Origin of the sequence: Cryobacterium sp. TMT2-17-1, from assembly GCF_004402765.1 — a bacterium.
GTDB lineage: Bacteria > Actinomycetota > Actinomycetes > Actinomycetales > Microbacteriaceae > Cryobacterium > Cryobacterium sandaracinum.
In genome coordinates this window covers 57672-170805 of record NZ_SOGC01000027.1, presented here as the reverse complement: position 1 = coordinate 170805, position 113134 = coordinate 57672, and the positions used below count along the sequence as shown (strand labels likewise).

The 113134-nt window shown below is 67.5% G+C and carries 109 protein-coding genes, 3 tRNA genes and 1 other RNA gene (2 of these 113 only partly in view); 45 read left to right on the top strand and 68 right to left on the bottom strand.

Annotated elements, in window-relative coordinates; translation table 11 throughout:
• On the top strand, positions 1-186 hold the 3' end of the coding sequence (locus E3O47_RS06975; protein WP_134419936.1) for a heavy metal translocating P-type ATPase. Its footprint begins 2202 nt before the window's first position; 186 of the gene's 2388 nt are visible here — the last part of the coding sequence; its start codon lies off the left edge, out of view; its stop codon occupies positions 184-186.
• Here the strand turns inward: E3O47_RS06975 and E3O47_RS06970 are convergent.
• The 5 genes from E3O47_RS06970 to E3O47_RS06945 form a co-directional block, all read right to left on the bottom strand.
• Complete coding sequence (locus tag E3O47_RS06970) at positions 178-1296, bottom strand: HAMP domain-containing sensor histidine kinase (protein WP_104102917.1); 1119 nt, start codon at positions 1294-1296, stop codon at positions 178-180. The two genes, E3O47_RS06975 and E3O47_RS06970, sit on opposite strands and share 9 nt — an antisense overlap.
• A complete protein-coding gene (locus E3O47_RS06965) occupies positions 1293-1985 on the bottom strand; it encodes a response regulator transcription factor (RefSeq protein WP_104102914.1) in 693 nt (230 codons plus the stop codon). The genes E3O47_RS06970 and E3O47_RS06965 overlap by 4 nt, the downstream gene beginning before the upstream one ends.
• A 1450-nt stretch (positions 1986-3435) precedes the next feature.
• Positions 3436-3507, bottom strand: a tRNA-Gln gene (locus E3O47_RS06955).
• 136 nt (positions 3508-3643) lie between these two features.
• On the bottom strand, positions 3644-5164 hold the full coding sequence (gene gltX / locus E3O47_RS06950; RefSeq protein WP_104102905.1) for a glutamate--tRNA ligase: 1521 nt from the start codon (positions 5162-5164) through the stop codon (positions 3644-3646).
• Between the two features lie 11 nt (positions 5165-5175).
• Positions 5176-6162: a LysR family transcriptional regulator gene (locus E3O47_RS06945; RefSeq protein WP_241986108.1), complete on the bottom strand. Its 987-nt coding sequence runs from the start codon at positions 6160-6162 to the stop codon at positions 5176-5178.
• A gap of 81 nt (positions 6163-6243) precedes the next feature.
• Between E3O47_RS06945 and E3O47_RS06940 the strand changes: the two genes are divergently transcribed.
• Positions 6244-7335 carry an aminotransferase class V-fold PLP-dependent enzyme gene (locus E3O47_RS06940; RefSeq protein WP_134416008.1) on the top strand — a complete coding sequence of 364 codons (1092 nt, stop codon included), beginning with the start codon at positions 6244-6246 and terminating at the stop codon, positions 7333-7335.
• A 61-nt stretch (positions 7336-7396) separates the two neighbouring features.
• Here E3O47_RS06940 and E3O47_RS06935 read toward each other — a convergent pair whose 3' ends face one another.
• On the bottom strand, positions 7397-8104 hold the full coding sequence (locus E3O47_RS06935; RefSeq protein WP_134419932.1) for a type 1 glutamine amidotransferase domain-containing protein: 708 nt from the start codon (positions 8102-8104) through the stop codon (positions 7397-7399).
• Between the two features lie 48 nt (positions 8105-8152).
• Complete coding sequence (locus E3O47_RS06930; protein ID WP_104102898.1) at positions 8153-9178, bottom strand: NADP-dependent oxidoreductase; 1026 nt, start codon at positions 9176-9178, stop codon at positions 8153-8155.
• A gap of 93 nt (positions 9179-9271) precedes the next feature.
• On the opposite strand from E3O47_RS06930, the gene E3O47_RS06925 reads away from it, so the two are divergent.
• The gene (locus E3O47_RS06925; RefSeq protein WP_134419930.1) at positions 9272-9889 is read left to right on the top strand and encodes a TetR/AcrR family transcriptional regulator; all 618 of its coding nucleotides are present in this window, start codon (positions 9272-9274) and stop codon (positions 9887-9889) included.
• Between the two features lie 3 nt (positions 9890-9892).
• Here the strand turns inward: E3O47_RS06925 and E3O47_RS06920 are convergent, their stop codons facing one another.
• From E3O47_RS06920 to E3O47_RS06910, 3 genes are read right to left on the bottom strand one after another with little or no spacing between them, the layout of a single operon-like run.
• Entirely contained in the window at positions 9893-10663 is a 771-nt protein-coding gene (locus E3O47_RS06920) for a fumarylacetoacetate hydrolase family protein (protein ID WP_134419928.1), read from the bottom strand.
• Entirely contained in the window at positions 10660-11805 is a 1146-nt protein-coding gene (locus tag E3O47_RS06915; protein WP_104102894.1) for a branched-chain amino acid aminotransferase, read from the bottom strand. The genes E3O47_RS06920 and E3O47_RS06915 overlap by 4 nt, the downstream gene beginning before the upstream one ends.
• Positions 11802-12875: a 3-isopropylmalate dehydrogenase gene (locus E3O47_RS06910; RefSeq protein ID WP_134341803.1), complete on the bottom strand. Its 1074-nt coding sequence runs from the start codon at positions 12873-12875 to the stop codon at positions 11802-11804. The genes E3O47_RS06915 and E3O47_RS06910 overlap by 4 nt, the downstream gene beginning before the upstream one ends.
• 102 nt (positions 12876-12977) lie before the next feature.
• Here E3O47_RS06910 and E3O47_RS06905 point away from each other — a divergent pair, with 102 nt between their 5' ends.
• Positions 12978-13229 (top strand): DUF6458 family protein, encoded by a 252-nt coding sequence (locus tag E3O47_RS06905; protein ID WP_104102889.1) that lies wholly within the window; start codon positions 12978-12980, stop codon positions 13227-13229.
• A gap of 87 nt (positions 13230-13316) precedes the next feature.
• On the opposite strand, the gene E3O47_RS06900 is transcribed toward E3O47_RS06905, so the two are convergent.
• The gene (locus E3O47_RS06900; RefSeq protein WP_233191547.1) at positions 13317-14804 is read right to left on the bottom strand and encodes an MFS transporter; all 1488 of its coding nucleotides are present in this window, start codon (positions 14802-14804) and stop codon (positions 13317-13319) included.
• 131 nt (positions 14805-14935) lie between these two features.
• On the opposite strand from E3O47_RS06900, the gene E3O47_RS06895 reads away from it, so the two are divergent.
• Positions 14936-15529, top strand: coding sequence for a TetR/AcrR family transcriptional regulator (locus tag E3O47_RS06895; protein WP_104102886.1), 594 nt, complete (start codon positions 14936-14938; stop codon positions 15527-15529).
• Here E3O47_RS06895 and serA read toward each other — a convergent pair.
• A complete protein-coding gene (serA, locus tag E3O47_RS06890; protein ID WP_134419926.1) occupies positions 15519-17111 on the bottom strand; it encodes a phosphoglycerate dehydrogenase in 1593 nt (530 codons plus the stop codon). The genes E3O47_RS06895 and serA overlap by 11 nt on opposite strands.
• 97 nt (positions 17112-17208) lie before the next feature.
• Here serA and E3O47_RS06885 point away from each other — a divergent pair, with 97 nt between their 5' ends.
• Complete coding sequence (locus E3O47_RS06885) at positions 17209-17604, top strand: DoxX family membrane protein (protein ID WP_104102881.1); 396 nt, start codon at positions 17209-17211, stop codon at positions 17602-17604.
• A gap of 190 nt (positions 17605-17794) precedes the next feature.
• Here the strand turns inward: E3O47_RS06885 and E3O47_RS06880 are convergent, their stop codons facing one another.
• The 8 genes from E3O47_RS06880 to E3O47_RS06845 all read right to left on the bottom strand — a co-directional run bounded on the left by E3O47_RS06880 (position 17795) and on the right by E3O47_RS06845 (position 26569).
• A complete protein-coding gene (locus E3O47_RS06880; protein WP_104102879.1) occupies positions 17795-18163 on the bottom strand; it encodes a hypothetical protein in 369 nt (122 codons plus the stop codon).
• A complete protein-coding gene (locus E3O47_RS06875) occupies positions 18160-18750 on the bottom strand; it encodes a hypothetical protein (protein ID WP_134419924.1) in 591 nt (196 codons plus the stop codon). The genes E3O47_RS06880 and E3O47_RS06875 overlap by 4 nt, the downstream gene beginning before the upstream one ends.
• Positions 18747-19064, bottom strand: a complete 318-nt coding sequence (locus tag E3O47_RS06870; protein ID WP_134419922.1) for a hypothetical protein — start codon at positions 19062-19064, stop codon at positions 18747-18749. The genes E3O47_RS06875 and E3O47_RS06870 overlap by 4 nt, the downstream gene beginning before the upstream one ends.
• A gap of 131 nt (positions 19065-19195) precedes the next feature.
• Positions 19196-20224, bottom strand: a complete 1029-nt coding sequence (gene ilvC, locus E3O47_RS06865) for a ketol-acid reductoisomerase (RefSeq protein ID WP_134400719.1) — start codon at positions 20222-20224, stop codon at positions 19196-19198.
• 41 nt (positions 20225-20265) lie between these two features.
• Positions 20266-20775: an acetolactate synthase small subunit gene (ilvN, locus tag E3O47_RS06860; protein ID WP_104102867.1), complete on the bottom strand. Its 510-nt coding sequence runs from the start codon at positions 20773-20775 to the stop codon at positions 20266-20268.
• Positions 20776-20778: 3 nt separating this feature from the next.
• On the bottom strand, positions 20779-22599 hold the full coding sequence (locus tag E3O47_RS06855) for an acetolactate synthase large subunit (protein WP_134371693.1): 1821 nt from the start codon (positions 22597-22599) through the stop codon (positions 20779-20781).
• 37 nt (positions 22600-22636) lie between these two features.
• Positions 22637-24331, bottom strand: coding sequence for a dihydroxy-acid dehydratase (gene ilvD, locus E3O47_RS06850; protein ID WP_104171612.1), 1695 nt, complete (start codon positions 24329-24331; stop codon positions 22637-22639).
• Positions 24332-24376: 45 nt separating this feature from the next.
• Entirely contained in the window at positions 24377-26569 is a 2193-nt protein-coding gene (locus tag E3O47_RS06845; RefSeq protein ID WP_233191520.1) for a bifunctional alpha,alpha-trehalose-phosphate synthase (UDP-forming)/trehalose-phosphatase, read from the bottom strand.
• Between the two features lie 263 nt (positions 26570-26832).
• Between E3O47_RS06845 and E3O47_RS06840 the strand changes: the two genes are divergently transcribed.
• Together E3O47_RS06840 and E3O47_RS06835 are read left to right on the top strand one after the other, a co-directional pair.
• Positions 26833-27501 (top strand): hypothetical protein, encoded by a 669-nt coding sequence (locus E3O47_RS06840; protein ID WP_134419920.1) that lies wholly within the window; start codon positions 26833-26835, stop codon positions 27499-27501.
• Positions 27498-28274 carry a PspA/IM30 family protein gene (locus tag E3O47_RS06835; RefSeq protein WP_134419918.1) on the top strand — a complete coding sequence of 259 codons (777 nt, stop codon included), beginning with the start codon at positions 27498-27500 and terminating at the stop codon, positions 28272-28274. The genes E3O47_RS06840 and E3O47_RS06835 overlap by 4 nt, the downstream gene beginning before the upstream one ends.
• Positions 28275-28726: 452 nt before the next feature.
• Here E3O47_RS06835 and E3O47_RS06830 read toward each other — a convergent pair whose 3' ends face one another.
• Genes E3O47_RS06830 through E3O47_RS06820 form a run of 3 tightly spaced genes read right to left on the bottom strand, consistent with a single transcriptional unit; the run spans position 28727 to position 34163 of the window.
• Positions 28727-30643: a YhgE/Pip family protein gene (locus E3O47_RS06830; protein ID WP_134419916.1), complete on the bottom strand. Its 1917-nt coding sequence runs from the start codon at positions 30641-30643 to the stop codon at positions 28727-28729.
• Positions 30640-33540: an MMPL family transporter gene (locus E3O47_RS06825; protein ID WP_104102846.1), complete on the bottom strand. Its 2901-nt coding sequence runs from the start codon at positions 33538-33540 to the stop codon at positions 30640-30642. The genes E3O47_RS06830 and E3O47_RS06825 overlap by 4 nt, the downstream gene beginning before the upstream one ends.
• A gap of 5 nt (positions 33541-33545) precedes the next feature.
• Positions 33546-34163, bottom strand: a complete 618-nt coding sequence (locus tag E3O47_RS06820) for a TetR/AcrR family transcriptional regulator (protein ID WP_233191519.1) — start codon at positions 34161-34163, stop codon at positions 33546-33548.
• Positions 34164-34269: 106 nt separating this feature from the next.
• Between E3O47_RS06820 and E3O47_RS06815 the strand changes: the two genes are divergently transcribed.
• The 7 genes from E3O47_RS06815 (at position 34270) to E3O47_RS06785 (ending at position 38416) form a co-directional block, all read left to right on the top strand.
• Entirely contained in the window at positions 34270-34458 is a 189-nt protein-coding gene (locus E3O47_RS06815; RefSeq protein ID WP_134419914.1) for a hypothetical protein, read from the top strand.
• 91 nt (positions 34459-34549) lie between these two features.
• On the top strand, positions 34550-34942 hold the full coding sequence (locus tag E3O47_RS06810; protein ID WP_104102838.1) for a hypothetical protein: 393 nt from the start codon (positions 34550-34552) through the stop codon (positions 34940-34942).
• Positions 34943-35082: 140 nt separating this feature from the next.
• The gene (locus tag E3O47_RS06805; RefSeq protein ID WP_241976703.1) at positions 35083-35547 is read left to right on the top strand and encodes a YdeI/OmpD-associated family protein; all 465 of its coding nucleotides are present in this window, start codon (positions 35083-35085) and stop codon (positions 35545-35547) included.
• A 45-nt stretch (positions 35548-35592) separates the two neighbouring features.
• A complete protein-coding gene (locus tag E3O47_RS06800; protein ID WP_134341813.1) occupies positions 35593-36252 on the top strand; it encodes a biotin transporter BioY in 660 nt (219 codons plus the stop codon).
• On the top strand, positions 36249-36929 hold the full coding sequence (locus tag E3O47_RS06795) for an ABC transporter ATP-binding protein (RefSeq protein ID WP_104102835.1): 681 nt from the start codon (positions 36249-36251) through the stop codon (positions 36927-36929). The genes E3O47_RS06800 and E3O47_RS06795 overlap by 4 nt, the downstream gene beginning before the upstream one ends.
• A gap of 10 nt (positions 36930-36939) precedes the next feature.
• Positions 36940-37533 carry an energy-coupling factor transporter transmembrane protein EcfT gene (locus E3O47_RS06790; RefSeq protein ID WP_104102832.1) on the top strand — a complete coding sequence of 198 codons (594 nt, stop codon included), beginning with the start codon at positions 36940-36942 and terminating at the stop codon, positions 37531-37533.
• A gap of 118 nt (positions 37534-37651) precedes the next feature.
• Entirely contained in the window at positions 37652-38416 is a 765-nt protein-coding gene (locus E3O47_RS06785; protein WP_134420007.1) for an alpha/beta hydrolase, read from the top strand.
• Positions 38417-38691: 275 nt separating this feature from the next.
• On the opposite strand, the gene E3O47_RS06780 is transcribed toward E3O47_RS06785, so the two are convergent.
• The 4 genes from E3O47_RS06780 to E3O47_RS06765 all read right to left on the bottom strand — a co-directional run bounded on the left by E3O47_RS06780 (position 38692) and on the right by E3O47_RS06765 (position 43582).
• Positions 38692-39588, bottom strand: coding sequence for a glycine betaine ABC transporter substrate-binding protein (locus E3O47_RS06780; RefSeq protein WP_104102829.1), 897 nt, complete (start codon positions 39586-39588; stop codon positions 38692-38694).
• A 78-nt stretch (positions 39589-39666) separates the two neighbouring features.
• Entirely contained in the window at positions 39667-40554 is an 888-nt protein-coding gene (locus E3O47_RS06775; protein WP_104102826.1) for a proline/glycine betaine ABC transporter permease, read from the bottom strand.
• The gene (locus E3O47_RS06770; RefSeq protein WP_104102823.1) at positions 40551-41837 is read right to left on the bottom strand and encodes a glycine betaine/L-proline ABC transporter ATP-binding protein; all 1287 of its coding nucleotides are present in this window, start codon (positions 41835-41837) and stop codon (positions 40551-40553) included. The genes E3O47_RS06775 and E3O47_RS06770 overlap by 4 nt, the downstream gene beginning before the upstream one ends.
• A gap of 365 nt (positions 41838-42202) precedes the next feature.
• On the bottom strand, positions 42203-43582 hold the full coding sequence (locus tag E3O47_RS06765) for a cation:dicarboxylase symporter family transporter (RefSeq protein ID WP_104102820.1): 1380 nt from the start codon (positions 43580-43582) through the stop codon (positions 42203-42205).
• 148 nt (positions 43583-43730) lie between these two features.
• On the opposite strand from E3O47_RS06765, the gene E3O47_RS06760 reads away from it, so the two are divergent.
• Together E3O47_RS06760 and E3O47_RS06755 are read left to right on the top strand one after the other, a co-directional pair.
• Positions 43731-45407: a sensor histidine kinase gene (locus E3O47_RS06760; RefSeq protein ID WP_134419912.1), complete on the top strand. Its 1677-nt coding sequence runs from the start codon at positions 43731-43733 to the stop codon at positions 45405-45407.
• Positions 45400-46104 (top strand): response regulator, encoded by a 705-nt coding sequence (locus E3O47_RS06755; protein ID WP_134341815.1) that lies wholly within the window; start codon positions 45400-45402, stop codon positions 46102-46104. Before E3O47_RS06760 ends, E3O47_RS06755 begins: the two co-directional genes overlap by 8 nt.
• A gap of 50 nt (positions 46105-46154) precedes the next feature.
• Here the strand turns inward: E3O47_RS06755 and E3O47_RS06750 are convergent, their stop codons facing one another.
• From E3O47_RS06750 to E3O47_RS06730, 5 genes are all read right to left on the bottom strand, one after another.
• Positions 46155-46667, bottom strand: a complete 513-nt coding sequence (locus E3O47_RS06750; protein WP_134400708.1) for a DinB family protein — start codon at positions 46665-46667, stop codon at positions 46155-46157.
• A 136-nt stretch (positions 46668-46803) separates the two neighbouring features.
• A complete protein-coding gene (locus tag E3O47_RS06745) occupies positions 46804-47271 on the bottom strand; it encodes a hypothetical protein (protein WP_134341817.1) in 468 nt (155 codons plus the stop codon).
• 6 nt (positions 47272-47277) lie between these two features.
• On the bottom strand, positions 47278-47982 hold the full coding sequence (locus E3O47_RS06740; RefSeq protein ID WP_134341818.1) for a DUF222 domain-containing protein: 705 nt from the start codon (positions 47980-47982) through the stop codon (positions 47278-47280).
• Positions 47983-48095: 113 nt separating this feature from the next.
• On the bottom strand, positions 48096-48434 hold the full coding sequence (locus E3O47_RS06735) for a DapH/DapD/GlmU-related protein (RefSeq protein ID WP_241976698.1): 339 nt from the start codon (positions 48432-48434) through the stop codon (positions 48096-48098).
• A 285-nt stretch (positions 48435-48719) separates the two neighbouring features.
• Positions 48720-48795: transfer RNA gene (locus tag E3O47_RS06730), tRNA-Lys, on the bottom strand.
• 123 nt (positions 48796-48918) lie between these two features.
• On the opposite strand from E3O47_RS06730, the gene E3O47_RS06725 reads away from it, so the two are divergent.
• The 4 genes from E3O47_RS06725 (at position 48919) to E3O47_RS06710 (ending at position 52050) form a co-directional block, all read left to right on the top strand.
• Positions 48919-49773 carry an inositol monophosphatase family protein gene (locus E3O47_RS06725; protein WP_134400704.1) on the top strand — a complete coding sequence of 285 codons (855 nt, stop codon included), beginning with the start codon at positions 48919-48921 and terminating at the stop codon, positions 49771-49773.
• Between the two features lie 3 nt (positions 49774-49776).
• Entirely contained in the window at positions 49777-50328 is a 552-nt protein-coding gene (locus tag E3O47_RS06720) for a septum formation family protein (protein ID WP_104102793.1), read from the top strand.
• A gap of 22 nt (positions 50329-50350) precedes the next feature.
• The gene (locus tag E3O47_RS06715) at positions 50351-50815 is read left to right on the top strand and encodes an Rrf2 family transcriptional regulator (RefSeq protein ID WP_104171597.1); all 465 of its coding nucleotides are present in this window, start codon (positions 50351-50353) and stop codon (positions 50813-50815) included.
• 71 nt (positions 50816-50886) lie between these two features.
• Positions 50887-52050, top strand: coding sequence for a globin domain-containing protein (locus tag E3O47_RS06710; RefSeq protein WP_104102787.1), 1164 nt, complete (start codon positions 50887-50889; stop codon positions 52048-52050).
• Between the two features lie 24 nt (positions 52051-52074).
• Here E3O47_RS06710 and E3O47_RS06705 read toward each other — a convergent pair whose 3' ends face one another.
• The 6 genes from E3O47_RS06705 to E3O47_RS06680 form a co-directional block, all read right to left on the bottom strand.
• Positions 52075-53799 (bottom strand): SulP family inorganic anion transporter, encoded by a 1725-nt coding sequence (locus E3O47_RS06705; protein WP_104102784.1) that lies wholly within the window; start codon positions 53797-53799, stop codon positions 52075-52077.
• A 53-nt stretch (positions 53800-53852) separates the two neighbouring features.
• On the bottom strand, positions 53853-55670 hold the full coding sequence (locus E3O47_RS06700) for a glycoside hydrolase family 35 protein (protein WP_174722137.1): 1818 nt from the start codon (positions 55668-55670) through the stop codon (positions 53853-53855).
• Positions 55667-57856: a beta-galactosidase gene (locus E3O47_RS06695; protein ID WP_134419910.1), complete on the bottom strand. Its 2190-nt coding sequence runs from the start codon at positions 57854-57856 to the stop codon at positions 55667-55669. The genes E3O47_RS06700 and E3O47_RS06695 overlap by 4 nt, the downstream gene beginning before the upstream one ends.
• Before the next feature lie 108 nt (positions 57857-57964).
• Positions 57965-59323: an extracellular solute-binding protein gene (locus E3O47_RS06690; protein WP_134419908.1), complete on the bottom strand. Its 1359-nt coding sequence runs from the start codon at positions 59321-59323 to the stop codon at positions 57965-57967.
• Positions 59324-59366: 43 nt separating this feature from the next.
• Positions 59367-60176, bottom strand: coding sequence for a carbohydrate ABC transporter permease (locus E3O47_RS06685; RefSeq protein ID WP_233191546.1), 810 nt, complete (start codon positions 60174-60176; stop codon positions 59367-59369).
• A 157-nt stretch (positions 60177-60333) separates the two neighbouring features.
• Positions 60334-61254 carry a sugar ABC transporter permease gene (locus tag E3O47_RS06680; RefSeq protein WP_134341824.1) on the bottom strand — a complete coding sequence of 307 codons (921 nt, stop codon included), beginning with the start codon at positions 61252-61254 and terminating at the stop codon, positions 60334-60336.
• Between the two features lie 112 nt (positions 61255-61366).
• Between E3O47_RS06680 and E3O47_RS06675 the strand changes: the two genes are divergently transcribed.
• A complete protein-coding gene (locus E3O47_RS06675; RefSeq protein WP_241986107.1) occupies positions 61367-62407 on the top strand; it encodes a LacI family DNA-binding transcriptional regulator in 1041 nt (346 codons plus the stop codon).
• Between the two features lie 117 nt (positions 62408-62524).
• On the opposite strand, the gene ssrA is transcribed toward E3O47_RS06675, so the two are convergent.
• The 5 genes from ssrA to prfB all read right to left on the bottom strand — a co-directional run bounded on the left by ssrA (position 62525) and on the right by prfB (position 66919).
• Positions 62525-62899: a transfer-messenger RNA gene (ssrA, locus tag E3O47_RS06670) on the bottom strand.
• A gap of 140 nt (positions 62900-63039) precedes the next feature.
• Positions 63040-63516, bottom strand: a complete 477-nt coding sequence (gene smpB / locus E3O47_RS06665; RefSeq protein WP_104193627.1) for an SsrA-binding protein SmpB — start codon at positions 63514-63516, stop codon at positions 63040-63042.
• A gap of 90 nt (positions 63517-63606) precedes the next feature.
• Positions 63607-64521 (bottom strand): permease-like cell division protein FtsX, encoded by a 915-nt coding sequence (gene ftsX / locus E3O47_RS06660; protein ID WP_134341825.1) that lies wholly within the window; start codon positions 64519-64521, stop codon positions 63607-63609.
• Positions 64518-65729 carry a cell division ATP-binding protein FtsE gene (gene ftsE / locus E3O47_RS06655; RefSeq protein ID WP_134419906.1) on the bottom strand — a complete coding sequence of 404 codons (1212 nt, stop codon included), beginning with the start codon at positions 65727-65729 and terminating at the stop codon, positions 64518-64520. The genes ftsX and ftsE overlap by 4 nt, the downstream gene beginning before the upstream one ends.
• A gap of 80 nt (positions 65730-65809) precedes the next feature.
• Positions 65810-66919, bottom strand: a complete 1110-nt coding sequence (gene prfB / locus E3O47_RS06650) for a peptide chain release factor 2 (RefSeq protein WP_104102756.1) — start codon at positions 66917-66919, stop codon at positions 65810-65812.
• Positions 66920-67229: 310 nt separating this feature from the next.
• Between prfB and E3O47_RS06645 the strand changes: the two genes are divergently transcribed.
• From E3O47_RS06645 to E3O47_RS06635, 3 genes are all read left to right on the top strand, one after another.
• Positions 67230-68501 carry an MFS transporter gene (locus tag E3O47_RS06645; RefSeq protein WP_104100202.1) on the top strand — a complete coding sequence of 424 codons (1272 nt, stop codon included), beginning with the start codon at positions 67230-67232 and terminating at the stop codon, positions 68499-68501.
• A 68-nt stretch (positions 68502-68569) separates the two neighbouring features.
• Positions 68570-69070: a nitroreductase family deazaflavin-dependent oxidoreductase gene (locus E3O47_RS06640; RefSeq protein WP_134342960.1), complete on the top strand. Its 501-nt coding sequence runs from the start codon at positions 68570-68572 to the stop codon at positions 69068-69070.
• Positions 69071-69072: 2 nt separating this feature from the next.
• Positions 69073-69729, top strand: coding sequence for a pentapeptide repeat-containing protein (locus E3O47_RS06635; protein WP_166785343.1), 657 nt, complete (start codon positions 69073-69075; stop codon positions 69727-69729).
• 191 nt (positions 69730-69920) lie between these two features.
• Here E3O47_RS06635 and E3O47_RS06630 read toward each other — a convergent pair whose 3' ends face one another.
• The 8 genes from E3O47_RS06630 to E3O47_RS06595 all read right to left on the bottom strand — a co-directional run bounded on the left by E3O47_RS06630 (position 69921) and on the right by E3O47_RS06595 (position 75548).
• Positions 69921-70805 (bottom strand): EamA family transporter, encoded by an 885-nt coding sequence (locus tag E3O47_RS06630; RefSeq protein WP_104193868.1) that lies wholly within the window; start codon positions 70803-70805, stop codon positions 69921-69923.
• A 42-nt stretch (positions 70806-70847) separates the two neighbouring features.
• The gene (locus E3O47_RS06625; protein WP_104171588.1) at positions 70848-71387 is read right to left on the bottom strand and encodes a pilus assembly protein TadG-related protein; all 540 of its coding nucleotides are present in this window, start codon (positions 71385-71387) and stop codon (positions 70848-70850) included.
• Complete coding sequence (locus E3O47_RS06620; RefSeq protein ID WP_134419902.1) at positions 71384-71827, bottom strand: hypothetical protein; 444 nt, start codon at positions 71825-71827, stop codon at positions 71384-71386. Before E3O47_RS06620 ends, E3O47_RS06625 begins: the two co-directional genes overlap by 4 nt.
• A 25-nt stretch (positions 71828-71852) precedes the next feature.
• Positions 71853-72263, bottom strand: coding sequence for a TadE family protein (locus tag E3O47_RS06615; protein WP_233191293.1), 411 nt, complete (start codon positions 72261-72263; stop codon positions 71853-71855).
• 6 nt (positions 72264-72269) lie between these two features.
• Positions 72270-72458, bottom strand: a complete 189-nt coding sequence (locus tag E3O47_RS06610; RefSeq protein WP_104100207.1) for a hypothetical protein — start codon at positions 72456-72458, stop codon at positions 72270-72272.
• Positions 72459-72526: 68 nt separating this feature from the next.
• The gene (locus E3O47_RS06605; protein ID WP_134420003.1) at positions 72527-73465 is read right to left on the bottom strand and encodes a type II secretion system F family protein; all 939 of its coding nucleotides are present in this window, start codon (positions 73463-73465) and stop codon (positions 72527-72529) included.
• On the bottom strand, positions 73462-74319 hold the full coding sequence (locus tag E3O47_RS06600; protein ID WP_104100209.1) for a type II secretion system F family protein: 858 nt from the start codon (positions 74317-74319) through the stop codon (positions 73462-73464). Before E3O47_RS06600 ends, E3O47_RS06605 begins: the two co-directional genes overlap by 4 nt.
• The gene (locus E3O47_RS06595) at positions 74316-75548 is read right to left on the bottom strand and encodes an ATPase, T2SS/T4P/T4SS family (RefSeq protein ID WP_104100210.1); all 1233 of its coding nucleotides are present in this window, start codon (positions 75546-75548) and stop codon (positions 74316-74318) included. Before E3O47_RS06595 ends, E3O47_RS06600 begins: the two co-directional genes overlap by 4 nt.
• 186 nt (positions 75549-75734) lie before the next feature.
• On the opposite strand from E3O47_RS06595, the gene E3O47_RS06590 reads away from it, so the two are divergent.
• From E3O47_RS06590 to E3O47_RS06580, 3 genes are all read left to right on the top strand, one after another.
• Positions 75735-75816, top strand: a tRNA-Leu gene (locus E3O47_RS06590).
• A gap of 1 nt (position 75817) precedes the next feature.
• On the top strand, positions 75818-76501 hold the full coding sequence (locus E3O47_RS06585; protein WP_134419900.1) for a DedA family protein: 684 nt from the start codon (positions 75818-75820) through the stop codon (positions 76499-76501).
• A gap of 124 nt (positions 76502-76625) precedes the next feature.
• Positions 76626-77375, top strand: a complete 750-nt coding sequence (locus tag E3O47_RS06580) for a VTT domain-containing protein (protein WP_134342964.1) — start codon at positions 76626-76628, stop codon at positions 77373-77375.
• 67 nt (positions 77376-77442) lie between these two features.
• On the opposite strand, the gene E3O47_RS06575 is transcribed toward E3O47_RS06580, so the two are convergent.
• From E3O47_RS06575 to murI, 4 genes are all read right to left on the bottom strand, one after another.
• On the bottom strand, positions 77443-78354 hold the full coding sequence (locus tag E3O47_RS06575; protein ID WP_104100212.1) for a cation diffusion facilitator family transporter: 912 nt from the start codon (positions 78352-78354) through the stop codon (positions 77443-77445).
• Between the two features lie 92 nt (positions 78355-78446).
• Entirely contained in the window at positions 78447-79037 is a 591-nt protein-coding gene (gene rdgB, locus E3O47_RS06570) for an RdgB/HAM1 family non-canonical purine NTP pyrophosphatase (protein WP_104100213.1), read from the bottom strand.
• A 4-nt stretch (positions 79038-79041) separates the two neighbouring features.
• Complete coding sequence (gene rph / locus E3O47_RS06565; protein WP_104100214.1) at positions 79042-79776, bottom strand: ribonuclease PH; 735 nt, start codon at positions 79774-79776, stop codon at positions 79042-79044.
• On the bottom strand, positions 79773-80636 hold the full coding sequence (murI, locus tag E3O47_RS06560; protein ID WP_104100215.1) for a glutamate racemase: 864 nt from the start codon (positions 80634-80636) through the stop codon (positions 79773-79775). Before murI ends, rph begins: the two co-directional genes overlap by 4 nt.
• 243 nt (positions 80637-80879) lie before the next feature.
• Between murI and E3O47_RS06555 the strand changes: the two genes are divergently transcribed.
• Together E3O47_RS06555 and E3O47_RS06550 are read left to right on the top strand one after the other, a co-directional pair.
• Positions 80880-82112: a beta-ketoacyl-[acyl-carrier-protein] synthase family protein gene (locus tag E3O47_RS06555; protein ID WP_198411977.1), complete on the top strand. Its 1233-nt coding sequence runs from the start codon at positions 80880-80882 to the stop codon at positions 82110-82112.
• Positions 82113-82164: 52 nt separating this feature from the next.
• Positions 82165-83487: a nicotinate phosphoribosyltransferase gene (locus E3O47_RS06550; RefSeq protein ID WP_134419898.1), complete on the top strand. Its 1323-nt coding sequence runs from the start codon at positions 82165-82167 to the stop codon at positions 83485-83487.
• 15 nt (positions 83488-83502) lie between these two features.
• On the opposite strand, the gene E3O47_RS06545 is transcribed toward E3O47_RS06550, so the two are convergent.
• The 3 genes from E3O47_RS06545 to E3O47_RS16485 all read right to left on the bottom strand — a co-directional run bounded on the left by E3O47_RS06545 (position 83503) and on the right by E3O47_RS16485 (position 86696).
• Positions 83503-83793, bottom strand: coding sequence for a DUF3039 domain-containing protein (locus E3O47_RS06545; protein ID WP_104100218.1), 291 nt, complete (start codon positions 83791-83793; stop codon positions 83503-83505).
• A 177-nt stretch (positions 83794-83970) separates the two neighbouring features.
• Complete coding sequence (locus E3O47_RS06540; protein ID WP_241980521.1) at positions 83971-85545, bottom strand: PAM68 family protein; 1575 nt, start codon at positions 85543-85545, stop codon at positions 83971-83973.
• The gene (locus E3O47_RS16485) at positions 85521-86696 is read right to left on the bottom strand and encodes an ABC transporter ATP-binding protein (protein WP_241986106.1); all 1176 of its coding nucleotides are present in this window, start codon (positions 86694-86696) and stop codon (positions 85521-85523) included. Before E3O47_RS16485 ends, E3O47_RS06540 begins: the two co-directional genes overlap by 25 nt.
• Positions 86697-87500: 804 nt before the next feature.
• On the opposite strand from E3O47_RS16485, the gene E3O47_RS06530 reads away from it, so the two are divergent.
• Genes E3O47_RS06530 through E3O47_RS06520 form a run of 3 tightly spaced genes read left to right on the top strand, consistent with a single transcriptional unit; the run spans position 87501 to position 89786 of the window.
• Entirely contained in the window at positions 87501-88193 is a 693-nt protein-coding gene (locus tag E3O47_RS06530) for a phosphocholine cytidylyltransferase family protein (protein ID WP_104100219.1), read from the top strand.
• 46 nt (positions 88194-88239) lie between these two features.
• Complete coding sequence (locus tag E3O47_RS06525; RefSeq protein ID WP_233191298.1) at positions 88240-89040, top strand: ABC transporter permease; 801 nt, start codon at positions 88240-88242, stop codon at positions 89038-89040.
• A complete protein-coding gene (locus E3O47_RS06520; protein ID WP_104100221.1) occupies positions 89040-89786 on the top strand; it encodes an ABC transporter ATP-binding protein in 747 nt (248 codons plus the stop codon). Before E3O47_RS06525 ends, E3O47_RS06520 begins: the two co-directional genes overlap by 1 nt.
• Here the strand turns inward: E3O47_RS06520 and E3O47_RS06515 are convergent.
• Positions 89783-90076: a helix-turn-helix transcriptional regulator gene (locus E3O47_RS06515; RefSeq protein ID WP_104100222.1), complete on the bottom strand. Its 294-nt coding sequence runs from the start codon at positions 90074-90076 to the stop codon at positions 89783-89785. The two genes, E3O47_RS06520 and E3O47_RS06515, sit on opposite strands and share 4 nt — an antisense overlap.
• A gap of 90 nt (positions 90077-90166) precedes the next feature.
• On the opposite strand from E3O47_RS06515, the gene E3O47_RS06510 reads away from it, so the two are divergent.
• Complete coding sequence (locus E3O47_RS06510; protein WP_233191299.1) at positions 90167-91054, top strand: hypothetical protein; 888 nt, start codon at positions 90167-90169, stop codon at positions 91052-91054.
• On the opposite strand, the gene E3O47_RS06505 is transcribed toward E3O47_RS06510, so the two are convergent.
• From E3O47_RS06505 to E3O47_RS06475, 7 genes are all read right to left on the bottom strand, one after another.
• Positions 91051-92352 carry a hypothetical protein gene (locus E3O47_RS06505; RefSeq protein ID WP_134419896.1) on the bottom strand — a complete coding sequence of 434 codons (1302 nt, stop codon included), beginning with the start codon at positions 92350-92352 and terminating at the stop codon, positions 91051-91053. The genes E3O47_RS06510 and E3O47_RS06505 overlap by 4 nt on opposite strands.
• Before the next feature lie 73 nt (positions 92353-92425).
• The gene (locus E3O47_RS06500) at positions 92426-93325 is read right to left on the bottom strand and encodes a glycosyltransferase (protein WP_104100224.1); all 900 of its coding nucleotides are present in this window, start codon (positions 93323-93325) and stop codon (positions 92426-92428) included.
• The gene (locus E3O47_RS06495) at positions 93312-94124 is read right to left on the bottom strand and encodes a CDP-alcohol phosphatidyltransferase family protein (protein ID WP_134371737.1); all 813 of its coding nucleotides are present in this window, start codon (positions 94122-94124) and stop codon (positions 93312-93314) included. Before E3O47_RS06495 ends, E3O47_RS06500 begins: the two co-directional genes overlap by 14 nt.
• Complete coding sequence (locus tag E3O47_RS06490) at positions 94121-95182, bottom strand: glycosyltransferase family 2 protein (RefSeq protein ID WP_233193942.1); 1062 nt, start codon at positions 95180-95182, stop codon at positions 94121-94123. The genes E3O47_RS06495 and E3O47_RS06490 overlap by 4 nt, the downstream gene beginning before the upstream one ends.
• A 134-nt stretch (positions 95183-95316) precedes the next feature.
• A complete protein-coding gene (locus tag E3O47_RS06485; RefSeq protein WP_134342954.1) occupies positions 95317-96897 on the bottom strand; it encodes a trypsin-like peptidase domain-containing protein in 1581 nt (526 codons plus the stop codon).
• Between the two features lie 119 nt (positions 96898-97016).
• On the bottom strand, positions 97017-97877 hold the full coding sequence (locus tag E3O47_RS06480) for a hypothetical protein (protein ID WP_134419894.1): 861 nt from the start codon (positions 97875-97877) through the stop codon (positions 97017-97019).
• A complete protein-coding gene (locus E3O47_RS06475; RefSeq protein WP_134419892.1) occupies positions 97877-98464 on the bottom strand; it encodes a hypothetical protein in 588 nt (195 codons plus the stop codon). Before E3O47_RS06475 ends, E3O47_RS06480 begins: the two co-directional genes overlap by 1 nt.
• Before the next feature lie 78 nt (positions 98465-98542).
• On the opposite strand from E3O47_RS06475, the gene E3O47_RS06470 reads away from it, so the two are divergent.
• Positions 98543-99742, top strand: coding sequence for an aminotransferase class I/II-fold pyridoxal phosphate-dependent enzyme (locus tag E3O47_RS06470; protein ID WP_134419890.1), 1200 nt, complete (start codon positions 98543-98545; stop codon positions 99740-99742).
• 40 nt (positions 99743-99782) lie between these two features.
• Here E3O47_RS06470 and E3O47_RS06465 read toward each other — a convergent pair whose 3' ends face one another.
• A complete protein-coding gene (locus E3O47_RS06465) occupies positions 99783-100856 on the bottom strand; it encodes an alkene reductase (protein ID WP_134419888.1) in 1074 nt (357 codons plus the stop codon).
• A 163-nt stretch (positions 100857-101019) separates the two neighbouring features.
• Here E3O47_RS06465 and E3O47_RS06460 point away from each other — a divergent pair, with 163 nt between their 5' ends.
• Both E3O47_RS06460 and E3O47_RS06455 read left to right on the top strand, forming a co-directional pair.
• Positions 101020-102066: an alpha/beta hydrolase gene (locus E3O47_RS06460; protein WP_166785342.1), complete on the top strand. Its 1047-nt coding sequence runs from the start codon at positions 101020-101022 to the stop codon at positions 102064-102066.
• Between the two features lie 147 nt (positions 102067-102213).
• Entirely contained in the window at positions 102214-102618 is a 405-nt protein-coding gene (locus E3O47_RS06455) for an ATP-dependent DNA ligase (protein WP_233191304.1), read from the top strand.
• A 13-nt stretch (positions 102619-102631) separates the two neighbouring features.
• Here the strand turns inward: E3O47_RS06455 and E3O47_RS06450 are convergent, their stop codons facing one another.
• Positions 102632-103507, bottom strand: a complete 876-nt coding sequence (locus E3O47_RS06450; protein ID WP_104100232.1) for a carbon-nitrogen hydrolase family protein — start codon at positions 103505-103507, stop codon at positions 102632-102634.
• A gap of 111 nt (positions 103508-103618) precedes the next feature.
• On the opposite strand from E3O47_RS06450, the gene E3O47_RS06445 reads away from it, so the two are divergent.
• The 8 genes from E3O47_RS06445 to adhE all read left to right on the top strand — a co-directional run.
• The gene (locus tag E3O47_RS06445; protein ID WP_104100233.1) at positions 103619-105154 is read left to right on the top strand and encodes a glycosyltransferase family 39 protein; all 1536 of its coding nucleotides are present in this window, start codon (positions 103619-103621) and stop codon (positions 105152-105154) included.
• Positions 105155-105158: 4 nt separating this feature from the next.
• The gene (locus E3O47_RS06440; RefSeq protein ID WP_104100234.1) at positions 105159-105914 is read left to right on the top strand and encodes a polyprenol monophosphomannose synthase; all 756 of its coding nucleotides are present in this window, start codon (positions 105159-105161) and stop codon (positions 105912-105914) included.
• Between the two features lie 103 nt (positions 105915-106017).
• Entirely contained in the window at positions 106018-106722 is a 705-nt protein-coding gene (locus E3O47_RS06435; RefSeq protein WP_134419884.1) for an NUDIX domain-containing protein, read from the top strand.
• Positions 106723-106804: 82 nt separating this feature from the next.
• Positions 106805-108115 (top strand): quinolinate synthase NadA, encoded by a 1311-nt coding sequence (gene nadA, locus E3O47_RS06430; RefSeq protein ID WP_104100236.1) that lies wholly within the window; start codon positions 106805-106807, stop codon positions 108113-108115.
• 2 nt (positions 108116-108117) lie between these two features.
• Positions 108118-109758: an L-aspartate oxidase gene (gene nadB, locus E3O47_RS06425; protein WP_134416088.1), complete on the top strand. Its 1641-nt coding sequence runs from the start codon at positions 108118-108120 to the stop codon at positions 109756-109758.
• Positions 109752-110612, top strand: coding sequence for a carboxylating nicotinate-nucleotide diphosphorylase (nadC, locus tag E3O47_RS06420; RefSeq protein ID WP_104100238.1), 861 nt, complete (start codon positions 109752-109754; stop codon positions 110610-110612). The genes nadB and nadC overlap by 7 nt, the downstream gene beginning before the upstream one ends.
• A gap of 11 nt (positions 110613-110623) precedes the next feature.
• Positions 110624-111769, top strand: coding sequence for a cysteine desulfurase family protein (locus E3O47_RS06415; protein ID WP_134419882.1), 1146 nt, complete (start codon positions 110624-110626; stop codon positions 111767-111769).
• A 264-nt stretch (positions 111770-112033) separates the two neighbouring features.
• Positions 112034-113134, top strand: the start of a protein-coding gene (gene adhE, locus E3O47_RS06410; RefSeq protein WP_104100240.1) for a bifunctional acetaldehyde-CoA/alcohol dehydrogenase. The gene runs 1623 nt beyond the window's last position; 1101 of the gene's 2724 nt are visible here — the first part of the coding sequence; its start codon is at positions 112034-112036; its stop codon lies off the right edge, out of view.

Here is a 113134-nt window from a genome sequence, read left to right as displayed (position 1 = left end):
TTCTTTCCGACGTTCGGCATCCGGCTCAGTCCGGAAATCGCCGCCATCTCCATGTCCGGCTCCAGCGTCATCGTCGCGGTCAACGCGCTGCTGCTCAAGCGGCTGCGCCTCCCGCGACAGCCCGAGAGCACGACGGCCACCACATCGGCTGACGGAGCAGGGAATGACGTCGGAGTTTCAGCCTGATCTGGCGCCGGCCCGCAGGGGTACCACGACCGCGAATCTGGCTCCCTGCCCTGTCCCTCCCGACGAGGCCGTCACGTCCCCGCCGTGCGCACGCGCTATTTCCCGGGCGATCGTGAGACCGATCCCTGATCCGGCGGAGCGGCGGGCCTGTCCGGGCACACGGTAGAACCGCTCGAAAACACGGTCTGTGTCCTCCTCGGCCAGGCCCACTCCCGTGTCGATCACGACGACCTCACCACGGCCGTCGGCGCCGTGCGTCGTGATGGTGACCGCACCGCCCGCCGGGGTGGCGAGCAGGGCGTTGCCGAAAAGGTTGGTCAGAACCTGGGTGATCCGGTCCGGGTCCACGTGCACGGGCAGCGGCGTGGCGACGTTGAGTGTCAACGTCACGCCCGAATCTTCGAATTGCGGAGCGAGCCGGTTGGCCGTGCGGCGAGCAAGATCGGCCAGGTCGGCATCGACTGGATGCAGGTCGAGCCGCTGTTCTTGAGCGCGCGACAGGCTGGACAGGTCATCGGAGAGGCGATGCAGGCGGCGCAGTTCCTCGCTGAGGGAGGCGAATGTGTCGGGGCTGGCGGTGAACACGCCATCGATCAGCCCCTCGACGTAGCCGTCCAGAACGGTCAGTGGGGTTCGCATTTCATGCGCAACCTCCCCGAGCAGCCGGGTTCGCCGTGACTCGGTATCGGCCAGGGCCTGGGCCAGCGTGTTGACGTCTGTGGCCAGCGCTGCGAGTTCCGGCTCGGAGGGGACGGGGACCCTGCCTCCGTATTTTCCGGCAGCGATCAGTTTGGTCGCGGCCCGCACAGCGTTGAGGGGGCGAAGTAGGCGCCCCGTGACTGCCGCGGCGACGAAACCTGCGGCGATGACGCTGGCCAGTACCCCGACGATCAGCGAGGTCGTGAGCGCGGATAGGAAGGCGGAGCGCACGCTGGTCGCGTCCATGGCCCCCATCGACATTCCGGTGCCCTCACTGTCCATCATCATCCCCAGCCGGTCTTCGAACAGTCGAGGAGCGAGCAGCGAGATCGTCAGATAAGCCACCATGCCGCCGACCACGGCAATAGCGGCATAGGAGATGAACAGGCGCAGCGAGAGGCGCATCTTCATCTGGGCCCGGCCACAAACTTGTAGCCCACGCCCCGCACCGTGGCGATCAGGTGTGGATCGCCGGCATCGTCGCCGAGTCGTGCGCGCAAACTGCGGATGTGAACATCGACGACCCGTTCGTCGCCGTAGAAATCGTAGCCCCAGACTTTTTTAAGCAGTTGTGCCCGGGAAAACACCCGCCCGGGCTCGGTTGCGAGTGCGGTGAGAAGATCAAACTCCAGGCTCGACAACCCCACGGAGACTCCATTCGCCTCAACCTCTCGGTGGGCGGGTTTGATGGACAAGCCATCGAAGCGAAGCAGGGCGTCTCTGTCGGTTCGCTCATCCCGATTGTCACGACGGAGCATTGCCTTCACTCGAGCCGTCACCTCGCGCGGGCTGAATGGCTTGGTCACATAGTCATCCGCACCCACACCGAGCCCCACGAGCTTGTCGACCTCCTCCGCCCTGGCCGTGACGAGGATCACGTACGCGTCGCTGAAGCCTCGCAACTGCCGGAGAACCTCCAGCCCGTCGATCCCCGGCAGCATTACATCCAGCAGCACGAGAGCGGGAGGGTCCTTATGGAGTACCGCAAGCGCCTCGGCGCCGTCCGCGGCCTCCGCTACGTCATAACCTTCCGCTTCCAGGTAGCCGCGCAGGACCGTCCTGATCTGCGCCTCGTCGTCGACAACCAGGACCTTCTGCATCGCTCACCCCTTTTCTTCTGATTATCGCCGTCCGGCGGCACGGACTCTGCACTGCGCCCCAGGGACTCGGCGAGGGAGGACCAACTCAGGCCTTACCTCTCGAGCACCTGCAACCGTTCTCGGTATTCCGTTTCATTCAATTCACCCTTCGCGAAGCGATCATCGAGTACTTGACGCGCTGGACTGCGCTCGCCTTGTCCGCGGCTCAGCGGAGTAGTCCCGCGGAACCCTCCGCGTTCAGTTCCGTCAGCAAAAGCCCGCACAACCCAGACAACAAGGAGGATGACTGCGACGAGCATGAGCAGCCCTACCGGCCATCCCCACGTCATGTTGTATCCGTTTCCCCACATCATTTCTTCTGCTCCTTCAGTTTGTGTTTATTTTCGTACATCCAGGCAGCCCGTGGACCGGTCCGCCTGTTCAGGAGACGGTCAGGTCCGCGCCATCCCCAAGCCCATCCCTACGCCCATCCCTGCGCCCGAGTGCATACCGACTCCCGAACCCATGCCCATCCCCTCACCTGGGGTGTGGGTCGCGTTCAGCATCGGGTCAATGCGGCTCCTCATCTGTTCTACGGCTGCCTGCCTGTCATCAGATGACAGAGTGCTGTTGGAGTCGAGAGTGGTCCTCTGCTGGGAGAGAATTGCGTCTTTGAGCCCAGAAACCGATTTGCCCTGGGCTTCAGCGACATCCGCGAGGGACCCACCCGACTGGACCCGGTCCTGCAGCTCCGTCCGACTCAAGCCGAGGTAGCTCGCGATCGCGACCATGGGCGAACTCTGCCCGAATGCCATGCCGGCCAAGTGGCCTGACCGGTGCTCGCCAACTGACGACGAGGTCGTCGATGGTGGCTGGGAAATAGCCCCATCACCGGTAGATGCCTGCGCCGCGGCAACACCGCCCGTGACAAGCGCTCCGACAAGCCCGAGTCCCGCAACACCAGCGGTCATGTTCTTCCGATTGAATTTCATCAGTCTCAACACCTTTCGCGTTCAGCCACCAAGTTGGTGTCTACACACCAGCATGCAGACCGCGCATGAAGCTCCAGCCCCCGAGCATGTGAAGGTTTGATGAAACGCGCTGGCCAGGCTCATACCAATCCGCAAAGCGCATGCCGACGGTCGTTATGCGTCGATTCCTGACACCGACGGCGCAGCAACCAACCGTCAACTGTTCGAGTCATCGTCTGAAAATCAGATTGTCCACCGTATCCCGACAAGCCGGGAAAGACATCGCAGTGTGCACCTTGGCGCTGCGGGCTGAACGCCGAACGGCGCCGAGTGTCGGCCCGGTTGCGTCGTTACGAAAGCGAATCAACCCGGGCGGCGAAACGCCGCTGCAGCCCCGCATGGCGCTTGTGATAGTGGTTCTAAACACCGAGGCGGACCTGGGCCAAGGGGAGAGGATGGGCGATGGGTGATATCGCCGCGAAATCCTGCACCTGTTACTGCTGGGGTACCTGGACTCGAACCAAGAACAACTGAACCAGAATCAGTCGTGTTGCCAATTACACCATACCCCACTGCCTGTTCCTCAGAACGGACCGACTCGTAACTCTAACCCACTCAGAGTGCCGGGACAAACCCAGAGCCGAAATCATCGCCGGCTCGAGCCGATTGCCGGGGCAGACCCCGAGGGGCCCGACACCGCGCGGCAAGTCACTCGAGAGTGGTGGCAGCCAGACGTGCAAGACGCAGCACGGACTCCGCCTTGCCCAGGATCTCCATCGATTCGAACAGCGGCGGCGAGATGCGCCGGCCGGAGACCGCGACCCGCAGGGGGCCGAAGGCCACGCGCGGCTTGAGCGCGAGCCCGTCGATCAGCGTCTCGGTCAGGGTGGTGTGCACGCGGTCGTGCGTCCATTCCGCTTCGGGAATGTCGAGCAGCGCTGCCGTGGACGTGGCGAGGATCTCGCGCGTGTTCTGCGGGAGCGAGGCGAGGGCATCCGGCTGGTAGGCCAGCGAGTCGCCGCCGATGAACAGGAAACCGAGCATGCCGGGTGCCTCGCCGAGCAGGGCGATGCGTTCCTGCACTAGCGGTGCGGCGGCCTCGAGAATAGCCTGCTGCACCTCGCTGAGTGGTTCGGTCACGTCGCCGGCGGCCACCAGGTACGGGATGACCCGGGCGGCGAAATCGGCCGGGTCGAGCAGCCGGATGTGGTCGCCGTTGAGCGACTCGGCCTTCTTGAGGTCGAAGCGGGCCGGGTTCGGCAGCACGTCGACGACGTCGAACGCGGCGATCATCTCATCGATCGTGAACACGTCGCGGTCGCTGGAGAGGGACCAGCCGAGCAGCGACAGGTAGTTGACCAGTCCCTCGGGAACGAAGCCGCGGGCGCGGTGGTGGAACAGGTTGGACTCGGGGTCGCGCTTGGAGAGCTTTTTGTTGCCCTCGCCCATGACGTAGGGCATGTGCCCGAAACGCGGCACGAACGTGGCCAGTCCGATGTCGATCAGCGCGTGGTACAGGGCGATCTGGCGCGGCGTGGAGGAGAGCAGGTCTTCGCCGCGCAGCACGTGGGTGACGCCCATCATGGCGTCGTCGACCGGGTTCACGAACGGGTACAACGGATGCCCGTTGGGCCGCACGACGACGAAGTCGCTGAACGAGCCGGCCGGGAAGGTGATCTCGCCGCGAACCAGGTCGTCGAAGGAGATGTCCGTGTCGGGCACCTTGAGGCGGAGCGCCGGCGAGCGGCCCTCTGCACGGAAGGCCGCCTTCTTCTCATCGCTGAGGTCGCGCTCGAAGTTGTCGTATCCGGCCTTCGGGTCGCGGCCGAGGGCGACGTTTCGCACCTCGATCTCCTCGCCGGTGGCGAAGCTCTCGTAAATGTGACCGGACGCCTTGAGCTGCTCGATCACGTCACGGTAGATGTCGTAGCGCTCGGACTGGCGGTAGGGAGCGTGCGGTCCGCCGACCTCGACGCCCTCGTCCCAGTCCAGGCGCAGCCAGTGCAGCGCGTCGAGGAGCTGCACGAAGCTCTCCTCGGTATCGCGGGCCGGATCGGTGTCTTCGATCCGGAAGATGAACGTGCCGCCGGTGTGCCGGGCGTAAGCCCAGTTGAAGAGCGCCGTGCGGATCAGACCGACGTGCGGCGTTCCGGTCGGCGAGGGGCAGAACCGAACGCGAACGTCGGTGCCGGTGGCAGTGGAAAACGGGTGCGCAATTGTCTCAGACATCACCCCCGATTCTAGTTGCCTCCGGGTGAGGGCGCGGGTGGGGATACGGGTGGCGCCGCGGATGGCGCGTCCGGTCCGGCCAGCGCGGCGAGCCGGCGCAGGGTGACGGCAATGGCCGCCACGCCCGCGGACCCAGTGACCGTGACCGTGTGCAGGGTGCGGTGGTCGCGGCCGCGGGTGGGCCGGATGGCGACGAGAGGCTGCGCGCCGACGGAGTCGAGGGCAAGCGCGGGCAGCATCGCCACCCCGATGCCGGCCGCCACGAGGCCGAGCACGGCGGCCGCGTTGTCGGTCTCGTAAGAGATGCGGGGCGTGAAACCGTTGTGACCGCAAAGCTCCAGCAGGTGGCCGCGGCACCGAGGACATCCGCCGATCCAATTCTCCTCGGCCAGGTCGCCGAGGTCGACTGCGCTGTTTTTGGCCAGGGCGTGTCCGGCCGGCAGCACGAGCATCATCTCGTCCCGGCGGAGCCGGGTCACGACGAGGCCCTCGGCGCTGTCCCGGTGAGGGTCGACCCGGTCGCCGGGGTAGCTGAACGTGATCGCCAGATCGGCCTGATTCTGGCGCACCAGAGCCACGGCTTCGGGCGGCTCGGCCTCAAGGTAGGTGACGCTGACTCCCGGATGGCGGCGCTGCAGGTCAGCGAGCAGGCGCGGCACAATGGTCGCCGAGGCGGAGGGGAACGCCGCCAGACGCACCCGGCCCGCGCGCAGGCCGCGCAGCTCGGACAATTCCCCCGCGGCGGCGTCCAGGGCCCCGCTCACGATGGCGGCGTGCCGGGCGAGCAGCCGGCCGGTCTCGGTGAGCCGCACGCCGCGGCCGATGCGTTCGATCACGGCCATCCCGATGCGCTGCTCGAGCCGTCTAAGCTGCTGGCTCACGGCGGGCTGGCTGTAGCCGAGCGCCGCCGCGGCCGCCGTGATCGAGCCGCAGTCGGCGAGCGCACCCACGACGCGCAGCATGGTGGAGTCGAGTTCGGGCTGGACGATGGCGGGCACGAAGTGATCATAACTGATGCTTATGGATTGCCTCAGCTACTGGTTATTGTCAAATGAATAGGCCGGTCGCATGCTGGAGAAATGATCCAGAGCGACTCTTCCGCGTCCCGTTCGACGCTGCCGGCCCGCATCGGCGTGCGCGAGGCGCGCGAGCGGTTCCGGGGCGGCCGCGGCTATCTGGCGGCCTGCACGCTCGGGCTGCCGACCCGGGAAACGGAAGCGGCCCTGCGCCTGGACGCCGACGCCTGGGCGCTGGGCACCGCGTCGGCGGCGGGGTACGCCGCCGTGGTCGAACGGGTCCGGCACGCGTATGCCAGACTCGTCGCTGTTCCGGTGAGCCGGGTCGCGATCGGGTCTCAGGCGTCCGTGCTGGCCGGCCTGCTCGCCGCGAGCGTTCCCGACGGCGCCGAGGTGCTCTGCGTCGATGGCGATTTCAGCTCGATGGTGTTCCCGTTCCTCAGCCAGGCGCACCGCGGGGTCACCGTGCGGCACCTGCCTCTGGCCGAGCTGGCCGTCGGGATCACCGCCGACACCTGGCTTGTGGCGTTCTCGCTCGTGCAGTCCGCCACCGGTGCCGTCGCCGACACCGCGGGGATCGTGGCCGCCGCCCGTGCTCACGGGTGCTTCACCCTCTGCGACACGACGCAGGCCGCCGGGTGGATGCCGGTGGACGCATCCGTCTTCGACGCCTCTATCTGCCACAGTTACAAGTGGCTCTGCGCCCCGCGCGGCGTGGCCTTCCTGACCGTGGCCGAGCGGCTGGCCGTACTGCTGCACCCGGTGCAGGCGGGCTGGTATGCCGGCCGGGACCCGTGGGCCTCCTGTTACGGACCGGACATGAACCTTGCGGCTGATGCGCGCCGATTCGACGTCTCCCCGGCCTGGAACTCCTGGGTGGGCGCCGAACCCGCACTGGAGCTGTTCGGGCGGCTCGACCTGTCGACGGTGCGCGACCACGCGGTGGCGCTGGGCGACGCGCTCTGCGCCGGGCTCGGGCTCGCCCCGGCCGGGCAGTCGATCGTGACCTGGCCGGATGCCGACGGCACCGACCTTGAACGCCTCACCCGGGCCGGTCTCACCGCGTCGCGCAGGGCCGGGCGGGCCCGCGTCGCCTTCCACCTGTGGAATGACGAGGACGACGTCGCCGACGCCCTGCGCGCCCTGCGTCCGTAGCCGGGTCACGACGGGCGCGACCGCAGGGCCTGCTCGGCCAGAGGGCCTCGCGGCGACTCGACTACTTCTGTGCGGTGACGGCGGTGATGATCGCGCCGGCGAGAGCAGCGGAGGAAGCCGGATTCTGGCCGGTGTACAGGTTGCGGTCGATCTCCATGTGCTCGGCCCAGGCTGCGCCGGCGACGAAGTCGGCGCCCAGCGCGACCAGGCGGCTCTGCACGAGCCACGGCGCCTTGGGGGCGAGGCCGCCGAGAGTCTCCTCCTCATCGGTGAAGCCGGTCATGCGGTAGCCGGTGAAGGGCCAGCTGCCGTCGGCTCGCTGGGCGGCGAGCATGGCGGCCGGGGCGTGGCAGAGCACGCCGAGAATCGTTCCGGAGTCGAGGGCTTCGGTCATGATACGTCCGGAGTCGGCGTCGACGGCCAGGTCCTCCATCGGGGCGTGGCCGCCGGGGTAGAAGACGACGTCGTAGTCGGCGACCGTGATGTCACTGATCGAGCGGGGCTCGTCGAGTTCACTGCCGATGGTGTCGAGGTAGGCGACGATGGCCGCGGCCCGGTCTTCCCCGCCGGCCGCCTGGGGTGCCAGGCTTCCCGCGTCGATGGTGGGGGCGACGCCGCCGGGCGTCGCGATGGTGATCCGCCAGCCGGCCTCGGTGAACAGGCGGTGCGGTTCGGCGAGCTCTTCGGCCCAGTAGCCGGTGGGGTGCAGGCTGCCGTCGTTGAGGGTCCAGTGATCGGCGGCGCTGACGACAAAAAGTACGGAATTCATGGGTTCTCCAGAGTGTGTGATCGTGTGAAATGGATGCTGTCGGGAAAGTCAGACGTTCGTGCGGACGACCATCTTGCCGGTGTTCTCGCCACGCATGAGGCCGAGGAAGGCGTCGACCGCGTGGTCGATCCCGTCGACCACGGTCTCGTCGAAGACGACGTCGCCCGCGGCGAGCCAGCCGGCCATGTCGGCCGAGAACGCGGGGAAATGCTGCACGTAGTTGCCCACGATGAAGCCCTTGAGGGTCAGCCCGCGACCGATCATGTTCGCCAGGTTGCGCGGGCCGCCGGTCGCCTCGGTGTTGTTGTAGACGGAGATCGCGCCACAGAGGGCGGCGCGTCCGCCGTCGTTGAAGCTGGCCAGTGCCGCCTCGAGGTGCTCGCCGCCGACGTTGTCGAAGTAGACGTCGATGCCGTCCGGAGCCGCGGCGGCGAGCTGCTTGGCGATGTCGCCGTCCTTGTAGTTGAAGGCGGCGTCGAAGCCGTACTTCTCGGTCAGCAGGGCAACCTTCTCGGCCGACCCGGCGGAACCGATCACGCGCTTCGCGCCCTTGAGACGGGCGATCTGGCCGACCATGCTGCCTACGGCCCCGGCCGCGCCGGAAACGAAAACGGTGTCGCCTTCCGTGAGCCCGGCCACCTCGAGCAGGCCCACGTAGGCGGTGAGTGCGGTCATGCCCAGAACGCCGAGGTAGGCGGAGAGAGGCACGCCGGGGATTTCCGGGACGACGCGGAAGCCGGAGGCCTCCTCCTGTACCAGGTCGCGCCAGCCGAACTGGTGCACGACCACGTCGCCGACGGCAACCGCGTCAGAGGCGGATGCGACGACGCGGCCGACGGCCCCGCCCGTCATCGTCTCGTTGAGAGCGTAGGGGGCGGAGTAGGACTTGGCGTCGTTCATCCGGCCGCGCATGTAGGGGTCGACCGAGACGAACTCGTTGGCCACGCGAACCTGACCGGGGGTCAGCTCGGGCAGGTCGATGCGGATGGTGCCGAAGTCGGCATCCGTTGGCCAGCCGGTGGGGCGGGCGACAAGCTGGATCTGGGTGCTGGTGATGGTGATGGACGAGGCCATGGCGGCTCCTCTGCTTCTTTGTAACGAATGTTTTAATATATTGTGTACTGAGCGATACACAAAACCACTCACAGCGAAAACGGAGGAAACACCATGGGGCGGCTGCAGAGTTTCGAGCGCACGACCGTCGTCCAGGCGGCCAGGGACCAGTTCTGGGACAAGGGCTTCGAGGCTACCTCGCTCGCCGACCTCGAAGATGCGACCGGTCTCCGGCGATCCAGCCTCTACCATGCCTTCGGCAGCAAGCGTGGCCTGTTCGACGCCGCCGTCGAGGACTACCAGGCCTCCGTCATCCGCCCGAGATTGCGGACCCTGACCGGGCCGGGGATCGGCCGGGCCTCGCTGCTGGCCTACTTCAGCGAACTCAGGTCGGCGGTCTCCGCCCTGCCGGAGGACTCCCCGCGCCGCGGCTGCCTGCTGGTGAACTGCGCCGCAGGCCTCGCCGGGCACGACGACTTGGCCCGCCAGGTCGTGGAGGGCTACCGGTCCGAGCTGACGGACACCCTTCAGGACGCCCTCCGGGCGGCCGGGACCGCGGCCGGAGGAAGCGCGCCGGACCGCGCGCCGGAACGCGCCCGCACCCTGGCTTCGCTCGGCATGAGCGCCATGCTGCTCGCCCGGGTCAACGCGACCGAATCGGTGGCGTTGCTGGATACGGCGACGGAGCAAATCCGGTCCTGGTTTCCCGTGCACGCCGCAACCGACGCCTGACGATCAGGCGCGCCGCACCGGATTCGTCAGCACGCCGATGCCGGCGATCTCCACCTGCACGGCGTCACCATGCACGACGGAGGCGGACCGGTCTGGGGCACCCGTCAGAATGACGTCGCCCGGCAGCAGGGTGAACACGCTGGAGACGAAGGAGATCATCTCAGCAACGGTGTACTTGAGCAGCGTCGCATTGCCCTTCTGGAAGACCTCGCCGTTGATGCGGGACTCGATGGTCAACGCGGTCCAATCGTATTCGGTGTCGATGACCGGTCCGAGCGGGCAGAACGAGTCGAAGCTTTTGGCCCGTGTGAGGTCGCCGTCGCGCTCCTGCAGATCGCGGGCGGTGACATCGTTTGCTACCGTGTAGCCCCAGATGGAGTCCTCGGCGGCGTCGACGGACACGTTGCGGGTGATCTTGCCGATCACGATCGCGAGCTCGCCCTCGACGTGCACGTTGTCCGTGGACACCGGCACGGTGATCGGGTCGCCGGGGCCGACGACGCAGGTGTTCGGCTTGAGGAAAAACCTGGGCTCACCGGGCGAGCGGGCCGCGGTGGACTGCTCGGCCGCGTTGGCGAAGTAGGACCACGCCATGCCCACGATCTTCGACCGCGGGATCACCGGGGCGAGCAGCTTCACGTCGCGCAGGGCCACGCGCTCCCCGGACGGGTCATAGCCCGCGAACATCGGGTCGCCCTTTAAAACGACGATCTCGTCGTCGTCGACGATGCCGAACGAGATACGTCCCTCGTTACTGAACCGTGCGATTTTCACGCGGGTCCCACCGGGGCGTCGAGCCGGGTGAGCCAGCCGTGGCGGTCGGGCAGGCGGCCGTACTGAATGTCGGTCAGCTCCTGGCGGAGCGCCATCGTGATCTGGCCGGCCGGGCCATCCGGGTCGCCGATGGAGAGGTTCGGGCCCTTGAGCTGCGAGATCGGGGTGACGACGGCGGCCGTGCCGCAGGCGAACACCTCGGTGATGGCACCGGATGCGACACCGTCCTGCCATTCGCCGAGGGTCACGTCGCGCTCCTCCACGGTCAGGCCTCGGTCCCGGGCGAGCTGGATGATGCTGTCGCGGGTAACGCCCTCGAGGATCGCGCCGGTCAAGCGCGGGGTGACGAGCGTGTCGGTGCCATGAACGAAGAACACGTTCATGCCGCCGAGTTCGTCGATGCGGCTGCTGGTCTCCCCGTCGAGGAAGAGCACCTGGGCGCAGCCGTTGTCATAAGCCTGCATCTGAGGCAGCAGGCTGGCGGCGTAGTTGCCGCCGCATTTGGCCGCGCCGGTGCCGCCGCGGCCGGCGCGGGAGTACTCGGTCGAGAGCCAGATCTTGATCGGGGCCACACCGTCTGCGAAGTAGGCGCCGGCCGGGCTGGCGATCACGTAGTAACCGACCTGGTGCGCGGCCCGCACGCCGAGGAAGCTCTCGTTGGCGATCATGAACGGGCGCAGGTAGAGGCTGGTCTCCGCAGCGGAGGGCACCCAGTCGCCGTCTACGGCCACGAGCTGCCGGATCGATTCGATGAAGTCGGCCTCGGAGAGTTCCGGCAGTGCCAGGCGGCGTGCGGAGCGCTGCAGGCGCTCTGCATTCTTCTCCGGGCGGAAGGTCCAGATCGACCCGTCGGCGTGACGGTAGGCCTTCAGCCCCTCGAAAATCTCCTGGCCGTAGTGCAGCACCGAGGAGGCCGGGTCGAGGTGCAGCGGACCGTAGGGCATGACCCGGGCGTTGTGCCAGCCCGCGTCGAGGGTCCAGTCGATGGCGACCATGTGGTCGGTGAACTTCTTGCCGAAGCCGGGATCGACGAGGATCTCTTCGCGCTCGATCTTCGTGCGGGCCGCGGTCGACGGCGTCAGGCTGAATTTCAGCGGGAAGGTGGCGGTTCCGGATGTCGTCGGGGGCGCTGGCTGGCTCATTGGATTCCCTTGTCTGTCAGTCGAGTCACGATGGCGTCGCCCACGGCGCTGGTGCTCCGGGGTGTGTCGAGAGCCGCCCGGGCCACGATGTCGGCGGTCACGGCGGCAGTCACCCGGGCCGCGGCATCCGTGAGTCCGAAGTGCTCCAGGAGTAGCGCCACCGACAGGATGGCCGCCGTGGGGTCAGCCAGTTGTTTGCCCGCGATGTCCGGTGCCGAACCGTGAACCGGCTCGAACATGCTGGGGAACCTGCCCTCAGGGTTAATGTTCCCGGAGGCCGCAAGGCCGATGCCGCCGCTGATTGCCGCCGCGAGATCGGTGAGGATGTCGCCGAAGAGGTTGTCCGTGACGATGACGTCAAATCTACTCGGATTTGAGACCAGGAAAATCGTGGCCGCGTCGACGTGCAGGTAGTCGACGGTCACCTCGGGGTATTCGGCTGCGACGGCGGTGACGATCCGCTGCCACAGGCTGCCCGCGAAGACGAGCACATTGGTCTTGTGCACGAGTGTGAGGTGGCGGCGGGGCCGACCCTGGGCCTGGGCGAAGGCGTAGCGCACCACGCGTTCGACGCCGAAGGCCGTGTTGACGGAGACCTCGTTGGCCACCTCGTGCGCGGTACCCTGGCGGATCGCTCCGCCGTTGCCCACGTAGGGACCCTCTGTGCCCTCGCGCACGACGACGAAGTCGACGGTGCCCGGAGACGCCAGCGGGCTGGGCACGCCGTGGTAGAGAACGCTCGGGCGCAGGTTCACGTAGTGGTCGAGCGAGAAGCGTAACTTGAGCAGCAGGCCGCGCTCGATATTCGCGTTGGCGAGGCGGGGGTCCCCCGGCACGCCGCCGACGGCGCCGAGCAGGATGGCGTCGTGGCCGGCGATCGCCGCGAGGTCGTCATCGGTCAGCACATCGCCGGTTTCCAGGAACCGTGCGGCGCCGAGGGAGAACCAGGTTGCGTCGAAGGTGACGTCGTCGGCAGACGTGGCCGCCTCGAGAACCTTGACCGCTTCGGCGACGACCTCGGGGCCGATCCCGTCGCCGGGAATGACAGCAAGCTTGATGAGAGGGGACATTCGACTCCGTATGTCTGAAAGTTGGCTGTAGATAAACCCTACTGCGACGCAACGAGTGTCTAAGCTGGTCAACTCCTGACAACCAATAGAAAGCAGTTTCGCATGAGTCTCGGATTGGGAATCTTCCTTCTTGTCGTCGGCGCCATCATGGTGTTCGCCCTGAACGTGACCGTCGAGTGGATGGACATCGAGCTGGTCGGCTACATCCTGATGGGCGCCGGTGCTGTCATCATGGTCATCGGCATCGTCTTGCTGACCCGCAAGCGCAGCAGCATCACCACGACCCGCAGCGCCGTCGACCAAGCGAGCGGGGAACAGGTCACGTCGCAGAAGCGTTCCGTCGACGACGTCTAGGTCGACGTCCGTCGTGCCGGGGCCCGTGTCGAGGTCGACGTCGACACGCGCCCCGGCACCGGCCTGCGCCGGCGGCGGCCCAGGTGATCAGGTCGCCTTACGCAGGGTGACCAGCGCCACCAACGCCGCCGCCAGCACCAGAATGGTACCGATCCAGGCCGTGGGCCCAATTCCGCTGGTGAAGGCATCGCGGGCCGACGAGAGCAGCACGTTTGCCAGGCCGGAGGGCAGCCCGTCGGCCACGGCCACCGCACCGCCGAGGGTCTCCGCCGCTGCCGCGCTCTGCGCCGCGGTGAGGGCCTCCGGCAACACGACCGCACTGCGGTACGACGCCGTCAGGATGGTACCGAGGATGGTCGTGCCGAGCACGGCGCCCAGTTCATAGGCCGTCTCGCCGACAGCGGATGCCGCCCCCATCTTGGCCGCCGGGGCGTTCGCCACGATCAGTTCGTTCGAGACCGTCTCGGCCGCGCCGATCCCGATCCCGAGGGCCACGAAGACGAGCGCGATGCCGACCGCGTCGAGGTCTCCCCCGCCCAGGGCGGCGGCCGCGTAGCCGACGGCCGAGATCAGCAGTGCCACCGGAACGACGATCGACGGCCGCACGCGCCGGGCGATGGGCACGATGACGAGGCCGGACACGATCATCGCCGCCAGTCCCGGCACGAGCACCAGACCCGCCTCCAGAGGCGAGAGGGCCAGTACGAGCTGCAGGTACTGGGAGACGAAGAACAGGCCGCCGACGAGAGCCACGACGCTCAGCAGGTTGACGCCGATCGCCCCGCTGAAGGCCCCCTGGCGGAACAGCCCGAGGTCGATCATCGGGTGCGTCAGCCGGGGCTGGCGGCGCACGAAGACCACGCCTGCGGCGAGTCCGAGCACGATCGGGCCGAGCGAGAAGGGCGTGGGTCCGTGCTCCGCCAGGGCCTTGATCCCGTAGACGACCGGCAGCATGGTCGCCAGCGAGAGCGCGATGCTCGGCGCGTCGATGCGTCCGGGGTTCGGGTCGCGGGACTCCGGCACGAGCAGGGGCCCGAGAACCAGCAGCGGCAGGAGCAGCGGCACCGCGAGCAGGAAGACCGAGCCCCAGGCGAAGTGCTCCAGCAGCACGCCGCCCACCACGGGGCCGAGCGCGCTGCCTGCGGCGAAACCGCTCGCCCAGATCGCGATCGCCAGCCGCCGCTGGTTGCGGTCGGTGAAGACGGAGCGGAGCAGCGACAGCGTCGGCGGCATCAGCATGGCGCCGAAGAAGCCCAGCACGGCGCGGTCGATGATCAACCACTCGACGCTTGGGGCGAAGGCGGCCACCACGGAAACGGCGCCGAACCCGGCGGAGCCGATCAGCAGCAGCCGGCGGCGCCCGATCCGGTCACCGAGGCTGCCCATGGCCACTAGGAGGCCGGCGAGCATGAGCGGGTAGATGTCGATTACCCAGAGCAGCTGCGTGCCGGTCGGCCGCAGGTCCTCGGAAATGGCCGGCAGGGCGAGGTTGAGCACCGTGTTGTCGATCGAGACCAGGAGCACGGGCAGCATGAGCACGACGAGCGCCCACCACCGGCGGCGGGGGCTGAGCACACGGCTGACGGCGATGACGGGGGTGGTCTCTCGGACGGTATTCGACACGGGAACGACTTCTTTCGGCTCCAGGGACGGATGCTGCACCGTCCAGACGGTACAGTAAACCGTCCAGACGGTATAGTAGCACCATGAGCTCTAAAACCGCAGCCCCGGCCCGGAACGTGCCCCGCCTCTCCCCCACGCGCGATCGCATCCTGGACGCGTTCGCGCACCTCCTGATCGACCAGGGCGAGCGGGCGGCCACCCTCGAGGCGGTGGCGGTGGCGGCTGGCCTTTCCAAGGGCGGCCTGCTCTACCACTTCGGGTCGAAAGACGCGCTCGTGGAGGGACTCCTGGCCCGGCTCGACGCGCTCGTCGCCGACGATGTCGAACAAATTCGAGCGGCCTCGGCCGGAGCGGTCGACTACCTGATCCGCACGTCGATGAGCGAGGGGACGGTGCTCGACCAGTCGATCGGTGCGGCCGTCAGGCTCGCGCAGGGGGCACATCCGTTGGCCAATGCGGCCCTGGCCGCAACTCGACGCCAGTGGCTGAGCGTCATCGAGGAGGCGGTGGGAGACCCGGACGTGGCCGAGGTGATCATGCTCGTCAGTGACGGGCTGTACTACGAATCCACCCTCGCGAGCCCCGGCCAGCCTGCCGTCGATGACACATCGACGACGAGGTTGGACCGGTTGCTCGCGGTGATCGGGCGGATGACCGACGGAACTGCTATTCGGTGATGGAGATTTCGATCATGGCCTCGGCCGAGATCGCGTCGCGCACCGTGGCCAGCAGGCTCGCCGGAACGGGCGAGTCGACCGTCAGTACGCTTAGGGCCTTGCCGCCAGCCACGTGGCGGGCGATCTGCATGCCCGCGATGTTGATCTGGGCGTCGCCGAATTCGCGGCCGTAGACGGCCACGATTCCCGGACGGTCCGTGTAGAGCATCACGATCAGGTGGTCGTCGAACGGAACCTCGACGTCGTAGCCGTTGATCTCGACGATCTTCTCGATTTGCTTGGTGCCGGTCAGGGTGCCGGACACCGATACCTGCGAGCCGTCCGCGAGGGCGCCACGCAGCGTGATGACGTTGCGGTACTCCGGCGACTCCTTGTCGGTGATCATGCGCACCGCGACGCCGCGCTGCTCGGCAAGCAACGGCGCGTTGACGTAGGACACGGTCTCGCTGACGACATTGGTGAAAATGCCCTTGAGCGCGGCGAGCCGGAGCACGCTCACGTCATAGTCGGCGAGCTCGCCGCGCACCTCGACGTCGACGCTGGTCAGCGGGCTGTGGGCGCCGAGACCGGAGAAGACCTGGCCGAGCTTCTCCACCAGCGGGATGCCGGGGCGCACGTAGGGGTCGATAACGCCTCCGGCGACGTTGACCGCGTCGGGGACGAGCTCCCCCGACAGGGCGAGGCGAACCGACTTGGCGACGGAGACGCCGGCCTTTTCCTGGGCTTCGTCCGTGGAGGCGCCGAGGTGAGGCGTGGTGATGATGTTGTTGAGGCCGAGCAGCTTCGACCCGGTCGGCGGCTCGTTGACGAACACATCGAGGCCGGCGCCGGCGATCGTGCCGGCCGTGAGGGCGTCGTAGAGGTCGTTCTCGTTGATGAGGCCGCCGCGGGCCACGTTGACGACGAACGCGGTGGGCTTCATCAGCTTGAACTGTTCGGCGCCGATCATGCCGTTGGTTTCGGGCGTCTTGGGCATGTGGATGGTGATGAAGTCCGACTGTGCAAGGAGATCATCGAGGCTGACCGGAACCACGCCGAGCTGCTGGGCGCGGGCGGAAGTGATGTAGGGGTCGTAGGCGATGATGTTCGTGCCGAAGGCCTGCATCCGCGCCGCGATGAGGGCGCCGATGCGGCCGAGGCCGATGATGCCGATGGTCTTTTCGTAGAGCTCGACGCCGGTGTACTTGGAGCGCTTCCACTGCCCCTGCGCCAGCGCGCCGTGGGCGGCCGGGATGTGACGGGCCAGGCTGATGATGTGCCCGACGGTCAGTTCTGCGGCGGAAATAATATTGGAGGTCGGGGCATTGACGACCATGACGCCCGCAGCCGTGGCCGCTTTAATGTCGACGTTGTCGAGGCCGACGCCCGCGCGGGCGATGACCTTCAGTAACGGTGCGGCGGCGATTGCCTCCGCGTCCACCTTCGTGGCGGAGCGCACCAGAACGGCATGCGCCGTGGCCAGTCCGGCGAGTAGCGCGACCCGGTCAGTGCCGTCTACGGAGCGGACCTCGAAGTCGGGCCCGAGGGCGTCGACGGTGGCAGGCGATAATTCTTCAGCGATTAGGACAACAGGTTTTGACACGAAAACGGATCCTCCGATTGCAGCAGAAAAGCATGGCTTGCGCCGCGACCGTGGGGCGCCAGATATGAAATCACTCTATCGGCTGGAGAATAGGGCCATGAGCAGCGTTACATTCCCCGACCTCCAGTTCGCCGTGCGCATCGTGCTGGCGGTGGTCTTCATCGGCGCCGGCATCGCACATTTCGTGCCGGGTGTGGCGCGCACGATGAGGGCGATGATCCCGCCACGGCTGCGAACGACCGGGATGCTTCGCCCCGGCAACCTCGTCATCCTCACCGGAGTCTGCGAGATCGCGGGCGGGCTCGGACTGCTGTATCCACCCACGATCGTGACGGCCGGCGTCTGCCTGATCGTGTTCTTGGCGGCGATCTTCCCCGCCAACGCCTTCGCCGCGCGCTACCCGGACCGCTTCGGCGTGGCCGCGATCCCCCTCGTGCCGCGGCTGACCGGGCAGCTCGTGCTGATGGGGCTGATCGTCGTCGCGATCGCCTGAGCGCCAGGCGACGCCGTGCACCACAGGCGGAGCGCCCTGCCCGGTGTCGAACCAATTCGACGGAGATTTTGGGTCAAACACCCGTTTTTGAACCCAAACGCGCTGTTGAGAGCAACATCTCCGTCGAATTCGTTCGGGACACCGAGCGGCAGGGCCAGGCGAGCAGGCAGGGCCAGGCGAGCAGGCAGGGCTAGGCGAGCAGGCTGCCCGCGCCGAGGGTGAAGATGTTGGCGGCGATCGCGGCGTTCAGACCCAGGCCGGCCAGGAACAGGGCAGCCTGCGCGGCGGGTCCGCGTGAGCGCCCGATCCACGCGGCAAGCACGAAGACGAGGAGCGGGCCCAGGATGCCGACGAGGAGCACGAAAATACCGAGTCCGCTCAGCTGGGTGTCGAGGCTTTGAGCCAGGATGTTGAGGCCGACGAGGTTGCCGACGCCCTCCCAGATGTCGTAGGCATAGCAAAGGCCGAACAGGATCGCGATGCCCGTCGACAGCCAGCGCGGGGTGCGCCGCCGGGATGAGGGGATGGTCGCGGGCGTGGTCACCGGTGAATCGGTCATGCGATGACCCCCGGTCCGGAGATGAACGGCAGCGGGGCGAGCAGAACGACTCCGAGGAGTAGCCAGCCGATCCGGGCTCGGGGATGCGTTCTGGTCAGCCAGAACGTCACCGCGAACCAGAACGCTGGAGCGGCCACGGCCAGCCAGAGACCGAGGGAGAACATGAACTCGGACAACTCGTCGGAGGGCGGGGTCTGGATGCGGCCCACGCCGATGAACCAGCCCACCGTGTAGAGCAGATATATTCCGCCGAAGATTCCGAGCGAGACGAGCGCCAGGGAACTCGTGGCCGTGCGGGTCAGGGCGGCGTCGGCCGCCGCCTTCGCCGCGACAGCGGATGCCGGACCGGCCACGGTCCATCCCTCCGGCGGCGCGACGGAACCGGTCTCGGTACCGGCCGCGGTGCCGGTGTCGGTTTCAGAGCCGGAGCCGGAACCGTCGCCGGTCGTGACGAAAGCGCCCGAATCGGGCTCGGCGGGCCGTGCGGTCGCGCTGGACTCGTCGCCGGAGACGAGCGTGGGGTCGTCGTCGCCGGCCCAGCCCAGGGCGTCGTCCCGGTTGTCGTCACCGGAGTGTCCAGAAGTCATGAGACCAGCGTACCGAGGCGCCGTCCGGGCGGCGCACACTTCCGGCTGATCACGACTTTCAGTGCCTTGGTTTCCGCCGCGCGGGAGAAGGTGTCGTACGCCTCGAGGATCTGGTCCATCCGGAACCGATGTGTGGTCAGCTTGTCGGCCGGGATCTTCTTCTGCGCGACGAGCCGGAAGACGGTGTCCGGGGCCGAGGCGCGCTCGAGCTTCGCGGCCGTGACCGTCTCCCCCGCCGGGCCGTCGGGGCTGCCATGAACCGGTTGCGAATGGGGGTCGTGTCCTGTGCGAACCGGCAGGCCGGATTCATCCACGGGGATCAATGGTGACCACCCGGACCGGACGTGGCAAGCACCCCGAACGCATCCTCGGGCAATCAGCGCCGTTGACGCGGCAGCGGGGCCAATCCAGTGGATTGGCCCCGCTGCCGATGCGAGCTCGGGTGTTAGCGCGCGGCTTCGCCGTCAGTGTAGTCGTCGTCGGCGGAGGCGTTCCAGGCGAACAGCTTGCGCAGCTCACGGCCGGTGGCTTCGATGGGGTGCTCTTCGCCCTTCTTGCGCAGAGCAAGGAACTCCGGTGCTCCGGCGTCCTGGTCCGCGATGAAGCGGGCCGCGAAGGCGCCGTTCTGGATGTCGGCGAGAACGGCCTTCATATTCTCCTTGACGTGGGCGTCGATGACGCGTGGGCCGGAGACGTAGTCGCCGTACTCGGCGGTGTCGGAGACGCTCCAACGCTGCTTGGCGATGCCCCCCTCCCACATCAGGTCGACGATGAGCTTGAGCTCGTGCAGCACCTCGAAGTAGGCGACCTGCGGCTGGTAGCCGGCCTCGGTGAGAACCTCGAAGCCGTACTGGATCAGCTGCGACGCGCCACCACAGAGCACGGCCTGCTCGCCGAACAGGTCGGTTTCGGTCTCTTCGGTGAAGGTGGTCTTGATGCCGGCGGCGCGCAGCCCACCGATCGCCTTGGCGTAGCTGAGGGTGAGCGGCCAGGCCGCGCCCGAGGCATCCTTCTCGACGGCGACGATCACGGGAACGCCGCGGCCGGCCTCATACTCGCGGCGCACGGTGTGGCCCGGTCCCTTGGGGGCGACCATGGTGACGTCGATGCCTTCGGGGGCCTTGATGTAGCCGAAACGGATGTTGAAGCCGTGTCCGAAGACAAGGGCCTTGCCCGCAGCGAGGTTCGGCAGCACGTCGTCGGCGAACAGGTGACGCTGCACCTGGTCGGGCGCCAGGATGACGATGACGTCGGCCCAGGCGGATGCCTCGGCGGTGCTGAGAACGGTGAAGCCGGCCTCTTCGGCCTTGGCCTTGGACTTCGAGCCGTCCTTGAGGCCGATGACGACCTCGACACCCGAGTCGCGCAGGTTCTGCGCGTGGGCGTGACCCTGCGAGCCATAGCCGATGACGGCTACCTTCTTGCCCTGGATGATCGACAGGTCGGCGTCTTTGTCGTAGTAAATCTCAGACACGAGTAAATGTTCTCCTTGTTGTTGTAGTCGGTGGTCGAGCTCTAGTTTTTGAAGACGCGCTCGCTGATCGATTTCGACCCGCGGCCGATGGCGAGCAGGCCGGACTGGGCGATTTCCTTGATCCCGTAGGGCTCGAGCACGCGCAGCAGCGCCTGCGTTTTGCCGGAGTCCCCGGTGACCTCGATCACGACCGCGTCGACGGACACGTCGACGACCCGAGCCCGGAACAGGGTCACGGCTTCGAGCACCATCGACCGGGTCGTGTTGTCGGCGCGCACCTTCACCAGCAGGTGTTCGCGCTGCACCGACTGGGCCGGGTCGAGTTCGACGATCTTGATGACGTTGATCAGCTTGTTCAGCTGCTTGGTCACTTGCTCCAGCGGTGCGTCTTCGACGTCGACGAGGATCGTGATGCGGGAGAGCCCGGGGATTTCGGTGTGGCCGACGGCGAGGCTCTCGATGTTGAAACCGCGGCGGGCGAAGAGGCCGGCGACCCGGGTGAGCAGGCCGGGCTTGTCCTCGACGAGGAGGCTCAGAACGTGGGTGCTCACGGGTTATTCCTCTTCCCAGGTCGGTGCGTGCTCTTTGGCATACTGCACATAGCTGTTGCTGACACCCTGCGGCACCATCGGCCAGACCATGGCGTCCCGGCTCACGATGAAGTCGATCACCACGGGCCGGTCGTTGGTCGCCAACGCCAGCTTGATGGCGTCGTCGACCTGGTCGGGGCTGGTGACCCGGATGGCGAGGGCACCGTAGGCCTCCGACAGCTTCACGAAGTCCGGCACCATGGCGGACCCGTGCCCGGTGTGCAGATCGGTGAAGGAGTGCCGTCCGTCGTAGAACAGGGTCTGCCACTGGCGCACCATGCCCAGCGAGGAGTTGTTGATGATGGCGACCTTGATCGGAATGTTGTTGATCGTGCAGGTGGCCAGTTCCTGGTTGGTCATCTGGAAGCATCCGTCGCCGTCGATCGACCAGACCACCCGGTCGGGCTCGGCCACCTTGGCACCCATCGCTGCGGGGATGGAGTAGCCCATCGTGCCGGCGCCCCCGGAGTTCAGCCAGGAATTGGGCCGCTCGTACTTGATGAACTGGGCCGCCCACATCTGGTGCTGGCCGACACCGGCCGCATAGACGGCTTCCGGCCCGGTCAGCTCGCCGATGCGCTGGATCACGAACTGCGGGCTCATGAGGCCGTCGGTCGGCTCGGAATAGCCCAGCGGGAACTCCTCCCGCAGACCCTTGAGGTAGGTCCACCAAACGCTGACGTCGGGCGTCGTCGTGGTGATGGCGGCCGCGTAGGCGATGGTGAGTTCGGTGATGACCTCCTTGGCATCACCGACGATGGGAACGTCGGCGGCGCGGATCTTACCGATCTCCGCGGGGTCGATGTCGACGTGCACGATCGTGGCGTGCGGCGCAAACTCGGAGACCTTGCCGGTGACCCGGTCGTCGAAGCGGGAGCCGAGCGCGATGATCAGGTCGGCCTCCTGCAGCGCGAGCACCGCGGACACGGTGCCGTGCATCCCGGGCATGCCCAGGTGCTGGTCGTGCGAGTCCGGGAACGCGCCGCGCGCCATCAACGTGGTGACGACGGGCGTCTTGCTGAGTTCGGCGAAGGCGAGCAGTTCTTCCGACGCGCGGGCACGGATGACACCGCCACCCACATAGAGGACGGGCTTCTTGGCCTCGGCAAGCAGCTGGGCCGCAGCCTGCACCTGTTTGCCGTGGGCCTTGGTGACCGGCCGGTAGCCGGGCAGGTCGAGCTTGGGCGGCCAGATGAACGGGGCGCTCTTCTGCTGGGCATCCTTGGTGATGTCCACCAGGACCGGGCCGGGCCGGCCGGTGGAGGCGATCAGGTGAGCCGACGCGATAGCCGCGGGGATGTCCTCGGGACGCTTGACCAGGAAGGAGTGCTTCGTGATCGGCATGGTGATGCCGACGATGTCGGCCTCCTGGAAGGCATCCGTGCCCATCAGGGTGGAGAAGACCTGGCCGGTGATGCAAAGGATCGGCACCGAGTCCATGTACGCGTCGGCGATGGCGGTGACAAGGTTGGTGGCGCCGGGCCCGGAGGTGGCGATGGCCACCCCGACGCGGTTGCTCGCCGAGGCGTAGCCCTCCGCGGCGTGGCCGGCACCCTGCTCGTGCCGCACCAGGATGTGCCGGATCACGGTTTGGCTCATCAGCTCGTCGTAGAGCGGAATGACGGCGCCGCCCGGTAGACCGAAGACGTCGGTGACGCCCAGCAGCTCCAGCGAGCGGATGATCGCACCGGAACCGGTGAGGATTTCCGGTGCCCCCGAGTCGGGCGCCCCGGCGGCCGCGGCAGACGAGGGCGACGGTGATGGCACGGGTGTTTCCGCGGTCATGTGATCAGTTCCCTAGTTCGATGACGAATAGTGAGTTCTAGCCCGTGACGGCGCCGACGGCCGCAGACTGGACAAGCTTCGAGTACTTTGCGAGAACGCCCCGGGTGTAGCGCGGAGGCAGAGGTGCCCAGCCAACACTCCGGGCGGTCAGCTCATCAGGGTCGACCAGTAGGTCGAGCGTGCGAGCTGCGATATCGACCCGTATCAGATCACCATCGCGCACGAAGGCGATTGGACCTTCGTCCACCGCTTCGGGTGCTATATGGCCGATGCACAGTCCGGTTGTGCCGCCTGAGAATCGACCGTCCGTTAAGAGTAGTACATCGGCGCCGAGCCCGGCGCCCTTGATGGCGGCGGTGATCGAGAGCATCTCCCGCATTCCGGGCCCGCCCTTGGGTCCCTCGTAGCGGATGACGACGACGTCTCCCTTCTGGATCTCCCCCGCAGTGAGAGCGTCCATGGCGGCGCGCTCACGCTCAAACACGCGCGCGGGTCCCTCGAAGATGTCGGAGTCGAAGCCGGCGGTTTTGACGACGGCACCCTCGGGGGCGATAGAGCCCTTGAGGATGGTGATTCCGCCGCTGGCGTGAATCGGGTTGTCGAGGGTGCGCAGCACCTCGCCGTCCAGTTCGGGCGGGTCGATCTCGGCAAGGTTCTCGGCCACGGTCTTGCCGGTCACGGTGAGCGCGTCGCCGTGGATGAGGCCGGCCTCGAGCAGGGCCCGCATCACGGCCGGCACGCCGCCGTGACGGTCGACGTCGTTCATGACGTACTTGCCGAACGGCTTCAGGTCGCCGATGTGCGGCACCTTGTCGCCGATGCGGTTGAAGTCGTCGAGGGTGAGCTCGACCTCGGCCTCGTTCGCGATGGCCAGCAGGTGCAGAACCACGTTGGTGGAGCCGCCGAACGCCATCGCCACGGCGATCGCGTTCTCGAAGGCCTTGCGGGTCAGGATGTCCCTGGCCGTGATCCCCAGACGCAGCAGGTTGACGACGGCCTCGCCGGAGCGGTGCGCGTAGTAGTCGCGGCGGCGGTCGGCGGAGGCCGGGGAGGCCGATCCCGGCAGGCTCATGCCGAGAGCCTCGGCCACGCTGGCCATGGTGTTGGCGGTGTACATGCCGCCGCAGGCACCCTCGCCGGGAGCGAAGGCGCACTCGATGCGCTTGGCGTCGGCCACGGACATCCGCCCGGCCTTGACGGCGCCCACCGCCTCGAAGGAGTCGATGATGGTGATGTCTTTTTCGGTGCCGTCGGAAAGCTTGACCCAGCCGGGAGCGATCGATCCTGCGTAGAGGAAAACGCTGGCCAGGTCGAGGCGGGCCGCGGCCATCAGCATCCCGGGCAGCGACTTGTCGCAGCCCGCCAGCAGCACGGAGCCGTCGAGGCGCTCGGCCTGCATGACAACCTCGACCGAGTCGGCGATGACCTCGCGGGAGACGAGGGAGAAGTGCATGCCCTCATGGCCCATCGAGATGCCATCGGAGACGGAGATGGTGCCGAACTGCAGCGGGTAGCCGCCGCCGCCGTGCACACCTTCTTTGGCGGCCTGCGCGAGGCGATCCAGGGAGAGGTTGCAGGGCGTGATCTCGTTCCACGAACTTGCGATGCCGATCTGGGGTTTCTCCCAGTCGGCGTCGCCCATACCGACGGCCCGGAGCATCCCCCGCGAGGTGGTGGCTTCGATTCCATCGGTGACGTCCCGGCTGCGAGGCTTCATATCGATCTCAGTCATGCACTGAGTCTAAACGTCCACTGAGGGCGGAACGTCGCCCGGGGGTCATGCTCCGGCGGCGGCCTCACGCTCCGTGGCGACGGCCGCGCGGGCATCGGCGATCAGGCCCAGCACCAGCGGCACGTCTTCGGGGCCGCGCACCCGGTAGCCGGCGAGCGAGTCGCCTGCCCCGATCTTGAGGCCGACGTCGCCGGGTCGCAGCACGGCGAAGGCATCTTCGTCGGTGGTGTCGTCGCCGGCGTAGAAGACCCGGTCGGCCCCCGCGTGCCGGCGCAACCGCTCAAGGGCGTCGCCCTTGGTGCTGGCACGCACCGCGAATTCGATCACGTCCTTGCCGTCCCGCACGGTCAGGCCGGGCAGCAGCGTGCCCAGCTCCTCGCGTGCGGCCTTCAGGGCGGCCGCCGCTTTCCGAGGCGTCGCCAGCCGGGTGTGCAGGGCCAGACCGGCCGGCTTGCGTTCGATCCAGGTTCCGTCGATGCTGCCGGAGATGCGCTCAAGCACCCGGGCGAGGGCGTCGAGCTGCTCGAGTTCCTCGGTGACGAGGTCGAGTTCGATCTCGGGGGTGTCCAGCTGCACCTCGATCCCGTGCGAGCCGGCGAGGAGCACATCGGTCTGCGGCTGCGACACGTGCCGCAGGCTGACCAGGGCCCGGCCGGAGACGAACGCGACCCGCACCCCGTCGAGGTCGAGCAGGCGCTGCACGGCCTCGCGAGTGCCTGCCACTGCGCGCGCGTCTTCGGGCTTGTCGACGTGCGGGGCAAGCGTCCCGTCGAAATCGAGGGCCACGAGGATGTTGTCGGCGCGGCTGAGATCCTTCAGCGCACCGGCGAGGGTGTCGGGGATCCCGGGACGCACGGCGGCTCCTTCGGTCAAGGTTCGGAGGAAGGAAGAGGACCAAGCGTCGACGTCGTTGTCGAAGACCTTGCGGCGGAGCGCGCGCATGCGTCGCAGCCGTTCCTGGCGGGGCATCGCGACGGCCCTGAGGATGGCGGCCTTCACGCCGTCGATGTCATGCGGGTTGATCAGCACGGCCTGTTTGAGCTCGTCGGCGGCGCCGGCGAACTCGCTCAGAACGAGCACGCCGTCGCGGTCGAAGCGCACGGCCACGTATTCCTTGGCGACGAGGTTCATGCCGTCGCGGAGCGCGGTCACGAGCATCACGTCGGCCGCGAGGTAGAGCGCCACCATCTCCTCGCGCGGGTAGCCGTGATGGTGGTAACTGATGGCGGTGTGGCTGATGGTGGAAAAGTCGCCGTTGAGGCGGCCGACGGCCAGTTCGATCTCGTCGCGCAGGGCGATGTACGGGCCGACGCGTTCCCGGGAGGGGCTGGCGACCTGCACCAGGGTGACATCCTCCACGCTCAGGCTGCCGTCGGCGAGCAGCTCGCCGAACGCCTTGATGCGGTGGGCGATGCCCTTGGTGTAGTCGAGCCGGTCCACGCCCAGCATGATCGTCTGGGGGTTGCCGAGGTCTTCGCGGATCTGGCGCGCCCGCTCCTGGATCTCGGGGCGCCGCGCCAGTTCCTCGTAGGCGGCGGCGTCGATGGAGATCGGGAAGTGCTTGGCGATCACCCGGCGATGCTTGCCCTCGGGTGCGGGCACATCGATGGCGACGCCGCGGGTCGGATAGCCGTAGAGGCGGCGCACGGCTCGGGAGAAGTTACCGGCGTCGGCGAGGCGCTGGAAACCGATCAGGTCGGCGCCGAGCAGTCCGTCGAGGATCTGCTTGCGCCAGGGTAGCTGGGCGTAGATCCCGTATGGCGGAAAAGGGATGTGGTTGAAGAACCCGATCACGAGGTCGGGCCGCGCGTCGCGCAGCATCCGTGGCACGAGCTGCAACTGGTAGTCGTGCACCCACACCGTGGCGCCGGGCGCAGCGGCGGATGCGGCGGCGTCGGCGAAGCGGCGGTTCACCCGAACGTAGGCCTCCCACCATTCGCGGTGGTAGCGCGGCGGCGCGATCACGTCGTGGTAAAGCGGCCAGATCGTGTCGTTGGAGAAGCCCTCGTAGTAATCCTCCAACTCCGACTCGCTGAGCCGCACCGGCACGATGGAGATGCCGTCGTTCTCGAACGGGTCGAACGAGCGGTCGGCGATGCCGGGCCAGCCCACCCAGGCACCATCGGAGCTGCGCATCATGGGCTCGAGGGCGGTGACCAGGCCGCCGGGCGAGGTGCGCCAGCCCTCGGTCCCGTCTTCGGAAACCTCGATCTCGATCGGGAGGCGGTTGGAGACCACGACCAGCGAATAGGTGGAGTCCGGGGCGGCGGATGCCGTGGGTTCGGCTGCAGAGGTAATGGGATCGTCCGTTCCGGCGGGCGCAGAGCGACGCCTTGGTGGTCTCCCAAGGCTACCAGTGGGCCGAAAGCGGTGGCCGGGCTGGCCACTCGGCCACGGTCGCCCGACATGGGGGCAACTTTGAGGTAACGCGCGTACTTTAACCCGTGGATCGTGTCCGGGTGTGGCGCGACCCCGGCTGACTGTTTGAAAGAGGCGGACCCATGGACCTGAATTCACTGCTGAGCTGGGTGTCGATCTCACTCGCGACCATCAGCCTCGTTTTCTTCGTCTCATTCTTCGTTCTGGTGCGGAGGCTGTACCGGCGCATTCGCCGTAGCCGCAGGCTGACCGGCGCGGTGTTGCGTTCTCGCACCATCCTGAGTCGGGGCCCGCAACACGAGGTTCTGAAGCTGCAGTTGCGGCTGAGGGAATCTCTCGACAGTGGTCAGGCAGCCGTCGACCTGGCCCGGAGCAGCCAGGGCCCGCTCGGCGAGCTTCCGCGACTTTTCCGTCGCATTCAGGGCGAAAGCGTCACGCTGCAATCGCAGCTGCGGCTGCTGACGAGCGAGGCCGATCCTGTCGTGCTCGCCGAGGCGCTGTCGGTGGCCGGCCGCCGTGTCGACCAAGTGGCCGGATTGGTGCGCCGGCTGCGCTCGGCCGTCGCTGCCGGTCTCGGAGAGCTCACCGATGACACCCTCACGGCCCTTCGGTCCGAGGTCGACCGCGAGGTGGCCGCGCTCCGGGCTGGGGTCGATGAGTTGCGCTCCCTCAACGGCCGCTCGCTCAACGGCTGCTCCCTCGACGGCCACTCCCATAACGGCAACGACGGGTTCTCCGATCCGCGCCGGCCCCTGCCCATGAATACTTTCAACAGAAGGACTGAATCATGAGCCTCACCTCGCGGCTGCGCGTCATCCTCCGCAGCAAGTCAAACCAGGCCCTGACCCGGATCGAAGACCCCCGCGAGGCCCTCGACGACAGCTACGAGCAGCAGGTGAAGTCGCTCCAGCAGGTGCGCCTGGGGCTGGCCGAGGTCGCAACGGCAAAGAAGCGAATTGAGTTGCAGGGGCAGGACATGGGCGGCCGCTACCAGCGGCTGGCCGACCAGGCCCAGGAGGCGCTGGACCAAGGCCGGGAAGATCTGGCCCGCACGGCGCTGGAACGCCGGTCGCTCCTCGAGGGCCAGGTGGCAGCCATCCGTGACCAGTACCTCGTTTTGGCGCAGCAGCAAGCGCAACTGCAGGACAACGAACGACGCCTCGCCGAACGGGTCGCCGCCTTCCGCACGGAGAAGGAGACCCTCAAGGCCACCTACGCTGCCTCCGAGGCTCGGGTCAAGGCCAACGAGGCCGCGTCCGGCATCGGCTCGCAACTGGGCACGGTCGGTGCCGACCTCGACCGGGCCAAGGACCGGGTCACCCAGATGCAGGCCCGCGCCGCCGCCACCGACGAGCTGCTCTCCAGCGGCGCTCTGAACGATGTCACGGCCCCGCTCGACGCGGACCTCGAACGGCAGCTCTCGGCTGGGGCGACCAGAGCGGCTGTCGACCGCCAGCTTCAAGCGATGAAGGAGGCCCGCGCCACGAACCGAGGCCCCGGCCCGAACGCTCGCGGAGGAACCGACGCCTGGTTGAGTATCGGCCAGGGCCCGTCTCTCCCCTGATCCTGGTCGTCGACCAACTCTGAGCCAGGTCGTCGAACCAATTCGACGGAGATTTTGGCGGAAACGCTACTTGCCGGGGCATCCTGGACCGATCTTGGCAAAATCTCCGTCGAATTCGTTCGGGCTGCGGGGCAGAACAAAGCGCGAGGTGCACGCCCGAACCGCACAGGCACATCGGCGCATCAGGCGGGAGGTGTGGCCACCTCAGGAGATCCGGCCGGGCCGAGCCGGGTATCCGCACCTGTTCCGCACTGGTCCGCGCCGACTGGAGAATTTAGGCGACGGATGTCCTGAGTCAGCCCCACACGCAAGCTCGCCTGAGCCTGAGCCTGAACCGGAACCGGAACCACGGTTGCTCGGGTGAGCCAAAATCTCCGGAGAATTCGTGCGGCGCACGGGGCGCAACCTCACGCGCGCGGGCACACGTTCCCTCCGGGAACAGATACTCCGCATCAGCTGCGGGCCTGCGCCAGGCCGAACGAGCGGGCGCCGCGCCGGCTGGCGACGGTCCAGTACGAGGCCAGAACGCTCACCAGCGCGAAGATCAGCAGGATGGCCGCGGGCCCGCCGGCGCTGCCGCCTCCCCCGGAAACAATGGCCTGCATGCCCCGCACCGCCCAGGTGAGCGGCAGGAACGGGCTGATCATCTGGAACGGCGCCGACACCAGCTCAATCGGGTAGAGCCCACCCACCGCGGTGAGCTGCAGCGCGAGCAGTACCAGGGAGACCACGATTCCGACCCGGCCGAACGCCGCCGTGAGGAAATGGTGCACCGCCGCGAACACGAAGGCGAGGAACACCGCGAAGGCCAGGGTCGACGGCAGGATCGACCACGAGACGCCGAGCGTGCTGTGCAGCAACAACACCACGACCACGGCCTGCGCTGCGGCGATTCCGAACGCACGGCCGAGGCTGCGGGCCACGAGGTTGCCGGTCGACGCGGTCGACGCGAGCGCGAGCGCGGACAGCGGCTTCATCACCAGGAAGATCGCCAGGGCACCGATCCACAGGCCGATCGGCACGAAGACCATGCCGATGACCGGGCCGATCGACGCGAAGGCGTTGTCGCGCTCCGCGGTGATGCCGACCGGTTCGGAGACGACCGCCGCGGTCGTCACCGGGTCGGTGTCGGTGAGAAGGGCCGCGCTGTCCGCGCCGTCCTGCAGCCCGCTGGCGAGTTCGACCGCGCCCGATTCGAGCAGGCGGGCGCCCGCCGCGGCATCCGTTGTTCCGGTGGCCAGCTGCGAGAGGCCGGTGGCGATGCCGGCAACGCCGGTGGCGAGGTCGCTGGCACCGCCGCGGAGGTCGCTGCCGCCGGCGGAGAGCAGGCTCGCACCGTTGGCGCTCTGAGACACCCCATCGAGCACGCCTTCGAGGCCCGGACCGGCCTGGCCGATGCCGGTGCTCTGCGCGGCGAGGGCGTCGAATCCGCCCTGGAGCTGCAGCAGGGCCGGCGCGTAGTCGGCGACCCGCGGGTCGCTCTGCATGGCCGCGTTCAGCTGCCTGAAACCGTCGGCGTTGGCCTGCACCCCGGCCGCGTAGGCCGGTAGGCCGGTCGCGAGCGGAGCCAGCCCGACCGCGCCCGTGCTCAGCCGGTTCAGGCCGTCGCTCAGTCCGGTGACGCCCTGGGTGTACTCGGTCACGCCGGAGGAGAAGCTGGCGGCGCCGGTCGCGGCGGACGAGGCCCCGGATGCCGCGGCGGCCGTGCCGCCGGCCAGCGAATCGAGTCCGGTGGCCACGCCGGTGACCCCGGTCGAAACCTGCGCGGCGCCATCCGCCGCCTGCGTGAGGGACTCGCCCAGCACGGCCAGGCTGGTGTACAGCCCGTTGAGGTACTGCGAGGTGATCTCGCGGCCGAAGACGCCCGACATGGCGGTGCCCACCGACTGGGCCACCGATCCGGCCAGGAACGAGTGCGCGTCATCCGTGCGGATGCCCAGGTCGGCCTGGGTGGGAGCCGCCCCGCCCAGCGAGGTCACCGACGCCGAGAAGTCCTTCGGGATCGTGAGCACCGCGTAGGCGTCGCCGGAGGCCAGGGCCGCCGCGGCATCCGCGGAGTTGGAGATGGTCCAGTCGAACCCGGTGGCCTCGGACCCCTCATCGGAAGGCTTGGTGAGTTCGGTCACGAGCAGGCGGCCGGCGAGCACCGGCTGCTCGGTGCCGTCGGGCAGGGTGGTGGTGACGATCTCGTCGTTGTTGACGACGATCGCCGGCAGCGTGTCCACGCGCTGATCGGCGGTGGCGAGGGCCCCGGCGAAGAGTCCGGCAACCGCCAGCGGCACCACGATCAGGCCCGCCAGCAGGGCCCCGAGGGCCCCTCGGCGCTGCCCGGGCGTGCGGCTGAACAGTTTCTCAAGCCTGGTGCTCATCGCTGCAGGGCCTTTCGGTCACGGGAATCGAGTTCGAGGGTCTGCAGCGGGCGGGCCCCGCGGTAGACCGCGATCGCCTCGGGGAAGGAGGCGGCACCGACGATGAGGGCGGTCGAGGCCGGGGCGAGGATCGCCAGCACCTGCACGAGGTCCCGCCCCGCCGGGTCGACGGGCAGTCCCTCGCCGAGGTCGACGATGACAACTCCCGGGGTCTCGATGAGCGCCGCGGTCACGTGCACCGCGGCACGGCCCAGGGCGGAGAGGGACGATACCGTCGTGCCGGCCACGATCGGGCCGGCGTCCCGGCCGCTCGACGGGGTGCCGAGCGCACCGTTCAGACGCGCGATCCACCCCGCGAGAAGCGAACGGCGCGACGCGGCGCGGTACCACGGATGCGCCAGGTCCAGCCGTTCGGCCAGCAACTCCCCCACGGTGAGCCCATTGTCGCGGCTGTCGCCCACGTCGGCGAGCGCCACCGCGCGGAGGGCGCGGCTGCGCTCGGACGGCAGCGGAAAGCCCATGACCTGGAGGCGGCCGAACACCGGGTCGAGCCGGCCGGCCAGGGTGGCGGCGACGACGCGGCGGTGGGTGGCGGAGCCGGTCAGTACCACCACCGCGCCGGCGTCGATGGTGAGGTCCAGCGGCCCGAAGGGGCTCTCCGGCAGCCCGAAGACGGCTCCCTCGGCCGTGATGGCGTGCGGCTTGCTGATGGCCCATTCCTTGTCGGCCAGGTGCCGGCGCAGACCCTCACCCTCGATGTCGACGTTGGGCAGAATGCGGGAGAGCCAGCGTGGCAGCCACCAGGCGGCATCGCCGGCGAGGGCCATCGCGGCCGGGACCAATGTCATCCGCACCAGGAACGCGTCGAGGAAGACTCCGACGGCGAGGGCGAACGCGATGCCCTTGATCGCCCCGGTGCCCTCGGGCACGAAGGCAAAGAAGACGAAGAACATGATCAGGGCGGCGGCCGTGACCACGCGGGCAGCGTGGGAGAACCCGTGCACGATGGATTCGCGGGCCAGGCCGGTCTTCACGAACTCCTCCCGCATGCCGGAGACGAGGAACACCTCGTAGTCCATGGCCAGACCGAAGAGCACGGCCATCAGCAGGATGGGCAGGAAGCTTAGGATCGGCCCGGGGGTTTCCACCCCGAGCAGCTCGGAGAACCAGCCCCACTGGAAGATCGCCACGGTCGCGCCGATCGATGCGGCCACCGAGAGCAGGAACCCGAGGGCCGCTTTGATCGGCACGAAGATCGACCGGAACACCATGGTCAGCAGGATGATCGAGAGCCCCACCACGATCAGGGCGAACGGCACGAGCGCGTTGCTGAGGCGGTTGGAGATGTCGATCGACACGGCGGTCGCGCCGGTCACGGCGATGGGGGTGCGCAAGTCGTCGTCGATCGATGGTGCCAGATCGCGGATGGCCTGCACGAGCGCCTTGGTCTCGGGCGCGTTCGGCGCGCTGTCCGGCATGACCTGGATGATGGCGGTGTCGACGGTCGGGTTCGGAGTGCCCTTGCCGACGAAGGCCACGCCGGGCAGGGTGCGCAGGGCCGCGCCGATGGTGTCGAGGTCACCGAAGATATCCGTCGTCTGGGTGATGTCGACGACGACGATGAGCGGACCGTTGTAGCCCGGACCGAAGCCCTCCTCGAGCATGGTGAACGCCTCTCGCTGCGTCGAACCGGCCGGCTCGGACGCCCCGTCAGGCAGGTTCAGGTCGAGGCTGAGGGCCGGGATCGCCAGCGTGCCGAGCACGCCCACCACGAGGAGCACGGCCACGACCGGCGCCCTGAGCACGAGGTTGACCCAGCGGTGGCCGAGGGTGGGCCGGCCGGTGTCTGGACGGGTGGCCCGGTGGTGCGCGCGGCTGCCTGTCTTGGGAGTGAGGCGCCCCTTGGCGAGGCCGAGAACGGCGGGGAGGAGCGTGACCGCCACGAAGATGGAGACCAGCACGGCCAAGGCGGCGCCCAGCCCCATCACGCTGAGGAAGGGGATGCCGACCACGAGCAGCCCGAGCAGGGCGATGATCACGGTGATCCCGGCGAAGACGACGGCGCTGCCGGCGGTGGCCACGGCCGAGGCGGCCGAATCGTGTGGTTCGACCCCATTGGCGAGCTGCGTGCGATGCCGCGACAGGATGAAGAGCACGTAGTCGATGCCTACGGCGAGCCCGAGCATCAGGGCGAGCATGGGGGCCGTGCTCGAGACCGGCACGAATGCGGAAATCACGGTGATGCCGCCGATGGCGACGCCGACGCCGATCAGGGCCATCAGCAGCGGCATCCCGGCGGATACGAGCGAACCGAAGGTGATCACCAGCACCACGCCCGCGAAGATCAGGCCGAGAACCTCGGAGATGGTGATGCCGAAGGTGTTGTCCTGGAAAACCTGGCCGCCGAAGGCTACCTCGAGGCCGGCCTGCTCGGCGATATCCCGCGTCGCGGTCACGTCGTCGAGGGTTTCCGCGGTGACGTCGGTTGATAAGCCGGACAACTGAACCTGGCTGAACGCACTCTCCGAGTCGTCGGAGATCGCGCCCGACGCATATTCGTCATAGGGCGTCAGCACCGAGTCGACGCCGGGCACGTCCGCGAGTTCGGCCGCCATGTCGACGATGGCCGTGCGGTAAGGCTCGTCAGTGACGGATGCCCCGTCCGGGGCCGTGTAGACAACCTGTACCGCGGCGCCGGCCGCCTGGGGGAACACCTCGCCGAGCTTGTCGATGGTGTCCTGTGATTCCGTGCCGGGAATCGCGTACGACTCCTGGGTCTGGCCACCGAGGGCCACCCCGGAGCCGAGGATCCCGACCAGCAGGATGGCCCAGATGCCGAGCACCAGGCCCGCACGCTGGTAGGCGAAGTGACCGATTCGATAGAGCAGGGTTGCCATGGGTGCTACTTCCGGGACGGGGCGGTGCGAACGGTGACAGGGGCAAGCAACTCGGTGATGACGGTCAGGAGAGCCGGTCGGACCTCTTCCACCGGGGCTATCTCCTCCCCGAGGAACGTCATGCCGGCCACCAGGGTGTAGGCGGCGCCGCCGAGGGCGATACCGAAGCGGATGCGGTCCTCCGTACTCGCATCGCCGTGGCACAGCGTGTCGGAGAGGCGCACGATCACCACTCCTGCCCGGTCGATCACGGGGATGCCGCGCAGCGACTGAGACTGGTTGATGAAGGTGTGCAGCTCGAGGCGGAATTCAAGGATGAAGTCGATGAAGTCGTTCACGAACCGGCTCCGGGTCAGGGCGCTCTCCTCGGTGGCGAGGAACCGTTCGAGAATGGCCTCCAGCCGGTTCACCGCCGGGGTGAGCACCTCGTCGAGGAGCGCTTCCTTGGAGGCGAAGTGGTAGAGCACGCTCGATTTGGAGTACCCGGCCGCGTCGGCGATCTGCTGCAGCGAGGTGCCGGCGAACCCGACCGAGGCGAACTGCTCCAGCGCTGTCGCGCGCAGTTCTGCGCTGGTGCTCTGGCGGTTGTGTGGGGGCTGGGGCACAACGGGCTCTGGAGTCACCCGATCACGGTACCTGACCGATCGGTCAGAGCTTGTCCGATCGGTCAGATTGTCGGGAAACGTGCAGCCGGGCAACTTCCGGGTAGCGTTAGACGCGGAGGTCACCATGCGAAAGTTCATTTTCAGCAGTGCCATCATCGGCGTGCTCGCCGGCGGTTGGAACATTCTGAGCGCCACCCGCACCGGTCCGCGCGACTGGCGCCTGGCGCTGATGTGGATCGGCTGGCTGCTCAGCGCCGCCGTCGCCATCAGAACCGTCATCCAGGATGCCGACGATCGCCGAATCGAGGACTAAGTCCTCCGCTGTCGGCGTGTCAACGCGGGCCGTAGCGCGCCGCACGGCAAACTGAAGAGTTCACGGGCACGTTAGCCGAAAGGGGCTCCCGATGTTTGGTCGACGACGTCGCGTCGCACCGGTCGCACCGGTCATCCCCCCGCCCGTTCCCGAGCTCAGCGACGCTCAGATATTCGAGCTCCTGCACACCCAAATCGCTCGTCTCGTCGGCGCCCAAGGCCAGTGGACTCTGGTTCCCCGCAGCAGTGACGACACCGACGTGATCTTCCACGATCTGAAGGCGAACCAGATTGCCTCGTCCCTGGCCTCCGTGCTCCGCACAGAGACCGCCGTTCTGCGCGGCGAGGTCACCGCCGAGCCCACCGCGCTCCCCTTCATTCCCGCCCCGATCTCCGTTTGGGCCGAACCGGAGCGGGCGCCGACGGCCACCCTTCCGCGCTTCTCCGCCGCTGCTTCGACGAACAACGCCCGCCTCGTCGCCTGACCCTCGGCCCCGCTTGTTTGCTCGCTCGGCAACGCGATTATCGTCCACTCCGGGTCAACCTGCATCGGTGACCGCAGTCGGCACTGAGTTCCGGTGCGGATGATCGTCCAGTGCTCGTTGTGCAGGAGCAAAGGGTGAGCATGGCACAGCAGTACTCCGTCGGACGAGCGCATCCGTTTGCAGCTGCGGAAGAAACGCCCCGCGGCACCGGAGACCACCCATCCCAGGCGCTCGAGATCGCGTTGTGCTGCGGCTGGATCGACGGGCAAGTGAACTCTCTCGACGGTTACTTGTCGCAGGCCTTCACTCCCCGCCGAGCCCGCAGCGTGTGGTCACAGCTCAACCGGGACTCAGCCCTCACCCTCATCGCGGAGGGGTGGATGCGTCCCGCCGGGTTCTTCCCGGCGCTCACGTCCCAGAACCGTTTCGCGATCCTGTTCCGCCTCGACGGTACGAAGCAGCCCGAGGCTCGCGCCGCGAAGATTGCGACCTACATCGGCATGCTCGAATGCGGGGAAACGCTCTACCGGCAGAAACCCCGAGACACCCCTGCGTCGGGAGCTTGCCGGACGCGCCCGTATAGAGTTCCGCCGCATTCTTTGTAGGTCTTCTTCAGACTCGCGCTGCCGCGGAATTCTAGATTGAAGATCATGACTTCCAGCCCCCTCATCGCCCGCACCCCGACACCCCGCATCATGAGCGTGCGCGACCTGTCGCAGATCGCCATCTTCGCCGCCCTGATCGCCGCACTCGGACTGCCCGGCGCCCTGAGTATTGGGGCGGTGGCCGTGCCGATCACCTTCCAGACCCTCGGGGTGATGCTGGCCGGGGCGATCCTCGGGGCGCGCAAGGGCTTCTTCGCCGTGCTCCTCCTGCTCGCCCTCGCCGCAGCCGGCCTCCCGCTGCTGTCTGGCGGGCGCGGCGGCATCGTCTGGTTCACCACCTCACCCTCCGCCGGCTACCTCTACGGCTGGCTGCTCGGCGCCCTGGTCATCGGCTACTTGACCGGCCTGCTCCTCCCCCGCTACCGGCTCTGGGCGGCGCTCGGCGCCACCACCCTCGGCGGTATCGTCGTGGTCTACCTGATCGGCGTGCCCGTCACCGCGATCAACCTGGGCCTGCCGCTCTGGGTTGCTCTTGTCGACGCCGCGAAGTTTCTGCCCGGCGACCTGATCAAGGTGGTCGTGACCGTACTGGTGGCCCGCCAGGTTCACAGGGCCTACCCGGGTCTGATCCCGCCGCGCCGCAGCGCCGCTCCCGCGCCCGAGGCCGCCGACGTCACCGCCGGAGCAGTCACGCCCGCATCATGAGCAGGATCGACTTCGACAGCGTCTCGCATGCGTTCGGTGAACGGATGGTGCTGCGGGACATCCGTCTGACCCTCACCGAACAGCGCATCGGCATCGTCGGTGCGAACGGGTCGGGAAAGTCCACCCTCGTGCGCCTGATCAACGGATTGATCAAGCCCGACACCGGAATCGTGAGCGTCGGCGGCCTCGACGTGGCCCGGAACGCCAAGGCGGTGCGCCGGCAGGTCGGCTTCATCTTCACCAACCCGGACAATCAGATCGTGATGCCCACCGTGGCCGAAGACGTCGCCTTCACCCTGCGCCGCCGCGGGCTGACCCCGCTCGAGATCTCGACCCGCACGCGGGCGGCGCTCGAGCGCTTCGGGCTCGACCAGCACGCCGACCATCCGGCGCACCGGCTGTCCGGCGGCCAAAAGCAGTTGCTCGCGCTGGCGGCCGTGCTCGTGGCGGAGCCTGAGATCGTGGTCGCCGACGAGCCGACCACGCTGCTCGACGCACGCAATGCCCGGCGCATCACCGAACTTCTGCTCGGCCTGAGCCAGCAGGTCATCGTGGTCACCCACCAGCTGGACCTGCTCGCCGCCTTCGACCGCGTGATTGTGATCGAGGACGGCCGGGTGGTCGCCGACGGTGCACCGGATGCCGCGCTCGGCGCGTACCGGGAGCTGCTGGCATGATCGGGCCGGCATGATCGGGCTCTATCACCCCGGCCACTCGCTGATCCACCGCGCGCCGATGCTGCTCAAGCTCGTGCTTCTCTCGCTCGCCGTGCTGCTCGTCGGCTCGCTCGGCGAGCTCTGGCAGCTGGGCGCCTGCCTTCTCGGGGTCGCCGCACTGTTCCTGGTGGCGCGGGTGCCGCTGGGCGCGGCGTGGCAGCAGATCGGCCCGATCCTGTGGATTTTGGTGATCGCCGTTCCAGTCCAGGCGCTGTTCGCCGGCTGGACCACGGCCGGCCTGATGGCCGGGCGGCTACTGATCGCCGTGGCGCTGGCGGCGCTGTTCACCGTGACGACCACGGTCACGGCCGTGCTTGAGGGCTTTCAGAAGCTTCTGCGACCGTTCCGTCGCTGGGTCGACGCCGACCGGGTCGGCCTCCTCCTCGCCCTCACCCTGCGGTGCATCCCGCTCGTCACCGAGATCGTGTCCGAGGTGATCGAGGCCCGTCGGGCGCGCGGCACCCAGGGTTCGCTGCTCGCCCTGGCCGTGCCGGTGGTCGTGCGCTCGCTCTATGCCGCGGATGCGATCGGTGAGGCTCTGGCCGCCCGCGGTCTCGACGACTGAGGCCGGAGCGGTTCGGCCCCGGCAGGTCGGTTGCGGCTAGGTTGAGACCACCAGCGGTTTCCGGTCTCACCCCGACCGGACAGGCGAGGAGCGGAGCGCGATGATCCAGCCCGGCTGCATGACCGAGGCACGTCGACGAGGACGGCTGCGGCGCGGCATCCGGGCCGGCGGCTGGTGGACCCTGACCGCGTTCGTACTCGTCGTGATCGTGTTCCTTGCCTGGGTGAACACTGTGCGCGTGGCCGATCGGGCCGCGGCGGACGAGGTCTTCGCCAACCCGAACGTGACCGTCACCGACACCCCCACGTCGGTCGTCCTCGCGCCCGCCGACGACGCCGGCGACATCGGCTTGGTCTTCGTTCCCGGTGCCCGGGTTGACCCCTATGCCTACCTCTACAAGCTGGCGGGCACGGTCGAAGACACCGGGGTGACCGTTGTGATCACCAAGCCGGTGCTCAACCTCGCCATCTTCGACCGCCGGACGTTGTCCACCTTCACCGACGCCGTCCCCGACGTCTCCACCTGGTTCGTGGGCGGCCACTCGATCGGCGGCGTGCGAGCCTGCATGCTGGCGGACGATCCCGCGGTGGCAGGGCTGGTGCTGTTCGGCAGCTACTGCGCGGCCGCGCCGGAGCGCACCGATCTGCGGGCCCTCAGCCTCAGCGGGAGCGCCGACGGCCTCAGCACCCCGGAGAAGATCGCCGACAGCGCAGATCTACTTGTGCCCGACACCCGTTTCGTCGAAATCGAAGGAGCCAACCATGCGCGGTTCGGCGACTACGGCGTCGAGAACGGCGACGGTGTTGCCACCATGTCAACGGATGCCGTTGCCGCCGAAATCACCCGCGAGCTCACTGAGTTCCTGACACAGACAACCCCGTAGTCGGAAACCTTCCCCGGTCCGCGGTTGCGGTGCACTGAAGCGGCCGGCACCTGACGAACCCGATCGTTGGAGCACGGCGTGAGCACCTGGTCATCTTCGATTCGACCTCCAAAACCAGGGCAACCACTGCCAGCGTCGCCCCGGAACCCTGCGGGGCGCGGTCGGCCGCCTTCGACACCCGGGGGCGCACATCCGTGCTGACCCGCTGAGGTGCAAGAAAGGCCCGGGTCTCCTTGACCGGGGCCTCTCCTGCCGCTCTCGTGTTGTGTTCTGTGTTACGTGGTGGTCAGCGAGTCTACGTACTCCTGGTTCTCGGAGATCCACTTCGCCACGATCGGCTCGTAGTCCTTGCCGTCGTAGTCGACGAACATGGCCTTCTCAAGCGAGTACAGCTTATCGAGGTCCATGTCGAAGCCCTTGATCCACTCGGTGGCCTGCGGAAAGTCCTCGGCGAAGTCGGACTTGGCGTAGCTGTGAAGCGACTCGGTGTTCTTCAGGGTTCCCTTGGGATCCTCGAGAGTCTTGATCGGCAGCGAACCGTAGGCCCAGTGCGGCTCCCAGAGGGTGACGACGATGTTCTCGCCGGCCTTGGTGGCCGCGGTCAGCTCGGTGAGCATGGCTGCGGTCGATGAGGTCAGGTATTCCATGTCGTCGAGGCCGTAGGCCGGGATGACCTTCTCAGTGGTGGCCTTGGTCAGGCCGGCTCCGGGTTCGATTCCGACGATGCGGTTGCCGAACTTGTCGGCGTTCCTGGCCAGCTCGTCGAGGGAATCGATGGGAGCATCCTTGTTGACGGCGATGGTCAGGCGGGATTCCTCGTTCCATGCGCCGAGGTCGACGATGTCATCGCCGTACTCCTTCACGTAGGACGCGTGGGTCTCCGGCATCCAGACATCCATGTTGATGTCATAGTCTCCGGTGGAGAGACCCGAGTAGACGGGGGCAACGTCGGCGTATTCCAACTCCGCGTTGTAGCCCTTCTCGTCGAGGATGGCCTTCCACAGTTCGGAGACCGCGACGCCTTCATCCCAGCCGTTGAACACGGCGATGGTGATGTCTTTCTGGTCCTTGTTCCCGTCGCCGACGACGGCGGCCTCGGCCGAGGCGCAGCCGCTGAGTGCGAGGAGCCCAACGGCTCCGAGGGCGATGAGGGACAGTGATCGGTTTTTCATATTGTTTCCTTTCGTGTCGCCTGGTGGGCGACCGGGGCAGAATCAGAAATCAGGAGGTCGTGTGCGCGGCGCACTGGCTCAGGCGGCCAGGGCTTGCTGGGCGCGGCGCTTGCGGGCCGACATGATTCGACCGAGCGGGGTGTCGCCGGTGCCGAGTGCGGCCGTCAGGCGGTCAAGGAAGATGGCGAGGATCACCACGGCGAGGCCGGCTTCGAAACCGAGTGCGACGTCGATGCGGTTCAGGCTGGCGACGACATCCGCTCCCAGCCCCCCGGCACCGACCATACCGGCGATGACGACCATCGACAGGGAGAGCATGATGACCTGGTTGATACCCGCCATGATCGTCGGCATCGCCAGCGGAAGCTGGATCTGCCGGAGGATGCGCCAGGGCGAGGCGCCGAAGGCCTGCCCGGCCTCAACCACTTCTCGGTCGACTCCGCGGATGCCCAGCTCGGTGAGGCGGACTCCCGGGGCCATCGCGAAGATGATGGTGGCCACGATTCCGGGCACGACGCCCACGCGGAACAGAATCAGCGCGGGAATCAGGTACACGAAGGCCGGCATGGTTTGCATGAAGTCGAGAATCGGCCGGATGATGTTGGACGCCACCGCGGACTTCGCCGCCAGGATGCCGAGCGGCAGGCTGAGGGCGATCGCGAGCACACTGGCGACCAGCACCAGTGCGAGGGTGTCCATGGCGTTCTCCCACTGGTCGACGCCGACGACGACGATCAGACCGAGGACGGTACCGACCATGAATTTCCAACCGCGGGTGGCCAGGGCCAGCCCCGCCGAGAGCACGATGATCACCCAGAAGGGCGGCGCCACCAGGAGGAAGTCGACCAGTTCGTAGGCACCGTCGAAGACGGCCCGGATGAAGTCGAATAAGAACCCGAACGTGTCGGTGATCCAGTCGATGAACCCCTCCACGAGGGTGCCCAGAGGAAGTCGGAAGTCGTTCACAGGTCGGCTCCTTCCAGAGCGGTGTCGCGGAGGGTTTCGGTGATCACGCTGATGGAAATCGTGGCTGCGGGCTCGATCACGGGCACGTCCCCCGTATTCGTGCTCACGTTGCCGAGCGCGGCCAGCAGGGTCACCCGCGGGATGACGCCGAGCAGACGGTTCTTCTCATCGACCACGGCGATGGCCAGATCACTGCCGACCGAGGGTTCGACCAGGTCGACCAGCGGGGTGTCCGGGTTGACGGAGATCGCATCCGTGCGCACTATCGCGCGCAGATCGGTCTCGCCGGCCTTGACCTGCCCCAGCACGTCGCGATCGCGCACCACACCGGCGAAGGTGCGGTCGCGGTTGAGCACGAAGGTGGCGGAGGTCTGCAGGTCGCGCATGGTGCGGAGCGCAGCTCGGGGACCGCCGGTGATCGTGACCACGGAGCGCACGGGCTCCATCACGCTGGCCGCGGTCAGCACCCGGGCGCGGTCGACATCCTGCACGAACTGAGCGACGTAGTCGTTCGCCGGGTCGGTCAGGATCTCCTCGGGGGTGCCGATCTGAACGATGCGACCATCGCGCATGACCGCGATGCGGTCGCCGAGGAACATGGCCTCGTTGAGATCGTGGGTGATGAAGATGATGGTTTTGCCGAGCTCGGCCTGCAGCTCGATCAACTGCTCCTGCATTTCGCGGCGGATCAGCGGGTCAAGGGCCGAGAACGCCTCATCCATCAGGAGGACGTCGGTGTCGGCGGCGAGAGCCCGGCCGAGGCCGACTCGCTGCTGCATTCCGCCGGAAAGCTCGGACGGCAGGCTGTCGGCCCAGCCGTCGAGCCCGACGAGGCGGATGATGGTGCGCGCCTTGGCGAGCCGCTCCTCGCGGCCCATGCCCTGCACCTCGAGTCCGTAGGCGACGTTGTCGATCACGGTGCGATGCGGTAGCAGGGCAAAGTGCTGGAACACCATGGAAATATTGGTGCGGCGCACCTCGCGCAGCGCGGCGGCGGAGATGCCGGTGATGGCCTGGCCGGCCACCGTCACGCTGCCAGAGGTGGCGTCCAGTAGCCCGTTGAGCATGCGGATCAGGGTGGATTTGCCCGAACCGGACAACCCCATCACCACGAAGATTTCGCCGCGGTGAACCTCGAATGAGGCGTCGATAACGGCGGCGGTGCCCAGCGAGGACACCTCATCGCGGCTGGCTCCCGCGGTTAGCTTCTTGACGAGCTCGTGCGGACGACGCCCGAACGCTTTGTACAGTCGATCTGCCTTCACGGCAATAGTTTCGGTCACGGATTCTCCCGGTGCACGCCGGGCGGGGCCGAATCACGGCCGACGGAACGGATGCACGCTGTGTCGGACGGGTAGGCCGTGACCGGCCTCGACGCGATGGAAAGCGTGGGCTGGGGCGATCATGGGGATCGCATCCGTCATGGCCTCACCATACGAAGCGCCGTACCGATGGGGCCGTGGCTGTACATTCGCGTCCTGGTGAAGGGTCGTAAGACCAGCAGCAAGCCTAACACGGGGGTATTTGCGTCGCAGAAGCAGCGATTTCGACGGTTTCGGGTAGCGGGGAGAACCGGCCCTACCGCAGGCCGCGAGACAGCCGCCGCGGAGCATCCGTGCCGGGTCGCGTTCGACGACCCGGAACGGACTCAGGCCTTGAGCGCCGCGATCTGCGCGGACTTCTCGGTCGCGGCGGCCGTTTCGGCGGCGCTGGGCGCACCGTGGTGGGCGATCATCGTGGTCTCGTCGAACGGCTCGTGACGGTCGAGCACCCGGTCGACCTGGGCACGATCGATCTCCTTGGTCCAGGATCCGATCAGCACGGTGGCGACGGCGTTGCCGGTAAAGTTCGTGAGCGCGCGGGCCTCGGACATGAAGCGGTCGATGCCCACGATGAAGCCGACTCCTTCAAGCAGCTGCGGGGCGTGGGCCTGCAAGCCGGCGGCCAGGGTCGCGATCCCGGCACCGGACACTCCGGCGGCACCCTTGGAGGCGATGATCATGAAGGCGAGGAGCCCGATCTGCTCGCCCAGGGCGAGCGGCTGACCCATGGCCGTGGCGATGAAGAGCGACGCCATGGTCAGGTAGATCGCGGTGCCGTCGAGGTTGAACGAGTATCCGGTGGGAACCGTGACGCCCACGACCGGCTTGGAGACGCCGAGGTGCTCCATCTTGGCGATCAGGCGCGGCAGCGCCGCCTCGGAAGAGGAAGTCGAGAAGATCAGCAGGTACTCTCGGCCGAGATAACGCATCAGCTTGAAGATGCTGATGCCGGTGACGATCTTGAGCAACCCGCCGAGGATGACGACGATGAAGAGCACACAGGTCAGGTAGAAGGCGCCCATCAGGGTGAAGAGGCTGATAACGGCCTGGAAGCCGGTGGCACCGACGACGGCGGCGATCGCACCGAAGGCGCCGATCGGCGCGAGCCACATGACCATGATCAGGATGCGAAAGACCAGGGCCTGCACGTGCGCGATGCCCTCGAGGATCGGCTTGCCGGCGGCTCCCATCTTCTGCAGCGCGAAGCCGGCGATGAGGGCCACCAGCAGGGTCTGCAGGATGTTGCCGGCGGTCAGTGCGGAGAACAGTGTGGTCGGGATGATGCCGAGGAAGAAGTCCGATTCGGCGGCTTCCGGCGGCACGAAGGTGGTCGCGGTGAGATCGAGCCCTGAGCCGGGCTTGATCACGTTGCCCACGACGAGGCCGATCGCCAGGGCGAAGGTGGACATGGTCAGGAAGTAGCCGAGCGCCAGTCCGCCGATCTTGCCGACCGTGGCGGCCTTCGCGATGGACCCGATGCCGAGGATGATCGTGCAGAAGATGATCGGCGAGATCATCATCTTGATCAGGGCGATGAAGATGTCCCCGAGCGGTTTGAGCGAGACGGCGAATCCGCCTGTGCCGCCGAAGAGCAGGCCGACGATGACGCCGAGGATCACCGCGACGATGACCGCCATGTACAGGTAGTGGGACTTGTCAAACTTCTTCGCGGGCTGTGCAGCGCGAGCGCGAGGCAGTGATGCCATAAAAGACTCCTTTGTCTAGTAACTAGGCTGGGGTGAAGCGCTGGTGCGCCCGGACCATCCGTGGTGTGTTTCAGACTGGACGACCGAGGCGCCCGCGTCACTGTTGCGGTCATATTGGTCACGGTCGCGCAAATGGAAGAAGGATGCGATGGGGCAAGGCTGGAGCATTGCGCGCCGCCTGTTCCTGGCGAACGCCCTGGTCATCATGGCGATAACCGTGTTCGCGGGCACCGCGGCCTTCGTGGACGCCCGCGACCGTGGTTTCGTCGCCGCCGAGGAACGGATGCTGTCCGTCGCCAGCGCCATCGCCGACAACCCGCTCGTACTGGATGCCAGCCGCTCGGCCGATCCCAGCGCGGTGCTCCAGCCGTACGCCGAGCGGGTCACCGCCGACGCCACCCTCGACTTCATCACGATCATGGCGCCCGACCGCACCCGCTGGACCCACCCGACCGAGTTGGAGATCGGCCGCCCCTACATCGGTACCGTCACGCCCGCCCTGGCCGGGGAACCGTTCACCGAGGTGACCACGGGCACGCTCGGACCCTCGGTGCGGGCCGTCGTTCCGATCACCGACGAGCAGGGAGCCGTTCAGGGCCTGGTGGCTGCGGGGGTGAAGACGAGCAACCTCTCCATCGCGCTGAGCGCGCGGCTGCCGGCCGTGCTGGGGGTGGCCCTGATGCTGCTAGCCACGGGCACCCTCGCCGCCTGGCTGCTCGGTCGCTATCTGAGCCGGGTCACGCTCGGCTGGGGACCGGAGCAGCTCGCCCAGCTCTTCGTCTACTACGACTCGGTGCTGCATTCGGTGCGGGAGGGTCTCGTGCTCGTCACTCTCACGGGCGAGGTCGTGCTCTACAACGATCAGGCTGCCCGGCTGCTGGGCCTGCCGCCACGCTCACCGACTGAGGGCCGAGCATCCTCCGCCGCCACGCAGAGCCTTGACCGTCTCGACCTTCCCCCGGCGCTCGCCGAGCTACTGAAGAGCGGCCGCCCCGCCACCGACGAGATCCACGTCACCGACACGCGCGTGCTGGTCGTCAGCCAACTGCCGGCACTGAAACCGGGCAGCGGCCGCACCAAACCCGCGCCGATGGGCTGGGTTGCGACCATCCGCGACCACACCGACCTGCAATCGATGGGCAGCGAGCTCCGGTCGATGCGCACCCTCTCGGATGCCCTGCACGCCCAGACCCATGAGCACGCCAACCGGCTTCACACCATCGTGTCCCTGATGGAACTCGGGCGCGGCGCCGAGGCCCTCGATTTCGCCACCAAAGACCTGGAGCTCAGCCAGCAACTCACCGATGACATGCTCGACTCGGTGGACGAACCGGTGCTCAGCGCCCTGCTGATGGGCAAGTTCGCCCAAGCCAGCGAGCTGGGCGTGCTGCTCACGGTTGAGGCGGCCGGAACCCTCGCCGATTCCGGCCTGACGGCGCAGGACCTGGTCACGGTCGTGGGCAACCTGGTCGATAACGCACTCGACGCGGCCGCCGGCGGCGAGGCACCCCGCCGGGTGCACCTCTCGGTCGGCTCCACGCCCTCGTCGGTGGCGATCGAGGTGGCCGACACCGGGCCCGGCGTCGACCCGGACGCCGTGACCGACATCCTCCGCCGCGGTTACAGTACCAAGGAGCCCGGCAGTTTCGGCCGCGGCCTCGGACTGGCGTTGGTGCGGCAGACGGTCAACCGGCTCGGCGGCAGCCTCAGCATCACCCGCCGCGAGGGGGCCGTGTTCACGGTCACCCTCCCCCGGCAGCCGGAGGAGCCCACTGCGGGCATCGAACCCGACCTCGCGGCGACGATGGGCGGATCGCATGACTGACCGGGACATCCGGGTGCTCGTCGTCGAAGACGAAGCCATTGCGGCCGAGGCGCACGCCGCCTACCTCGGGCGTTTGACCGGTTTCGTGCACGCGGGCACCGTCGGCGACGGCCATTCCGCCCTGCGCGCCCTGGCAACGGCCGTCACCGCCGGGCAGCCCATCGATCTGGTGCTGATGGATATGACCCTGCCCGACCTGCACGGCCTCGACGTGAGCCGACGGATGCGCGCGGCCGGCCTGACCACGGACATCATCGCCATCACGGCGGTGCGCGAACTGCACATCGTGCGCGGCGCCGTGGCGGCCGGCATTGTTCAATACCTGATCAAGCCGTTCACCTATTCGACCTTCGCGCAGAAGCTGGTGCAGTATCGGGACTTTCGGCTTCAGCTGGGCGGCCTGTCCGCGATGACCAGCCAGACCGACGTGGACCTGGCGTTCGCGAGCCTGCGCACGCCCACCGAGCTGCCGCGGCCGAAGGGTCTGTCCGAGGGCACCCTGGGCGCGGTGATCGAGTTCCTGAAGCTGCAGACCGTTCCGGTCTCCTCCAGCGAGGTGATGGAGCAGCTCGGCATTTCTCGGGTGACCGCCCGGCGCTACCTTGAGCATCTGGCCGACACCGGCTCACTCGAGCGGTCGCCGCGCTACGGCACGCCGGGGCGGCCAGAGAACGAATACGTCTGGAAGCGGCTGTAGCGCGCACGTGCAGTCACGGCCGCGCGGTGAGCACTCCTGGCGTGGCTCTCTCAGCGGCCGGCGCGCTCCGCCAGGCCGTGCACGCAGGCGGCCTGGCCGGCGTGCTGCAGGTCGTCGGAGAGCACGCTGACCAGGCGCACCGCGAGTGTGACCGGCGGGGTCCAGCGGGTGTCGACGACCCGGGAGAAATCTGCCGTGGTGAGAGTGGGCAGCCAGGCGATGGTGCGGGCGTGCACCGCGTCGAGATAGCCGGCCAGAACGGATGCGCCGGCGCGCACCTGCCCAACCTCCTCGACGGTTTGGCCGTAGCCGGTGGCCGCCCGCGCGAAGGGAAACGCGAACCTGTCGGCCCAGCCGGCGCTGTCCCAGAGCTGGTCCTCGTTCATCAGCTCGGCCAGGTGGTCATCCTGCACCCGGGTCAGGTGCCAGATCAACCACGCGATGCTGTTCGCCTCCGGGTCGGGCCGAAAGGTCAGCAGCTCTTCGTCGGCATCCACGAGCACGACATGCACGATGCTCCGGACACGTGCGTAGGCCTCGGCGATCAGGTAGCTCGACAGCATCGGTTCTCCTTACGCCGAGTGCCTCGTCAGTGCCTCGGTTGGTGGCCCCGATGTGTCCCGCGTCGGAGCCAGAGTAGCCCCGGCTTGCTACCTGGCGGTGGTCGAGCCTGTCGAGGCCCACCGCCCAGCAGCTGGATTACGGTTGCGCCCGTTTGCTCGGGAGTGCGATCAGGGTTTGTTCGGGGTCGACTCCGACCGGCGGCCGGAGCCAGTAGTCGTTACCGGTGCGGATGATGCTCCAGTGCTGATTATGCAACAGCAGGTGGTGCGGGTGGCAGAGCAGTACCCCGTCGGCGGGGTCGGTATAGCCGTTGTCTTTCACCCATTCGTTAATGTGGTGGGCCTCGCTCCAGGCTGGTGATTTGTCGCAGTCGACCCAGCGGCATCCGCCGTCGCGAACGCCCATTGCGGCCCGCTGGGCTTCGGTGAAGAGGCGTTCGTCGCGGCCGACGTTGATGATGTCGCCGGATTCACTGAACTGGATGCCGCGGGTTCCGGTGTCGCAGAGGAGCCGGTCGATGGTGTCCTGCGAGATCGGGACCGGGTTTCCCTCGATCTGCCCTGCCTGACCCGCCTGACCCGTTTCGAGGGCCGTTCCGGCCACGATCACTCAAACCGACGGGCGGCGGCCACCGAACACCCGCCCCTGGTCGGCCTCACCGGCGATCTTCAGCAGCTGCACGAAGGCATCCGCGGCGATCTGATCCGTGCTGCGCGAGTCATCCTGCAGGCGTTTCGCCCACGCCGCCTTCTCCTTGTCGACGAAACGCACGCCTCCGCGGCGAGGGTCGGTGACCGAATCGAAGACGGAGAGCACGAATTCGCCGTCTTCGGGAGCGAAGAGCCCATTCAGGCGCACCTTGCCGTTTCCCAGCCGGTACACCTTCAGGAACCGGTCGTCGTAGGCCTGCTTCTCCCGAGCGGCAATGCCGGCTTCGTCGAGGCGGTCGCGCATTCGTCTCGCGAGTTTGAAGACGTGGTCCGCGTTCAGAGTTGAGGCCATCATCGAGCCGACCGCGACGAGCTTGAACGCGTCGTTCTTCGTCGAGCCGGTCACCTTCTGGATCAACGCCTGAGGCGAGAGGAACCCCTGCTGCGCGGCCAGACCGGAGTGGCCCGGTTCCAGCCGCGAACGCCGGGCGATGGTCGCCGCCATCCGCGCCGAACGGGTGTCGAGGAGGCGGCGAGCGGCCGCGATCGGCCTCTGACCGGCCAGCACCTCAGCATCGGCGAGGGCCTTATTTTCGGCGAAAACGGAACCGAGGAGGGCGACGGCATCCGTTGCCTGCCTGAGGTCATCCGCGGTGGTTGTCATGTTTCGAAACTAGCAAACATGACATACAGAGTTGAGAGTCTGTCACTTATCTATGGAAGTTTCTAGAAGTCATGTTCGAGGCCTGCGCGGCCACTCCACCCTCTTCCGGTCGGCTAGCCCTCCAGCGACCTGATCAGACGAGCCGGCACGCCACCATGGACGGTGTTGGGCTCGACGTCCTTGGTCACTACACTGCCGGCAGCCACGATTGCCCCGTTGCCGATCGTGACACCGGGCAGGATTGTGGCGAAAGCACCGATCCACGCGCCGTCGCCGACATGGATCGGCTTGGTTACCAGTGGGCCGACTCGGAACTCGCTGGGTCCGATCTCATGCGTACTTGTGACGAAGCGGACGCCCTGGGCCACAGCCGCGCGCCCGATGACCACACGCTCATTGCCGTCGAAGTAGCAGCCCTCATTCACGAACGCGCCGGGTTTTAGAACGACCATTCTGGAGCCAAAGGTGACCCCCTTCAGCACTCTGGAACTTCTGACGTTCATTCCGGCGAGGTGGAGCAGCCGAGACCGATGCGCTCCATTGACGATCAGCGGTGTAGCCAGGAGCCAATTAACGATGATGTCGTGCCAAATTCGCACCGCGTGGGGTCTGTCTTTGGTGGCTCGTGCAGCTCTGATTTTTTCCGCCTGACGATGAAGGTGCTGTTGACTGGATATCAGGCTACCGGGTACAGAAAAGGCCAAGCCTCGTTTGGAACGAGCCTGGCCTTTTTCTGATGGTGCACCCCCCCGGACTTGAACCGGGAACCCACTGATTAAGAGTCAGTTGCTCTGCCAATTGAGCTAGAGGTGCGTGTTTCTCTACTCTCCGACCCAGGGTGACCCGAACCGACTCTAGATACTAACAGCACGATTACCTTCGGCGCCAATCGCGGTACAAACCGGAGAGTCGCGCCAAAATTACTAGTCTTGGTCTGTGACCCAGCCCCAGAAGTACTCCCTCGATGACGACCTCCAGCTCGCGACCGAGCTCGCCGATCTGGCCGACGCGATCTCGCGCGACCGGTTCACCGCGATGGACCTCGTCGTGACGACCAAACCCGACCGCACCCCGGTGACGGATGCCGACCAGGCCGTGGAGCGCGCGATCCGGACCGCCCTGGCCGAGCGGCGCCCGGCCGACGGCATCCTCGGTGAGGAATTCGGCACCGAGGGCACCAGCGTGCGGCAATGGATCATCGATCCGATCGACGGCACAGCCGGTTTCCTGCGCGGCATCCCGATCTGGGGCACTCTGATCGCCCTCGCCGTCGATGGCGATCCGGTGGTGGGGATGGCGAGCTCCCCAGCCCTCGGCAAGCGTTGGTGGGCGCGCACCGGCGGCGGCGCCTGGATGACCGACGAGCGCACGCCGGGCGCCGACCCCGTGCGCCTGGCCGTGTCCGGCGTGGCCAAGCTCGCCGACGCCTCGCTCAGCTACAACAGCATCCAGCAGTGGGACCAGACCGGGCACCTCGACGAGCTGATCACACTGTCCCGCCAGGTCTGGCGCACCCGCGCCTACGGCGACATGTGGTCGTACATGCTCCTCGCCGAGGGTCTGCTCGACATCGTCGCGGAATACGACCTGCAGCCCTACGATCTCGCGGCCCTGGCCCCGATCGTGCAGGAGGCCGGTGGCCGGTTCTCCTCCGCCGACGGCCGGCCCGGCCCCTGGCACGGCAGCGCTCTGGCCACCAACAGCCTGCTGCACGAGCCGGCTCTGCGGGCCCTCGGCTCAGCGACCACCACCACGGATGCACCCGCGTCCCCGAGCGCGCCGACCCGCTAACCGATGATCCCGCCGCGCACGCACCCCGGAACCCTGACCCTGCTGATCGCTGCGGCCAGCGTCCTGACCGCCAGCCTCACCGGCTGCAGCGTGATCGGCGACATGCTGCCGACGCCGGTCCGCAACGTGGCTGCCGTGCCGGCATCCGCTCTCGGAGAGGTCACCGCTGTGGCCGACCTTCTCGTCGGAGACTGCCTACGTGAGGTTTCGGAGGGACTGGACGTGAACGCATCGATCGTTCCGCGGGTTTCATGCGACGAGAGCCACGAGTTCGAGGTATTCGCCCGGTTCCCGGTGCCGGGCGACGCCTTCCCCGGCGACAACGCCGTGACCGCAGTGGCGGAAACCGGCTGCGGTTCCCTGTTCGAGGACTTCGTGCTGCTCGAGTACCGGGCATCGAGTCTGGATTTCGCCTACCTCACCCCCACGGCGCAGAGCTGGGCCGACGCCGACGTCCTGGCCAGCCCGAACGGCCCGGGCAGCCGCGACGTCTCGTGCCTGATCACCGACCCGGCCGGCGCCGTGACCGGCACCCTGGCCGGCGCATCGCGCTGACCCGCGGCCATACTGTTGACCCATGAGGATCAATGCCTTCTCGGATGTCTCCCTGCGAGCGCTCATGTTCCTGGCGACGCTCCCCGACGGCGAGCTTCAGACCTCGCGGGTCATCGCCGAGGCGGTGGCCACCCCGTACAGCCATGTCAGCAAGGCCGTCATGCGACTCCGCGAGCTGGGACTCGTGGAGTCACTGCGCGGCCGTACCGGCGGAGTGAGGATCAGCCCGGTCGGGCGAACGGCCACCGTGGGCTGGCTGCTGCGCCAACTCGACACCCGCGACGATGTCGCCGACTGTGAGACGCCCCACGGTGACTGTCCGCTCAGTGGCGGCTGTGGACTCCGCGGGGGGCTCCGACGAGCACGGGAGGCGTTCTACGCCGAACTCGACGACCTTGTGATCGCGGCTCTCCCCCATATCGGCTTCCCCGCTCCCGTTGTCCTCACGCTGGCACCCCCGCCGCCGCGCCGCGCCGATCGGGGGTAATGGGATACAACCCGATATTAAGCATTTGAAATGATACTTTTGGGTACGTCCCTCAATTGCTTGGAGTTTGCATGCTATCCACCCAGTCACTGCCCCTCATCAAAGCGACTCTGCCCCTGGTGGGCGAGCGCATGCCCGAGATCGCGAAGAACTTTTACGGCCGGATGCTGACCGCTCACCCCGACCTCTTCGACGGCCTCTTCAGCCGCTCCAACCAGAAAAACGGCTCGCAGCAGCAGGCCCTGGCCGGAAGTATCGCCGTCTTCGCGACCTACCTGGTGCAGAACCCCGACACCACGCCGGAGGCCATGCTCTCCCGCATCGCCCACAAGCACATCTCCCTCTCCATTGCGCCCGAGCAGTACGACATCGTCTACAAGTACCTCTTCGAGGCCATCGCCGAAGAACTCAGCGACGTCATCACGGCCGAGATCGCCGGCGCCTGGACCGAGGTCTACTGGCTGATGGCCCACGCCCTGATCAAGATGGAGAAGGGCCTTTACGCCGGTCTCGCCAGCGACAAGCCGCTCGCCCCCTGGGTCGTCGTGAAGAAGGAAGCGGCCGGCACCGACGCCGTCACATTCACCCTGGAGCCGGCCGACGACACTCCCGTGACGCCTGCCCTGCCGGGCCAGTACGTCAGCGTCACGGCCACCATGCCCGACGGCATCCGCCAGGTGCGCCAGTACTCGCTGTCGGCCGGCACGGCCACGACCCGCGTCTTCACCACCAAGCTCGACGCAGACGGCGAGGTCTCCCCCGTGCTGCACCGTGATGTGCAGGTCGGCGACACGCTCATCCTCTCCGTGCCGTGCGGCGACATCACCCTAGATCAGGGCACCGGCCCGCTGATCCTGGCCTCGGCCGGAATCGGCTGCACGCCCAGCGCATCGATCCTGCGCTCCCTGGTGGACACCGGCTCGAAGCGCGAGGTGCTCGTGCTGCATGCCGAGAGCAACCTCGAACGCTGGGCGCTGCGCGACCAGATGAGCGAAGACATCGCACTGCTGGAAGCAGCAGAGCTCGAACTCTGGCTGGAGATCCCGAGCGAGGGCCACCACGAGGGCTTCATGTCCCTTGAGAACGTGTCGATCCCGACGGATGCCTCGGTGTACCTGTGCGGTCCGCTCCCGTTCATGCGCAGCCTGCGCTCACAGGCGCTGGAGTCCGGTGTGCCGGCCGACCGCATCCACTACGAGATCTTCGGCCCTGACCTCTGGCTTGCCGGCGTCTGATCCGCGCGGAATTTCAGCGCAGCCTCAGTGCTCGTCGCCCCATTCGGTGCCCTCGAGGTCGCCGCGCAATGTGCCGGTGACCTCGTCGACCGCCTCGCCCACGGTGCCCGCGAACCGCTCCGGTGGGAACCGTCGACTGAGACCGTAGTCGCGCAGGTGGTCCTTCACCGGACCCTTCATCTCGGCGAAGATCAGCGTGATCCCGCGTGAGGCGAGGAAATCGTCGAGTTCCAGAAGTTCTTCCACGGCGGTCGTGTCGATCTCTGTGATCGGCTCGGCCGCCAGGATGACCGTGTGCACGTCACTCCCTGCCTCGGTGACGACGCGACGCACGAAGTCGTCGAAAATGCCGCCGTTGGCGAAGAACAGCGGCGCGTCGAAGCGCACGATGACGATGCCGGGCAACCGCTCGCCCTCCGGATGACGGGACAGGTCGTGGTACCCGCGCAGCCCACGGATGCGCCCGAGCTCAGCCCGGTAGGGTCGCCAGGCGTGGCTCACGAATGCCCCGAGGGACAGCACGATCGCCACGCCGATGCCCTCGATCACGCCCACGACCACGACACCGAGGAACGACGCGATGGACAGCGCGGCATCCACTTTGTTCATCCGCACGAGGGCGAGGAACCCCTTCACGTCGATCAGACCGGCGGCCGCGACGATCACGACGGCAGCGATGGTCGCCGAGGGCAGGTAGCCGGTGAGTCCGGGCGCCAGCAGCATGAACACCACGATGAGTGCGGCGCCGACCACGCCCGTGAGCTGGGTTCGTGCGCCCGCGCTCTCGGCAACGGGGGTGCGCGAGGACGACGCCGAAATGGGGAAGCCGCCGAGCAGACCGCCCGCGATGTTCGAGGCGCCGATCGCCGCCATCTCCTGACTCCCGTCGACACTCTCGCCGCGGCGCGCGGCGAACGTGCGCGACAGCACGGCCGTATCGGCGAAGGCGATCAGGGCGACGCCGAGGGCGGGAAGGGCGAGCGCGGCGACATCCGCCCAGACCAGACCGCCGAGCGCCGGAGCGGGCAGTCCCTGCGGCATCGCCCCGACGACGGGTATGGTGCTGTGAAGCCCGAGTACGGCAGTCAGCAGTGTCGCCAGCACGACGGCCACTAGCACGCCGGGGATCCGAGATCTGCCCCAGGACAGACCCACGATGATGAGCAGCGACCCGAGTCCGAAGAGCAACGCGGTGAGGTTGACTTCGCCCCCGGCGATACCGGCCCCGATTGCGATCACGTCGGCAATCGGCGGACCCGAGTCGATCGAAAATCCCAGCAGCGCCGGCAGTTGGGAAATGATCACCAGGAGTCCGAGGGCATTCAGGTAGCCGACCCGGATGGGCTTGGAGAGCAGGTCGGTCACGAATCCGAGGCGGAGCAGTCCGCCCAGCAGGAGGATCAGGCCGACCATGATCGCGAGAAGTCCCGCCAGGGCCACCGCTCGGTCATCGTCGCCGAGGGCAAGCGGCAGGATCACGGCCGCGATGATCGGCGCCAGGGCCGAGTCGGGGCCGAGCACCAGCACGCGAGAGGGGCCGAACAAGGCATATGCCGCCAACGGAATGATCGTGGCGTACAGGCCGGTCTCTGGCGGCAGGCCGGCCACCTCGGCGTAGCCGATGCCCACCGGGATCAGCAAGGCGGTGAGCACAAGCCCCGCTCTCAGGTCAGGGAGCAGCCAGGCGCGCCGGTAGGTGAGCGCGGTATCGACACCCGGCACCCACTTCTTCACCCACGCAGCCGCCATACCGTTCCTCCCGGCCCTATCTTGGTGCATCCGGGCGGTCCGGCCTAGAGGGCCTATAAGTCGGTGTAGCCGAGATCGGGAGCCGGGAGAAAGCGGGCGACGGATGAGGGGGCGCCCGACAGCGCGAGGATCACCAGTTCGTTCTCCCCCGCAGTGAGCACCGGACCGGGCACGTACAGGGTAACCTGCGGCCCGCGATCCCAGAATCGGCCGAGGTTGAACCCGTTCAGCCAGGCCTGGCCCTTGCCCCAGCCGACGACGCTGAGAAAGAGGTCCACCCCGGGCTCGGCGACGAAACGCCCGCGGGCGAAGGCCGGGCCCGCCAGCGACCCACCGGGCATACCCCTCCGGAACAGGGAGGCGCCAAGTCCGGTCACGGCGTCGAGGCGCAGCGGGACCACCTGCCACGCCGGCTCCTCCGTGTCGAGGAGGGCCGGGCCGATCAGACCCTTGGCCTCGCCGATCCGGGGGCCGTAGTTGACCCTGCCCTGATCTTCGACGAGCACGTCGAGTCGCCCGGCAGCGTCACCGTCACCCACGCTCGGCAGGGTGAGCGAGCGGTCGTGGTTGTCGCGCTGGAGCACACCCACCGGCACACCGTCGAGAAACACCTGGGCGCGGTCGCGCACCTCAGCGAACGAGAGCACGCGGGCGGCACCCGGTGCCACCCGCGTGCGGTAGAGGGCGAACCCGGAATACTGGCCCACGGCATCCATGGTCGGCAACCCGGCGCCAGCAGCGGCAGGAACGACAGCCTCGACCCCCGCTGCAGCCTCGTCGGCCGGCACGCCCAGAACTTCGAGGGCATCCCACAGGCTGACCGACTCCCAGAGGGACACCTCGAAGGCCGGGGCCGCCCGCACCCGGTCCGGCAGCTCGTCCGGCACGCTCGTATATCGGGCGAGCACCTCCCGGAAGGCGTGGTACTTCTCGGTGGTCTGGCCGCTCTCCGACAGGGGCGCGTCGTAGTCATAGGACGTGATCGTGGGCTGGAACACGCCCTTGTCATTGGCGCCGTTCGTGAATCCGAAATTGGTGCCGCCGTGGAACATGTACAGATTGACGGATGCCCCAGTAGCCAGCAACTCGTCGAGCTCTCGCGCCGACTCTGCGGCCGAGGTGGTGTGGTGGTGTGCACCCCAGTGGTCGAACCATCCGTTCCAGAACTCCGCGCACATCAGCGGCCCGGTCGGCTGATGCCGCCGGAGGGTGGCCAGGCGTTCGCGGCTGCGTGCGCCGAACGACCCGGTCTTGTGCAGTTCGGGCAGGCTGCCGTCCTGCAGCATCTGGTCCGTCGGCTGGTCGATCGTGGTCAGTGGCACGGTGATGCCGTGGGCCCGGTTGAGCTCGACGAGCGCCGTGAGGTAGTCCTGATCGCGCCCGTAGGCACCGTACTCGTTCTCGATCTGCACCAGGATCACCGCTCCGCGGCGATCGATCTGCCGCTCGGCCACGATCGGCAGCACCTGCTCGAAGTACTCGGCGACGGCCGCCAGATACTGCGGCTCATTCCGGCGCACGCCCACTGTGGCGTTCTGGAACAGCCAGGCCGGCAATCCGCCGTTGTCCCATTCCGCACAGATAAACGGGCCGGGGCGCACGATCGCGTACAAACCCTCCGCAGCGACGAGGTCGAGAAAATGCGCCAGGTCGAGCGGCCCGTCGGTGCGGAACTCCCCGCGCACGGGTGCGTGCGCGTTCCAGGGCACGTAGGTCTCGATCGTGTTCAGGCCCATCAGCCGGGCCTTGTGGATGCGGTCGGCCCAGTGGTCGGGGTGCACCCGGAAGTAGTGGATGGCCCCGGCCAGCACTCGGAACGGCTGCCCATCGAGCAGGAAGTCCCGTTCCCCGATCGCGAAGCGGCCGGTCACGCGGTGCCGGCCGTCGTTGCCGCCACTGCCACTGCCGGCACAGCCTCCCGGGATCGGCGCAGCACGGCCACCCCGAACCGGGGCAGGTCCAGTTCGCCGTCGGTGAGCGTGGCCGGGCCGAGGTCGATGCCGATGAGTCCCGAGCCCGTGACGCCCGCCACCCGCACGACCTCCTCGCTGTGGTTGATGTAGAAGAGGTAGTCGTGGGTGTCGGACTGCCGGGCGGCGAGCTGCACCGATCCGTGCACGGCGGCAGGCAGCGGCGAGACGATCCCGGCCTGTGCGGCGAACCTTCCGACGAGGGTGGCCAGCGCCACGGTGTCGGGCACGGTGGCGACGAAGCAGGCCCGGCCGGCGCCGACAACCCGGCCCGTCACGGCGGGTACCCCGGGGTACGGACCGCCGACGAATCGGGCGAGCACCTCGACATCCGGCTGCACCGTGACGTCATGGGTGATCAGGATGCCTGTGCCTCCGTCGGGAAGGCTGGCGACGCCGGTCGGGCTGGTTCCCTCCAAACCCACGGTCTGGCCGGGAAGCAGCGGGCCGAATTCCTCCGCGCGCACGCCGAGCAGATCGCGGAAGGCGCCCGGGTATCCCCCGGGATAGACGTGGTCGTCGCGGTCGGCCAGGCCGGAGAACGCACCGACGACGAGGTGGCCCCCGGCACGGGCATAGTCACCGAGGGCGGCGGCGAGCGGCTCTGGAACGACGTAGAGCATCGGCGCAATCACGAGGTCGTAGCCGGCCAGGCCGTTCTCGGCCAGGGCGATGGCCGCGGGCACGATGTCGGCCTGCAGCCCGTTGGCCAGTGCTGCAATGTACCAGTTCATGGCCTCCACCTTGTAGCGCAGCTGGTCGGTGGGGTGCGAGTCGAGCTCGGAGGCCCACCAGGAGTCCCAGTCGAAGAGGATGCCGATGCGAGCCTGCACGGTTGTCGTGCCGGCCACCTCGGCGAGGGCGACGAGCTCGGCGCCGAAGTCCACGACCCGGCGGAACATCGTGCTGTCCTCACCCGCGTGCGGGAGCATCGCCGAGTGGAATTTCTCCGCTCCGGCGAGAGACTGGCGCCACTGGAAGAAGCAGATCGCGTCGGCGCCGTGGGCCAAGTGCGTGAGGCTGTCCCGGCGCAGCTGCCCGGGCGTCTTGGCCAGGTTCACCGGTTGCCAGTTCACAGCGCCGGTGGAGTGCTCCATCAGGAACCAGGGGTCGCGTCTGGCGATCTGCCCGGTGAGGTTGGCCGAGAACGAGAGCTCCTCGAAGGCGAGCGGGTAGGCGCCGAGGAAGTAGTGGTCGTTCGAGACAATGTCCACCTCGGTTGCCCAGTCCGCGTAGTCCATCCCCTTCACTTCGCCCATCACCATGAAGTTCGTGGTGATCGGCACGTCCGGGGTGATGCGGCGCAGGATGTCCCGCTCGGCCACCAGGTAGTCCTTCAGTGCGTCGCTGGAAAACCGGGCGAAATCGAGTTGTTGGGTGGGGTTCGGGTGGGTTCCGGCCAGGCGAGGTGGCAGGATCTGGGTCCAGGCCGAGTAGTTCTGCGACCAGAAAGCCGTGCCCCAGGCCCGGTTGAGATCGGCGAGCGAGCCGTAGCGGGCTTCCAGCCAGACCCGGAAGGCCGCCGCCGCGTCATCCGAAAAGTCGTACACGTTGTGGCAGCCGAGCTCATTGCTCACATGCCACAGGGCGAGGGCCGGGTGGTCGGCGTAGCGCAGGGCCATCTTCTCGACCAGCGCGAGGGCGTAGCGGCGGAAGACCGGTGAGGTGGGGCGCCACTGCTGGCGTGCGCCGGGCCAGATCGTCTCGCCGACCCGGCTCTCGGGCAGCACCTCCGGGTGCAGCTCGGTCAGCCAGGGCGGCGGGCTGGCGGTGGCCGTGGCCAGGTCAACGGCGATGCCGTTGTCGTGCAGCAGATCAAGCACCCGGTCGAGCCAGGCGAAGTCCCACGAGTCGATGGTGGGCTGCAGCAGCGCCCAGGAGAAGATGCCGACGCTGACGATGTTCACGCCGGCCTCCCGCATCAGACGCACGTCGTCGGCCCAAACCGTTTCCGGCCACTGCTCCGGGTTGTAGTCGGCACCGTAGGCCAGCCGTGGTGTTTCAGCGGCCAGGCTCTGGCTGCCGTCGGCGAGAGGGTGGGCGTCGGGCCAGCGGACCCAGCGGGCCGGTGAAGTGTCGTGCGTCATGGTGTTCATCTCATTCGTCGTGCAGGGTGACGGGTGTGCCGGGCGGGCGGGGGCCACCGGATCTGCGGTGGCCCCCGCTCGCCCGTCGAGCGGGGCGGATACGCCCGGTTACTTGCTGTTGACGGTGAAGCCCTGCTCCACTCCGTAGGCTGCGGTCTCGTCCTGCCAGCCCTGGAGGCCGGTGTTCAGGTCGGTCTTGTTCTCGTAGGACTGTCCGACCGTGTCAGCGAAGATGCTGTTCGAGTAGACCTGGAACGGCAGGTAGGACCAGCCGGGTACGACGTCCTTGGCGGCCTTCACGAGCACCTCGTTGATCTTCTGGCCACCGAAATACTCGCTCTCGTAGCCGAGGAACTCCTCCGACTCGAGGTCGGCGACGGTGGAGGGGAAGCTGCCGCCGTCGATCTGCAGCTGCACCCCGGGGCCGGCGTTCAGGTACTCGACGAATCCGGCCGCAACGAGCTTGTTCGTGCTCTGTTCGAGCACGGCCACGCTGGAGCCGCCGTTCTCGGCGCTGGCCGCTTCACCGGCTTCGTAGGTGGGTAACGGGGCAACCCGCCAGTCACCGGCCGATTCGGTGATGCCCGATTCGAAGTTGGCGGGCATCCAGGCGCCGGTCAGCAGGGTCGAGATGGTGCCGTCTCCGAGGGCCTTGTACCACTCGTCGGTCCAGCCGACGATCGGGGAGACGAGGCCGTCCTGAACCATCGGGTTCCACATTTCCGTCCACTCCTTGGCACCGGCATCCTGCAGGTCGATCGTGACGTCGGTGCCGTTTTCGGTCGTGTACGGATGTCCGCCGGCCTGCCAGATCATGCTCGTGGCGAAGCCGGCGTCGCCGGAGTCGCTCGAGATGTAGCGGGACGGGTCGGCGGCGTGGATCGTGGCCGCTGCCGCGGTGTATTCGGCCCAGGTGGTCGGCACGGCGATGCTGTACTCGTCGAACACGGCCTTGTTGTAGAACATGGCCATGGGGCCGGAGTCCTGCGGAAGGGCGTAGAGACCGCCGTCGATGCTCACGTTGCCCCAGGTCGACGCCGTGAACTCGTCCTCGAGTTCGGCGAAGCCGAAGTCGTTGAGGTCGGCGAGGGAATCCGACAGAGCGAACTGCGGCAGGGCGTAATACTCGATCTGAGCCACATCGGGGGCGCCCGATCCGGCCTTGATCGCGTTCTGCAGCTTGGTGTACTCGGCGCTGCCGGTGCCCGCGTTGACCACCTTGACGGTGACGTTGGGGTATTCCTCCTGGAAGGCATCCGCTGCGGCCTGCACCGGGGTGCCCCAGGACCAGACCGTGATGGTGGATTTCTCCTGCAGAGCCGCCGCGATGTCGTCGGCGGTGCCGGTTTTGGCTCCCCCGGCGGAACCCGGCGCACAGGCCGCGAGCGATCCGACCAGGCACAGGCCGGTCACCATGGCCGCTACGGTGCGTCCCACGCGTCGTGCGATGCGGTGTGTTGATTTCATTGTGAACCCTTCACTTCTTTGAGAATGGAGGCTGCTTGGATGGTTAGGCTTTGACGCTTCCGGCGGCCAGACCCGACTGCCAGTACCGCTGGAGAAATAGGAACGCGACCACGATGGGGATGATCGTGATCAGGGAGCCGGTGATCACGAGGTTGTAGATCACGTCACCGCCCACCGTCTGCGCCTGCTGATTCCACTGGTTCAGGCCCACGGTGAGCGGGTACCAGGTCGGTTCGCTCAGCATGATCAGCGGCAGGAAATAGTTGTTCCAGGTCCCGACGATCGAGAAGAGGAGCACGGTGACGAGCCCGGGGGCCAGTAACCGCAGGGAGATGGTGAAGAAAGTGCGGATCTCTCCCGCGCCGTCCATCCGCGCGGCCTCGAGTACCTCGGTGGGCACGGAGTCGAGAGCGTAGGTCCAGATCAGGTATAGCCCGAACGGGCTGATCAGTGACGGCAGGATCACGGCCCAGGGGGTGTTCGTCAGGCCGAGCTGGCTGAACATGAGGAAGGTGGGAACGGCCAGGGCCGTTCCGGGGATGGCCACGGCGCCGAGCACGACGGCGAAGACGGCCTTCTTGCCGGGAAAGTTGAACTTGGCCAGCCCGTACCCGCCGAGGGCCGCGAGGAACGTGGCCCCGCCCGCTCCGATGACCACGTACAGCAGCGTGTTGCCGAGCCAGCGCACGAAGACACCGCCGTCGTAGGTGAGCGTCTGGGCGATGTTGTCGAACAGGGCGAAGTCGCCGCTGAACCACAGGCCGAAAGAGTTGAGCAGCGAGGCCTGCGTCTTCGTCGAGCCGACGAACAGCCAGAACAGCGGGAGCAGGCTGTAGATCAGGAAGACGACCATGACCACCGTCAGCAGCACCGACTTGCGCTTGTGCTGACTGCCGGCGCTGGGGCGGGCGTAGCGGGATCGGCGCGGGGATATGCTGCGGGTGGCGGCGGTTGTCTCGCGCACTGCGGTCGAGGCCGGGGTCAGGGATTCGGGCGTGGTGAGGGCCATCTCAGACCTCCTTTCGGGTGCCGGTGATCTGCACGATGTAGGCGATGGATGCGGTGAGCAGACCGACGATAATGGCGATGGTCGCCGAGTAGTTGTACTGCTGCCCCGAGAAGGAGAGGTTGTAGGCGTACATGTTCGGGGAGAAGAAGGTGCTGATGGCGTTCGGGGCAAGTGAGCGCAGGATGCTCGGCTCGTTGAAGAGCTGGAAGCTTCCGATGATCGAGAAGATCGCTCCGATCACCATGGCGGGCCGCAAAGCGGGGAACTTGATGCTGCGGATGATCCGGAAGGTTCCCGCACCGTCGAGCTCTGCCGCCTCGTACAGGTCCGCGGGGATGACCCGCAGCGCCGCGTAGAACAAGATCATGTTGTAGCCGACGAATTCCCAGGTGACGATGTTGCCGATCGACGCGAGCACCCAGGTGCCGGATAGTGGCGAGGGGATGGTGATCCCGAAGAAGTCGTTCAGGTTGCCGACGAGGCCGAACTGGGTGCCGTACATGAAGCCCCACATCAGCGTTGCGACCACGGCCGGCACGGCATAGGGCAGGAAGATCGCGATGCGGAACAGCGGGGACAGGTGCAGTCGGGCGCTGTCGATGGCCAGTGCGGCGAAGAGTGCGAGGGCGAGCATGATCGGAACCTGCACGGCGAGGAACAGGGTGACCCGACCCAGGGACTCCCACAGCTTGGGATCCGACAGGGCTTGGGCGTAGTTTGCGAACCCGACGAACGAGTTGCCGCCGACCAACTGGTCCTTGTAGAGGCTCAGGTAGACCGAGTAGATCACGGGAGCGATCAGCACGACGGCGAAGACGACCATGAACGGGCCGACGAATTGCCAGCCCGTCCAGTCTCTTTTCTGCCTGCGCTGCGTGCGGGTCGCCGACCCGGCTGCGGGGTGATGTGACAACGTTGTCATGCTTGCCTTCTCAACTCATCATGGTTGCGGTTTGCCGATCGCGGTCATGTTTACGTAAACATGATGTATCAGGACGGTAGCATGTTTACGTAAACATATGGAAATGGAAAGCATGACCAACCCCCCGCAACGACGCACGGCGACATCCCGACTTCCATCGATGGCCGATGTGGCCGCCCTGGCGAAGGTTTCCTCCCAGACCGTGTCGCGGGTGGTCAACGGTCGCACCAACGTGGACGACGACACCCGGGAACGAGTTCTGGCCGCCATGGACGAGGCCGGCTACCGGCCCAACAGCGCCGCCCGCTCACTGAAGTCCGGCCAATTCCGTTCCATCGGAGTCGTGCTCTACACCCTCTCGACGTTCGGCAATATGCGCACCCTCGATGCGGTCACCGCATCCTCCACCCTCGCCGGCTACTCGGTCACTCTCCTGCCGGTCGCCCTCGACACTGAGAACGGCGTGGCCAGCGCCGTCACCCGGCTCGCCGAGCAGGCGGTCGACGGCATCGTCATCATCATGGAGGCCCAGGTTCTCGACCGGGCGTCGATCACCCTCCCGACTGGGGTTCCCGTGGTGATCGTCGACTCCGATGCCGGAAGCCAATTCACGGTCGTCGACACCGACCAGGTCGACGGTGCCCGCCAGGCCACGCAGCACCTGCTCGACCTGGGCCACACCACCGTCTGGCATGTGGCCGGGCCCGACGCGGCGTTCTCCGCCCGTCGCCGGGCAGCCTCCTGGCGAGCGACCCTCGAGGAGGCAGGCACGCCGGTGCCGCCGCCCCTGGTGGGCGACTGGAGCGGCAAATCGGGCTACCAGCACGGACTGACATTGGCCGCGCGCAAGGATGTCACGGCGATCTTCGCCGCGAACGACCAGATGGCCCTCGGCATCCTGCGGGCTCTGCACGAGTCCGGGCGCGCCGTGCCGCAGTCGGTCAGCGTGATCGGCTTCGACGACATGCCCGACGCCGATTCCTTCTACCCACCTCTGACCACCGTGCATCAGGACTTCGGCGAGGTCGGCCGCCTTTGCATGGTGAAGCTGCTCGAACTCATCGAGTCAAACCGGCCACACCCCGGCGCCACCCTTGTGCCGGCGCACCTGGTGCTCCGGTCGAGCACGGCCTCTCCCTCGCGCCGGGACTGACCCCGCCCACTCGCGGAGCGAGAAGAGGGCGGCCACGAAACTGACGACGGGTGACGAAAGGCCCGCAATCACGTGGATTGCGGGCCTTCCGGCTCAACAACGTGTGACAGCAACCGGTGGTGGAGATGGGGGGAATTGAACCCCCGTCCACTGCTGTGGTCATATGCCTTCTACGGGTGTATCCAGTGAAATCGTTCTACTCGGCTCCGGAATTTGCCGCTGGCATCTAATCCGACGAGCCCAGCCCTCGTTTAAGTCCCCCTACACCCCGCGGCTCAGAGTAGGAGCAATCTCTCTAAATGACGTCAGGGTCCGGGTAGAGAGCATTCCCGGCCTGGCGGACTTCTTAGTGCGCTCGCTTAGGCAGCGAGGGCGAAGTCAGTGCGGTTTGATTTGGCACTTATTGTTTTGCAGAGATCGTTTACGAGATAACCCTGCATCCTCGACCCGCTTCTCATAATTGCGCAGGCAATGTCGAAACCGATCATCCCCATGTGCACTCACTGCCACCATGGCGGCATTCAAGTGGGTCACTGTCACACGCTGTTGAGTTTTCAATCTGCTGAGTGTCAATCCTCACGGCCCGAATGGATCGTGCAGCCCTTTAGCTTACAATACGACGAGGTGGAAGGCTAGTCGCCGAGGTTTTTTCGGGCGGAGATGGCCCGGTCGGACTCGCGCTTGTCCTGGCGCTCGCGCAGTGTCTGGCGCTTGTCGTACTCTTTCTTGCCCTTGGCGACCGCGATCTCCACCTTGGCCTTGCCGTTCTTGAAGTAGAGCCGCAGCGGGACGAGCGTGTAGCCGCCCTCTTTGGTTTTGTGGCTGATTTTGATGATCTCCTGCTTGTGCATCAGGAGTTTGCGCTTGCGCCGCGGCGGGTGGTTGGTCCACGTGCCGGCGACGTACTCCTGGATGTGCACGGCGTCCAGCCAGATCTCGCCGTTCTCGATGAAAGCGTAGCCGTCGACGAGCGAAGCCCGACCGGCCCTGAGAGACTTGACCTCGGTGCCGCTGAGTACCATTCCGGCCTCGTAGGTCTCCTCAATGAGGTAATCGTGGCGTGCCTTGCGATTGGTCGAGACGACCTTCTCGCCTATTTCCCTGGGCACGGCATACTCCTCGACTCGGTGGGTGTGTTCGGACGCGATGCCGACCAGCCCACCAGTCTAGCGCTCTGGGGGCGGGCCGAGCGGAGTAGGTCAGACCTTCAGATAGCGCGTGATGGCGAATTGAGCGGAGAAGGCCGCCAGCACCGCGCCGACCACCAACAGGATCGGAACCACCACGAGGGCGTCTTGCATGCCGACGAGGGAGAAGTTGGTCAGACGTTCGCCCAGATAGCCCTGCACGAACCAGTACACGAGACCGAGAACGGCGCCTCCCGCCAGCAGCGATCCCAGCAGAGCCGCGAAAACACCCTCCAGGATGAAGGGCGTTTGAATGAACCGATTGGATGCCCCGACCAGCCTCATGATGCCCAGCTCGCGCCGCCTGGAGAACGCGGAGAGACGGATGGTGGTGGCGATCAGCAGGGCCGCCGCCACAAGCATCAGCGCGGCGATGCCGATCGCGGTGTAACTGGCAACGTTCAGCACGGAGAAGATCTGGTCCAGGTACTTTCGTTGGTCCGCGACGTTCTCCACCCCGGCGACGCCGGACAGAGCCTCTACGAGCACATCCGATTGCGAGGGATCGCCGAGGTTGACCCAGAAGGTTTCGTTCAACTGGTCAGCGGTGACGTAGTCGACCACCGGGTTGTCGGCGAACTGCTTCTTGAAGTTCTCGAAGGCCTGGTCGTGAGTCTCGAAGTAGTACTTGTCGATGAACGGTGACAGGGTAGGGGTCTCGAGCTGCGCCTTGACCGTGTCAATCTGTTCGGGCGTGGCCTCCCCGGCCGTGCACGTCTCACCCGACGAAATGGCGGTGCACATGTAGATGCCCACCTGGGCGCGGTCGTACCAAAAGTTCTTCATCTGGCCGATCTGCATCTGCATCAGGATCGCGGCGCCGACGAAGGTTAGCGAGATGAAGGTCACGAGCACCACGGAGACGACCATGGAGGCGTTGCGGCGCAGGCCGTTGGCTGCTTCGGAGAGCACGAGTCCGAGTCTCATCGGGTGGGCCCTACATTCTGTTCGCCGGTCTGGTCCGGTTTTTCGCCCGGCGCGCGCAGCCCGAGCTTCTCGGCCAGGGTCAACTGCTCCGGTACGTCGTGCTGGGTGATCGGAAGAACCGGCCGGGTCATGGCCCGGCTCAGGTCGGTCATCGAAGCATCGGCGGCGGAATCCGCTTCTGCTTCTGCGTCCGTTTCTGCTTCTGCTTCTGCTTCTGCTTCCACTTCCACTTCTGCGTCCTCGGACGATCCGTCGTCGAGGGGTGCCGGATCGGCCGGACCCTTCGCGGCTGAGAACGGGGCCGCGGCAGGCTCGGCGACCGGCGCCGGCACGGGAACCGGTGGAAAGGTGAGGGGAGGGTGCGACGCAGGCAGAACCTCGTCAGTGGGCACGGCGGTAGGGGCGGCGGCGGCCGGCGCGAAAATGGATGACGGTGCCGCAGCCGCAGGTGCCACACCCGACGAGCCACTGGGAACCTCTCGGGCGGAACGGCGCCCGGTGCCGGCGGTGGTGGTGGGGATGGCCGCGGTGGCGTAGCCACCCTGGCGCTCGTCGCGCACGATGCGTCCGCCGACGAGTTCGATCACACGGCGCTGCATCTGGTCGACGATTCCGGCCTCGTGGGTGGCCATGATCACGGTCGTGCCGGCGGCGTTGATACGTTCGAGCAGGGCCATGATGCCGGCGCTGGTGGTGGGGTCGAGGTTTCCGGTGGGCTCGTCGGCCAGCAGGATCTGCGGCTTGTTCACGATGGCGCGGGCGATGGCAACACGCTGCTGCTCACCACCGGAGAGTTCGTGGGGCAGGCGCAGCGCCTTTTCGGCCAGTCCGACCATCTCGAGGGTGTCGGGTACGGCTTCCTGGATGAACCCGCGCGACTTGCCGATCACCTGCAGACTGAAGGCCACGTTGTCGAAAACGCTCTTATTCGGCAGCAGGCGGAAGTCTTGGAAGACGACGCCCATGTTGCGGCGGAAATAGGGCACCTTGCGGTTGGAGATCGACCGCAAGTCCTGTCCGAGCACGTGAATGCTGCCGCTGGTGGGCCGGTCTTCCTTCAGCACAAGGCGGAGGCAAGTCGATTTCCCCGAGCCGGAAGCACCGACGAGAAAGACGAACTCTCCGCGCAGCACCTCGACGCTGATGGCGTCCAGTGCCGGTCGGTTCGTTCCCGGATACTTCTTGGTGATGGTGTCAAAACGAATCATGGCCCCTTGAGCCTAGGCAGGCATCTTGATAATTCCTACTCCGACATACCTAACCGGTGACAGACCCGCAGATCAAGGCTCTAACCCTGCGGCGCCTGCTTGCGCCAACGGATGCCGGCGGCGATGAAACCGTCAAGGTCGCCGTCGAACACCTGGCCGGGATTGTTGACCTCGTAGTTGGTGCGCAGGTCCTTGACCATTTGGTACGGCGCGAGCACGTAGCTGCGCATCTGGTCGCCCCAGCTGGCCGTGATCACCCCGGCCAGCTCCTTCTTGGTGGCGGCTTCCTGCTCGCGCTGCAGCAATAGCAGCCGGGACTGCAGCACGCGCATGGCGGCGGCCCGGTTCTGGATCTGGCTCTTCTCGTTCTGGCAGCTCACCACTGTGCCCGTGGGCAGGTGGGTAATGCGCACGGCGGAGTCGGTCGTATTCACGGACTGGCCGCCGGGTCCGCTGGAGCGGAAGACGTCGACCCGGATGTCGTTCTCGGGCACCTCGATCGACTCGGTCTGCTCGATCAGCGGAACCACCTCCACAGCGGCGAAGGAGGTCTGGCGTTTACCGGCGGAGTTGAACGGGCTCATCCGCACGAGGCGGTGCGTGCCGGCCTCGACGCTCAGCGTGCCGAAGGCGTAGGGCGCATCCACCTGGATGGTCGCGCTCTTGATGCCGGCCTCTTCGGCGTAGCCCACGTCGAGCACCTGCACGGGGTAGTTGTGCTGCTCGGCCCAGCGCAGGTACATGCGCAGCAGCATCTCGGCGAAGTCGGCCGCGTCGACGCCGCCGGCGCCGGAACGGATGGTGATGACCGCCGGACGCACGTCGAATTCGCCGTTGAGCAGCGTGTGCACCTCGAGGTCGCCGAGCACCTTCGTGATGCTCGCGAGTTCCGCAGTGGCCTCGTCAGCCGATTCCTGGTCACCCTCGGCGTTGGCGAGTTCCACCAGCACCTCAAGGTCGTCGAGGCGGGACTCGATGCTCACGATGCGGGCCAGCTCCGACTGGCGATGGCTCAGCTGGCTGGTCACCTTCTGCGCGTGGTCGGAGTCGTCCCACAGATCGGGCGCACCGGCCTGTTCATTCAGGTCGGCGATATCGGTGCGGAGTCGATCGATATCGATCACCGACCGGATGTCGTCGAACGTGGCCCGCAGTGCGGCGATCTGCTCCGAGAATTCCAGCTCAATCATGTCGAACCCCAGCCTACCGGGCTACCCGGTCACGGCATCCGCTCGTGGAGTCCGCTTTCAGCGCCGGATGCGGCTGGTCCGGACCCTGGAAAGGTCCATGCTGACCATTCCGTGTGGCCGCGGTTCGTGCACGGCGGAATGCCCTGCCCGGCGTCAACCAATTCGACGGAGATTCTCGTGTGAAAGCGCTCTTTCGGCCCGCTCAGGGCTGATTCAGGCAGAATCTCCGTCGAATTCGTTCGGGTCGAAGCTGCCGTAAGGGTGCGGACTCGAAACACCAACACCCGCCCGGGGATAACATCGACAAGCCATGAGTAACGCCGACCGCCCCTTCCAGATGCGTTCCGTCGCACTCGCCGCGTTCCTACCGACCCTCCTGTTCTCGATCGGCGAGGGCGCGATCATCCCGCTGATCCCGATCGTGGCCAACGACCTGGGTGCCACACTCGCGATCGCAGGGTTCATCGCCGCCATGATCATGGTGGGTGAACTGGCCGGGGACATCCCCAGCGGCTGGGTGGTCTCCCTCATCGGGGAGCGCAACGCCATGATCTGGGCATCCTTGCTCACGATCATCGCCGTCCTGATCTGCATCGTCGCTCCCAACCCGCTCGTGCTGGGCATCGGCATCTTCCTGATCGGCCTGGCCACCGCCGTGTTCGCCCTGGCCCGCCACGCGTTCATGACCAGCTACGTGCCTCTGGCCTACCGGGCCCGGGCGCTGTCGACCCTCGGCGGCATCTTCCGCGCCGGCTGGTTCATCGGCCCGTTCATCGCCGCCGCCCTGCTCAGCCTCACCGACAGCACCGAGTCGGTGTTCTGGGTGTTCGTGGTCTGTTGCCTCGGCGCGGCCGCGATGCTGCTCCTGCTGCCCGATCCCGAGAGCACTTTCGGTGGCCCGCAACTGGTGAAGGCGCCCGACGGATCTGTCATGCCGGCCGGGCGGGAGCTCGCGGCCGAGGAATCCCAGGGGCTGTTCCGCACCATCTGGGGCCACCGAGCTGTGCTCCTGCGCCTTGGCACGGGCGCGGGCCTGATCGGGGCGATGCGCGCCTCCCGCACGGTGCTGCTCCCGCTCTGGGCGGTCAGCATCGGCATCAGCGTCCCCGACATCGCCCTGATCATCGGCATCGCCGGCGCGGTCGACTTCGCCCTCTTCTACGTCAGTGGCCAGATCATGGACCGTTTCGGCCGCCTGTGGACCGCCATCCCGTCGATGATCGGCCTAGGTGCCGGGCACCTCATTCTCGCGTTCACACACGACTTGCCCGGCAACGTGGAGTGGTTCGTCGCCGTGGCCATGATCCTGTCGCTCGCCAACGGCATCGGCAGTGGCCTCCTGATGACGCTCGGCGCCGACCTGGCCCCGAAGAACAACAGCCCGGCACCGTTCCTGGGCGCATGGCGCTTCACCGCCGACCTGGGCGGGGCCGTCGCCCCCCTGGCCGTGGCCGGCCTGACCGCGGTCGCCACCATCTCGATTGCCAGCGTCGTGATGGGAGTGTTCGGACTGTTCGGCGCCGTGATTCTGGGCCGCTACATCCCCCGCTACGCGCCTCGCCGGCCGCGCATGCGTCCCTGACGCTGCCTCGGCCCCAACGCGCTGAACCCGGGGGAATGGGAGTCCGACCGAGGGCGTTTAATGGTCGTATGCCCCTCATCGGAGAATACGAGCCCGGCACCCAGCAGTGGGTGCGCGACCAGGTCGACCTGTACGAAAGCTCCGGAGGCACGGAAGGCACCACCCTGCGCGGGATGCCCGTCATCGTGCTCACCACCCTCGGGGCCAAGTCGGGCAAGCTGCGCAAGACCCCGCTGATGCGCGTGGAGCACGAGGGTGCCTACGCCGCCATCGCCTCCCTCGGCGGCAGCCCGAAGAACCCCGTCTGGTACGGCAATGTGGTGGCCCACCCTCTCATCGAGCTGCAGGATGGCCCCAGCCGTCAGGACATGCTGGCCCGCGAGGTCACCGGCACCGAACGCGCTGCGTGGTGGGAGCGGGCCGTGGCCGCGTTCCCCGACTACGCCGACTACGAAAAAAAGACCGACCGGGTCATCCCGGTGTTCGTGCTGGAAGCGGTTCCCCCCGCCGCTCCCGCTGCCGGCGCTCCCGCCACTACTACTGCCGCCGCGGCTGCTCCCGTCTCCTGACGGTGGCACGCGCGAATACCCGCGGTCCCCGAATCGACCGAATCGTGTTGGCCGGCCTGACCGACTCCGACGGCAGCGACCTCCGCGCCGGTGACAGCCGGGAGGCCGAGCGCTTCAGCGCATGCGACCTGTCCGGCCGGGACCTGACCGGCATCGGCCTCCAGGAGTGCGAGCTGCGCGGAGTCTCCCTCAGCGACACGCAGCTGCGCGGGGCATCCGTCGCCGACTGCGTGGCCCGCGAGCTGCACGCGGCCGTCTTCTGCGCGCCCCGCTCGAGCTGGCGGGACGTCAGGGTGGAGCACTCCCGGCTCGGGTCGCTCGAGCTCTACGAGGCCACCCTGCGCTCGGTGCACATCGACGAGTCCAAGCTCGACTTCGTGAACCTGCGCGGGGCGACGCTGATCGATGTGCTGCTCTCCAACTGCATCATCGAGGAGCTCGACCTCGGCGGCGCCACCGTGCAGCGCTTCGAGATGCGCGACTGCCGCGTCGGCACCCTCGATGTGACCCGTGCCACCCTCAAGGACGCCGACCTACGCTCGAGCGACTTCAGTGCCATCCACGGGCTTGAGGGGCTGCGCAGCGCCACCATCGATGACGCCCAGCTCAGCCTGCTTGCGCCCGTTTTCGCCGCACACCTCGGCATCATCGTCACCTAGCCGAGTCAGTCCCCGAGCCGCGGGCGCTGCGCAGATAGCCTGTCCCCAACGAATTCGACGGAGATTTTGCCAAAATCAGCCCCAGACCCGCTGAAAACAGGCCTTTGAGACAATATCTCCGTCGAATTGGTTCAACGCCGGGCAGCCGGCGACGGATGCCCGCACGCGCCCGATCGGAGAATCGCGCCCGATCAGGGAATCGCGCCCGCGATGATCTCGAGTTCGGATTTCGGCGTTTCGCGCTGGCTGGCGATGGCCGCGCCGGCCGCCACGCACACCACAAGGATGGCGATCTGCTGCTGCACCAGGAAGGTCTCCCCCAGTACCAGCGCGCCGAACAGCGCCGCGATCACGGGGCCGAAGCTGGTGATGATCGCGTAGAGGCGCGGGGTGATGCGGCGCAAGATGAAGGTGTCCAGCGTGTACGGGAACGCCGACGAAAGCACGCCGATGGCGAGCAGCAGCCCGATCACGCCCCAATTGAGGCTCGGCCAGTCGACCGTGAGCAGCGCGAACGGCACCAGCAAAGTCAGGCTGACGACGCTGGCCACGGAAATGCCCTCAAGCCCGGGGAAGGTCACGGCCACCTTGCGGGTCAGCAGAATGTAGGCCGCCCATGACGCCGCCGCGGTCAGGGCGAAGAGGATGCCGAGCAGATTGAGTGCCCCGTCAGACCAGGTGAGCAGGAACACCCCACCGGCCGCCGCGGTGGCGTAGACGAAGTCGAGCAGGCGGCGCGACGAGGCCAGCGCCAGAGCAAACGGACCGAGGAACTCGATCGTGGCCGCGATGCCGAGCCCGAGCAGGTCGACAGCCTCGTAGAAGGTGAGGTTCATCACCGCGAGCACGACACCGAGCGCCAGCGCCGGCCACAGCCGACGCCAGCTGAGGCCGGCCAGTTTTGGCCGGTAAAAGGGCAGCACCGTGGCGGCCATCACCAGCTGCCGCACTGCGACGACGACGGGCGAGCCGACAAGCGGAATGGCCAGACCGGCGAGGGACGACCCGAAGTTGATGCTCACCTCGGTCACGACCTGGGCGCCGGCACCGGTCAGGCGGTCGCGCTCGGCCGTCACGGTTCTCCTCCCCTGCGCCGGGTCAGGCGCGTTTCGCTAACGCTAGCGGAACACCGAGCGCGCCACCGCCGTGACCTCCAGCGGCACCCCGGCCGGCAGCAGCACGGCCAGCACCGGCGGACGCCAATAGGCACTCAGTGAAACCGTGGCGCTTTGCCCGTCGACGGATGCCGCACCGCTCACCCTCAGTCCCTCCATCCGGCCATCCGGGGTGGCTGCGAGAAACTCTTCCACGGCCGTCCGCACTCCAGCAGACGACAGGGAGGGTCGCAACTCCGCGCCCGAGCCGTCGACCGTGACGGCCATCGCGCCCAGGTCGAACGCCTCGGCCCCGGCGAGCGCAGCGCCGTCCGCGAGGGTCAGCAGGCGTTTGCGCTCCAGGTACAGAGAGGTCGCGGCCACGACGACGAGGATCAGCAGCAGGGCGAGGAAGCCGTAGAAGATCGTGAGGATGAGCGTCGATCCCTTCTCGCCTCCGGGCCGGATCGGCAGCCGGCGCCGCCACCGCGCCGCCCGCGATCCCGATGGCGTGCCCGCGAGCGCGGCCGCGCAGGCGACCGCCGAGCCTCCGCCGCCGCTCATCCGGCCCGCCAGAAGCGGGACACCGTCTGCGTGGCCTGGGCCTCCAGGGGAACACTGGCCGAGTCGCGCAGTGAGAGGAGGTCCGGCAGCAGCGGCAAGGCCACCCGGATGCGCACGGTGACCGTGACTGTGCTCTGCCGGGTCAGGCATCCGTTCACACCGGCCTCGCAGGCCACGTTTACCTCGGCACCCGCAGGGTCGATGCCGTAGTCCGTGAGCCCGAACTGCACGGCCCGCTCGGCGCGGGCGTTCGCCGCGGCCTCATCGGGCGCCTGGACGTAGACGCGTGCGGCCTGGCGGGCTGCTCCCTCCACGGCGAGGGCGCCGCCCTGCAGCACCGCCATCGCCAACACCAGGTAGACGAGCGGCGCCAGCAGGATCAGGCCGGCCGTGATGAACTCCAGCGAGGCCGAACCCTGCTCTCCGTTCGCCGACCACACACGCCAACGGCTGACTCGGCCCCCACTACCGCAGGGTCTCGACCGCCGCATGTCCGACCACCTCCAGCCCGCGATCGACGCCGAACAGGGCCAGCAGTGGCAGCGGCGCCACGACGCGCACCTGCACGCTCGGGAACCCGCCATAGTCCCCATAGCTGGCCTCCACATCGGTTGCATACGCGGGCCCGATCGACGTCGTGATCAGCTCGCGGGTGCGTGCCGCACCCTCACCCAGCCCGCTGTCGGCGAGCGCGGCGTACCGGGCTCCCTCGGCGGCGGCGTCAAGCACGGTGTTGCGCACGAGCAGGGTCAGCCCCAGCTGCATGACGCCGAGCGTCAGCGCGGTCAGCAGTGCGCCGACCATCACGAATTCGGCGGCCGCCGACCCCTCCTCACCACCGAGCGATCGGGTTCGGTTCCCCCGCGTGCGCGTCACGGCCGGTCACATTCCGCTGACCCGGTCGATCGCCTGTTGGAACACGCCGCTCAACGCCGGACCGGCCAGACCCCAGATGATCATGACCAGCCCGGCCGTCATCAGGGTGATGAGCACCCATCCCGGAACGTCGCCTCGTTCATCGCCCCCGGCATCGCTCCACCGGTCGCGCACACGTCGCTGCAGTGTCTTCATGATTGACTCACTTTCTCTCGTGGGGACAGTGGTTCTCTCGTGCGGCAGTGGTTCAGTGGTTCAGTGGTTCAGAATCCGCTCTGCAGGATGAACAGGCCGGGGAAGATCGCGAACAGGATCGTCATGGGCAGAATCAGGAAAACGAGCGGCACGAGCATGGCCACCTCTTTCTTGCCGGCCACCTCGATCAGTTCGCGTTTGGCCTCGTCGCGGGCATCCTGCGCCTGGGCGCGCAGCACCTCCGCGAGCGGGGTTCCCCGGTCGAGCGCACCCGTGACCTGATCGACCAGCCGGGTCACCGCAGGCAGCGCGATCCGACGTGACAACGCGTGCAGGGCGGTGGCGAGCGGCACCCCGGTGCGCACATCCGCCACCACCCCCGCCAGCTCCCGCGACAATTCGCCCGTGCTCGTGCGCGAGACCCGGGCGAGCGCATCCAGGATGCCCTCCCCCGCCGACAGAGACAGCGTCATGAACTCGAGGACGGTCGGAAACTCGCTCTGCATGCGCGCGAGGCGGGCGGTGGCGGTGCGGCCGAGCATCCAATCGCGGGCCAGCGCGCCGCCCGCCGCGGCGACCACCGGCAGAACGACCTGCACCAGCACCGGCATCGACCGAAACGCCGGCAGGGCAACCACCGCACCTGCCCCGACGAAGAGTCCAGCGAGCGCCCACACCACCTGCTCCGATCGATACTCGTCGGTGCCACGGACCGACCCCGACTGCCGGAGCCGTCGGGCGATCGTCTCCGTGCCGCCGAGAACGGCGCCAAACGCTCGTTTGAGGGCGCCGAACACGGGCGTGAACAGGGTGCCGAGCACCGGCAACGGATGCACCGTCGTGCGCCCCACGAATAGCCGCGCCTCCGCCGACACGTCGAGGATGTACGGCGCCAGCCTCTGCGCGAGGCGCGGCCGACTCAGCCGAGGCACCAAGCTGGCGAGCGACCAGAGCCCCACGCCCAACGCGGTGCCGCAGAACAGCGCCCAGGCCTGCGCGGCGCTCATTTGAACCACCGGCGTTCCTCGGGCAGCCGTCCCAGCGCCACCATCAGGCGGTAGGCAACCACGGAGACGCCGAGGCCGCCGACGATCACGACGACACCGGCGGAGGTGTTGTACGCAACCGCCGCCTCCGGCCGGGAGGCCAGGAGCAGCAGCACGATCCAGGGCGCGGCCACGCCCAGCCGCGCCGCGTTGACGATCCAGGACTGGCGCGCCTCGACCTCCGAGCGGATGGCGGCATCCTGCCGGAGCCAGGCCGCGAGGCTGCGCAGCACGACCGTGAGGTCGCTGCCGCCTACCTCCCGGGCCATGCGCAGCGTCTCCAGGATGCGGTCGGCCACCGGGTCACCCAGGGAGACCTTGAGCCCGTCGACGGCGGAACCGAAGTTGCCGGTCGCTTGATATTCCCGGGCGAACTCGGCGAAGGCGGGCCGCGTCGACAGCGGGCCAGCCCCTGCCAGGCTGCCGACGCTGTCCGGCAGTGCCAGGCCCGACCGCACCGCTGACACCAGGTGGTCAACGACGTCGGGCCAGACGGCGCGGTTCGCCCGCCGCCGGGCGCGCACCCGCCAGACGACCATCAGCGTCGGCAGCGACAGCCCGGCGAGCGCGGTGACGATCGACAGGGCAGCGATGCCCAGGAGGGCCTGGCTCAGCGCCGACACCGCCAGCCCCAGCACCACCGAGAGGGCGACGAAGGCCGGCAGCGGCAGGCTGCCGAGTCCGGCCTGGGCGAGGTTCGCCCGCAGCCGTCCCGGCGTGCGGGACCGGGCCTTGCCCCTGGTGCGCGGCCAGAGGAACGGCGCGGCGACCAGGAGCAGCCCAGTGCCGAGCAGAGCCCCGAGTGCGAGCGTCATACGGCCCCGGCCCGCAGCACGATGGCCGGGTCGAGTCCGGCCGCGTGGAACTTGGCCAGCTTCGTCGGATACCCCCCGGTCGGCTCAAGGGCGCCCCGCTGGGCCAGGAAGATCGGGCTGGCCTCGATCATCGCCCCTGACAGTTGGCCGCTCGGCGCAAGGATCTCCGTCACCCGGCGCCGTCCGTGCCGGTCGATCTCGCAGTGCACGACGATGTCGATGCAGCCGGCCACGGTCGGCAGCACGAACGAGGAGTCGATGTTGCGGCCCGCCAGAAGCGGCAGCGTGGACAGTTTGCCGAGCGCATCACGGGCACTGTTGGCATGGATCGAACACATGCCCGGCAGCCCGCTATTCAGGGCGATGAGCAGGTCGAGACTCTCGGCTTCGCGCACCTCGCCGACGATCAGCCGGTCGGGGCGCATCCGCAGCGACTCCTTGATCAGGCGGCGCAGGGTGATCTCCCCGGTTCCCTCGAGGCTCGGCTGGCGGCACTGCATCGCCACGACGTCGCGCGCGGCCAGGTCGAGTTCGAACGTCTCCTCCACCGTCACGATGCGCTCGTTCTTGCGCGTGGCCGAGAGCAGGGCGTTGAGCATGGTGGTCTTGCCGGTCTGGGTGGCACCGGAGACGAGGATATTCTGCCCGGCCAGCACGCACATGCGCAGAAACTCGGACGATTGCTGCGTGAGCGACCCGAGCCCGACCAGCTGGTTCAGGTCGCGGATGCGCCGGGTGAACTTGCGAATATTGACCGCCCAGTGCTGGCGCGTGATATCCGGGATGACCACGTGTAACCGCGACCCGTCGGGCAGAGAGGCATCGACGAACGGGGAGGAGAGGTCGACGCGGCGGCCGGAGGCCTGCAGCATCCGCTCGACCAGGTCGCGCACCTCCCGCGCGGTGAGCACCATGGTGGTCAGCTCGGGCACCCCGTCGCGGGCCACGAACACCCGGCTGGGCGCGTTGATCCAGATTTCCTCGATGCCGGGATCGTCGAGGAACGGTTGCAGCGCCCCGAACCCGGTCAGTGAGGCCACGACCTCGCGCGCCGCCTGGCGCTCGTCGGCGATCAGCGGCAGGGAGTTGCCGAGCGCCCGCTCGGCGTAGCGCTGCACCTCGTCGCGCACGTACTGCTCGGCGAGCCCGGAGTTCGACGCCAGGTCGACGCCGTCGCGACGCACCCGAGTGCGAACCTGCTCGGTGATGATGCGCACGGCTTCGCTCATTCCTGCATGATCGCCCATCCCTCGCCGACCACGCCCGACTTATCCACAGCCACGCGCCCGGAGACGTGCAGATCTGGCCGACCCGTGCGGCGATGCGACAGTGCGGTGGCCCCGGTGCCCGGTCCAGAGAGGTGGCCAACGCTCACGGGCGGGGCTCTCCCTCGAAGTACACTGGAAGCGCACTTCGCGGGAGTGGTGAAATTGGCAGACACGCAGGATTTAGGTTCCTGTGCTTTCGAGCGTGGGGGTTCAAGTCCCCTCTCCCGCACATGAGTCACATCTCGGCCCTGGACGGCCAATTGAACGAACTGCTGGAGAGTACCAGCGTCGTTCTGTTCTACCTGATCGTTTGGGCCCTGGTCTTCGCCGGAACGGCGGTGTTCCTTGGGGTCTTCATCCCGTTCATCACCGGCGACTCCCTGCTTTTCGGCTCCGGCCTGGTGGCTGCATCCACGCCGAGCCTGAGCATCGCCGTTCTGGCCGTCGGAACCGGCATCGCCGCGTTCCTGGGTGACCAGGTCGGTTTCCTGCTCGGGCGCCACTTCGGCCGCTCCTACCTGGACCGCCACGGCGGCCGCCACACCCGCACGGCCATCGCCAAGACGGAGACCTTCTACCGCAAGTACGGCTGGTGGTCAGTGGTCGTCGCCCGGTTCATGCCATGGGGCCGCGTCTTCGTGCCCGTGATCGCCGGCGTCGGACGCATGAACTACTACACGTTCCTGACCAGCAATCTGGTCGGAGCCCTGGCCTGGGGCGTGGGTCTTACTCTGACCGGCTACTACGCGGCCGCCATCCCTGGCGTGAAGAGCACCGCCTATGTCATCGCCGGGGTCTTCATCACCGCCTCAATCGTCTTCGGCATGCGCACCCTGCTGATGGATCGCGCCCAGAACCGGCTGGATGCCCGCAGCGCGCTCCCCGACGACCCGACAGTGGTCCAGGCTCCCTGACCCACTGCGAGCCCACGGCGCACTGTCGGAAAACCGCGTTAGCCTATAACAGAGCACACAGTGATCCCGCCGCCCGGCCGATCTGACCGACGCCCACAGGAGTTTCTTAGTGATTCATACAGCCCTGCTTCCCACGGCAGTCATCCCCTGGCTCGACCCGGAAGTCCTGATCAACGGGTTCGGACCCTGGGCCCTCCTGGGCGTCTGCGCGATCGTCTTCGCCGAGACCGGCCTGCTGGTGGGGTTTTTGCTTCCCGGCGACACCCTGCTGGTCATCACCGGCCTGCTGACCTTTGCCGGGGTCATCCAGATCGACATCTGGTGGGTGGCCCTGGCCATCGGATTCTCGGCCTTTTTCGGCGGAGAAGTCGGCTATCTGATCGGGCACAAGTTCGGGCCCAGGGTCTTCGAGCGCAAAGAATCCGGTTTGTTCAGCATCAAGAACGTCGAGCGCACGAACGCGTTCTTCGTTCGCTTCGGCGGCGTGGCCGTCATCGTGGCCCGCTTCGTGCCGATCGTGCGCACCTTCGCCCCGGTCGCGGCCGGCGTCGGCCACATGGACTACCGCAAATACTCGCTGTACAACCTGATCGGCGCCCTCCTCTGGGGCACCGGCCTCACCTACTTCGGCTTCTTCCTGGGCTACATCCCGCCAGTCGCAGATTTCGTTCAGAACTACATCGACATCATCTTGCTGGCCGCGGTCTTCATCACGCTCATCCCCACCGTCTTCCACTACCTACAGTCCGCGTCCAGAGCCCGCCGGGACGCACGCACCGGACGGACCATCCAAACCGGAAGCCTCGTCCTCGACGCCGACGCCTTCGAGGACATCCACAAGCACACGCACGACGAGCACAAGCACGACCTCTGAGCTCAACGCAGTCGGACTCAACACAGTCCGGGCTCAACACAGTCCGGGCTGCTCCCGGCGGGTCACGCTACCGGTGCGGGTTCTCCTCGTGCGCCGCGTGCTCGGCCGGCTCGAGCTGGAACGTCGAGTGGTCCACATCGAAATGGTCGGCCAGACACGCGGAAAGCTCATCGAGAAGTGCGCCGGAGCCACCCGAGCCGAGCACCACAGGTTCGACCACGACGTGGGCACTGAAGACGTGGGCTCCGGAGGTGATCATCCACACGTGCACATCGTGCACCGCCACCACGCCGTTCGTTTCCAGCAGGTGCCGTCGGATCTCTGCGACATCCGTTGCGGCCGGCACCGATTCGCTCAGCACCCGCACCACGTCGCGCAGCAGCACGAGGGCTCGGGGCGCGATCATGCCGGCGATGACCAGCGACGCGATCGCATCGGCCTGTACAAAGCCCGTCACCAGGATGACCCCGGCCGCGGCGATGACCGCCACTGAGCCCAGGGTGTCCCCGAGCACCTCGAGGTAAGCGCCGCGCATATTGATCGACGACTCGGCCGCCGGGCGCAGCAGGAGCAGGGCCGCAACGTTGGCCAAGAGGCCGATCACGGCCACGACCAGCATGGGAGTTGCCCGCACCTCGCTGCCGCCGGCGTCGACCAGTCGGCCGACGGCGCCGATCACGACGGCGATGGCAACCCCCACCAGGATGAGCCCGTTCAGCAGGGCGCCGAACACCTCGGCCCGTTGGTAACCGAACGTCTGCCGGTCGGTAGCCGGCCGCGCGGCCACCACGGTGGCCGTCAGAGCGATGATCAGACCCGCGAGGTCGGAGAACATGTGGCCGGCATCCGCCAGCAGGGCCAGGGAACCGGTCAGCCAGGCGCCGACGACCTCCACCACGAGCACCGCGGCGACAATCCCGATCGCCACCGACAGACGCGCACGGTTCGTCTGCGAGGTGTGCGCGTGATCATGGCCCATGCCTCCACGCTAGGGCCGCGGGCACCCGGCCGCCAGTTCAGCCGTCAGTTGGGAATGAGTGCCGTTCTCAGCAGTCGAGACGGATGCGCCGGTCAGGCTTCCAGCAGCGTCTCCAGCACCGGAATCAGCTTGCCGAAGGCCCTCGCCCGGTGGCTGTGCTCGTTCTTCACGTTCGGGGTCAGCTCGGCGGCGGAGATCGCATAGCCGTCGGGCAGGAAGATCGGGTCGTAGCCGAAGCCGCCGGCGCCGCTCGGCTCGGTCAGGATCTGCCCGAGCCATTCCCCGGTCACGTGCCACTCCGTGCCGTCGGGCATGGCCAGCGCGGCGACGCAGGTGAAGTGTCCGCCGCGGTGCTCGGCGGCCACATCGCCCAACTGCCAGAGCAGCAGCTGCAGGTTCTGGTCGGAGTCCCGGGCGGGCCCGGCCCAGCGGGCCGAGAAGATGCCGGGCGAACCGCCGAGGACGTTCACGCAGATGCCGGAGTCGTCGGCGATGGCCGGCAGACCGGTGTGCGCGGCGGCGGCGCGCGCCTTGATCAGAGCGTTCTCGGCGAAGGTGACGCCGTCTTCGACCGGCTCGGGGCCGTCGTAGGCCAGCACGTCGAGGTCGGGGAGCCGGGGGGCGAGGATGCGCCGCAGCTCCTCGACCTTGTGCTGGTTGTGGGTGGCGAGAACGACCTGCATGGCCCTAGCGCCCCAGCGCCGTCGTCTGGAACTCGGTCAGGGAGATCGTCCCGGCCAGCGCCAGGTCGAGCAGAGAATTGAGTTCGGTGCGGTCGAACGGCGCGGCCTCGGCCGTGCCCTGCACCTCCACGAAAAGGCCGCGGCCGGTTACGACCACGTTCATGTCGGTCTCGGCCCGGGAGTCTTCGGTGTAGGCAAGGTCGAGCATGGACTCACCGCCCACGATGCCCACGGAGATGGCCGCGACGCTGTCGATCAGAGGCTGGGCCTTCTGGCTGAGGAACTTCTTCTCCCTGCCCCACTCGAGGGCGTCGGCCAGGGCCACGTAGGCTCCCGTGATAGCCGCGGTGCGGGTGCCGCCATCGGCCTGGAGCACGTCGCAGTCCAGCACAATGGTGTTCTCGCCGAGTGCTTTCATGTCGACCACGGCGCGCAGGCTGCGTCCGACCAGGCGGCTGATCTCGTGGGTGCGCCCGCCGATGCGGCCCCTGACCGATTCGCGGTCCATCCGAGAGTCGGTGGAGCGCGGCAGCATGGAGTACTCGGCCGTGACCCAGCCCTTGCCCTTGCCGGCCATCCAGCGAGGTACGCCGTTGGTGAACGAGGCCGTGCAGAGCACCTTGGTGCGCCCGAACGAGATCAGGGCCGACCCTTCGGCCTGGTCGCTCCAACCGCGCTCGATCGTGACGGGGCGCAGCTGGTCGTTCGTTCGTCCGTCTACGCGCACGGTGTCGGTCACGGGGTCTCCTTGGGGTTGGGATGCGATGCGGCGAACTCGGCAAGCTCGCTCAAACTGAAGGACCCGGTCTCGACCAGATCGACACGACCGATTTCCGGCCCGATCAGCCGGTGAGCCAGGTGCAGAAAATCGTCGGCGCTGTCGCCGGTGGCCTCGTACCGGTAGCTGGGTGGCGCCTGCTCGGTGCGTTCCAGGCCCTGGCTCACCAGCAGCCGGTACACGTCGTTGGCCGTCTCGGTGTCGCTGGAGACGAGGGTCACGGTGTCCCCCATCACGTAGGAGATGGCACCGCGCAGGAAGGGGTAGTGCGTGCATCCGAGAACGAGCGTGTCGACTTCCGCGGCACGCAGCGGGGCGAGATAGCCTTCGGCGACCGACAGGAGTTCGTCGCCCGTGGTGATTCCCGCCTCGACGAATTCGACGAACCGTGGGCAGGCCTGCGTCAGGAGCTGGATGTCGGTGGCCGCGGCGAACGCGTCGTCGTAGGCGCGCGATTTGACTGTGCCCAGTGTTCCGATCACGCCGACCCGGTTGTTGCGGGTGGTGCGCACGGCACGGCGCACGGCCGGTTGGATGACCTCGACCACGGGAACGCTGTAGCGCTCACGGGCATCCCGGAGCATCGCGGCCGAAGCGGTGTTGCAGGCGATGACCAGCATCTTCACATCTTGGGCAATCAGGTCGTCGAGAACGTCAAGGGCGAAACCGCGCACATCCGCGATCCTCTTCGGGCCATACGGAGAATGCGCAGTGTCTCCGATATAGAGGATCGATTCATTCGGCAGTTGATCCTTGATTGCCCGGGCGACAGTCAGGCCGCCCACTCCGGAATCAAAGATTCCAATCGGTGCATCCGTCACGACAGTCGAGCCTAGTCGGAATCCCTGACCCCCACCCGTGCACGCGCGGCACCCGGTCCGGCGCGGCCGGAGATCACCTCTCGGACAGGAAGATTGACGGCATGTTCCCAGTCTCGCCCCGGTAGCGTCAGCACGTTCCATTCGGGGAATATGGCCGTAACTACACTCGGAATATGGCTCCCGCCAACCGACGGACGCCGCAACAGAATGACGTCACATTCGTTGTTTGAGGAGATGATCGCCGTGAATGATCGAGTCGTAATCACCGGGCTGGGCGCCTTGACGCCCCTGGGCAACAATTGGCGCGACACGTGGTCGGGTCTCACCGGCGGCCGCAGCGGCGTAGCCCGGATCACCCAATTCGATCCCGCCGGTCTGCCGACGCAGATCGCCGGCGAGGTGAAGAACTTCATTCCGGCCGAGCGGATGACCGTGAAGCAGGTCAAGCGCGCATCCCGAGCCTCGCAGCTCGCGATCGCCGCAGCCCGCGAGGCGGTGGCTGACGCCGGTTTCGGCGCCTCCATGGAAGGCATCGACACGGCGGTCGTCGTCAACAGCGCCGTGAGCGGCTTCGCGGAGATCCAGGAAGCCACCGAGCTCGTCAACTCCGGCGACTCCCGGCGCATCCCGCCGCGCTTCGTGCCCTCCGCCCTGTTGAACATGGCCGCCTGCGAGATCGCGATCGACCTCGGCGTCCACGGACCGGTCAACGCGAGTGCCCTTGCCTGCGCCAGCGGAGCCTACGCACTCCTCGAGGCACGCACCATGCTCGTCATGGGTGACGCCGACGTCGTCATCGCCGGCGGGGTCGAGGCTGCGATCACGCCCGTCATGTTCGCGGGCCTGAACGCCATGCACGCGGCCTCCAAGAACAACGATTCCCCGGCCGAGGCCTCTCGGCCGTTCGACGCCGACCGCAACGGACTCGTCTTCGGTGAGGGAGCGGTCATCTTCGTGATGGAGCTGCTCTCCCACGCCCGAGCCCGCGGCGCCCAGATCTACGCGGAGGTGCTGGGCGGCGCCCTCACCAGCGACGGCCACAGCATCGTCGCGCCCGAACCCACCGGCAAGTTCGCGAGCCTGGCCATGACCCGCGCACTCATCAAGTCGAAGTTGAACCCGAGCGACATCGACATGATCTGCGCCCACGGCACGTCCACCCAAGCCAACGACCGGGCCGAGACCTCGGCGATACGCCAGGCACTCGGGCACGCTGCCGATTCCATCGCCGTCACCGCCCCCAAGTCGATGACCGGCCACATGATCGGCGCCGCGGGTGCCCTCTCCGGCCTGCTCTGCGCCCTGTCGGTCCGAACCGGCATCATCCCGCCCACCATCAACTACACGACCCCGGACCCGGATTGCACGCTCGACTACGTGCCGCGGGTCGCCCGGGAGAAGCCGGTGAAGTTCGCCCTGGCGAATGCGTTCGGCTTCGGCGGGCAGAACTGCATCGTCGCCTTCGGGGCGCTGTAGGCCTTCTGCTCCGACAAGAACACGTATCGGGCCGGGCGGATAAGCTTTCCGGGTGACCGAAACCTCAGCATTCCGCACCGACCGGTACGAACTCACCATGGTGGACGCCGCGATCCAAAGTGGAACCGCCGCACGAGAGTGCCAGTTCGAGGCCTTCGCCCGGCACCTCCCCTCCGGCCGCCGCTACGGCATCGTGGCCGGCACCGGGCGGCTGCTCGATCTCATCCGGGCCTTCCGGTTCACGGATGCCGAACTCACCTGGCTGAGAGACAACCGTGTGGTGCGCGAGTCCACCATCGCCTGGCTCGCCGACTACGCCTTCCGCGGCACCATCTGGGGCTACCGGGAAGGCGAGGCCTACTTCCCGGGCTCGCCCCTGATCACGGTGGACGGCACCTTCGCCGAATGCGTCATCCTCGAAACCCTGATTCTCAGCGTGCTCAACTACGACAGCTCCGTCGCCAGCGCGGCCGCACGGATGGTCTCGGTCAGCCTGGGCCGCCCCCTCGCCGAAATGGGTTCGCGCCGCACTGGCGAGTACTCCGGGGTCGCCGCCGCCCGGGCCGCCTACATAGCCGGTTTCGCCTCGACCAGCAACCTGGAGGCCGGCCGCAGCTGGGGCGTGCCCACCATGGGCACCGCCGCCCACTCCTTCACTCTCCTGCACGACAGCGAGGAAGACGCCTTCCGTGCCCAGATCGCGGCCTTCGGACCGGCCACCACTCTGCTCGTGGACACCTTCGACGTCGCCGCGGGCATCGAACTGGCCGTCAGGGTGGCCGGACCGGCGCTCGGGTCGATCCGGATCGACTCCGGCGACCTGCCGACCAGGGTGGCGGAGGCCCGCAGCCAACTGGACTCGCTCGGTGCCGTCAACACGCACATCACCGTCACCAGCGACCTCGACGAGTTCTCCATCGCCGCCCTGTCCGCGTCGCCCGTGGACGCCTTCGGCGTGGGCACATCGGTGGTGACCGGTTCGGGCTCCCCCGCCGCCGGGATGGTCTACAAACTCGTCGCGCACCGCGACGACGCCGGAGACTGGGTGCCCGTCGCCAAGACCTCACCCGCGAAGAGCTCGGTCGGCGGCCGAAAGCGGGCCGTGCGCCGGCTCGACTCCGCCGGGATCGCGCGCGCCGAGGTCGTCCTGATCGGCGAGGATCCGGCCGACTCCACTCCGCCCGCAGAGCCTTCGGGCCGGGACCGCGTGCTGCTGGTGCCTCTGATCACCGACGGCGTGATCGACGAAAGTTACCTCGGGGCGGCCGGCACGACCCGCGCCCGCGCGCACCACGCAGCCGTCATGCAGGAATTGCCGATCGAGGCCTTCCGCCTCGGGCGCGGCGACCCCGTCATCCCGACCCTGTACCGGTAGCGCTCAACCGGCAGGTCAGGCCTTCATCTTCTCGTAGATGGCCTTGCAGGCCGGGCAGACCGGGAACTTCTCCGGGTCGCGTCCGGGCAGCCACTTCTTGCCGCAGAGGGCGCGCACCGGCTTGCCGGAAATAGCCGATTCGAGAATCTTGTCTTTGGGCACGTAATGCGAAAAACGCTCGTGGTCGCCCGGCTCGATGTGCTCCTGGTTGAGGAGTTGCTCGAGCTCACGGTCGAGCGTCGAGGTGCCGCCGCCGCTGCCGGGGTTTCCGGGTTCTGCGATGCTCGCGCGAAAGTGATCAGTCATGCACTCAGTCTAAACAACCCGCGGGCACACCGGCAGGCCTGCCGATCCTGCCCGCGAGCCGGAGCCCGGAGGATACCGCGAGCGAGTCGCGCGGGAGCTGCGCCCCTCCGCGCGTGGCGTGCCGGCGGCGCAGCGGCGCAGCGGCGCAGCACGCGCGCCACGCGAACGTCAGGACGCCTAGGCCCGCACGGCGGAGGCGATCATCTCCGGCCCGCGCCGTTCGAACGCGAGCGAACCCAGAAAGACCCCGCCCACGAGCGTGATCAGTCCGCTGGCGACGCCCAGCACGAGCGCCGGAATGTTCCAGACCGGGTCGACGAAGACGCCGAGCAGCGCGCAGGCGAGAGCCGGGAGCGAAAGCAGGATCGACCCCGCAAAGGTGAACGACTGGATCAGCGCGGCCGCCGTGTCCGACGCCTGAGGCTGAGCGAAAGGGCTGTCTCCCGGCTTGGTCGCCGGATAGGGGAAGCGCGCCGATGAATAACTCGAGAGCCCGAGCCCGGTCAGCAGGATGCTGGTGCTCACCCCCAGGATGGACGGCATCACCGCCCAGTCGCCGTAGACCGACACGCTGATCGCCGACCCCGCCGCGATCATCGGGATCCCCACGAAGAGTGCGGGAACCAACCGGCCCATCCGGTCCTCGAATCCGCGGGTGCCGGAGGCCACGTGCAGCCAGACCGCGGTGTGGTCCAGGGCGACGTCGTTGTGCAGGGTCCAGCCCAGGAACACACTCATCAACGGCACCGCCAGAAGAGCGAGGTAGGAGATCGGCAACCCCGCGAACGACAGCGGCAAGATGACGATCAGTGGAATGACCGGGATGACGATCACCGACATCCAGTACCGGGAGTCGCGGCGCCAGTAGGTGAGGCTACGGGCCGCAATCGCACCCATCGGAGTGTGCGGCATGCTGTCGAACCACCCGAGCCCGCCGTACTGGCGGGCCTGAGCCTCGCGGCCGGGCGTGACGAGCATCCGTGCCACCAGTCCCTGCCAGGCCAGCCACAGCAGGTACGTCGTTGATGCGGCCATCGAGAGCTTGAGCACGGCCGCACCCCAGAGCCCGGTGGAGGCATCCCCGGGAACGGCCCAGGCCGCACCGAGGGGCGTCCAGCCGAGGATGCCCGCCAGCCCGCCGATCAGGTCGAGGCCGTAGCGACCCCAATCGAAGTTGAGCGCCAGAAGCACGACGGGGGCGATCATCACCAGAAGAAGCACCCCGATGATTCCGGTGAATTCCCGGGATCGACGCGTTGCCAGCAGGAACGCCCCCAGCGACGTGCTCACCCGGGACACGAGCATGCAGGTGGCCAGCAGCAGGGTGGCGGAGGCGAGGGCGAGCACCGTCACTAAGAGGCCGCGGGACCAGGTCACGACCGTGCCGAGCAGCACGACCGAGAGCACGAACGCGGGCACCCCGACCAGAGAGGACAGCGCCAGACCGAACGAAAGCCTCCGGCTAGGGATGCCCATGGTCGCGAATTTGCGCGGGTCCATGGTGTCGTCGATCCCGAAGACCAGCGGGAACAGCAGGAAGCCGAGCACGACGAGTGATCCAGCGACGACCAGGCCGTCGCGAATGGCGACGGGATCTCCCGTGAAGCGCAGCCCGACGAGCACTACAAAGAGGCCGACGGCCAGGGCGAGGCCGTAGAGCAGGCCGATCACGATGCCGGCGACCTGCCAGGGGCTGCGCCGGAACAGATTGGCGAGCAGGCGGACTTTCAGTCCGAGAAACTGTGCAACCACTCCATGCCCTCCGCCACCTTGCGTCCACCGGCCAGCTCGATGAACCGTTCCTCGAGCGTTTTCTCGCCGCGAACCTCGTCGATGGTGCCGGAGGCCAGCACCGCACCCTCCACGATGATGGCGACACGATCGCAGACGCGCTGGATCAGATCCATTCCGTGGCTCGACAGCACGACCGTTCCACCGCTGGCGACGTATTTCTGCAGGATCTCCGTGACGTTGACGGCGGAGACCGGGTCGACGGACTCGAACGGCTCATCGAGCACGAGCAGTCGCGGCGAATGGATCATCGCGCAGGCGAGTGCGATCTTTTTCGTCATGCCGGCCGAGTAGTCGGCGACGAGGCGATTAAGCGCGTCTTCGAGGCCGAAGGCGGTTGCCAGGTCGGCCGCGCGCTGCCGCACGGTGACGTCGTCGAGACCCCGGAGCACCCCGGAATAATAGAGCAGCTGGGCTCCGGTCAGGCGGTCGAACAGGCGCAGTCGATCAGGCAGAACGCCGATGATGCGCTTGGCGGCCATCGGGCTCCCCCAGACGTCGATGCCGTTCACCGTGACGGTGCCCGCATCCGGCCGGAGCAGCCCGGTGACCATGGAGAGCGTCGTGGTCTTGCCGGCGCCGTTGGGCCCGACGATCCCGAAGAACGACCCCGCGCGAACCTCGAGGTCTATGCCCGATACCGCCACGGTCCGGCCGAAGCTCTTGTGCAGACCGCTGACCGCGAGCACAACCGGCGGGGCGAGATCGAGCGCAGTCTGCGCAATCACCGGGGCGCGCTTGCGGGAGGCCCGTTTCACGACGGGCGGTTCCGCGGCAGCGGGGGCGGCGGCAGGCAGCAGCTCCGTTTCGGCGGACCCAGGCAGCTGCACCGGTACGGGCACCAGTTCGATGCCTGCCGACACGGATGCGTCGGCACCGGATGCGTCGGCAGCGGATGCGTCGGCAGCGAATGGCTGGGGCACGGACAGCGCGGTGACCAGGACCGGCTCGGCCTCCTCGCCCGGCGACGGGATGAACTCCGGCAGAACCTGCGTGGCGGGCTCCGCGTCAGGTTCGACACTCTCAGAGTCAGTGGTGAGAGGCTCAGAGACAGGTTCGACTGACCTCGCGTCAGGTTCGGCGACGGCGGCCGCGGCCGCGGCCGCAGCCAAGGTCGCCGCCCGGATGGCCGCAGCCCGCGCTGCGCTGGCCTTGGCCGCACTGGACCGGGCCGCGCCGGTTTTCGCGACGGACTCAGATTTCGCCGCCGCCGTGCGCGCGGCCGTGGCCCGTACTGACGTCGTGCGAGCCGACGTCGTGCGAGCCGCGGTGATGGGAGGAGAGGCGAGTGTCGGGGCGTCGGCCGTCGGCGACGTGCCTTCAGAGTCAGACTCCGGCGCTGCGACGGGCCTTTTCGGGCCCGGTCTCGGTGCGGGCTTTGGGCTGGCCCTGGCCGCGGGTTTCTTCGGAAGGGGCGCCCCGGGGGTGCCCTCCCTCGCTTCTGCAGCCGCTTTTGCGCGGGCCGTACTCGGTCGCCCGGCGGCCACACGGGGGGTAGCCTTCGTGCGCGGCGGCGCCTTGGGGACAGGGGCCTTGCGCACCGGGACGGTGCGCACAACAGCCGGCGTCGTGGCCTGTGTTTCAGCAGAATCTAGCGCAGAAGAGGGCACCTTCTGCTCGTCGGGCTCGGATGTCGGGGGCGCTGGAGTCACCTCGCTAACCTACCAAGGACCGTCTGACATCGCAGGCTTCGGGGGTCACCCGGAAACACAGTCAGGCGCTGCCCAGCCACGGGCGCCCGGGTCACGAAAGCAACACGGAAAGGAGTCCGCTCTTCCCCCCAACCGAGGGCGTAGGGTACTCTCGAGTTGGCATAACGGTGTGTCTATACGTGAACGTACAAGTGAACCCTAGACAAACTCGATCTGAATCTGAGGGAGTCTCGGTCACTCGAATTCTTTTTTGAGGAGACAATCGTGACCACCCAGGTAGTCATTTTGGCAGCAGGTATGGGCAGCAGACTCGGACGTTCGCTTCCGAAGCCGCTCACCGAACTCAACGACGGTCGAACAATCATGCAGCAGCAGTTCGACAACATCGCGCACGCCTTCGGCAAGAAGGCGAAAGTTACCATCGTGGTCGGTTACAAGCTCGAGCACATCATCGAGGCCTTCCCGCAGGCATCCTTCGTTTACAACGAAGAGTATGACCAGACCAACACCTCGAAGAGCCTTCTGCGCGCTCTCCAGGCGTCCACCACCGGCGGTGTGCTCTGGATGAACGGTGACGTCGTCTTCGACCCGGCCATTCTCGACCGCGCTGCCGCGATGGTCGCTCGCGACCAGTCCTTCGTCACCGTCAACACCTCCAAGGTGTCCGACGAGGAGGTCAAGTACACGACCAGCGCCGAGGGCTACATCAAAGAACTCTCCAAGACTGTCAAGGGCGGGTTGGGCGAGGCAGTGGGCATCAACTACATTTCCAGCGCGTACAAGGCTGTACTGGTCCACCACCTGACGAAGGTCGCCGACCAGGACTACTTCGAGCGCGGCATCGAACTCGCGATCGAGAAGAACAACCTGTTGGTCGAGCCTCTCGACATCTCCGATTTCTACGCGGTCGAGGTCGACTTCGCCGAGGATCTCGAACGGGCGAACCTCTTCGTCTAGCGGCGCCTTTCGCGGGGGCGCGCGCCGCGCCCCTACGATAGAGCGCGTGAGTAGATATGCGGAAGTGCGCCCTGAGCAGCGCACGTCTTTCGCCAGGTACCGTCATTCCCTCTGGTTGCTCACGCAGCGGGATCTGCGGGTGCGCTACTCGACGTCGCTGCTCGGTTACTTCTGGTCGATTCTCGACCCTCTGGTCATGGCCGGTATCTACTGGTTCGTCTTCACCCAGGTTTTCCAGCGCACGGTGGGCAACGAACCGTATATCGTCTTCCTGCTGTCGGCGCTGCTGCCGTGGATGTGGTTCAACGGCACCGTGTCCGACTGCACACGCGCGTTCCTGCGCGAAGCGAAGCTGATTCGGTCCACCCGAATACCCCGCACGATCTGGGTGAACCGGCTCGTGCTGTCCAAGGGCATCGAGTTTGTGGCGTCCATCCCGGTGCTTCTGCTGTTCGCACTCATCTCCGGGGCTGAACTCAGCGCGGGTGCGGCCCTCTTCGCCCTCGCGATCCTGCTTCAGACGATCCTGACCGCAGGGATCGGGCTGATCGTCGCTCCCCTCGTGGTCTTCTTCCGCGACCTTGAGCGGGCCGTGAAGCTCATCCTCCGCTTCCTGTTCTACGCATCGCCGATCATCTATGGCACCGCGGACCTGCCCACGGAACTGCAGTTCTGGGCCGGCTTCAATCCGCTCAGCGGCCTGTTCAGCCTGTACCGGGCCGCGTTCTTCCCCGAGCAGCTCGATTGGAATCTCGTGCTGATCAGCGCGCTGATGTCGGTCCTCTTTCTTGTCGCCGGCCTGGTTGTCTTCACGCGCACCGAGCGCGCCGTCCTGAAGGAGATCTAGTGTCGGCACCGGTGATCACCCTCACGGGTGTCGGCATCCGTTTCCGCCGCAATCGACGCGGTCGGCGCTCGTTCAAGGACCTGTTCGCCGCCCGGAGGCGGCGCATCCGCCCGAACGAATTCTGGGCGCTGCGGAACGTTGCGTTCACGGTGCAGCGCGGCGAGGCGATCGGCGTGGTCGGTCGCAACGGGCAGGGCAAGTCGACCCTGTTGAAGCTGGTCACCGGCGTCGTGCTGCCCGACGAGGGCTCGGTGCGCGTGACCGAGGGTGTGGCCCCGCTGATCGAGATCACGGGTGGCTTCGTGGACGACCTCACTGTGCGCGAGAACGTCTACCTGACCGCGGGCCTGCACGGAATGACGAAGAAGCAGATCGCGGCGCGCTTCGACGAGATCATCGCCTTCGCGGAGATCGCCGACTTCGTCGACACGCCCTACAAGCACCTGTCCAGTGGTATGAAGGTGCGCATCGCGTTCGCCGTGATTTCCCGGCTCGAGGAGCCCATCCTGCTCGTGGACGAGGTGCTCGCCGTCGGCGACAAGGCGTTCCGGGAGAAGTGCTACCGGCGGATCGAGGAACTGCTCGCCGGTGGGCGAACTCTGTTCTTCGTGTCCCACAACGAGCGGGACCTCAAGCGCTTCTGCACCCGAGGCCTCTACCTTGACAAGGGTGCGCTGGTTCTGGATGCCCCCATCACCGAGGTGCTGGCGCTCTACAACTCGCAATACGGGATCAAGCCGGCCTAACGGGCCGAGGCCATCACGGCATCCGGATCTTCCAGGCCGTCCCGGGAGGGCGGCAGTTGAGCGGAATTGAACCCGGTCATCAGATCGCCCGGCTCAATGCCGAGCACTGTGGCAAGCCGGATCAGGGTATGGAAAGTGGGGTTGCCAAGTCCCCGGTCGATCCGCGCGTAGTTGGACACGTTGAGGCCGGCCAGGTGGGCGACGGCCTCCTGATTGAGGGACAGCTGGCGCCGCCGACGACGCAGGCGAACACCGAGGATTCGGGATGCTTCTGACTTCGGCTCAGGCATTCTCCTTGTATAGGCGCGCACCGAGTTTTCCGCCAGTGGCACCCAGCCGGGGCACGTAAACTCATCGGGACACTGACGGAGGGCACTCTGATGGCCAAAAAAACCAAGCCGATTATTTCCGAGACGGGTGGCCTGCCGAAAGGCGGCCAGCTCCCCACCGGGATCGTCACGGGCTTCGACCGCGTGATGGCGATTCACCGTCCTGCCGTGCTCGCGCACATCCGTTCCGTGCGCCGCCGTTCCCCACAAGCGTCGCCCGTGGAGATCATCCGGATCCTGGAGCGGCGCTACCTCGCCGCCGTCACCACCGGGGGTGCCGCGGTCGGCGCGACGGCGGTCATCCCGGGGGTCGGCACCGCCGTCACCCTGGCCATCTCCGGCGTGGAGACGGCCGGGTTCCTCGAGGCCACCGCCCTGTTCACGCAGTCGGTGAGCGAGGTGCACGGCATCACGGTCGAGGACCCCGAGCGGGCACGCGCTCTGGTGATGACGATGATGCTAGGCCGCGAAGGCTCAGACCTGGTGCGCCAGCTGGCCGGCCAGGTCTCCGGCTCCGGCGTCCCGCGCGCCGCTTACTGGGGCGAACTCATCACGACCAGCATTCCCCGGGCCATCATGGGACCGCTGACCGATCGGCTGAAGAGCAGCTTCATCCGGCAGTTCGCCGCCAGGGGCGGCGCCAGCTTCATCGGCAAGGCCCTGCCGTTCGGTGTGGGCGCCATCATCGGGGGTGCGGGCAACCACATCCTGGGCTCGCGGGTCGTTCACTCGTCGCGGCTCGCGTTCGGCCAGCCGCCGGTCGGTTTCCGCGAGGAACTGGACCCCCGGGTGCGGATCGTCGTTCGGGAATCGCCGGCCCGCCGCATCCCGGGGATCACCCGGCTGTCCCTGACCGGCCTGTCCGGCCGGCTGTCCCCCCGGCGACGGATGCCCGGAGCACCGCACCCGACAACGCCGACACCGCCCCGTGCAGACTAGAGCTTCTCGACGTCGCTGACCTCGTCCGTCGGAGCGTCGATGGCTGGTTCGACCACTTCCAGGCTCACGGCCTGCGGGTGGGATGTGTCGAAGCGCTCCCACTCGTCCATCAGGTGCGCCACAGCGGCGTGGAAACGCTCCGTGGCGACTCCGGGACCGGTGTCGCCGAAGTAACGCTCGACCCAGATCTTGAGCCGGTCATGGGCCTCGCTGTCATGGGTGAGATCGTCGAGCACGCCGAGGATACTTCCCGCATCGTCGACGTTCAGCCACTCGCAGTCGGAGAGATAGCCTCCTGAGTCGATCTGAGCGGCCGGGTCGACCGGGCGGGTCACCATCAGGGCCTTGCCTGAGGCCAGACGGTCGTAGACCATCGCCGAGATGTCGACGATGGCGACATCCGCTGCCGACAACTGCCAGCCCAGGTCGGGGCTCGCGTCGTAGATGTGCCGGGCCGAGGCATCGCGCGCATTCGCCGTCGCGATGGCCGCGATGATGGTCTTGTTCGCCGCGCCGTACTCGCTGCTCACCACGCCGCTGCGGGGGTGCGGGCGGTAGATCACGCGGTGCCGGCCCGAGGCCAGCAGTGACGTCACCAGGGCAACGCCGTGGGACGCGATCGAGCCGTAGGCGGCGGCTGGCCGGTCGCCTTCCCAGGTCGGAGCGTAGAGGATGACCTGGCGCTCGTCCGGGGCGAACGGCGTCGCGCCGGAGTAGAAGTCGGCCTGGGGGCGGCCGATCTTCAGGGCGCGCTTGTCGAAGTCGTAGTCCCAAAGCACCTTGTCGAGACGGGCGATCGCGGCATCGCCGGCGACGAAGGCGTAGTCGTAGGCCTTGATCTGGTTCGTGACCATGTACATTTTGTCGCTCTCACCGTGGTTGATGAAAACGTGCCAGCGGCCCCCGTAGCGCATCATTTGGAAGTTGCGGGTGTTCTGGTTCACGTAGAACACGATCCGGATGTCCTGCTGGGCCAGCACCTGCTCGAGGTCGACGACCCGGCGAACGTAGGCAACCGGGAGCGGGGACTCATCGATCAGCGGCAGGGCACCTGCCCCATTGCGGCTCAGCACCAGGACGGGCCAGGTCTCGGCGAGCTTCGCGAGCGGCTTGTACCACTGCCGCATCTGGTACAGATTGACGTCGCCGTCGGCGAAGTAGACCGCGATCTTGAAGTGATTCCGGGGCAGCGGCTCACGCGTGGACAGCCGCCCGTTCAGCAGCCGCTGTGCCTTGCGGGACGCCGTGACGTCCCTGACCAGCTTGAGCCCAAGCCTGACGTCTCGTTGAATACCCACCCGTCAAGAGTACCGACGATGCCACTCGACCGAGCGCCTCTGGCCCCCCGAAGGGGACGTGACGACGGAATCGTTAGACGATGGGCGGCCGTCCGGCCAGCGTCATCCGCCACACCGTGCGCGCCCTGAGGGGACGCCGCTCCCCCGGGTCGGTGGTCCACCCCTCGCGGAAACCGGTGAGCCAGGCGCGCAGCGCGCCCGGATTTCGAGCCCAGCGCAGTACCTGGATCAGAAGCCAGGACCCGGCGTAGACGGGCACGAGCAGGACCGGAAGGTTACGGCGGGCCAGCCAGACCCGGTTGCGGGCGTTCAATCGGTAGTAGTCGGCGTGCCGGGTGGGCGCGATCACGGGATGATTCGCTTCCAGCTCGCCGGCGTACCAGGCGCGCAGGCCCAGGTCCCAGACACGCCAGGCCAGCTCGATGCCCTCATGGGCGTAGAAGAACGGCTCGGCCCAGCCCCCGGTGGCGTCGAAGGCGGCCCGGGGTAGCAGTACGGCACCCTCCCAGACCGAGAAGACGTTGCTGGAGTGGGTGGCTTCGCCCTTGCGGATGCGCGGAATCCAGCGTCTCGGCGACACGATCCCGGCCGGGTCGACCACTCGGGGCTGCAGGAGGCCGATGGTCGAATCCGCCCGCAGCACGCCGATGGCATCTCGCAGAAAGTGCGGGTCCGGGATGCTGGCGTCGTCGTCGAGGAAGAAGAGAAACTCGCCCGCGACGCGGGAGACCCCGCGGTTGCGGCCGGCCGGAATGCCCAGGTTCTCGGGCAGGCCGAGCGTCTTCACCTGGTCCGGCAGCCCGGTCGGCTGCCAGCCATTGCCCACGCACACGATGTCCAGGAGAACTCCCTGCTGGGCCAGCAGACTGCGGATGCCGCGGGCAAGGTCGTCGGGACGGGTGCCCTGGGTGAGCAGCACGACCCCCACTGTCGGCAGGGCGGGCCCGACCGGTGAAGCGCTAGGACCGGACACGCTTAGACGCCATGATGGCCACGAAGTGGCCCACCAGTGAGAGGAAGGCCAGCGGGACGAGCACGATCAGCACGAACCGGTCGACCGCCGGCTCGCCGAGGAAGCTGCCGACGACCGCGGCGACGAAGATCAGCATGGTCAGTTCGACCGAGTGGTACAGCCGGTGGAACGGGAGGAACCGGGCCAGGCGGCGGGCGCGGGCGATGAAGCTCGACGTCGGGGTCTGCTCGTGCTTGCGATCGGCGAGTTTGGTCAGGCCGGCGTTCGCGCGGGCCACGTGCACCATGTCGTTGAGGGCCTTGTTCAGCACGATGACGAGGGCGAGCAGCAGTGCGAGCGTGGTCCACAGGAAGTCGGCGGGGGCCTCGAACGGGTAGAAGGCGCACCGGATCCCGAACGCGATCGGGATGAGGGCCTCTGTCGTGTAGTGCCCAACCTTGTCGAGGAACACGCCGGCCGGGGAGGACTGCCGGCGCCAGCGGGCGACCTCGCCGTCGGAGCAGTCGACCAACATCTGCAGCTGCCCGAGCAGGAGGGCGAGCATCGCGCCCCAGATGCCGGGAATGAGCAGCGCGGCCGCCGTGGACCAGCCGACCAGGATCATCAGGCCGGTGACGCCGTTCGCCGAGATTGAGGTCTTCAGAAGTATCCAGGTCAGATACGGGGAGATGTCGCGCAGGTAGAGCGACGCCGTCCAGTGCTCGGCGTTCGCCCGCAGCCGAACTTCCGGCGGCTGGGCCACGTGGCGCAGCTCGGCGATTGAGGAGGGTCGAGTCGCCGCGGGATTCGCTGACGTCATTGGTGCCTTCCGGTATGGGCCGTGATGTTGGTGGTGAATTTCAGAAACCCGAGCAGGAAGCCGATCCCCCAGCAGAAGTGAATGCAGGGCAAGACTACGAGAAACCACAGCCCGGCACGAAACCCGTCCGGCCGGGTCACCAGGGCCGTGGCCACGGCGACGAGCCCCAGGTAGGCGGCGGGAATCAGAAAACCGAGCAGCAACCACGGGTTCGCCCCGGTGAGGAGCTGAACCAGGCCGGCCAGCCCGGCCAGAGTGCCGACAGTGACACCCAGGACCATGACGGGCGGGGCGAAGTAACGGATGCCGTTGTCCTCGGGATATCGGCGGGCGAGTTCCCCTCGCCAGAGGCCGGTGGACACCATCTGCCGGGCCAGCCGGGCCAGACTCGGCCGGGGCCGATAGACGACCCGGAGCCGAGGTGTGAACCAGACGATGCCGCCCTGGTCGCGCAGACGGCGGTTGAGTTCCCAGTCCTGGCCGCGCTTGATGCCCTCGTCGAAGAGGCCGACGCGCACGATGCTGTCCATCCGAAAACAGCCCAGGTAGACGGTTTCCGCGGGGCCCTCCGGGCCGCCGATGTGCAGGGGAGTGCCGCCGAGGCCGATCTTCGTGCCGTAAGCGCGCGCGACGGCTTTCTGGAACGGGCTTTCCCCCTGGGCGTCCATGACGCCGCCGACATTGTCGGCGCCGGTGCGCTCAAGGGTCTCCACGGCGATGCGGGCGTAGTCCGGCGGCAGCACCGAATGGGCGTCGACGCGAATGACGAACGCGTACTGCGAGGCACGGATAGCCGTGTTGAGGCCTGCCGGAGTGGAGCCGATCTCGTTCGCCACGATGCGGATGCGCGGATCAACCGCGGCCATCTCCTCAACCAGTTCGGTTGTGCCGTCGATGCTCGGGCCGAGGGCCAGGGTGACCTCGAAAGGCCCCGAGTAATCCTGGCGGAGCAGACTGGTCACGGCGGCGCGCACATGAGTGACGTCATTCAGCACCGGCATCACATAGGAAACCCCGAGCAGGGATGCGGCTCCGGAAGAGGGATCCTGGCTGGTCATAGTTCCATTCTTCTGGCGGGAGGTAAGAGCCTACCAGCCGGGTGTTTCCTGCCTGCATCGGGGCCACAAACGACAGCTGCGCCGCCGGTGGATCACCGGCGGCGCAGCTGTTGTTCTCTGGAAGGAGCGAGTGGTCAGCTGGAGAGTGCGCCGACCGTGACGGATACCGTGGCCGACTTTCCATCGCGCACAAAGGTGAGGTCGGCCGTCTCGCCGGCCGCGAGAGCGCGCACCTGGGCGGTGAGGTCGTTCGCGTCAGTGATGGGTAGATCGTTAAGGTTGGTGACGATGTCGCCCTTTCGCAGTCCGGCCTTCTCCGCTGCACCGCCCGCCGAGACCTCGCTGATCAGGGCGCCGACGGTGGCGCTCTCCGGGCTGCCGGCGGCGCTGGTGACACTGGCGCCGAGCAGACCGTGGCTGGCCGTGCCGGTGGCGATCAGTTCGTCGGAGATACGCTTGGCCAGGTTCGACGGGATGGAGAAGCCCACGCCGATGCTGCCGGCGGCCGCCGAGTCGCCGCCCGCGCTGGCGATGGCGACGTTGATGCCGATCAGCTCGCCCTTGGCGTTGAGCAGGGCTCCGCCGGAGTTGCCGGGGTTGATCGCGGCATCCGTCTGGATGACCGAGAGTGAGATGCTGCCGGTGGAGGGAGCCTGGGCCGCGCCGCCGTTCTGGTCGGGAAGGTCGAAAAAGAACGGGCTCTGCTCTTCGTCGGGTGCGGAGTTCTCGGGTGTCGACGGGGCAGCCGAGGAGGCGATGGAGATGCTGCGGTTCAGTGCACTGACGATGCCGTCGGTGACGCTGCCGGAGAGGCCGAGCGGTGCGCCGATCGCGATGGCGCTGTCGCCGACGTTGAGCTTGCCGGAATCGGCCCATTTGATCGGCGTCAGGCCGCTCGCACCGTCCAGCTTGATCACGGCGAGGTCGGAAACCGGGTCGGTGCCGACAATGGTGGCGGCGTAGAGCTTGCCGTCACTGGCGGTGACCTGAATGCTGGCGTCGGCGGCGGCGCCGTCGAGGGTGACGACGTGCGTGTTCGTGAGAATGTAGCCGTCTTCGGACAGGATGACGCCGGAACCGGTTCCGCCGGAGCTGCCGTCGGAGGCGGCGATGGTGACGACACTGGGCGTGGCCTTGGCGGCGACCGCCGTGATCTGGTTGACGCTGTCGGTGTTGTTGACCACGACCGTGCTGGGGCCGTCGGCCTGGCTGGTCGGGATTCCGACGGTCTGGTTGGTGACCACGAAGGCCGTGACGCCGGCGCCGGATGCCCCTCCCACGAGAGCGCCGATGGCGAGGGCCGCGATCAGGGCGATATTACCCGAGCGGCGGGGCTGCGTGCGCGGGCCGCCGGGCTGGTCGGCGGCGTACCCGTTCTGACGGGCGTAGGACTGCGGCTGGGTATTCGGCGCGTAGGGATTCGAGGTGGTGCTTTCCGCGACCGGGCGACCGAAGGAATCCGTGGCGTACGCGCGCGCGGGCGCAGCCGAGGCGGAGGTGGGCTGGGCTGCGGCGGGCTGGGCCGGCGACTGCTCAGAGGCGGAAACTGTGTCGGGGATGACCTCGGTCGGCTTCTCGTCGCCGGGGGTGCCGCCGGAGGAGTGATCCGCAGAGGGCTGGGCCGTGGCGGAAGCCTCGCCGGCCGCATTGACTTCGAATGGGACTGCGTCGTCGGGATCGGGAGTGGTGCCGGGTGCCTGCGGATTGTCGGTCATGGTGTGCTCCTTCCAAGCATTTCCACCTTGACTCCTGAACCTGAACGAATGATCTGTGCAGCCTGGGAGCATTCAATGACGACGCCGTGACTTGCGCGGTGCCGGGTCGATCAACACAGTTAGCAACCCGGACCAGCCGGGTTTGTCGTGCACTCGCGGTTGACGAGCACCGTCTGGGCATTCCCCACGATCACGCCGAGCGGGCTGGCCGAGGTCGATAGCGTACCCTGCACCGGCCGCCAGGCAAGGCCCGCGAAGCGATACTCGGCCGAGTACACCACCGCGACGACCACGGCATAGCTTCCCGGACTGGCGAACGCGTGGCTGGTGGCGGTGTCGGAGAATTCCGGGAGGCCCAGTGCCGCCCAGGTCGCGCCGCCCGAGTTCGTGCTTGCCTGGGCACCGTCGCCGTAGGACCAGCGGTAGCCGACCGGGGTGAAATGAACCTCCGCCGGATATCCCAGCAAGGCGCCGGTACGGGAGTGCTCGGATGCCGACGCGATGAAGTTCGCGGGCAAACCCGCCACGCTCCAGCCGCGCGGTTCCATCGTCTGGGACGGCGCCGCGGGCTGGAAGTTGACCAGATCACTAACCCTCACCACGAGGTTCGGGTCGCACGGCGACCCCGGAATGCAGTTGACCGTGAAGTCGTCGCGCACGAACGCCAGCGGATCGACGACGGGTGCTGCACCGACTTGGCCGCCACCGGCGTTGCCGCTGCCGCTGCCGGAACCGGACCCGCCCGCCCCGGATCCCGCTCCGCCACCGGCTTCGTTCCCGGCCCCCTGTCCCCCGCCGGTCTCGTACCCCGCAGAAAGGTCCACCCCGCCGTTGTTGATGGCACCGTTAGCCTCCGGGCAGCCCCCAATCTGAAGGTCAGCACGACTGCAGGAACCATCGGCGGCAAGAGTCGGTTCGGGGATCGTGAGGACTATCACGGCGGTCAGGAAGCAAATCATGATGGCGACGTTCGTCCGCATTACTTGCATATTCCGGCCCCGTCCCAGACATCAGCGCTCGACACAAGGAGCTTGACCGGCTCTCGCGAGACGAGATCAAACGACACGATGAAGGGAGTGAAATCTGGTCTCGCATCCTTCACGACGGAGTCACCATTCACGTTCACCACGTCCACTTCCGAGATGTCCGAGCACAAGTAGGTGGTAACTATCCCTCGGCCGGCTTTTTCAGTTAGGCTCAAATCCTGAAGGATTAAGTCCGAAAACCGACTTTCGCCGACGCTTCTGAGTTTGTTGGACCGGACCTGGGCGTAACCTTCCATCTCTATCTCGGCTAGCGTTTCAGTGGAAAACGCACGAATTCGGTCTGGGTTTTCCCCACCCTCCGCGAGGATCTGGTCTGACATTGCCAGATACGCCGCATAGGCTTCGGTGGCCGCAGCCAGAGCTTCCTCATCGGACGCGAAGACGGGGGCATCCGTCGGCGCGGTCGTCTCGGACGCCTGGGGCGCTTGGGGCACCGGTTCGGGCGTGCAACCGGTCAGCGCGAGTGTGCCGAGCAGCAGCAGCGGGCCCAGAACGAGGAGGTCGCGCTGCACGGTCCGCATGCGGCCAACCTAGGGCATCCGGCGCAGCCCCGCTCGAACTTTCCACATGTCGTAGTTTGGAGCCATGCAGGTGACATCATGACAATCTCCGGGGCCTGGCGACGCGCGGCCCGTGGGGCCGGCCTGCTCGCCGCGGACGGCACCGTCGCCGCGAGCATTTTCGCGGAGATGAGTGCCCTCGCCCTGCGCACCGGCGCCATCAACCTCGGCCAGGGATTCCCCGACGAGGACGGCCCTGCCGAGGTTCTCGAAGCCGCACGCCAGGCGATCTCCGACGGTGCGAACCAGTACCCGCCGGGGCGCGGCTTGCGCGTGCTGCGAGGCGCCATCGCTCGGCATCAGCACCGGTTCTACGGCCTGTCCGTCGATCCGGATACCGAGGTCCTGGTGACGGCGGGTGCCACCGAGGCGCTGGCGGCAACCGTTCTCGCACTGCTCGACCCCGGCGACGAGGTTGTCACGCTGGAGCCGTTCTACGACGCCTACGGGGGCCTGATCGCGCTGGGCGGGGGCATCCATCGCACGGTGCGCCTGCGGGCGCCCGATTTCCAGCCGGACCCCGACGAACTGCGCGCCGCCATCACGGACCGCACCCGACTGATTATCGTGAACAATCCGCACAACCCCACTGGGGCCGTGCTGCCGCGCGAGACCCTGGAACTCATCGTGTCCCTCGCACACCGTCACGACGCGCTCATCGTGACCGACGAGGTCTACGAGCACCTCACCTTCGGTGTCGCCCACGTGCCCGTCGCGACGATTCCGGGCGCGAGCGAGCGCACCATCACGATCTCCTCCGGTGGGAAGACATTCAACACCACCGGCTGGAAGATCGGCTGGCTTACCGCCCCATCCGCTCTTGTCACCGCAATCCTGGCCGTGAAGCAGTTCCTCACCTATGTGAACGGCGCGCCGTTCCAGCCGGCGATCGCGCGGGGCCTCGACCTGCCGGACACCTTCTACGCTGGTGTCGCCGCCGACCTGCAGGCCAAGCGTGATGTTCTCGAGAGCGGCCTGATCGAAGCGGGGTTCACGGTCAGTCGACCTCAGGGGTCGTATTTCATCGTGGCGGATGCCGCGCCGCTCGGCTACCCTGACGGCGCCGAGTTTTGCCGGGTGCTGCCCGATCTCGCCGGGGTGGTCGCGGTTCCGATCGGCGCGTTCTGCTCCGCCCGGCACCGGTCCGAGTATGCCTCGCTGGTGCGATTCGCCTACTGTAAAAAGGTGGACGTGCTTGAGCGCGCCGCCGCCCAGCTGGCCGGCATCATCGCCCGTTAGCAGCCCGGCAGCCGCCGCTTTGGAGGTGCCGACAGGGGTTCTAGTGCGCCAGTGCCGGGTAGTCCGTGTAGCCCTCGGCTCCGGCACCGTAGAAGGTAAGAGGGTCGGGAGTGTTCAGCGGCAGGTCCTTGAGCCAGCGCGACACGAGGTCGGGGTTGGCGATCACGGCACGGCCCACGACGACCGCATCCGCCAGTTCGTCGGCGATGATGGCCATCGCCTCGTCCCGGTCGGTGACCTCGCCGAAGCCACTGTTCACCAGGAGCGGCCCAGCGAAACGGGCACGCAGCTGCTGCACCAGTTCGCCGGCCGGCTCGCGGTGCAGGATGCTCAGGTACGCAAGGCCCAGCGGAGCGAGTGCGTCGGCGAGCGCGCCATAGGTGGCCATAAGGTCGGCGGCATCTGTTTCGAGGGCATCCTGGATGTTGTGCTCCGGCGAGACCCGGATGCCGACGCGGCCGGCGCCGATCGCCTCGGCCACCGCGGTGACGACCTCGACGACGAAACGGGCCCGGTTCTGCGGGGAGCCGCCGTAGATGTCGTCGCGCTGGTTGGAGGCCGGCGAGAGGAACTCGTGCAGGAGGTAACCGTTCGCGGAGTGAATCTCGACGCCGTCGAGTCCCGCGGCGATGGCGTTACGGGAGGCCTGCACGAAGTCCGCGATCACGCCGGGGAGTTCGTCGAGTGTGAGGGCGTGCGGTACCGGGTAGGCAGCCTTTCCCGCGTAGGTGCGGGTATCGCCCTGGATGGCGATGGCGCTGGGAGCCACGACCTCGCGGCCGCCGTTGGTGCCCTCGTGGGTGACGCGGCCCGCGTGCATTACCTGGGCGACCAGGCGCCCGCCGGCGGAGTGCACGGCGTCGGCGACGTTGGTCCAGCCGGCGATCTGCTCGGGGGTGACCAGCCCCGGCTGGCCGGGAAAGCCCTGACCGGCGTGGCTGGGGTAGGTGCCCTCGGTCACGATCAAGCCGAGCGAAGCACGCTGCTTATAATGCTCGACGACGAGGGGGCCGGGAACGCCCTCGATTCCGGACCGAACCCGGGTCAGCGGCGCCATGACGAGCCGGTTGGGCAGTTCCAGGTCACCGAGGGACAACGGGGAGAAAAGATTCACGAATAGCTCTTTCTGTGGGTCAGGGTGTCGCCGGACGGAGCGTGCGCCGTCTCGGACAGGGGAAGCAGCTTCCCCCTGGGGCCAACGGCCCTGCTCTCCCGCGCATTCCCCTCACCCGTCACGGTCGGGCAATCCACAGGAGCCGACGCACCGAACCAGCATTATGAGCACCATCGCCGAGACCCGGCCGACGACGTCGCCACGGAGCTTCCCGACCCCGGATGCACCGACCCCGGATGCACCGACCCGGGAGGACCCGGACCGCACCGGATACTGCCCGTTCCCTCTGTCGTCCGACGCCCGGGCCTTCGGACTGACCACGAGCTCCATGCGGCTGCGCCAGGCAACGGTTTCGGTGCGGCACGGCCGCCGTACCGGGAGCGAAACCGCGACCATCCTGCTGCACGGCGCCGCGGGATCCTGGACGACCTGGACGCCGCTGCTGGCCGCGGCCGAAGCCTCCGGTCTCGGCCTGACCGACCTGATCATCCCCGACCTGCCCGGCTGGGGGGACTCGCCGCTTCCGGCGGCGGGACCCTCTCGTTCCATCGAGGCAACCGCTGCGGTGGTGGCCGAGATCGCCTGGGCGCTCGGCTACCGCTCCTGGACCGTGATCGGCCACTCCCTCGGCGGCTTCGTGGCACTCGAACTTGCCGCAAGCGAGACCCGGTCGACCGCGTTCGTCGGCCTCGTCTCGGCCACGACGTTCTCGGTGATCGACACCGTGCGGCACCCGGTCGCCCGGTTCGCCGCGCTGCCGGGGTACAGCGCCCTGCTGCCGGTACTGCGGGCCGTCGCCCGGGCCGGGCGCGCCGGCCACGGTCTGATCCGCCTGCTCCACCGCACCGGGCTGCTGCGCACGCTGGCGGCGCCGTTGTTCCGCCGACCGGAGCTGCTGCACGAGAGCGTCATCGGGGCCCTTGCGACCGAGCTGCGCCCGCAGGCGTTCGCCGTGGCATCCGACCTCGCCGGAACCTACGACGCCAACCGCTGGGCCCGGATCGAGTGCGCCGTGCACGCAACCCAGGGTGACGCCGACATTTTCGTGGCGGCGACGGATGCGGCCAGGCTCCGCGCGGTCATCCGCGGCTTCGATCTGGTCACGGTGCCGGGCACCGGGCATTTCGCGCACGTGGAGAAACCGTATGAGACGCTGCTTCACCTGTTGCCGAACGGATGCCTGCCCCGGTCAGGCGTGTTCCCGCAGTAGTAGTCGCTGTGTCCTGGACGATCCCGCGGCACGGCTGTTTCCCTTGTCAAGCGAGTTCATAGCGACCAAACTGAGGAGCAGTCCTGAGATCTGGTCACCCTGTGCGGCCGGCCTCTGAACAGCCCCACCGATTGAAAGCGGCTCCCCATGGGTTCGTTGACGTATGACAGGGTCACGGTCGAATTCGACGACCGGATATTGGCGCATCTCCAGATCGTGATCGTACAGAAACTCCGCCGGGGCGAAAGCTTCCTGCTCTCCTGGCGAAACGCCGCCGAAGCCGGAAACGGTCGCAGTTCCGCGTGGCTGCACCCGGCCATTCCCCTGTATTTCAAGTTCTCCGGCGGTCAGCCGCCGAGCATCAACCCGCTATGGCTCGCCCAGCTCACCCGTTCCGCTAACAGTTCCCAGGGTCTGGTGGCCACCGGCGAGGAGCGGGCGATGGGTGAACCCGAACATCCGGAGCGCACCGACCGCGGTCATCGCCCGGATCAGAAGTTCACGGTGCGCGCGGCGCCCGCCTCGCAGGACACCATCGCCACCGAACTCTGAGCTGGCTGCACGCTCAGCGGGGCACGACCGCGAAGCGACGCAGGGCCAGCGATGGATTGCGGGCGCGCACGGCTGTGAGGCGCTCCGACAGCACCCAGGCGACGGCGACATCCGTTGTCTCGCCGATGGTGACCAGTTCCACGCCCATCGGGTCGACCACCATGCTGTTGCCGACGCCCACTGGCGGGGCGTGGTCGGCGGCCGCCACGTAGACCGTGTTCTCCAGGGCGCGCGCTGTCAGCAGCGTGCGCCAGTGCTGTTCCTTCAACGGTCCCCGCACCCACTCGGCGGGCACCAGCACCAGTTCGGCCCCCGCGTCGACCAGGCGGCGCGTCACCTCCGGGAAACGGATGTCGTAGCAGGTCTGCAGTCCCACCCGCAGTCCCGCCACCTCGAACGTCTCGGGTTCCTCCACGGCGCCAGGCCGCACCCAGTCCGATTCACGGTCGCCGAAAGCGTCGTAGAGGTGCAGCTTGCGGTACTTCGCGACGAGTTCGCCGGCCGGATCCACCGCGACGAGGGTGTTGAAGAAGCGGCTCGGGTCATCCGTGGCCTCCAGCATGCCGGCCACGACATGCACGCCGAGTTCTACCGCGAGCGCGGCGAGGGCGGCCACGAAGGGGCCGTCCACAGGTTCGGCCGCGGCGGCGAAAGAGGGCCCCAGGACCGGTTCGAAGAAAGAGGAGTACTCGGGGAAGACGACCAGCCGGGCTCCGCGGCCGACGGCCGTCTCGGCGAGGGCACGCATGGCGGCGAGATTCACGGCCGGCTCGCGGCCGGGGGCGAACTGGGCCACCGCAACCCCCAGGGCAGCCACAGGGCAGGAGCCAGCGCCGGCAGCTGCAGCTGCAGCGGGAGCAGGATCGCGCGTCTCGAGGGGATCGATCATGGCGTCAGCCTAGCCGCCGGCAACGCGTCGGCCGGGGTCGCGGCATCCGTAGCCCTCGGTCCGTACCGGTCCTGGGTTCCAGGGTTCAGCGGGGTGGCCTAACGTATATGCGTGTCTCCCCCTCCGCTGGTCTCCCGCCTGGTTCGCCCCGAGGCGCTGACCCTGCCCCTGCGCCGAACCGAAGGACTGGCAGCGATCCTCGGGCTGCTCGGCCTCCTCGTCTCGGCGGCAGGATCGTGGCGGCCCTCGTATTGGGGCGACGAGGCGGCCAGCGTGATGTCGGCGGAACGTTCCCTGCCGGGGCTCTTCCGACTTCTGGACAACGTCGACGCGGTGCACGGCGCCTATTATCTGCTGCTGCACGTCTGGATCGGCCTCTTCGGCTCTTCGGAGCTGGCGACTCGCGGGCTGAGCGCCCTCTTCGTCGGCTTCGCGACGGCCGGCACCTTCGTGCTGGCACGCACCCTGATCTCCCACCGGGTCGGCGTGCTCGCGGCCATCGTCTTCGCGCTGCTCCCCCGGGTCACCTACATGGGCGCCGAAGCCCGTTCGGCCGCCGTCGCCACGGCCGTTGTGGTGTGGCTGACCGTTCTGCTGGTGCACCTGCTGCGGAGCCGCTATCAGGATCGCGCCACCCGCTTCGCGCTCTGGGCGGCTTACACCGCGCTCCTGGCCCTGGGAATCTACTTCTTCCTCTTCGTGCTGCTGCTGATCCCGGTGCTCGGCCTCGCCGTGCTGCTGATACCGCCGGAGGGCGACAGGTGGGCGGGCATTCGCGCCTGGACCCTGGCCACGGCCTCCGGGCTCGCCCTGGCTGCCCCCGTGATGGCGGCCAGCCTTCAGCAGCGCGATCAGATCGCCTTCATCGGGCGGCGCCCGCCGATCGCCGTGCTCACCGCCGCAGTGCACCAGTGGTTCGGCAACGTACCGCTGGCCGTTCTGGCGTGGGGTCTGATCCTGCTGGCGGTGGTGATGGTCTTCGCCGTGCGCGGGCGGCGGGCCGCACCAACAGCAAACAGGGCGGCCCTGGCGGTCATGCTGGCTTGGCTGATCGTGCCGAGCGCAGCGCTCCTGATCGGCACGCACCTCGTCACGCCGATGTACTCGCTGCGGTACCTGTCGGTGGGTACGCCGGCGGCGGCGATCGCGATCGCCATGGGGATCGCCTGCCTCCGGCCGCTCTGGCCGCAGGCCGCCGCGCTGGGCCTGATCACGGCTCTCATGCTGCCCACCTATCTCGACCAGCGCGGCGAGTTCGGCAAGAACTACGGCAGTGACCTGCGCCAGGCGTCCGAGGTCGTGCGGGCCGGCGCGCAGCCCGGAGACGCGGTCGTTTTCGACGAGAGCGTGCGGCCCTCCCGCAAGCCCCGTCTCGCCCTGCGGCTCTACCCGGCCGCGTTCGAGGGCCTGCGGGACGTCACCCTCGCGGTACCGTTCGACGCCACCAACGACTTGTGGGACGTGGCTGTGCCGCTGGAGCAGGTGACCGACCGACTTTCCGGCACGAACCGGGTCTGGGTGCTGCTGAACCAGGCCAGCGGTGAGAATAGGCGGGGGGACAACATCCGCATCCTGCAACAACTCGGGTTCACGGTCGCCGAGTCGACCATGCTGAACCGCACGCAGATCATCGAAATGACAAGGTAGCCCCATGGCTCGGACTCTGATCATCATCCCGACCTACAACGAGCAGGGCAACGTCGCGTCGATCGTGTCCCGGGTGCGCGCGAGCGTGCCGGCGGCCGACGTTCTGGTCGTCGATGATTCCTCCCCGGACGGCACGGGGCAGTTGGCTGACGCGCTGGCCGCCACCGATTCCCAGGTGCACGCCCTGCACCGCTCCCGGAAGAGCGGCCTCGGAGCCGCCTATCTCGAGGCCTTCGCCTGGGGGCTCTCCCGCGGCTTCGACCGACTGGTGCAGCTCGACGCTGACGGATCGCACCTGCCAGAGCAACTGCCGACCCTGCTCGAGGCCGCGGAGACGGCGGATGTGGTGTTGGGCTCCCGCTGGGTCCCGGGCGGAATGGTGCGGAACTGGCCGTGGCACCGGCGTCTGCTGTCGCGGGGCGGATCGGTCTACTCGCGCGTGCTGCTCCGGCTGCCCCAGCGAGACGTCACCGGCGGTTACCGCGTCTTCACGGCGCATGCCCTCCGGCGAATGGACCTCTCCGGCGTCGAGAGCCTGGGCTACTGCTTCCAGATCGACATGCTGCTGCATGCGGTTCGGGCCGGGCTCAGCGTTGTCGAGAAGCCGATCACGTTCGTGGAGCGCACCGTCGGTTCCTCGAAGATGAGTGCCGCGATCGTGGCCGAGGCGATGGCCCGTGTCACGATCTGGGGTCTCACCGGCAGGAACGCTCGCCGCGTTGCCGCGTCTGCACCGACATCCCTGCCGCGTGCCCGCTGACCGGACCCGCAGGCCGCCCCATAGGGCGTGACTTCTGGTCAGAGTGACTATAAGATGAATCCATTCAGTTAGAGTCACAATGACCTTTACTTGGTGAATAACAGTGGATGCGCGAATAAACACCCAGCTTGAGGCGGCCCTCGCCGTGTCGACAGTCATTTTCGCCCTGCGGCCGGATCCGGAATCCGGCCACTCGACCCTGTGGCTGCCGCTTGTACGCCGCACCCGGGAACCCTACCTCGGTCAGTGGGCGTTGCCCGGCGGCGGCCTGCGGGCCGATGAGCGCCTGGCCGGCGCGGCCGCGCGCGCCCTGCGCGAGACCACGGGCCTGACCCCCAAGTACCTCGAGCAGCTCTACACCTTCGGGGATCCGGGGCGTTCCCCCGGCGGCCGGGTCGTCTCGGTCGTCTACTGGGCGCTCGTCGAGTCCGGTGAGGCGGCGCTGGCCGTCGAGGACGAGAACGTGCGGTGGTTTCCGGCCGACCACCTGTCGCCGCTCGCCTTCGACCACAACCTCATCGTGGAATACGCCCTCTGGCGCCTGCGCACCAAGGTGGAGTACTCCCGCATCGCGCACGCGTTCCTCGGCGAGACCTTCACGCTCGCGCAGCTGCGCGAGGTGCATGAGGCCGTGCTGCAGAAGGCCCTCGACCCGGCCAACTTCCGCCGCACGATCGAGGGGTCAGGCACCGTGGTCGACACCGGCCAGCGCGTAGCCGGCGTACCGCATCGGCCGCCCCGCCTCTACCGCTACAACGATTCCGTTCATGCCACCACTCCGGGTGCGCTCGAGCCGGCCATCGGCTGAGCCTGACTCTTCCTCCCAGCACCCTCCTGCTGGCCACCGCTTGTCCGACTGTCGCTTTGTATGAATATCAAGGAGTAACCGCATGACCATCGCATCGGTCGACCAGACCATTCGACTCATCAGCACGGGAGCTGCCACCGGCAGCACGTGCAGCCCCGACCTGCTCACCGCTCCGTGGGAGTTTGATTCCGGCACGCCGGGCTATGGCCCGGGGTCGTCGATGGGCGATGTCATCCCCACCGGGTCACCGCGGCAGGGTGAGCTGCCCGAGGTCTACCGTCGCGCGTCGACGGAGGAACTCGGCGACCGCATCCGTACTGCCAAGGCCACGCTCGGCGACCGGGTCGTGGTCCTCGGGCACTTTTACCAGCGCGAGGAGGTGTTGGCGCACGCGGACTTCGTGGGCGACTCCTTCCAGCTGGCGCAGGCCACGAAGAGCCGTCCGGATGCCGAGGCGATCGTCTTCTGCGGAGTGCACTTCATGGCCGAAACCGCCGACTTGCTTTCCACGCCGGAGCAGGCGGTCATACTACCCAACCTCGCCGCCGGCTGCTCGATGGCCGATATGGCCGATATCGACTCCGTCACCGATTGCTGGGAACAGCTGGAGGACCTCTACGGCAGCGAGCAGGGCGTCGACGGCCGCGTGCCCGTGATCCCGGTCACCTACATGAATTCCTCGGCCGCGCTGAAGGCGTTCTGCGGCGAGCACGGCGGCATCGTCTGCACCTCCTCCAACGCCGAGACCGTGCTCGAGTGGGCCTTCGCCCGCGGCAGCCGCGTTCTCTTCTTCCCCGACCAGCACCTCGGCCGCAACACCGCCAAGGCGATGGGGGTGCCCCTCGAGCGGATGCCGATGTGGAACCCGCGCAAGGCCCTCGGCGGCAACACGGCCGAGGAGCTCGAGGCCGCCCAGGTCGTGCTCTGGCACGGGTTCTGCAGCGTGCATAAGCGCTTCACGGTGGACCAGATCACCGCGGCCCGCCAGTCGCACCCGGACGTGCGCGTGGTCGTGCACCCGGAGTGCCCGATGGGCGTCGTCGACGCCGCCGATTCCTACGGCTCGACCGACTTCATCAAGAAGGCCATCGAGGCAGCCCCGGCCGGGTCCACGTTCGCCATCGGCACCGAGATCAACCTGGTGCAGCGGCTCGCCGCACAGCACCCCGAGCACACCATCTTCTGCCTCGACCCGGTGGTCTGCCCCTGCTCCACCATGTACCGCATCCACTCGGGCTACCTGGCCTGGGTGCTCGAAGCGCTGGTCGGCACCGCGGACCGCGCGCCCGAGGTGCTCAATCGCATCCAGGTATCGGGCGAGGTTGCCGGCAACGCCCGCGTCGCCCTCGAACGGATGCTTTCCGCCAAGCCGCCCGTCTCCATCGAGGCCTGACCGTGACCCGCGTGCTCGTCGTCGGCAGTGGGCTGGCCGGACTCATCGCCGCGGTGCGTGCGACGGATGCCGGCCACCAGGTCACCCTCGTCACGAAAGCGGCCCTGCCCGACAGCAACACCCGCTGGGCCCAGGGCGGGATCGCCGCGGCCATGTTCCCCGACGACTCGGTCGAGTCACACGTACAGGACACCCTGCGAGCCGGGGCCGGACTCTGCGACCCGGTCGCAGTGCACGTGCTCTGTTCCGAGGGACCGGCTCGGGTGCGGGACCTGATCCGGTTCGGTGTGGACTTCGACCGCGACGAGTCCGGGGTGACCCGCGGACTGGAGGCTGCCCACTCCCGCTCGCGGGTGCTGCACGCCGGCGGGGACGCCACGGGCGCAGCCATCGAGGCTGCCCTCGTGGCGACGGTGCGTGAACGGGCCGCCCGCTCGCTGCGGGGCGTGGGCGCCCGCCTGCGCGTGCAGGAACACACAATGCTGGTTGATCTGACCGTGCAGGACGGTCGCGTGACCGGGGCTGTCCTCCTCGGGCCCGACGAAGCACTCCGCACGATCCTGGCCGACACGGTGATCCTGGCGACCGGCGGTGCCGGCGAGCTCTTCCCGCACACCACGAACCCGGCTCTGGCGACGGGCGACGGCGTGGCCGCTGCGTGGCGCGCGGGGGCATCCGTCGCCGACCTCGAGTTCTACCAGTTCCACCCGACCGCACTCGCCGTTCCCGGTACCCCGCTGGTCTCCGAGGCGGTGCGCGGGGAAGGCGCCGTGCTGCGAAATGCGTCGGGCCACCGCTTCATGCTCGACCTGCACCCCGATGCGGAACTCGCCCCGCGCGACATCGTGGCCAGAGGCATCGCCCGAGAAATGACCAGCCAGGGCGGCGAACCGGTGCGACTGGACGCCACCGGTCTCGGCCGCGAACTTCTCGAGCGACGCTTCCCGACCATCACCGCGGCCTGCCGTGCTGCCGACCTGGACTGGGCCGTCGAATCGATCCCGGTCGCCCCGGCGGCGCACTACTGGATGGGCGGGGTGCTCACGGATATCTGGGGCCGCACCAGCCTGCCCGGCCTGTTCGCCGTGGGGGAAGTGGCCCGCACCGGCGCCCACGGCGCCAACCGGTTGGCCTCCAACTCTCTGCTCGAGGCGGCCGTGTTCGCCGACCGGTCCGTGCGCGCGCTGCGCCTGCCGGTTCGGGTGTCGGCGGGGGTCTCGGTCGTGACCGGCTCGACCACCGGGGGGTTGCCTGCCGGCGTCGACCGTGACGCGGTACAGCAGCTGATGTGGGAGTGCGCGGGAGTGCTGCGGAGTGGGGAGAAACTCGCCGAGGCATCCGTCACCCTGGCCGACTGGGCCACCCGCCCGACGGGCCCGGACGAAACCACTGCACCTAATATGCGGGTTCGGGCATATGAAGACACCAACCTGCTCGACCTGGCGCGGGTCACCGTGGCTTCCGCCCTGGCCCGGGAGGAATCGCGCGGCGCACATCACCGCTCCGACTACCCCGACGGCCGGCCCGAGTTCGCCCGCACCGTCGCCTGGACCCGCGGCACAGCCCCGGACACAGCCGACGGCATGCGGAGCACCCTGAATCTGGACCACCCCACTGAGGCCGAGGAGGCCATTGCATGCTGACCATGAACGCCATCGACACCGTCGTGCGCGCCGCGCTCGAGGAGGACGCCCCCTGGGGTGACCTCACCTCACAGGTGCTGATCCCCGCCGACGCCGCCGCGACCGCGCAGCTGGTCGCCCGGGAATCCGGCGTCTTCAGCGGTGGTGCCGTGTTCGCGGCGGCCTTCCGACTGACCGACGCGCGCATCGTCGTTCGGATGCTCGTGGCCGACGGCACCGTCTTCGACGCCGGTGACACCCTGGCGGAAGTGTCGGGGTCCGCCCGCGGCATTCTGCAGGCGGAGCGCATCGGCTTGAACTTCGTGCAGCGCATGAGCGGGATCGCCACACTGACAGCGCTCTACGTGGCCGAGACGGCCGGCACCCGCGCCCGCATCGTCGACACCCGCAAGACCACCCCGGGCCTGCGTGTGCTGGAACGTGCCGCGGTGCGCGACGGCGGCGGCCACAACCACCGCTTCAGCCTCTCCGACGCGATCATGGCCAAGGATAACCACCTGGCCGTGCTAACCGCGGGCGGCCTGAACCTCACCGAGGCGCTCCGGCAGGTGCGCGACCGCATCTCCCACACCACGCACCTCGAGGTGGAGGTGGACCGGATCGACCAAATCGAGCTTGTGCTTGCCGCCGGCGTCGACACGATCATGCTCGACAACTTCAGCCCCGACGACCTGCGCGAGGGCGTACGCCTCACGGGCGGCCGAGCACGCGTGGAGGCCAGCGGCGGCGTCTCTCTGCTGACCGTGCGCGGCATCGCCGAGACCGGCGTCGACATCATCTCGGTCGGGGCTATCACGCACAGCGTGCGCTCCCTCGACCTCGGCCTCGACGTCGTCATCCTCACCGAGGGCTGACCGGTCCGGCCATGATCTATCTCGACAACGCCGCGACCACCCCGGTGCGACGGGAAGTTCTCGAGGTGCTCTGGCAGCAGCTCGCGGGCCGGTTCGGCAACCCGTCGAGCCACCACCGAGTGGGTGAGGCCGCGGCCGCCGCGCTGGCCGAGGCGCGGGCCATGGTCGCGGGCGTGCTCGGGTGTCGGTCGGCCGACGTTGTGTTCACGACCGGCGGCACCGAGTCCAACAACCTCGCGATCAAGGGCATCGCCCTGGGCGCTCCACGCGGCCGTCACCTCATCACGACGCCGATCGAGCACGAGGCGGTACTCGAATCCTGCGACTATCTGCGCCGCCTGCACGGCTTCGAGGTGACGCTCCTGGACCCGGATGCCTCCGGCCGGGTGGATCCGGAACAGCTCCGCGCCGTGATCCGCCCGGATACCACCCTCGTCTCGGTGCAATACGCCAACAACGAGGTCGGCACCGTTCAGCGGCTCGCGGAACTGTCAGCCATCGCCCAGGGCGCCCGCGTGCCGCTCCACACCGACGCCGTGCAGGCGGCCGGCTGGCTTTCGGTCGACGTGGGGGCTCTCGGCGTCGATGCCCTGAGCCTGTCGGGCCACAAACTCGGCGCACCTCCCGGCATCGGGGTGCTTTTCCTGCGCCGCCGCATCGCGGTCGAACCGGTGCTGCACGGCGGCGGTCAGGAGCGCGGGCGCCGCAGCGGAACGGAGAACGTGCCCGGGGCGCTGGCGCTGGCGACCGCACTGCGCCTCGCCGAGGCGGAACGCACGGAGGCAGCGCCCCGCATCACCGCGCTGCGGGATGCCTTCATCACCACGGTTCTGAGCGGCACACCGTCGGCCCGGCTCACCGGCCACCCGACGGAGCGTCTGCCGGGCACCGCCTCGTTCGTCTTCCCGGGCACGAGCGGCGAGGCGGTGTTGCTCGAGCTGGAACAGCGCGGCATCGTCTGCTCGAGCGGGTCGGCCTGCGCGGCCGACAGTGACGAACCGTCCCACGTGCTGACCGCTCTGGGCATCCCGGCTGAGGTCGCCCAGACCGCCGTGCGGTTCACGCTGGCATCGACGACCACAGCAGCGGATGCGTCTGAAGCGGCCGCATCCGTTCAGGCCGCCGTGGGCACCGTCCGCAGTCTCGGCCGAGGCTGACCTGCCGGCGCTTCAGGCCCGGCTTCGCGCGCGTGACGCGCGCGTGCACGCGCGCGCCTGAAACCGAACTTACTGCGAGTTGTCAGACAATTTCCGAAGGTTTCGTTCCTCGCGGCGAAGATGCCCCCGATCAGCTAATCTGCTGACGGTGACCGACCCTGGACCGCTGACTGCACGTCCCTCGACGTGCGGCCGTCTGGCCAGCGCCCTAAGGTTATAAGTAAGAGGCGATAAGCCCAAGGTGGGCCGCCAAAAAGGGACACAATGACAATAATCGACAAACCAGTCACCGAGTCACTTGCCACTCAAATTGACTCTCTGGTTAAAGCCGCTCAGGTCGCGCTTCTGGATTACGCGAACTTCACGCAGGAACAAATCGACCACATCGTTAAGAAAGCCTCGGTGGCTGCTCTCAGCAAACACGCCGAGCTTGCCGTTCACGCCGTAGCCGAAACCGGCCGTGGCGTATTCGAAGATAAGGCCGTTAAAAATCTTTTCGCATGCGAACACGTTACGAACTCGATGCAAAACCTTAAGACCGTCGGCGTTATCAGCCGAGACGACATTACCGGCATTACTGAGATCGCTGAGCCGGTCGGCGTGATTTGCGGTGTGACCCCCGTTACGAACCCCACCTCGACCGCGATCTTCAAGTCGCTCATCGCACTGAAGACCCGCAACCCGATTGTTTTCGGTTTCCACCCGGGCGCCCAGCAGTCCTCTGTGGCCGCAGCGCGCGTCGTGCGCGACGCCGCCATCCTCGCCGGTGCACCGGCAAACTGCATCCAGTGGGTTGAAACGCCGTCCCTCGAGGCCACCAGCCTGCTGATGAACCACCCGGGCGTCGCAACCATCCTCGCCACCGGTGGCAACGCCATGGTCCGGGCCGCGTACTCCTGCGGCAAGCCCGCCCTCGGCGTCGGAGCGGGCAACGTTCCCGCCTTCATCGAGAAAAGCGCCAAGCTCAAGCGTGCCATCAACGACGTCGTGCTCTCCAAGTCTTTCGACTACGGCATGATCTGCGCGTCGGAGCAGGCCGTCATCATCGAAGAGCCGCTCTACGCAGAAGCCATGGCCGAGTTCAAGATCCTGCACACCTACCTGGTCACCCCGGCCGAGAAGCTTCTCCTCGAGGACTACATCTTCGGAGTCCAGGCCAACTCGACCAACTGTGGCGAGGCCAAGCTCAACGCCGCCGTCGTCGGCAAGTCGCCGGTCTGGATCGCCCAGCAGGCCGGATTCACCATCCCGGCCGACACATCGATCATCCTGGTCGAGGTCGCCGGAGTGGGACCGAACGAGCCGATGACCCGCGAAAAGCTGGCACCCGTTCTCGCCGTGCTGCATGCCAAGGACGCTGAAGAG

What these genes read in the sequence shown, in the direction of transcription:
- E3O47_RS06855 (WP_134371693.1), bottom strand. Translation starts at nt 22,599, where the DNA reads ATGACCGCGGAAACACCCGTGCCATCACCGTCGCCCTCGTCTGCCGCG.
- E3O47_RS06705 (WP_104102784.1), bottom strand. Translation starts at nt 53,799, where the DNA reads ATGGCGGCTGCGTGGGTGAAGAAGTGGGTGCCGGGTGTCGATACCGCG.
- E3O47_RS06640 (WP_134342960.1), top strand. Translation starts at nt 68,570, where the DNA reads ATGCCCCTCATCGGAGAATACGAGCCCGGCACCCAGCAGTGGGTGCGC.
- E3O47_RS06875 (WP_134419924.1), bottom strand. Translation starts at nt 18,750, where the DNA reads ATGACTTCTGGACACTCCGGTGACGACAACCGGGACGACGCCCTGGGC.
- E3O47_RS06645 (WP_104100202.1), top strand. Translation starts at nt 67,230, where the DNA reads ATGAGTAACGCCGACCGCCCCTTCCAGATGCGTTCCGTCGCACTCGCC.
- ilvD (WP_104171612.1), bottom strand. Translation starts at nt 24,331, where the DNA reads ATGACTGAGATCGATATGAAGCCTCGCAGCCGGGACGTCACCGATGGA.
- E3O47_RS06915 (WP_104102894.1), bottom strand. Translation starts at nt 11,805, where the DNA reads ATGAGCCAGCCAGCGCCCCCGACGACATCCGGAACCGCCACCTTCCCG.
- E3O47_RS06675 (WP_241986107.1), top strand. Translation starts at nt 61,367, where the DNA reads ATGACCAACCCCCCGCAACGACGCACGGCGACATCCCGACTTCCATCG.
- nadC (WP_104100238.1), top strand. Translation starts at nt 109,752, where the DNA reads ATGCTGACCATGAACGCCATCGACACCGTCGTGCGCGCCGCGCTCGAG.
- E3O47_RS06805 (WP_241976703.1), top strand. Translation starts at nt 35,083, where the DNA reads ATGGCACAGCAGTACTCCGTCGGACGAGCGCATCCGTTTGCAGCTGCG.
- E3O47_RS06510 (WP_233191299.1), top strand. Translation starts at nt 90,167, where the DNA reads ATGGCCAAAAAAACCAAGCCGATTATTTCCGAGACGGGTGGCCTGCCG.
- E3O47_RS06830 (WP_134419916.1), bottom strand. Translation starts at nt 30,643, where the DNA reads ATGAGCACCAGGCTTGAGAAACTGTTCAGCCGCACGCCCGGGCAGCGC.
- E3O47_RS06840 (WP_134419920.1), top strand. Translation starts at nt 26,833, where the DNA reads ATGGACCTGAATTCACTGCTGAGCTGGGTGTCGATCTCACTCGCGACC.
- E3O47_RS06460 (WP_166785342.1), top strand. Translation starts at nt 101,020, where the DNA reads ATGAGCACCATCGCCGAGACCCGGCCGACGACGTCGCCACGGAGCTTC.
- E3O47_RS06690 (WP_134419908.1), bottom strand. Translation starts at nt 59,323, where the DNA reads ATGAAATCAACACACCGCATCGCACGACGCGTGGGACGCACCGTAGCG.
- E3O47_RS06970 (WP_104102917.1), bottom strand. Translation starts at nt 1,296, where the DNA reads ATGAAGATGCGCCTCTCGCTGCGCCTGTTCATCTCCTATGCCGCTATT.
- ftsX (WP_134341825.1), bottom strand. Translation starts at nt 64,521, where the DNA reads ATGAGACTCGGACTCGTGCTCTCCGAAGCAGCCAACGGCCTGCGCCGC.
- E3O47_RS06965 (WP_104102914.1), bottom strand. Translation starts at nt 1,985, where the DNA reads ATGCAGAAGGTCCTGGTTGTCGACGACGAGGCGCAGATCAGGACGGTC.
- E3O47_RS06835 (WP_134419918.1), top strand. Translation starts at nt 27,498, where the DNA reads ATGAGCCTCACCTCGCGGCTGCGCGTCATCCTCCGCAGCAAGTCAAAC.
- gltX (WP_104102905.1), bottom strand. Translation starts at nt 5,164, where the DNA reads ATGTCTGAGACAATTGCGCACCCGTTTTCCACTGCCACCGGCACCGAC.
- E3O47_RS06780 (WP_104102829.1), bottom strand. Translation starts at nt 39,588, where the DNA reads ATGAAAAACCGATCACTGTCCCTCATCGCCCTCGGAGCCGTTGGGCTC.
- E3O47_RS06765 (WP_104102820.1), bottom strand. Translation starts at nt 43,582, where the DNA reads ATGGCATCACTGCCTCGCGCTCGCGCTGCACAGCCCGCGAAGAAGTTT.
- E3O47_RS06685 (WP_233191546.1), bottom strand. Translation starts at nt 60,176, where the DNA reads ATGGTCGTCTTCCTGATCTACAGCCTGCTCCCGCTGTTCTGGCTGTTC.
- E3O47_RS06515 (WP_104100222.1), bottom strand. Translation starts at nt 90,076, where the DNA reads ATGCCTGAGCCGAAGTCAGAAGCATCCCGAATCCTCGGTGTTCGCCTG.
- E3O47_RS06785 (WP_134420007.1), top strand. Translation starts at nt 37,652, where the DNA reads ATGACCGAGGCACGTCGACGAGGACGGCTGCGGCGCGGCATCCGGGCC.
- E3O47_RS06485 (WP_134342954.1), bottom strand. Translation starts at nt 96,897, where the DNA reads ATGACCGACAATCCGCAGGCACCCGGCACCACTCCCGATCCCGACGAC.
- E3O47_RS06715 (WP_104171597.1), top strand. Translation starts at nt 50,351, where the DNA reads ATGAGGATCAATGCCTTCTCGGATGTCTCCCTGCGAGCGCTCATGTTC.
- rdgB (WP_104100213.1), bottom strand. Translation starts at nt 79,037, where the DNA reads ATGCAGGTCGTTCTCGCCACCCACAACCAGCACAAGGTCGAGGAGCTG.
- E3O47_RS06720 (WP_104102793.1), top strand. Translation starts at nt 49,777, where the DNA reads ATGATCCCGCCGCGCACGCACCCCGGAACCCTGACCCTGCTGATCGCT.
- E3O47_RS06610 (WP_104100207.1), bottom strand. Translation starts at nt 72,458, where the DNA reads ATGAAGACACTGCAGCGACGTGTGCGCGACCGGTGGAGCGATGCCGGG.
- ftsE (WP_134419906.1), bottom strand. Translation starts at nt 65,729, where the DNA reads ATGATTCGTTTTGACACCATCACCAAGAAGTATCCGGGAACGAACCGA.
- E3O47_RS06935 (WP_134419932.1), bottom strand. Translation starts at nt 8,104, where the DNA reads ATGAATTCCGTACTTTTTGTCGTCAGCGCCGCCGATCACTGGACCCTC.
- E3O47_RS06740 (WP_134341818.1), bottom strand. Translation starts at nt 47,982, where the DNA reads ATGACAACCACCGCGGATGACCTCAGGCAGGCAACGGATGCCGTCGCC.
- E3O47_RS06545 (WP_104100218.1), bottom strand. Translation starts at nt 83,793, where the DNA reads ATGACTGATCACTTTCGCGCGAGCATCGCAGAACCCGGAAACCCCGGC.
- E3O47_RS06750 (WP_134400708.1), bottom strand. Translation starts at nt 46,667, where the DNA reads ATGCTGTCGAGCTACCTGATCGCCGAGGCCTACGCACGTGTCCGGAGC.
- E3O47_RS06940 (WP_134416008.1), top strand. Translation starts at nt 6,244, where the DNA reads ATGATCCAGAGCGACTCTTCCGCGTCCCGTTCGACGCTGCCGGCCCGC.
- E3O47_RS06495 (WP_134371737.1), bottom strand. Translation starts at nt 94,124, where the DNA reads ATGACGTCAGCGAATCCCGCGGCGACTCGACCCTCCTCAATCGCCGAG.
- E3O47_RS06415 (WP_134419882.1), top strand. Translation starts at nt 110,624, where the DNA reads ATGATCTATCTCGACAACGCCGCGACCACCCCGGTGCGACGGGAAGTT.
- E3O47_RS06880 (WP_104102879.1), bottom strand. Translation starts at nt 18,163, where the DNA reads ATGACCGATTCACCGGTGACCACGCCCGCGACCATCCCCTCATCCCGG.
- E3O47_RS06575 (WP_104100212.1), bottom strand. Translation starts at nt 78,354, where the DNA reads ATGGGCCATGATCACGCGCACACCTCGCAGACGAACCGTGCGCGTCTG.
- E3O47_RS06735 (WP_241976698.1), bottom strand. Translation starts at nt 48,434, where the DNA reads ATGGTCGTTCTAAAACCCGGCGCGTTCGTGAATGAGGGCTGCTACTTC.
- E3O47_RS06595 (WP_104100210.1), bottom strand. Translation starts at nt 75,548, where the DNA reads ATGAGCGAAGCCGTGCGCATCATCACCGAGCAGGTTCGCACTCGGGTG.
- E3O47_RS06450 (WP_104100232.1), bottom strand. Translation starts at nt 103,507, where the DNA reads ATGATCGATCCCCTCGAGACGCGCGATCCTGCTCCCGCTGCAGCTGCA.
- E3O47_RS06930 (WP_104102898.1), bottom strand. Translation starts at nt 9,178, where the DNA reads ATGGCCTCGTCCATCACCATCACCAGCACCCAGATCCAGCTTGTCGCC.
- prfB (WP_104102756.1), bottom strand. Translation starts at nt 66,919, where the DNA reads ATGATTGAGCTGGAATTCTCGGAGCAGATCGCCGCACTGCGGGCCACG.
- E3O47_RS06800 (WP_134341813.1), top strand. Translation starts at nt 35,593, where the DNA reads ATGACTTCCAGCCCCCTCATCGCCCGCACCCCGACACCCCGCATCATG.
- E3O47_RS06825 (WP_104102846.1), bottom strand. Translation starts at nt 33,540, where the DNA reads ATGGCAACCCTGCTCTATCGAATCGGTCACTTCGCCTACCAGCGTGCG.
- E3O47_RS06885 (WP_104102881.1), top strand. Translation starts at nt 17,209, where the DNA reads ATGAGCAGCGTTACATTCCCCGACCTCCAGTTCGCCGTGCGCATCGTG.
- E3O47_RS06755 (WP_134341815.1), top strand. Translation starts at nt 45,400, where the DNA reads ATGACTGACCGGGACATCCGGGTGCTCGTCGTCGAAGACGAAGCCATT.
- E3O47_RS06810 (WP_104102838.1), top strand. Translation starts at nt 34,550, where the DNA reads ATGTTTGGTCGACGACGTCGCGTCGCACCGGTCGCACCGGTCATCCCC.
- E3O47_RS06795 (WP_104102835.1), top strand. Translation starts at nt 36,249, where the DNA reads ATGAGCAGGATCGACTTCGACAGCGTCTCGCATGCGTTCGGTGAACGG.
- E3O47_RS06895 (WP_104102886.1), top strand. Translation starts at nt 14,936, where the DNA reads ATGAGCTCTAAAACCGCAGCCCCGGCCCGGAACGTGCCCCGCCTCTCC.
- E3O47_RS06910 (WP_134341803.1), bottom strand. Translation starts at nt 12,875, where the DNA reads ATGTCCCCTCTCATCAAGCTTGCTGTCATTCCCGGCGACGGGATCGGC.
- E3O47_RS06470 (WP_134419890.1), top strand. Translation starts at nt 98,543, where the DNA reads ATGACAATCTCCGGGGCCTGGCGACGCGCGGCCCGTGGGGCCGGCCTG.
- E3O47_RS06475 (WP_134419892.1), bottom strand. Translation starts at nt 98,464, where the DNA reads ATGCGGACCGTGCAGCGCGACCTCCTCGTTCTGGGCCCGCTGCTGCTG.
- nadA (WP_104100236.1), top strand. Translation starts at nt 106,805, where the DNA reads ATGACCATCGCATCGGTCGACCAGACCATTCGACTCATCAGCACGGGA.
- E3O47_RS06490 (WP_233193942.1), bottom strand. Translation starts at nt 95,182, where the DNA reads ATGACCAGCCAGGATCCCTCTTCCGGAGCCGCATCCCTGCTCGGGGTT.
- E3O47_RS06815 (WP_134419914.1), top strand. Translation starts at nt 34,270, where the DNA reads ATGCGAAAGTTCATTTTCAGCAGTGCCATCATCGGCGTGCTCGCCGGC.
- E3O47_RS06710 (WP_104102787.1), top strand. Translation starts at nt 50,887, where the DNA reads ATGCTATCCACCCAGTCACTGCCCCTCATCAAAGCGACTCTGCCCCTG.
- E3O47_RS06455 (WP_233191304.1), top strand. Translation starts at nt 102,214, where the DNA reads ATGGGTTCGTTGACGTATGACAGGGTCACGGTCGAATTCGACGACCGG.
- E3O47_RS06790 (WP_104102832.1), top strand. Translation starts at nt 36,940, where the DNA reads ATGATCGGGCTCTATCACCCCGGCCACTCGCTGATCCACCGCGCGCCG.
- E3O47_RS06905 (WP_104102889.1), top strand. Translation starts at nt 12,978, where the DNA reads ATGAGTCTCGGATTGGGAATCTTCCTTCTTGTCGTCGGCGCCATCATG.
- E3O47_RS06480 (WP_134419894.1), bottom strand. Translation starts at nt 97,877, where the DNA reads ATGCGGACGAACGTCGCCATCATGATTTGCTTCCTGACCGCCGTGATA.
- E3O47_RS06760 (WP_134419912.1), top strand. Translation starts at nt 43,731, where the DNA reads ATGGGGCAAGGCTGGAGCATTGCGCGCCGCCTGTTCCTGGCGAACGCC.
- E3O47_RS06925 (WP_134419930.1), top strand. Translation starts at nt 9,272, where the DNA reads ATGGGGCGGCTGCAGAGTTTCGAGCGCACGACCGTCGTCCAGGCGGCC.
- E3O47_RS06585 (WP_134419900.1), top strand. Translation starts at nt 75,818, where the DNA reads ATGAGTCACATCTCGGCCCTGGACGGCCAATTGAACGAACTGCTGGAG.
- E3O47_RS06600 (WP_104100209.1), bottom strand. Translation starts at nt 74,319, where the DNA reads ATGACGCTCGCACTCGGGGCTCTGCTCGGCACTGGGCTGCTCCTGGTC.
- E3O47_RS06605 (WP_134420003.1), bottom strand. Translation starts at nt 73,465, where the DNA reads ATGAGCGCCGCGCAGGCCTGGGCGCTGTTCTGCGGCACCGCGTTGGGC.
- E3O47_RS06625 (WP_104171588.1), bottom strand. Translation starts at nt 71,387, where the DNA reads ATGAGCGGCGGCGGAGGCTCGGCGGTCGCCTGCGCGGCCGCGCTCGCG.
- E3O47_RS06680 (WP_134341824.1), bottom strand. Translation starts at nt 61,254, where the DNA reads ATGACAACGTTGTCACATCACCCCGCAGCCGGGTCGGCGACCCGCACG.
- E3O47_RS06440 (WP_104100234.1), top strand. Translation starts at nt 105,159, where the DNA reads ATGGCTCGGACTCTGATCATCATCCCGACCTACAACGAGCAGGGCAAC.
- E3O47_RS06695 (WP_134419910.1), bottom strand. Translation starts at nt 57,856, where the DNA reads ATGACGCACGACACTTCACCGGCCCGCTGGGTCCGCTGGCCCGACGCC.